The 115,343-nt window shown below is 68.9% G+C and carries 35 protein-coding genes and 1 riboswitch (2 of these 36 cut by a window edge); of the genes, 23 read left to right on the top strand and 12 right to left on the bottom strand.

Annotated features, from left to right (window positions below):
• Together F8M74_RS00285 and sugE are read right to left on the bottom strand one after the other, a co-directional pair.
• On the bottom strand, positions 1-473 hold the start of the coding sequence (locus F8M74_RS00285) for an MBL fold metallo-hydrolase (protein WP_141252597.1). The gene continues 727 nt to the left of window position 1, outside the view; the window shows 473 of its 1,200 coding nt (coding positions 1-473); the start codon lies at positions 471-473; its stop codon lies beyond the left edge, outside the window.
• Between the two features lie 61 nt (positions 474-534).
• A complete protein-coding gene (gene sugE / locus F8M74_RS00280; protein ID WP_141252598.1) occupies positions 535-855 on the bottom strand; it encodes a quaternary ammonium compound efflux SMR transporter SugE in 321 nt (106 codons plus the stop codon).
• 17 nt (positions 856-872) lie between these two features.
• Positions 873-943, bottom strand: a riboswitch (guanidine-III (ykkC-III) riboswitch).
• A gap of 198 nt (positions 944-1,141) precedes the next feature.
• Here sugE and F8M74_RS00275 point away from each other — a divergent pair.
• The gene (locus F8M74_RS00275) at positions 1,142-1,759 is read left to right on the top strand and encodes a hypothetical protein (protein ID WP_228559229.1); all 618 of its coding nucleotides are present in this window, start codon (positions 1,142-1,144) and stop codon (positions 1,757-1,759) included.
• Positions 1,760-1,800: 41 nt separating this feature from the next.
• Here the strand turns inward: F8M74_RS00275 and F8M74_RS00270 are convergent, their stop codons facing one another.
• A complete protein-coding gene (locus tag F8M74_RS00270) occupies positions 1,801-2,943 on the bottom strand; it encodes a hypothetical protein (RefSeq protein WP_171410230.1) in 1,143 nt (380 codons plus the stop codon).
• A gap of 193 nt (positions 2,944-3,136) precedes the next feature.
• Between F8M74_RS00270 and F8M74_RS00265 the strand changes: the two genes are divergently transcribed.
• The 3 genes from F8M74_RS00265 to F8M74_RS38385 all read left to right on the top strand — a co-directional run bounded on the left by F8M74_RS00265 (position 3,137) and on the right by F8M74_RS38385 (position 5,366).
• Entirely contained in the window at positions 3,137-4,141 is a 1,005-nt protein-coding gene (locus F8M74_RS00265) for a formylglycine-generating enzyme family protein (RefSeq protein WP_141252600.1), read from the top strand.
• 108 nt (positions 4,142-4,249) lie between these two features.
• On the top strand, positions 4,250-5,140 hold the full coding sequence (locus F8M74_RS00260; protein ID WP_141252601.1) for a GNAT family N-acetyltransferase: 891 nt from the start codon (positions 4,250-4,252) through the stop codon (positions 5,138-5,140).
• Entirely contained in the window at positions 5,022-5,366 is a 345-nt protein-coding gene (locus tag F8M74_RS38385) for a WYL domain-containing protein (protein WP_228565817.1), read from the top strand. The genes F8M74_RS00260 and F8M74_RS38385 overlap by 119 nt, the downstream gene beginning before the upstream one ends.
• A gap of 285 nt (positions 5,367-5,651) precedes the next feature.
• Here F8M74_RS38385 and F8M74_RS00250 read toward each other — a convergent pair whose 3' ends face one another.
• Complete coding sequence (locus F8M74_RS00250) at positions 5,652-7,094, bottom strand: FAD-dependent oxidoreductase (RefSeq protein ID WP_162295064.1); 1,443 nt, start codon at positions 7,092-7,094, stop codon at positions 5,652-5,654.
• 71 nt (positions 7,095-7,165) lie between these two features.
• Complete coding sequence (locus tag F8M74_RS00245; protein WP_203330826.1) at positions 7,166-7,852, bottom strand: FadR/GntR family transcriptional regulator; 687 nt, start codon at positions 7,850-7,852, stop codon at positions 7,166-7,168.
• 400 nt (positions 7,853-8,252) lie between these two features.
• Between F8M74_RS00245 and F8M74_RS00240 the strand changes: the two genes are divergently transcribed.
• Together F8M74_RS00240 and F8M74_RS00235 are read left to right on the top strand one after the other, a co-directional pair.
• Complete coding sequence (locus tag F8M74_RS00240) at positions 8,253-11,639, top strand: DUF4082 domain-containing protein (protein ID WP_141252603.1); 3,387 nt, start codon at positions 8,253-8,255, stop codon at positions 11,637-11,639.
• Between the two features lie 346 nt (positions 11,640-11,985).
• Entirely contained in the window at positions 11,986-14,466 is a 2,481-nt protein-coding gene (locus F8M74_RS00235) for an ABC transporter permease (RefSeq protein WP_141252604.1), read from the top strand.
• Between the two features lie 21 nt (positions 14,467-14,487).
• Here F8M74_RS00235 and F8M74_RS00230 read toward each other — a convergent pair whose 3' ends face one another.
• Both F8M74_RS00230 and F8M74_RS00225 read right to left on the bottom strand, forming a co-directional pair.
• The gene (locus F8M74_RS00230; protein WP_228559233.1) at positions 14,488-15,015 is read right to left on the bottom strand and encodes a hypothetical protein; all 528 of its coding nucleotides are present in this window, start codon (positions 15,013-15,015) and stop codon (positions 14,488-14,490) included.
• Between the two features lie 141 nt (positions 15,016-15,156).
• Complete coding sequence (locus tag F8M74_RS00225) at positions 15,157-17,544, bottom strand: ABC transporter permease (RefSeq protein ID WP_228559235.1); 2,388 nt, start codon at positions 17,542-17,544, stop codon at positions 15,157-15,159.
• Positions 17,545-17,898: 354 nt separating this feature from the next.
• Between F8M74_RS00225 and F8M74_RS00220 the strand changes: the two genes are divergently transcribed.
• The 8 genes from F8M74_RS00220 to mxcL all read left to right on the top strand — a co-directional run bounded on the left by F8M74_RS00220 (position 17,899) and on the right by mxcL (position 30,889).
• Entirely contained in the window at positions 17,899-18,672 is a 774-nt protein-coding gene (locus F8M74_RS00220) for a 2,3-dihydro-2,3-dihydroxybenzoate dehydrogenase (protein ID WP_141252606.1), read from the top strand.
• A gap of 147 nt (positions 18,673-18,819) precedes the next feature.
• Positions 18,820-20,028: an isochorismate synthase DhbC gene (dhbC, locus tag F8M74_RS00215; RefSeq protein WP_141252607.1), complete on the top strand. Its 1,209-nt coding sequence runs from the start codon at positions 18,820-18,822 to the stop codon at positions 20,026-20,028.
• Entirely contained in the window at positions 20,025-21,671 is a 1,647-nt protein-coding gene (locus F8M74_RS00210; RefSeq protein ID WP_141252608.1) for a (2,3-dihydroxybenzoyl)adenylate synthase, read from the top strand. Before dhbC ends, F8M74_RS00210 begins: the two co-directional genes overlap by 4 nt.
• A gap of 12 nt (positions 21,672-21,683) precedes the next feature.
• Positions 21,684-22,583, top strand: a complete 900-nt coding sequence (locus F8M74_RS00205; protein ID WP_141252609.1) for an isochorismatase family protein — start codon at positions 21,684-21,686, stop codon at positions 22,581-22,583.
• Positions 22,584-22,643: 60 nt separating this feature from the next.
• On the top strand, positions 22,644-26,984 hold the full coding sequence (gene mxcG, locus F8M74_RS00200) for a myxochelin non-ribosomal peptide synthetase MxcG (RefSeq protein ID WP_141252610.1): 4,341 nt from the start codon (positions 22,644-22,646) through the stop codon (positions 26,982-26,984).
• Positions 26,981-28,333, top strand: a complete 1,353-nt coding sequence (locus F8M74_RS00195) for a class II 3-deoxy-7-phosphoheptulonate synthase (RefSeq protein ID WP_141252611.1) — start codon at positions 26,981-26,983, stop codon at positions 28,331-28,333. Before mxcG ends, F8M74_RS00195 begins: the two co-directional genes overlap by 4 nt.
• Before the next feature lie 16 nt (positions 28,334-28,349).
• Complete coding sequence (gene mxcK, locus F8M74_RS00190; RefSeq protein WP_162294973.1) at positions 28,350-29,576, top strand: myxochelin export MFS transporter MxcK; 1,227 nt, start codon at positions 28,350-28,352, stop codon at positions 29,574-29,576.
• A gap of 38 nt (positions 29,577-29,614) precedes the next feature.
• Positions 29,615-30,889: a myxochelin B biosynthesis transaminase MxcL gene (gene mxcL, locus F8M74_RS00185; protein WP_141252613.1), complete on the top strand. Its 1,275-nt coding sequence runs from the start codon at positions 29,615-29,617 to the stop codon at positions 30,887-30,889.
• Here the strand turns inward: mxcL and F8M74_RS00180 are convergent.
• Together F8M74_RS00180 and F8M74_RS00175 are read right to left on the bottom strand one after the other, a co-directional pair.
• The gene (locus tag F8M74_RS00180; RefSeq protein ID WP_141252614.1) at positions 30,886-31,701 is read right to left on the bottom strand and encodes a siderophore-interacting protein; all 816 of its coding nucleotides are present in this window, start codon (positions 31,699-31,701) and stop codon (positions 30,886-30,888) included. The genes mxcL and F8M74_RS00180 overlap by 4 nt on opposite strands.
• A gap of 165 nt (positions 31,702-31,866) precedes the next feature.
• Positions 31,867-33,789, bottom strand: coding sequence for a membrane dipeptidase (locus tag F8M74_RS00175; protein ID WP_141252615.1), 1,923 nt, complete (start codon positions 33,787-33,789; stop codon positions 31,867-31,869).
• Positions 33,790-34,021: 232 nt separating this feature from the next.
• Between F8M74_RS00175 and F8M74_RS00170 the strand changes: the two genes are divergently transcribed.
• On the top strand, positions 34,022-35,464 hold the full coding sequence (locus F8M74_RS00170; protein WP_228559237.1) for an ELWxxDGT repeat protein: 1,443 nt from the start codon (positions 34,022-34,024) through the stop codon (positions 35,462-35,464).
• Positions 35,465-35,511: 47 nt separating this feature from the next.
• Here F8M74_RS00170 and F8M74_RS00165 read toward each other — a convergent pair whose 3' ends face one another.
• The 3 genes from F8M74_RS00165 to F8M74_RS00155 are packed head-to-tail and all read right to left on the bottom strand — an operon-like array spanning position 35,512 to position 101,638.
• Positions 35,512-71,346 (bottom strand): non-ribosomal peptide synthase/polyketide synthase, encoded by a 35,835-nt coding sequence (locus F8M74_RS00165; protein WP_141252616.1) that lies wholly within the window; start codon positions 71,344-71,346, stop codon positions 35,512-35,514.
• A 3-nt stretch (positions 71,347-71,349) separates the two neighbouring features.
• Positions 71,350-84,495: a non-ribosomal peptide synthetase/type I polyketide synthase gene (locus F8M74_RS00160; protein WP_141252617.1), complete on the bottom strand. Its 13,146-nt coding sequence runs from the start codon at positions 84,493-84,495 to the stop codon at positions 71,350-71,352.
• Entirely contained in the window at positions 84,488-101,638 is a 17,151-nt protein-coding gene (locus F8M74_RS00155; protein ID WP_228559239.1) for a non-ribosomal peptide synthase/polyketide synthase, read from the bottom strand. Before F8M74_RS00155 ends, F8M74_RS00160 begins: the two co-directional genes overlap by 8 nt.
• A gap of 301 nt (positions 101,639-101,939) precedes the next feature.
• Here F8M74_RS00155 and F8M74_RS00150 point away from each other — a divergent pair, with 301 nt between their 5' ends.
• The 8 genes from F8M74_RS00150 to F8M74_RS00115 all read left to right on the top strand — a co-directional run.
• Positions 101,940-103,388: a hypothetical protein gene (locus tag F8M74_RS00150; RefSeq protein WP_141252619.1), complete on the top strand. Its 1,449-nt coding sequence runs from the start codon at positions 101,940-101,942 to the stop codon at positions 103,386-103,388.
• A gap of 229 nt (positions 103,389-103,617) precedes the next feature.
• Positions 103,618-104,649, top strand: coding sequence for an LLM class flavin-dependent oxidoreductase (locus F8M74_RS00145; protein WP_141252620.1), 1,032 nt, complete (start codon positions 103,618-103,620; stop codon positions 104,647-104,649).
• A gap of 146 nt (positions 104,650-104,795) precedes the next feature.
• Complete coding sequence (locus F8M74_RS00140; protein ID WP_141252621.1) at positions 104,796-109,400, top strand: type I polyketide synthase; 4,605 nt, start codon at positions 104,796-104,798, stop codon at positions 109,398-109,400.
• A gap of 18 nt (positions 109,401-109,418) precedes the next feature.
• The gene (locus F8M74_RS00135) at positions 109,419-112,505 is read left to right on the top strand and encodes a type I polyketide synthase (RefSeq protein WP_228559241.1); all 3,087 of its coding nucleotides are present in this window, start codon (positions 109,419-109,421) and stop codon (positions 112,503-112,505) included.
• Between the two features lie 33 nt (positions 112,506-112,538).
• On the top strand, positions 112,539-113,816 hold the full coding sequence (locus F8M74_RS00130) for a glycosyltransferase family 4 protein (RefSeq protein WP_141252622.1): 1,278 nt from the start codon (positions 112,539-112,541) through the stop codon (positions 113,814-113,816).
• Positions 113,813-114,565, top strand: coding sequence for a thioesterase II family protein (locus tag F8M74_RS00125; protein ID WP_141252623.1), 753 nt, complete (start codon positions 113,813-113,815; stop codon positions 114,563-114,565). The genes F8M74_RS00130 and F8M74_RS00125 overlap by 4 nt, the downstream gene beginning before the upstream one ends.
• A 26-nt stretch (positions 114,566-114,591) precedes the next feature.
• Positions 114,592-114,921: a hypothetical protein gene (locus tag F8M74_RS00120; protein WP_141252624.1), complete on the top strand. Its 330-nt coding sequence runs from the start codon at positions 114,592-114,594 to the stop codon at positions 114,919-114,921.
• A 22-nt stretch (positions 114,922-114,943) separates the two neighbouring features.
• Positions 114,944-115,343: the 5' portion of a cupin-like domain-containing protein gene (locus tag F8M74_RS00115; RefSeq protein ID WP_140791651.1), read on the top strand. The gene runs 467 nt beyond the window's last position; 400 of the gene's 867 nt are visible here — the first part of the coding sequence; it begins with the start codon at positions 114,944-114,946; its stop codon lies beyond the right edge, outside the window.

Genomic DNA, 115,343 nt, shown 5'->3' with positions numbered 1-115,343 from the left:
TTGGGCCCAGCAATGGTGGACGGCGACGCGCGCTCGCCCCAGATGGGGTCCGTGAGGATGCGGAAGCCGTCAATCTCCACCAGCAGCGTGGAGTGACCCAGCCACGTCACACGCAGGCCGCTCTCCGGCTGCTTCGCCAGCGCCGCGGCCACGTCCCGTTCCATGGGCAGCGCGGACGGCGGCGTACGCTGCTGGGTGCCGAAGAGCATCTCCTTCAACGTGCCCCAGTCCGGCCCATTCTGCGGCAGCCTGGCACCGGCGGTGTTGATGAAGATGCCGGCCTGGTAACGCGACGATGCCTTCATCCGCTCCAGGCGCGCCCCATCCGCACGCGCACCGAAAGACTGGAGGCCGTCCGTCGTCGTCCACGTGAGGAGGGCACCCACGCCCGCGCCCAGCCCCATCACGCCCAGGGCATACCGCCACAGGCCCCGCGGCTTCGGACGACCTCCACCCAGAAACGCATCGCGCATGACCCCCACGTGTAGCGCTGCCTTCAAGGCAGCGCCCGGGAAATCAGCACCGAAGGGCCACCTACCGGCCGCTGGTGACCTTCAAGCCCACGATGGAGGTGAGCAGCAGCACCAGGAAGAAGATGCGCGCGGGCGTGGCCGGCTCATTGAAGAGCACGATGCCCATGATGGCCGCGCCCACGGCGCCAATGCCGACCCAAACACCATAGGCCGTGCCAATGGGCAGGTTCTTCGTGGCGATCCCCAAGAGCACCATGCTGGCGACGATGGCAGCGCCCGTGAGGACGCTTGGTACCAGCCGGGTGAAGCCCTCGGTGTACTTGAGACCGATGGCCCAACCGACCTCGAGCACCCCTGCGATGACGAGTAGAATCCAGGACATGACGTACGACTCCCGTTGTCGCGTCGTCTTTTCCTGACCGGGTACGGCGCGCCTCGTCCGGGCCAGACACCCTCACGATGAGGCCGCTGGCGCCCCCCTCTATAAAGCCACGCGACTCCCAGTTCAACCCGGCCGGACATGCCACCGCCCGGGGGAGGTGCCCGGCGGTGGGACACAGGCTCGCTGGGGAGGGCTCGCGGAGATGCCTTGCCGACTCGCCTTGAACCGGCCTGTCCGCGGCCCCAGCTTCCTGGCGGAACAACCCCGTCTTTTGGAGGCGCTCGGAATGAAACGGATCCAGGCACTAATCGTCGCGGGCACGTTGTGCGGAGGCACGGCGCTGGCCAAGGGCGAGTCCGACATGCGCGGGCTCACCGTCACCGTGGGCGGCGGCGTAGAGGGCTACAGCGGTGGGCTGGCCCCCCGAATCGATCCGGGTGCGGCGTACGGCGCCACGGCCACGCTCAAACCGTCCACCGTGCTGGGCATCGAGCTGGGCTACACCGGCGCCATCAACAAGCTCGACCGGCGCGGCCTGGAGGACCTGGCGCGAAACCCGGACATCGTCCGCAACGGAGGTCAGGCCGTGGCCACCATCGGCCTGACGGCGAGCCCCGTGCAGCCGTACCTCCTCGGCGGACTCGGCATGAACTGGTACAACGTCCGCCGCGGCGCGGAAGCGCTGGGCTACCGCGACGACACCGCTGGCGCCGTGCCGCTGGGCGCGGGGCTGCGCTTCTACACCGGCTCCTTCACCGCGGACTTGCGGGCCAACTACAACCTCCTCTTCAACCAGGAGCTCGTCCCCACGCTGCCGCCCGCGGAGAACCAGCCCGTGACAGACGTCACGTTCGCGGGAGGCTCCAGCTACAACGCCACGCTGAACGTCGGCGCCACGTTCTGAGCGCATCGGCATGACCGGCCCCGGAGCCCTCCGGGCCCGCGTCACCTCAAGCCATCGTGGATGAACTTGAGGACGGAGATGAACTGCCGGTCCATCACCAGCAACATGAGCAGTGGCGCCAGCGCCGCCCCCACCACGGCCAGCAGGGCCATCTTGTCCCAGAGAAACAGGCGCATCCTCCGCGCCAGGGTGAAGGCCGTGCCGATGTCCGCCAGCGAGGACATCTCCGGTACGCCCAGCAGCTCCGGCTCCGGTCCGCCCCTGAACCACTTGTGTTCGAACTGCCACGAGTGCTTGGCCGCGACCTTCGAGAAGTCCTCGTCACCGATCCGCTTCGCCCGCACGAGCTGGGGCACGAAGAAGCTCATCGGCGCGAACACCAGCACCACCGCGCCGGCCGCGATGACCACCAGCGGAATCACGTAGGCCGCGGGGTTGGCCGATAGGTCCTTGGGCTCCACCCGGGACGTGTATGCCGCCACCACCACGGCCAGGGAGAACACCACGGGCGAAAAGCTGGCCTGGCAGATGGGCAGGAACCCGAGCCCGCCCATCATGTCCGGATGTGTCGGAACCAGGGTCAACGGCAGACGTGACACACGCAGCAGGAAGGCGCTCCACACGACGCCACGCCAGATCCACCGGAGCGCCAGGAAACGGAACAGGGGTTGGCTCACGGCGAGGTTCCACCACCCCGCCATGGAGAACCCGTCACCGCTGACGGTCCACGACCGGGTGGCGTCGGCCGGGGTGATGAACGTGAGGGCGTACGCCAGGATGAGCAGCAGCGCCTCCACGATATAGCTGTCCCGCCACCGCATGGCGCGCCGGGCATCCGCTGCGAACGTCTGGAGGCCGTCCGTCGCCACCAGGTTCGAATTGAGGAACTGGCGGACCGCGAAAGCCAGGCGGCCGTCGATGTAGGGCTCCGCGGCGAGGAGCACGGGTAGCGCCACCAGCAACTGCGCATGGACCTGGAGTTCCCTGAACAGGGAGCCCACGGTCGGCCCGCCCGAAGGCAGCGTGAAGATCAGCAGGGGCAACCAGCCGATCGCCGAGAAGGCCAGCGCCCGCAACACGGGGTCATAACGCTTGCGCGGCCCCCGCCGGAGCCGGCGCTCGGTCTCGAAGAGCAGCCCGCCCTTCACCAGGGAGAATTCGGCAATCGTCGAGTGCGGGTCCATGAGGGCGCCGTCTCCACGGTGTGGCTGCGTCCAGGAACCCACAAGCGCCCCCCGGCCGGGCGACGACCGGCAGGAGCAGGCGCGGACACGAGGCCTACCCCTGAGGGCCGGATTGTTCCGTGCCGCGTGGCCCCCACGTTTGCTGCCGGGGCACGGCGCGCCCCTCCGTTCTCGCAGGGAAGGAGGCACGCACATGAGCATCGACGTCATCGACGAAGTCCCGGCCCAGGGCGGCCGGCCCCTCGAGGAAGGCGTGGGGCAGGAAGCCCGCTCGCTGCCGGGCATGGTCTACATCCCCGGTGGGACGTTCTGGATGGGCTCGGACCATCACTATCCGGAGGAGCGGCCGACACACCAGGTGACGGTGACGGACTTCTGGATGGACAGCCAGGTGGTGACGAACGCGGACTTCGCGCGCTTCGTGGAGGCCACCGGCTACGTCACCGTGGCCGAGCGCCCCTTGAACCCCGACGACTTTCCCGGCGCGAATCCAGCGCTGCTCGTCCCGGGCTCGCTCGTCTTCAAGAAGACGCTCGCTCGCGTGGACCTGCGCGACCTGACGCAGTGGTGGTTTTATACGGCGGGCGCCTGCTGGAAACACCCCGAAGGCGCGGGCAGCACCTGGCAGGGGCGCGAACAATATCCGGTGGTGCACGTCTGCTTCGAGGACGCGCTCGCCTATGCGCACTGGGCGGGCAAGGCGCTGCCCACCGAGGCGGAATGGGAGTACGCCGCGCGCGGAGGCCTGGACCGGAAGGTCTACGTCTGGGGCGACGAGTTCGCGCCGGGTGGCAAGCTGATGGCCAACACCTGGCAGGGGGAGTTCCCCTGGCAGAACCTGAACACGGATGGCTTCGAGGGCACGTCCCCGGTGGGCAACTTCCCACCGAACGCCTACGGCCTCTTCGACATGGCCGGCAACGTGTGGGAGTGGACCTCGGACTGGTACCAGGAGCGGCACGAGGGGAACGGCGGAAAGCCCTGCTGCATCCCCGTCAATCCGCGGGGACCGGCCACGTCGGATCGCAGCATGGACCCGTGCCTGCCGAAGGTGAAGATTCCCCGCCGCGTCCTCAAGGGCGGCAGCCACCTGTGCGCGCCGAACTACTGCCTGCGTTACCGCCCGGCGGCGCGCTCCCCCCAGGCCGTGGACAGCGGCACGTCGCACATCGGGTTCCGCTGCGTCGTCCGCCCCTGAGCCGCAAGCTGGCATTTCCAGAGAAGGTCTTGCGACGTTGTCGCGGCGCTTCCGCTCGCCGCGACTCCATCCCTATCGTGTCACCCGCCTCCAACGACACAGGGACCGATGAAGCAGAAAATCACAGGCTTCCACCTCGACCGGGAAGACCACTGGGTGGCTGACCTCGAGTGTGGCCACCGGCAGCACATGCGCCATGACCCGCCCTGGATGGTGCGCCCCTGGGTCCTCTCCGAGGACGGGAGGCGCAGCCGCCTCGGTGTCGAGCTCGATTGCAAGCGTTGTGACGAAGCAGGGCACGCGGTCGCCGAGGCGGTTCGCGAAGCGCTGCGGACGGTGGCCCTGCGGGCCCATGACGACGGCGGCCTGAGCGGGCTCTGCGCCGAGGGCCGATGGGAGCTTGCCCTGGACGCGCTCGGTACGGCCGACCTGCGCCCTGTCATCCGGCGCGCGCTCGCCCCTGAGCGCGGGGAGGGAGCCCTCGTAAGTGCCCGGATGATTCTCCGTCCCCTCCTCCCTGAAGACGCCCATTCCATTCAGCGCCTGGCGGGTGACCGCGAGGTGGCGGCGAACGCGGCGGGAATCCCACATCCGTTCGAGGACGGCATGGCGGAAGCCTGGATTGCCTCGCTGGATGCACGTTCCCATGTCTTCGCGCTCGGCCATTCCGAGTCTGGCGAGTTCATGGGCCTGGCCGGGCTGGTGGAGGCCGACGAGGAGCGCCCTCGCACGGCCGAGCTCTCATACTGGCTCGGCCGCGCGTACTGGGGACAGGGCTTTGGGACGGAGGCAGCCCAGGCCCTGGTCCGCTACGGCTTCGAGACGCTCGGGCTGGAATCCCTCCATGCCAGCTGTTTCTCCCGCAACCCCGGCTCCCGGCGTGTGCTGGAGAAGGCCGGCTTTCGCCACGCTGGCCACCAGGCGCGCGCGCTCCGCCATCTGGGGCAGGACGAGGACCTCGAGTTCTTCATCCAGGAGCGGAGCCGCTCGCGCCCGTGAGCGGCTTGCCCCTGGTGGGCAGCGCACGGTGCGCATCGTGGAGCCGCACTACCTGCTGCTGAGCTGGCCCGCGTGGTACCTGCTCGTCTGGGACCACTTGCGCGGAGCGGTGCGCATGCTCCGCGTCGACCGCATCGAATCCGCGAGCGTCCAGGCGGCGACGTTCCAGGTGCGGAACTCGGAGTCGATGCTCGCCACCCTCGGCGACATCTTCGCGGCGCTCTGACGCCCCCCCTGTGTCAGGGAAGTTGCCGCCTCGGCTGACCGGCCGGGCTGCCCTCCATGCGGGGGCGAGAGCAGACAGGACGCGGTGCCGTACCGGACGCATTCAAGGCACAGATGGTGGGGCCGGGCGCGGTGAGTGCCGCGGCGCTGGCCCGCCAAGTGGGCAGGCCGAGCGCGCTCCCGGGACGGATGAAATCCGGCTCGTTGCGGGACACGCGCCTCCCCGCAGGATTCATGTCGCTCACCCGTAAGCGCAGCAGGGGGTGCGGCCCCGGAGCAGCGTCACTCAATCAAAAGCAAGCTGCTCTAGCACCTCGGCTGCGGCACGCTCCCCTGCGCGGATGGCCCCTTCGATATACCCGCACCAGACCCCCGAAGTCTCGGTGCCTGCCCAGTGGATTCGCCCGGTGGGCGCCTTGAGCGCGCTGCCAGACGACGAAATCAACCCCGGGGGCTGCGGCGAGACACAGCCGGCGGTCCAGGTCTCGCGCGTCCAATCCTGCTCGACGTAGTCGAGGGGCGCCCGGGCCTGCTCCCCGAAGAGCTTCGAGACATCCTCGATGATGCGCTCGCGCCGAGCCGCCGCGGACAGCCGGGAAGCGGCCGGATTCACGAAGGCCAGCAACACACCCACCGCTCCGTCCGCCGGTGTGCTGTCGAAGGTCACCTCCACGCCCCCTGAGTCCATGAAGCCAATCCCCGAGAGGCCTTGGTCTCGCCAGAAAGGACGGTCGAAGACGATGTGCACCTTGAAGCCCGAGCTAGCGCCCCAATGCCTCTGGAGGGCGTCACGATTGCGTGGCAGCGCGGGCGTGAAGTCGATGCGCTGCATGTCCCGCGGCATCATCGCAACGATGGCCCGGCGCGCGCGAACGGTGCCGGCATCGGAATGAAGCAGCACGGAGTCCGAGCACCAGCCCTTGATGCGGCGAACGGGGGCGCCCAGCACGACACTACCGGCGAGTTCCTCCGCGAGTCGCACGGAGAGCGACTGCGCTCCCCCCTCCAACCGATGCTGCTGCGCGCCGTCGTTGAGCTCCGCGAATCCACCCGCAGAGCGGAGATAGAATAGGAACCAGAGGAGAGAGGTGTTCTCGGGGCTGGCGCTCAACGTCGTGCCAATCGTCGCGGCCACCGCCTGGGACGCCTCGGCGCCGACATTGTTCGCCTGGAGCCAGTCCGCGACGCTCTGGGCATCCAGCAGCGCGGCTTCCGCCGCGTTCCAGGGCGCATCGAGCGGGACCTGGCGCGACAGGTTCTCGAGCATCACCTGAATACGTAGCGTCTCCGCGCTCGGAGTGTCCCTCTCGAACGTGATGCGCGTGCCGTTGGCGTAGGCGACACCGAGTCCGGTCGTGTACTGCGGAACCCGCTGGATTCCCAGCTCATCCGCGAGCGCCATCACGCGCGTCTGACTCCCGCCGATCCACTGCCCCCCGCCGTCCACCCAGCGATTTCCAATGATGCGCTGGTTCAGGGTGCGGCCGCCCACCCTATCCCGTGCGTCGAGCACCAAGACGCTACGCCCCGCGCGAGCGAGCAAACGCGCCGCGCACAGGCCGGACAGGCCCGCTCCCACGATGGCGACGTCGACGTCCCTCCTCATTCGGGAATGAGCGCTGCCGTCGCGGGCCCCCAGTACGGAGACCGCATAGGTCGCGGCGGGCCACTTCAGCAAGAAGCGCCGCGAAATCGAAGCCATTGCACCGATGCGATTGAGGAGTTTCATTGAAGCCTCCATCTTGGTTACCAAGTTAATTGGACAAAGAAATGAGGACAGAAGTGACGGGACGGCCCGGCTCAGCGGTGAGCCGGCTCGAAGGTCGGGCGTATCGTCGCGAGATAGAAGGGCAACGGGTCCTGGCGGGCCAGCAGCTGCTTGGCGAGCACGTGGCAGAACCAACGCAGCTCCTCCGGCTTACCGTCGAGCGGGGCACCCGGGTCCGCCCAGCGCTCCCAGAGCGCCATCTCCATACGCATGATTTGATTCCGGCCCATCGAGCCAACGTGTCGCCAGAAATTGGAATCGAGCTGGCGTGCACGGGCTTCGGATGGCTGCACGGGACATTCCTCGACAAGGGCGAGCAGGCCGCGCCGCTCTTCGTCGGTGCCCTTTCGGTGCGCGGCATCGAGCATCATCAGCACGTACAACAGCCGGTACTCGAACAGGTCCTCGCGGAGCCTGGCGCCGCCAGTGCGGAGCCGCGATCCGTAGCGGAAGAGGAACTCGAGCGCCCGAGCATCGGCGGCGGCAACATCGAGCACGCGCGATGCTCCTCCCTGTCGCACCTCGACGAGCCCGGCGTCCGCGAGCGCATGCACCGCCTGGCGCGCAATGATTCGTGAAACGCCGTGAGCCGCTGCGAGCACCCGCTCCGGAGGAAGAGGGTCCCCCTCCGCGAGCTCGCCATCGAAGATGGCGATGCAGAGCGCTTCGAGCACGGCATCCGCGGCGCGTTGCGGTTTTTTGCGGGACAAGATGGACACAGGTGCACTCTAAACTTGGTTACCAAGTCAGGTCAAATGCATCGCCGGCGGCGGAGCGCGACGCTCGGAGGCCTGTGCCTACCCAAAACTCGGTCGCTGCGTCATGGGTGCGTCAAAGCCACATCTGGGCAGTGCGTCAATGCGAGTGAGCGAGGCGCGCACGGCCACCTGCGCTTCCAATTCCGCGATGCGCGCATCCTTGGGGTCAACCTCCGCGGTCCCCATCACGGCCGAGGACAACGGACACCAGGAACAGTCCGACCGCCTGGAAGCCAAAAATCGCGGCATGCGGCAATGACTCGCGGACATACGTCTCGCGTCATTGTCCACGTCAGGGACAGACAGCAAGATGCCGCCGCTGCTCTGTCTCGTCGTGCCATCCCCCCAAGGAAAAGTCCGAATGACACCCTCGAAGCCACGGCCCAACTGGGTCGCGAGGCAGCCACGCGCCCACGCGCTGGCGCTGCTCGCGGCCGTCCTGCTCGCGCTGCCCACCGCCGCGCGCGCCCAGCCGACGTACACGCTGTTCGCCCCCACCTCCACCCCGGCCGTCCCCTCTGTCACCAATGACTTCGCCCCGGTGGAGTTGGGCGTGAAGTTCCAGTCCGACATCGAGGGAGACATCCTCGGCATCCGCTTCTACAAGGGCCCCGCCAACACCGGCACACACGTGGGAAGTCTCTGGAGCGCCGCTGGCGCGCGCCTCGCCTTCGCCACCTTCACCTCCGAGACGGCCACCGGCTGGCAGGAGGTGATGTTCTCCACGCCCGTGCGCATCAATGCAAACACCACGTACGTCGCCTCGTACCACGCGCCTGGCGGCGCCTACGGCTTCACCAGCGCGGGACTGGCCTCGACCGTGGACGCCCCGCCCCTCCACGCGCTCGCGGGCGCCACCAGCGGCGGCAACGGCGTATTCACCTACGGCGCCGCGGGCTCCTTCCCCAGCACCAGCTTCGGCGACTCCAACTACTGGGTGGACGTCGTCTTCCGCCCGGCTGAGCCCGTCACCCTGTGGCCTGTCACCGCCACGCCCGCCGTCGCCTCCGTCACCAATGACTCCGCCCCCGTGGAGCTGGGCGTGAAGTTCAAGACGAACGTGAGCGGCAACGTTCTGGGCGTGCGCTTCTACAAGGGCGCCGCCAACACCGGCACCCACGTGGGAAGCCTCTGGAGCGCCAACGGGCAGCGCCTCGCCTTCGCCACCTTCACCTCCGAGACGGCCACCGGCTGGCAGGAGGTGACGTTCTCCACCCCTGTCGCCATCGCCGCCAACACCACCTACGTCGCCTCGTACCACGCCCCCGTCGGCTCGTACGCCTTCGACAACGGTGGCCTCGCCAGCGGCCAGGACACCCCGCCCCTCTTCGCGCTGCCCGGCAGCACCAGCGGCGGCAACGGCGTCTTCACCTACGGCGCCGCGGGCTCCTTTCCCATCAACAGCTTCGGCAACTCCAATTACTGGGTGGACGTCGTCTTCCAGGCCACCGGCGCACCGCCCCCGACGCAGCCCCCGGACAACACCTTCCGCATCTTCGCCCCCACCGCCACGCCCGGCACCGCCACCACCCCTGACACCGCCGCCATCGAAGTGGGCGTGAAGTTCCGCGCGGACGTGGACGGACAGGTGACGGGCGTGCGCTTCTACAAGGGCAGTGGCAACAACGGCACCCACGTGGGCAATCTGTGGAGCGCCACGGGCCAGCCGCTCGCCTCCGCCACCTTCACCAACGAGACGGCCATCGGCTGGCAGGAGGTGACGTTCTCCTCCCCCGTCGCCATCACCGCCGGCACCACCTACGTGGCGTCGTATTTCGCGCCGCTCGGCGGCTACTCGTTCGACAGCAACGGCCTGGCCACCGGAGTGGACGCCCCTCCGCTGCACGCCCTGCCCGGCGCCACCACCTCGGGCGGCAACGGCGTCTTCGCCTATGCCTCCACGTCCACGTTCCCCAACGGCAGCCACCAGAACGCCAACTACTGGGTGGACGTCGTCTTCGAAACCTACGGACCGCCGCCCCGTCCGGGCGTCCACGGCGCGGGCCCCGTGCTGGTGGCCACCGCTCCCGGCAACCCTTTCACCGACTACCTGCGCGAAATCCTGGAGGCCGAGGGCATCGCCGCCTTCGCCACCACCGATGCCGGCAACCTGGGTGTCTCCGTCTCCCTCGATGACTACAAGGTGCTGGTGCTCGGCGAGCAGACGCTGAGCGCGGCCCAGGTGACGCTCATCACCGACTGGGTCACCGCCGGTGGCAGCCTCATCGCCCTGCGGCCCGCGGCGAACCTCCAGTCGCTGCTCGGACTCAATGCCTCTCAGGGCACGCAAGCCAATGGCTACATCCTGGTCAACGACACCCAGGCCCCAGGCACGGGCATCACCGCGGAGACGATGCAGTACCACGGCCTCGCGGACAAGCGCACCGTCGTCACCGGCACGCGCACCGTCGCCACGCTCTACTCGGATGCCACCACCGCGACGACGTTCACCGCAGTCAGCCAGCGCACCGTGGGCAGCGGCACCGCCACCGCCTTCATGTATGACCTGGCGAAGTCCGTCATCTACACGCGGCAGGGCAACCCGGCCTGGCAAGGACAGAACCGGGACGGCTCCTCCATTGGCCCGGGCGCGCGCGCCAGCGATATGTTCTACGGGAACGCGTCCTTCGACCCGCAGCCGGACTGGGTGAACCTGGCCAAGGTCCAGATTCCCCAGGCGGACGAGCAGCAGCGCCTGCTCGCCAACGTGCTGCACCAGACGAGCACCACGCCGCTGCCGCGCCTCTGGTACTTCCCCAGCGCCAAGAAGGCCGTCGTGGTGATGACGGGCGACGGACACCCGGGTGGCGCCACCACCCAGCGCTGGAACCAGTACCTCGCGGACAGCACCACCGGGTGCAGCGTGGACGACTGGGAGTGCATCCGAGGCACCATCTATGACTACGTGGGCGGATTGAGCGCCACCCAGGCCAACACCTACGTGGCCCAGGGCTTCGAGTACGCCCTGCACATCAACACCGGCTGCGCGGACTACACGGCCAACACGCTGGACCCGAACTTCTTCACCCCGCAGCTCGCCAGCTTCGCGTCCGCCTTCCCCTCCGTCCCCGCGCCCGTCACCAACCGCACGCACTGCATCGCGTTCAGTGACTGGTCCACCCAGCCCAAGGTGTCGCGCCGGCACGGCATCCGCCTGGACACCAACTACTACTACTGGCCCGACTACTGGGTGCAGGACCGCCCGGGCATGTTCACCGGCTCCGGCCTGGCCATGCGCTTCGCGGACCTGGACGGCACTCCGCTGGACGTCTACCAGCTCGCCACGCAGATGACGGACGAGTCCGGCCAGTCCTACCCACTGCACATCGACACGCTGCTGGACAACGCGCTGGGCCCCAAGGGCTACTACGGCGCCTTCAACGCCAACATGCACGTCGACTCGCAGCCGTCGGCCGGATCCTCCGGTTCGGCCGCCATCATCGCGTCCGCCCAGCGTGACGGCGTGCCGGTCATCACCGCGAAGCAGCTGCTGGAGTGGCTCGATGCCCGCGAGGCCACCCAGGTGTCCACCGTGGCCTTCACCGGCACGGTGCTCACCTTCAACCTCACGAGCCCCGCGCGCAACCTGTCCCTCATGGTGCCCACCCGCACCACGACGGGCCGCACGCTGCTGTCCGTCACCCGCGCGGGCTCCGCCGTGACGACGGTGACGCGCACCATCAAGGGCGTGGACTTCGCCTTCATCGACGGCGCCCTGGCCGGTACCTACACGGCCACCTACAACTGAGTCTCTCGCGCCTCCCAAGACGCATCATCCTCCGGGCCCGACGCGGTGCATTCGCGTCGGGCCCCGTTTCATTTCAGCACTGATGAAACCTGAGAGGTCCTGCCTGTGACGTGTTGCGACGGCCCTTCCGGCCGCTACCCCTTGCGCGGGAGGCGCTTGTCCACCATGCCCCCGGAAGTACCCTGAGTCGGAGATGTCGCTGCTCCACCCGGTGCTGTACTTGAACGGGAGCTGCGTGGGGTACCCGAAGCAGAACAGCGGCGTTCCGACGACCGGCTCCGCGTCCGCCAGTGCAATGGCCCTCATCGTGCGCCGTAGGGCGAACACACGCCCCCGAGGTCCCCCCGTGTCCGCCCTTATCGAGGATGTCCGCTTCTCTCTCCGGCTCTTGCTGAAGAGTCGTGGGTTCACGCTGGTCTGTCTCCTGACGCTCGCCCTGGCCATCGGGGCGAACACGGCCATCTTCAGCGTGGTGAACGGGGTGCTGCTGCGGCCGCTGCCGTACCCGGAGCCAGACCGGTTGATGCAGGTGGTGCGAGTCACCAAGGACCACGGGCGGTCCGCGTCGCAGTCCATCGCTGGATACGTGTGGATGTCCGCGGAGGGGTCGCCCTTCTCGCGCGTCGCGGCCTACGAGGTGCTGCCTTCGGGCTTTAGCGCCGTGGGCGACGGCATGCCGGAGCGATTGCCGGGCATGCGCGTGACGGAGGGCTTCTTCGAGACCTTCGGAGTGAGGCCGAGGCTAGGACGCGGCTTCCTGCCGGAGGAGGATGTGGTGGGCGGGCCTCGCGTGGTCGTCCTCAGCGAGAGCCTGTGGCGGCGGCGCTTCGGCGGCGCGCCGGACGTGGTGGGCCGCTCCATCGTCCTCAACGACGAGCCCTATACGGTGGTGGGCGTGGCGCCCGCGTCGTTCGCGTACCCCACGGGCGTGCACCTGTGGACGCCGCTCCAACTCGACCTCACGGACCGGACCAGCTCCCACTTCCTCTTCGTCACCGGCAGGCTGCGCCCGGGCGTCTCGACCGACGGCGCGGCGGCGGCGCTGGAGACATTAGGGGGACGCGTGCGCGCGGAGAACCCGGGCCTGCTTGATGAGGGCCAGGAGTTCGCCCCGGTGGACCTGCGGGCGTTCCTCGCGGGCGACACGCGGTTGGCGCTCTGGGTGCTGATGGGCGCGGTGAGCCTGGTGTTGCTCATCGCATGTGTCAACCTGGCAAACCTCCAGCTCGCGCGGGCGGCGGCGCGCAACCGCGAACTGGTGGTGCGCGCGGCGTTGGGCGCGGCGCCGGGGCGGCTCGCGCGGCAGATGCTCACGGAGAGCCTCTTGCTCTCCGTGGCCGGCGGAGGGCTCGGGGTGCTGTTGGCAGTGGCGGTGTTGCCCGGGTTGTTATCGCTGGCGCCGGACACCTCGGCTCTGCTGCCCGGGGACGGAGGGCTCGCGGGCGCGCAGGTGGGCATCGATGGCACGGTGTTGGGCTTCACGCTGGCCGCGTCGCTTCTCACGGGCCTGTTGTTCGGACTGTTGCCCGCGTGGCAAGCGTCGCGCACGGACCTCCAGATGGCGCTCCGCGAGGGCGGACAGCGGGCGACCCTGGGCCCGGGGGGTGGGCGCACGCGCGCGTTCCTGGTGGTGGGTCAGGTGGCGTTGGCGGTGATGTTGCTGGTGGGCGCGGCGCTGCTCATCCGCGGGTTCTCCGCGCTTCAGAGCGTACAGCCGGGCTTCGACCCGCACGGCGTCCACGTGCTGCGGCTGTCGCTCCCGGAGGGACGCTACGGCACGTTGCAGGCACTGGAGCGCTTCGAGACGCAGGTGGAGGAGCGCGTGCGGGCGTTGCCTGGCGTGGAGGCGGTCGGGTTCGCCACGTCGCTGCCCATGGACAGGGGCCCCAGCATGTCGTTCTCCATCGAGGGCAAGTACACGGGGGATGACAACGGCCCCGGCGCGGGCTGGGGGCAGTACCGCCCGGTGACGCCGGACTACTTCGGTGTGATGCGCATCGGCCTCGTCCGCGGGCGGCTGCTGGCGGAGAACGACGTGGCGGGCTCGGAGCCGGTGGTGGTCATCAACGAGACGGCGGCGCGCAGGTTCTGGCCGGGCGAGGACCCCCTCGGCCAGCGCATCCGGGTGGCGCATTCGGTGCCGTCCCTCCGGGACGTGGTGCCCCGCGTCGTGGTGGGCGTGGTGCAGGACGTGCGCGAGGACGGCCTGAATGACGAGCCTCCCCCGGTGCTGTACCTGGCGCCGGGACAGATGTCGCAGGGCGTCGCGTCGATGATCGTGCGGATGATTCCGCAGAACCTGCTGGTGCGCGCCAGGGGCGGCCACGCAGACGTCGTAACGGCCGTCCAGCGCGAGGTGTGGGCGGTGGACGCGCAGCAACCGGTGATGGAGACGCTGAAGCTGGAGAACCACGTCGCGCGCTCGCTCGGCTCCGAGCGCTTCAACATGATGTTGCTGGGGATGATGGCGGCGCTGGCGCTCGCGCTGGCCGCAGTGGGCATCTACGGCGTGTTGTCCTATCTGGTGAGCCAGCGGACGCGGGAGATGGGCGTGAGACTGGCGCTCGGCGCTACGCGGGGCGAGGTGGTGAGGCTGGTGCTCCGACAGGGCCTGGGCTCGGTGGCGGGCGGGGTGGTGCTGGGGTGCGCGGGTGCGCTGGCGCTGACGCGGGTGGTGTCCGGCTTCGTCCACGGCGTCAGCGCCCTGGACCCGCTGTCCTTCGTCGCCGCGCCGCTGGTGCTGCTGGGCGTGGGACTGGTGGCCACCTGGGTGCCCGCGTTGCGTGCCTCGCGCGTGGACCCCATCATCGCGCTCAAGTACGACTGAGGCAGGCGGACCCGTGGGCTACTAGAACCACGGATAGGTCCGGTTGGAGGGGAGCAGGAATCCCCAGCCCGCATCGATGACCACCGGCCCTTCGCCAGGCCTTCCATAGACATCCACCGGCACCTTGGAGACACCTTCGTCGTAGGGATACTCCAGGCAATTGTTCCCGTGCCGCAGGCGCACGTCCCTCAACACCAGCTGATGGGCGCTCAGGCTGTACAGCGTCGCCACGAAGTGGACGACTTCGTCGCTTCCACTCCCGAATACCTTGCGCTCCACCGACATCAGCATCGGGGTCCGCTCGTCCGACTCCACGCTTCGCACGAGCCTGCGCGTTTTGCGGGGCGCGAGCCACCAGCACAGCAGCCCACCGATGATGCCGGCCACCCCCAAGAAGACGAGCAACACGCGATACGCCAACTCACGACGCCCGGCGTCAATCAGTTGCTCCATGGACGTCCAGCCAGCCAGGCCCCCCACCAGCCCGAGGACACCGAAGACGGCCCCCAGCCGGAGGGTGCCCGACAGGTCCCGTTGCAAGACTGCCACCAGGGCACCACGGTTTCCCGGCACGGGCTTTCCGATGGGACTCACCTTCATAATCGCGCGGCACCTCCAGCCAGGTTGTCCCGAGTCCTAAGCCAGCTCGCGAATCGCCGATAGCGTGCATCGACCGTCCCGGAGACTTCCTCAGTCGTCCGAGCGCAGCGCCTCGTGCAGCGGCACGCGGGTGACGCGGCGCGCGGGCAGCCAACTGGCCAGCAACGCCACTGCGGCGAGCAGCGCGGGCACGGCCGCGAAGGTGACGACGTCGAACGTGCTCACGCCATACAGGACACTGGACAGGCTGCGCGCGAACACGGCGGCGCCGACAAGCCCCATGAGGACGCCGGCCACGGCCATCCGAAGCCCCTGCCCCACCACGCGCCACACCAGATGTTGCCCGGTCGCGCCCAATGCCATACGGATGCCCAGCTCGCGCGTCCGCTGACTGACCGAATAGGACAACACGCCGTAGAGCCCCACGCCCGCGAGCACCAGCCCCAGCACCGCCAGGGCCACCAGTAGCGAACTCAGCACCTTCGTGTGGCCCAGGCTGGCGTCCACGACCGATTCCAGCGAGCGCACGGGGGCTCTCGGGAGCTCGGGGGCCACGGCGCGCAGCTGCTCGCGCAGCACCGGGGCCAGCGCGACAGCGTCCTGCGCGGCACGCACGGTGAGCAGCATGTGCAGTCCCCAGAGCTGTCCCATGGGGACGAAGGCCTCGCTGGCCGGGGGCGCATCCAGGCTGTTGTGCTGGACGTCCCCCACCACGCCCACGATTTCGCGGAAGGCCTCACCGTCGAGCACCAGTTGCACGCGCTGTCCCACCGCGCTCCGACCGGGGAAGTAGCGCCGGGCGAACGTCTCGTTCACCACGACCACCGGCGCGGTGCCCGGCCCATCCCAGGCTTCGATAGTGCGCCCTTCCTTCAGCGGGATGCCCAGGGTGTTGAAGTAACCGTCGCTGGCGGTGCGGAAGTGGACCAACTCCCGGGAGTCCGCCTGTGATGCCGGCTCGCCCGGCAGCAGCACCGGAGCCAGGCCATTGCGTCCCCACAGGGGCACCGTGCTGGACATGCCCGCGGACGTCACGCCTGGAAGCGCGCGCACCCGCTCCAACACGCTGGAGAAGAGGGCCCGTTGGACGGCCTCATCCCGGTACTTCGCCGACGGCAGGGAGAGGTCCACCACCGTGACGCCCTCGGGCTTGAAGCCCAGCGGCACCGAGCTCAAGGCATGGACGGTGCGAAGCATCAGGCCCGCACCCACCAGCGGAATCAGTGCCAGGGCCACCTGCGCGACCACCAGCACCACGCGCCCGCCTTCGCCCCGCGTGGCCCCTGCGCCGCCTCGCAGCCCGCCCAGCGCGCCTCGCGCGTCCGCGCGCGACACCCGCAGCGCGGGGACCAGGCCGAAGAGCAGGCTGGTCACCACCGAGAGAACCAGCGCGATGCCCAGGACATGCGGCTGCAGGCGGAGAGCCTCGGCATCCACGAACTGAGGCGGCATGAGGGCGCGCAGCAGATCCATGCCCCACATCGCCAGGACCAGCCCAGCGGCGCCTCCCACGAGCGCCAGCATCCCGCTCTCCACCAGGAACTGCCGCACCAGCCGCCCTCGGCCCGCGCCCAGGGCGGCTCGAACCGACACCTCGCGCTCCCGCGCGGAAGCCCGGGCCAGCAACAGGTTGGCCACGTTGGCGCAGGCCACCAGCAGCACCAACGCCACTACGCCGGCAAGGAGCCACAGCCGCTCCTGGGAGCCCTCCACCACCTGCGTGTGCAATGGCACCAGCCGCACCCCAGCGGGCTCCTCCGTGAAGCCCGGCTCGCGCACCAGCGCGGCGCCCAGTGCCGTCATCTCCGTGCGTGCCTGCTCCGCGGACACGCCTTCGCGCAGGCGCCCCACCACGCGCAGCCACACCCCTCCAGCCGACTCATCCGCGGCCAGGACCAACGGCTTCCACGCCTCCACGTCCGGTGCGAAGCGGAAGCCCGCGGGTAACACTCCCACCACCGTGTGGAGCTGGTCATCCACCATCAACGTCTGTCCCACCACGTCCGGGCGACCACCGAAGCGCCGCTGCCACAGCGCATGCGACAGGAGCAGGCCATTGGCGTCCCTATCCGCGCGGAAGTCCTGCCCCAGCAACGGCCGCACACCCAGGAGCGAGAACAGGCCTGCCGTTGCCCGCCCCGCGCGCACCCGCTCCAGCTCGCCGTCACCCGCCAGGGTGATGTCGCGGATCGACAGCCCCTCCAGCCCCTGGAACGCAAACGCACGCTCGCGCCAGGCCTGGAGTGACTGCAGCGACACGCCCAGCCGCTCGCGCTGGGGCGTCGACTGGTACAGCGTCACCAGTTGTTCCGGCGCCCGGTACGGCAACGGCCGCAGCAGCACCTGGTACACCGCGCTGAAGACGGCGGTGGTGGCGCCAATGGCCAGCGCGAGCGTGGTGATGATGACCAGCGTGAAGGCGGCCTCGCGCCGCATGCGACGCAGGGACAATCGAACGTCCTGAAGAAGCTGGGACATGAAGGCCAGACTCCGCTGCAACTCCAACGCCATCAAACATCGCGCCTGACAGGGCCCTGGCTGGGGCGTGATTCGCGTTCGCCTGTGGCACGCGAAATCCCATCATCGGACAAGAGCCCGGACCTCTTCCAACGCGGCCAAGAGAAGCATGACGCCGCGGTGGAACCCGATGCGTGACAGCCCGACCGGGCGGCCATTGCAATATTGCGTTACCGGCAATCCCTTACTTCCCTTCTTGACACCCCTGACGCTGCGTGGCACATATCTGCGGCGCCTCGATAATGAAAATCATTCTCATTATCCAATTTCAAGCCCAATCAGCGGGCGCAGGCATCCAGAAGGAGGAGCAGGGACATGGGAACGCCCACCCGGGTGGCACTCGTCACAGGTGCCGCACAAGGTATTGGCGCGGCAGTGGCGCGTGCGCTGGCGGGCGAAGCCCTCATCGCCGCGGTCGACACCAACGCGGACGGACTGGGCGCCCTCGTGGCCGAGCTCCGGCAGAAGAATCAACACGCGGTGGCCTACCCGGCCAGCGTGAGTGATGTCGCCGCGGTCGACACCGTGGTGGAGCGCATCGAGCGGGAGCTGGGCCCCATCGAGGTGTTGGCCAACGTGGCGGGCGTCCTGCGCACCGGCCCCATCCTGTCCTACAGCGACGAGGACTGGGCGTTCACCTTCTCCGTCAACACGCTGGGCGTGTTCCAGGTGTCCCGCGCCGTGGCCCGGCGCATGGTGCCCCGGCGCAACGGCGTCATCGTCACCGTGGGCTCCAACGCCGCCGCCGTGCCCCGCACGCAGATGGCCGCATACGCCGCCTCCAAGGCCGCCTCCAGCATGTTCACCAAGTGCCTGGGCCTGGAACTGGCCCCGCACGGCATCCGCTGCAACGTCGTGTCCCCCGGCTCCACGGACACCGCCATGCAGCGCGCGCTCTGGGCGGATGACTCCGGCGCGCAGGCGGTGATTGCCGGCTCGCCCGAGGCCTATCGCCTGGGCATCCCCCTGCAACGCATCGCCACCCCCGAGGACATCGCCAACGCGGTGCGGTTCCTCGTCTCGGACGCGGCACGCCACATCACCCTGCACGACCTCCGCGTCGACGGGGGCGCGACGCTCGATGCATGACCCCGCCCTCGCGCAGCCCGCTCAGGCCCTCGTCCGCCACGATATTGATAATGATTACTAGGATCCAATTCATCATTTACCACCAAGGCGCCGCCGTGTGGCGCCCTGTGCACGACGCCCGCTGAGCCGAAGGAACAGGAACACCCCATGGGACCGCAGACACTCGCCGCGCAGTTGCTCGAGAGCTACGAGGCTGGCTCTTCGTTCTTCTTCGCCACGCCGCGCCGCACGTTGTTGGCGCGCGGCACCTTCGCCACCGTGCCGCACCAGGGCGGCGCGGATTCCCTGGCGCGGCTCCCCGAGCGCGTGACGGCGGTGCTGAATGACGCGCGCCAGGCCGACCACGACATCCCCGTGGCGGTGGGCGCGGTGCCCTTCGACGGCTCGGTGCCCGCACAGCTCGTGGTGCCGCTGACGCTCCAGCGCGCCGGGCCGCTGGTGTTCGACAAGGACGTTCCGGTGCAGCGGCCGCTCAGCGCCAGCTACACCGTCCAGCCAGTGCCGGAGCCCGCCGCGTACCTGAACGGCGTCGCGCAGGCGCTGAAGCTGATGCAGAGCGGGCCGCTCCAGAAGGTGGTGCTGTCGCGTTCGCTGCACCTCAACGCCGCCGCCCCCATCGACCTGCGGCAGCTGCTGCGCAACCTCGCGCAGCGCAACCCGTCGGGCTACACCTTCGCCGCCGACCTCCCCCAGCAGGACGGAACCAGCGGCGCGGGACTTCGCACGCTCATTGGCGCCAGCCCCGAGCTGCTCGTGTCCCGCTCCGGGTTCCAGGTGGTCGCCAATCCCCTCGCCGGCTCCGCGGCCCGTAGCGCGGACCCGCTGGAGGACCAGGAGCGCGCCGCCGCGCTGCTGAAGTCGCCCAAGGACCTGCACGAGCACGCGGTAGTCATCGACGCCGTCGCGGAGGCGCTGCGGCCGTACTGCCAAACGCTGAATGTGCCCGCCGGTCCGTCGCTCGTGAACACCGCCACCATGTGGCACCTGTCCAGCCGCATCACCGGTGAGCTCGCCGACCCCTCCATCTCCTCACTGACGCTGGCGGCGGCCATGCACCCGACACCCGCGGTGTGCGGCTACCCCACGCGGCTGGCGCACGAAGCGATTGGCTCCATCGAGCCCTTCGAGCGCGGCTACTACACCGGCACGGTGGGCTGGTGCGACGCCACGGGTGACGGACAGTGGGCGGTGACCATCCGCTGCGCGGAGGCCAGTGAGCGCACCCTGCGTCTCTTCGCGGGCGCGGGCATCGTGGTGGGCTCCACGCCCGAGTCCGAGCTGGCGGAAACCGACGCCAAGTTCCGCACCATGCTCCATGCCATGGGCCTGGGCCAGGGTGCCGGGGTGCAGTCATGACGTCCTCCGTCCTCCCCGGCTGCCCCACCTGGCCGGAGGCCTACGCCGCCCGCTACCGCGAGGCCGGCTACTGGCGCGGCGAGACGTTCGGCCAGCTCCTCCACGAGCGCGCCCAGCGTCACGGCGAGCGGACCGCGCTGGTGGCCGGTGAGCGCCGGCTCACCTACGCCGACCTGGACGCCCGCGTCAGCCAGCTGGCCGCCGGCTTCCATGCCTTGGGCATCCAGGTCCGGGACCGCGTGGTCGTGCAGTTGCCCAATGTGGCCGAGTTCTTCGAGGTCATCTTCGCCCTCTTCCGCCTGGGCGCGCTGCCGGTGTTCGCGCTGCCCGCGCACCGCGCGTCGGAGATTGGCTACTTCTGCGCCTTCACGGAGGCGGTGGCCTACGTCATCGCGGACAAGCAGGCTGGCTTCGACTACCGAACTCTGGCCGAGCAGGTGCGCGGCACCTGCCCGATGCTGAAGCACGTCATCGTCGCCGGTGACGCGGGCCCCTTCACGGCGCTGAGCAGCCTGTACGCCGCGCCCACGGCGCTGCCGCCGGGGCCCGCGCCCAGCGACGTGGCCTTCTTCCAGCTCTCCGGCGGAAGCACGGGCGTACCCAAGCTCATCCCACGCACGCACGACGACTACATCTACAGCCTGCGCGGCAGCGTGGACATCTGCCAGCTCGACGAGACGAGCGTGTACCTGTGCGCGCTGCCCGCGGCGCACAACTTCCCGCTCAGCTCGCCGGGAGTGCTGGGCACCTTTTACGCGGGCGGCACGGCAGTGCTGGCACCCAACCCCAGCCCAGACACGGTGTTCCCGCTCATCGAGCGCGAGCGCGTCACCATCACCGCGGTGGTGCCGCCGCTGGCCATGGTCTGGATGGACGCGGCCAAGACGCGCCGGCACCAGTTCGCCAGCCTGCGGGTGCTCCAGGTCGGAGGTGCGCGCCTCAGCACCGAGGCGGCCCAGCGCGTGAAGCCCACGTTGGGCTGCACGCTCCAGCAGGTGTTCGGCATGGCCGAGGGCCTGGTCAACTACACGCGCCTGGATGACCCCGAGGAGGTCATCGTCAGCACCCAGGGCCGGCCCATCTCCCTGGACGACGAGATCCGGGTAGTGGACGAGGACGGCGAAGACGTGGCGCCGGGCGAGACAGGCCAACTGCTGACGCGCGGGCCGTACACCATCCGCGGCTACTACAAGGCGGAGGCCCACAACGCGAAGGCCTTCACCGACGACGGCTTCTATCACACCGGTGACGTGGTCCGCGTCACGCCCCAGGGCTACCTGGTGGTGGAGGGCCGCGCCAAGGATCAGATCAACCGAGGCGGAGACAAGGTCGCGGCCGAGGAGGTGGAGAACCACCTGCTGGCCCACCCCGACGTGCACGACGCCGCGGTGGTCGCCGTTCCGGACGCGTTCCTCGGCGAGCGCACCTGCGCCTTCGTCATCGCGCGCGGCACGCCGCCGGCGCCCAATGTGCTCACGACATTCCTGCGCCAGCGTGGCCTGGCCGCCTTCAAGATTCCCGACCGGGTCGAGTTCGTCGAGGCGTTCCCCAAGACGGGCGTCGGCAAGGTCAGCAAGAAGGCGCTGCGCGACGTGCTCGCAGGCGCTCCCTCCACCACTCCGGTTTCGCGCGCGACGCGCTGAAAGGAACTCCCCATGGCGCTCCCCGCCATCGCTCCCTATCCCATGCCCGGCGCCGCCGACCTGCCGAAGAACAAGGTCACCTGGGCACCGGACCCGAGCCGCGCCGTGCTGCTCATCCACGACATGCAGCGCTACTTCGTGGACGCCTTCGCGAAGGGCCAGTCGCCCGTGACGGAGCTGGTCGCGAACATCCAGCGGCTGCGCCAGCACTGCACGGCGCTGGGCATCCCCGTCGTGTATTCGGCCCAACCGGGTGGCCAGACGCCCGAGCAGCGCGGCCTGCTGCTGGACTTCTGGGGCGGCGGCATCAACGGAGGACCGGACCAGAAGCGCATCATCGACGCGCTGACGCCCGCCGAAAGCGACATCCAGCTCACCAAGTGGCGCTACAGCGCGTTCCGCAAGACGGACCTGATGGACCAGATGAAGAAGCTGGGCCGCGATCAGATCCTCATCTCCGGCATCTACGCGCACATCGGCTGCCTGCAGACGGCCAGCGACGCCTTCATGAGCGACGTGCGGCCCTTCCTCATCGCCGACGCGCTGGGTGACTTCTCCCTGGCGCACCACCAGCTCGCGTTGAGCTACGCGGCCCAACTGTGCGCCGTCACCACCACCACGCAGCAGGTGCTCGACGCGCTGGGCCCCATCTCCACGTCCAGCACACTCACCCGCGAGCAGGTGCGCGCGGAAGTGGCGGAGCTGATCCAGGAGTCGCCGGAGGCGCTGGGGGACGACGACAACCTGCTCGAGCGCGGAATGGACTCCATCCGACTGATGACGCTGGTGGAGAAGTGGCGGGCCGCTGGCGCGGAGACCACCTTCGTGGAGCTGGCCGAACGGCCGACGCTCGCCGACTGGTTCACGCTGCTCTCCCTGGGCAACACGCCCGCTTCCCGGAACGCCGCATAGCTCCGCGGTGCGCGAGTCACCTCGCGCCCCTGACGCATGAACATACGGGAGTCCCTGGCGATGGGCGAAACACACGAAGCAGGTTGGCCGCTGTCCGCGGCCCAGCATGGAATCTGGGTCGGCCAGCAGTTCGACCTCACGAGCGCCGTCTACAACGCGGGTGAGTGCATCGAAATCCGCGGGCCGCTCGTCGTGGAGCACTTCGAGTCCGCATTGCGTCAGGCCATCGACGAGGCGGAGGCGCTCCACGCGCGCTTCGTCCCCGGCGCCTCCGGCCCCGTGCAGTTCATGCAGCCCCGCGCGTCGTGGCAGCTGCACGTCGCCGACGTCAGCCACACGCCCGACCCCTGGGCCATGGCCCAAGCCTGGATGCACGAGGACCTGACGCGCACGGTGGACCTGGGCCAGGGCCCGCTGTTCGCGGAGGCGTTGTTCAAGGCGTCGCCGGAGCGTTACTTCTGGTTCCAGCGGGCCCACCACATCGCGCTGGACGGCTTCGGCTTCTCGCTGGTGGCCCGCCGCGTGGCGGACCTCTACACGGCCCGGGTGACGGGCAAGCCCGCCACGAACGGGTTCGGCTCCCTCCGTGCAGTCATCGATGAGGACGCCGCTTACCAGGGTGGCGCGCAGCACGCCGCGGACCGCGCCTTCTGGGTGGAGCGCTTCACCCACGGCCCTACGCCAGTGACGCTCGCGGAGCCCGCACAAATGTCGCCGCGGTTCGTGCGCCAGACGCGGCACCTGTCGCCCGCGGACCTGGAGCGGATGCAGGCCGCCGCGAAGCAGGCCGGGCTCACGTGGCCGGACCTGGTGCTCGCGGCGACGGCGGCCTGGCTGCACCAACACACCGGTGCGCCCGAAGTCGTGCTGGGTCTGCCGGTGATGACCCGCCTGGGCTCGGCCGCCATCCGCGTGCCGTGCATGGCCATGAACATCGTGCCGCTGCGCGTCCCGGTGCGTCCGGACGCCGGCTTGTTCGCCATGGCCCGTGACGTGGCGGCGGAGTTGCGCGCCATGAGGCCGCACCTGCGCTACCGCTACGAGCAGCTTCGCCGCGACTTGAAGCGCGTGGGCGGCCAGCGGCGGCTCTTCGGCCCCGTGGTCAACATCATGCCGTTCGACTACGCCCTGCGCTTCGCGGGGATGCCGGCCTTCGCCCACAACCTCTCCGCGGGCCCCGTCGAGGATCTGTCCATCGGCATGTACGCTCGCTCCGATGGCAGCGGACTGCGTGTGGACTTCGACGCGAACCCCGCCTGCTACAGCCTCGACGTCCTGGACGCCCACCAGCGTCGCTTCCTCCAGTTGTTGGAGTCACTGGTGGCCTCGCCCGAGCAGCCCGTGCGCGCGGCGCCTGCCCCCGCGCGGCCCTCCGTCGTGGATGGCGGGCCCCTGCCGATTCCGCAACGGCTCGTGCTGGAGCTCTTCAAGGAGCAGGCCCGTGCGCGGCCGGATGCCATCGCCGTGGAGCATGGCGAGCACCGCCTCACCTACGCGGCGCTGCTCCAGTCCGCACAGGCGCTCGCGGAGCGGCTGCGGGCCGACGGCGCGCGGCCCGACACGCTGGTGGCCGTCTCCCTGCCCCGGAGCATCGACGCCATCGTGGGCACGCTGGGTGTCCTCTTCTCCGGCGCGGGATACCTCCCCGTGGACCCCTTCGGTCCCGAATCACGGACGAAGGCCATCCTGGATGACGCTGCGCCGCGACTGACGGTGAGCAGCGCCGTGAAGGACCTCACAGCCGGCATGCCTCCGCAGGCCCCCGGGCAGCTCGCGGTGCACCGGCGCGCCGGCCCGGAGCTGCCGGCCACGGCGACCCAGCCGGGCGCGCCGCTGGCGTACGTCATCTACACCTCCGGCTCCACCGGCCAGCCCAACGGCGTGCAGATCGACCACGACGCCCTGGCCCGCTTCGTGGCGGGCGCGACGTTCCGTTACGAGGTGACGCCCGAGGACCGGGTGCTGCAGTTCGCGCCGCTTCACTTCGATGCCAGCGTGGAGGAGATCTTCGTCTCCCTGTGCGCTGGCGCCACGCTGGTGCTGCGCACGGATGAGATGCTCCAGTCGGTGCCCCGGCTGCTCGAAGCCTGCGCCACCCATGGCATCACCCTGCTGGACCTGCCCACGGCCTTCTGGCACGAGCTGGCCTACAGCGTGTCCACGGGCGCGGCCCGGCTGCCGCCCTCGCTGCACACCGTCATCATCGGCGGTGAGGCCGCGCTGCCCGAGCGCGTCGCCCGCTGGCGGGCCTCCGCCGGTCCCCAGATCCGGCTGCTCAACACCTACGGCCCCACCGAGGCCACCGTGGTGGCCACCGTCGCCACGCTCAGCGGTGGCCTCGACGAGACGCCCGCCGGGGACGACGTGCCCATCGGCCGCCCCCTGCCCGGCGTGCGCGCGGTGATTGCCGACGCACAGGGCCGCATCGTCCCCACGGGTGAGGAAGGCGAGCTCCACCTGCTGGGCGGCGCGCTCGCCCGGGGCTACCTGGGCCGCGAGGCGCTGACGGCAACGCGCTTCATCACGCTCGACGCCCTGCCGGGAAGCCCCCGCGCATACCGCACGGGTGACAAGGCCCGGCTGCGCGAGGACGGCCAGCTTGTCTTCGTGGGTCGCGTCGACGACGAGTTCAAGATCAGCGGCCACCGCATCGACCCGTCCGAGGTCGAAACAGCGCTGCTCGGCCACCCGGGCGTGCGCGAGGCGGCCGTCGTCGGACAGGTGCTCCCCAGCGGCTCGCGCCGGCTGTGCGCGCACGTCGTCACCACGCAGCCCTCGCCCACCGTGGCGGAGCTGCGGCAGCACCTGCTGGACGGCCTGCCCGCCCCCATGGTGCCCGGCACCTTCGTCTTCGTGGAGCGGCTGCCACGCACCAGCACCGGCAAGCTGGACCGCGCCGAGCTGCGCCGCCTGCTGCCCACCGAGGAGGCCACCCCCACGACGGCGGGCACCACGGCCTTGGAGCGCGTGGTGCTGAAGGTCTGGGAAGAGGTGCTGGGCGTGACGACGACGTCCGCGCAGGATGACTTCTTCGACCTGGGCGGCCAATCGCTCCAGAGCATCCAGGTCGCCAACCGGCTCGGCATCGAACTGGGCCGCGAGATTCCCGTCGCCACCGTCTTCCGCTACCCGACGGCGGCCGGACTGGCCCAGGCACTGGAGGAAGGCAGCGACGGCGCCTCCGACGCCGGGGGCCTCACCGAGAGCATGCTCGCCGATGCCGTGCTGTCCGAGGACGTCGTTCCCAAGCTCACGGTGGAGGCCGCCGAGTCCCCGCGGCTGCGTCAAGTCGTCCTCACCGGAGCCACCGGCTTCGTCGGGGCGCACCTGCTCCACCAGCTCCTGCGCCAGACGGACGCGCGCGTGGTGTGCCTGGTCCGCGCTCGCGACGAGGCGCACGCCCTGGAGCGCATCCAGGTCGCGCTGGCGTCCCAGCAGCTCTCCCCCGAACACCTGACGGAACGAGTGGTGGCGCTGCCCTCGGACCTCACCCAGCCCTGGCTGGGCCTGAGCCAGGCGCGCTTCCACGGGCTGGCCTCGGAGTGTGACACCGTCATCCACAACGCCGCCGTGGTCAGCGTGGTGCGCGAATACGGCAGCCTCCAGGCGGTGAATGTGCGCGGCACCCGCGAGCTGCTGCGCCTGGCCGCCGCGGTCCGCGCCAAGCCGTTCCACTACGTCTCCACCCTGGCCGTGGCGCCGCAGACGGACCTCAGCCCCGACGTCCCGGAGGCCTTCGTGCCCGCGCACCCGGGCCTGCGCGACGGCTACCAGCAGAGCAAGTGGATCGCCGAGCGGCTCGTCGAACAGGCCGGAGCGCGCGGCCTTCCCGTGGCCGTGTATCGGCTGGGCCGCGTGGTGGGCGCGCCCGACAGCGCCATCGTCAACCCGCAGGACCTGGTGTGGCGCATCCTGCTGGCGGGAATCCCCGTGGGCGCGCTGCCCCAGCTCGACGTCGCCGAGGTGTGGACGCCCGTGGACTACGTGGCGGGAGCCATCGTCCGCATGGCGCGCGACGCCCGCCCACCCACGGTGTTCAACCTGTGCCCCACGCCCGAGGTGAAGCTCCGTGAGCTGTTCGCCTGGGTCCGTGACTACGGCTACCCCGTGGAGCACTGCTCCGTGGGTGAGTGGCGCAACCGCGTGGCCGAGCGCGCCGGCACCGGTGAGAACCAATCCACGCTCGCCTTTTTCGACCTGCGCTCGGGCACGGACGTGCCCGCGTTTGGCCTGGGACCCATCCGCTGTGAGCGGGTCCATCAAGCGCTCGAGGGAACGGGCATCACCTGCCCGCCCACGGACCGTGCGCTGCTGTACCGATACCTCGACTACTGCATTGCGCGGGGCCTGCTGCCGCCCGTGCCCGCAACCCGCCTTCCAACCGAAACGGCACTCCCGTGACGAACCCCACCTGGACGCCAGTCTCCTGGCGGCACAAGCCCGTCAAGTACATGCCGGAGGACTATCCGGACGCGCAGGCCCTGGCCCAGACCGAGGCCGAGCTGTCCCGCCTGCCTCCGCTCGTCTTCGCGGACGAGACGCGCCGGCTCACCGCCCGGCTCGCCAGGGTCGCCGAAGGCAAGGCCATCTTGCTGCAAGGCGGTGACTGCGCGGAGAGCTTCAAGGAGTTCACCACCGACAACATCCGGGACACCTACCGGCTGCTGTTGCAGATGGCCATGGTGCTGACCTTCGCCGGCAACCGGCCGGTGGTGAAGGTGGGCCGCATCGCCGGGCAGTTCGCCAAGCCGCGCTCCAGCCCCATGGAGACGCTGGGCGGCGTCACCCTGCCCAGCTACCGCGGGGACATCATCAACGGCATGGAGTTCGACGCCCAGGCGCGAACGCCAGACCCGCGTCGGCTGCTCAAGGCCTATCACCAGTCCTCCGCCACGCTGAACCTGGTGCGAGCCTTCGCCCAGCGCGGCTACGAGGAACTCACCGATCCCCAGCGCTGGCCCCAGGGCGGCATCAACCGCTTGCTGGCGGACCGCATCCTCGAATCCCTGTCGTTCATGCGGGCGCTGGGTTTCAGCCCGGAGCCTCGCAGCAGCTCCAATGCCATTGACTTCTTCACCAGCCACGAAGCCCTGCTCCTCAACGTGGAGGAGGCCATGACGCGCGCCGAGCCCGACGGCAGCGGCTGGTACGACTCGTCCGCGCACATGCTGTGGATTGGCGAGCGCACCCGCCAGCTCGACGGCGGCCACGTGGAGTTCATGCGCGGCATCCAGAACCCCATTGGCATCAAGTGTGGCCCCACCATGGAGCCCGACGAAGTGCTCCGGCTGATGGACCTCCTCAATCCCCAGGGCATTCCGGGCCGCATCACCCTCATCGGGCGGTTTGGCGCGGACCTGGTTGCGGAAAGGCTGCCCCGGCTCATGGCCGCCACCCGCCGGGACGGGCGCCCGGTCATCTGGTCCATCGACCCGATGCATGGCAACACCCACAAGGCCGGCAATGGCTACAAGACGCGCTCCTTCGACCGCATCCTCACGGAGGTGTGTGGCTTCATGGACGCGGCCGCCGCGGAAGGCGTCCACCCGGGGGGCCTGCACCTGGAGATGACCGGGCAGAACGTCACCGAATGCCTGGGCGGTCCCCAGCCCGTGACGGAAGACGACCTCTCCAGCCGCTACCACACCCACTGCGATCCGCGCCTCAACGCGGACCAGGCCCTTCAGCTGGCCTTCCTGGTCGCCGAATCCATGCCGTCCCTTCGCGCGCACGAAGCCCGTGCGGCCTGAATCGCTGGAGCCTTTCGTGACCGCCACATTCTCACCGCGGCAGGAGCGTCTGCTCATCCTGCTGCTGGCGGGCGTGCAGTTCACCCACCTGCTGGACTTCATGATCGTCCTGCCGCTGGGTCCGGAGTTCATGCGGCTGTTCAGTCTGTCAGCCGCGCAGTTCGGAACGTTGGTGTCCTCCTACACGTTGGCCTCCGCCGCCATGGGCGTGCTGGGGCTCGCGTGGGTCGACAGGTTCGGCCGCAGAAGCACGTTGCTGGTCATCCTGGGAGGGTTCATCACAGCCACGCTGGCCTGCGGCGCGGCGCAGAGCCACGCGTGGCTGCTGGTGGCCCGGAGCATCGCAGGAGGATGCGCGGGCCTCATGGGCGCGGTCATCATGTCCATCATCGCGGACACCATCCCCGGTGAACGCCGGGGCCAGGCCATTGGCACGGTGATGTCATCGCTCGGGTTGTCCGCGGTGGCGGGTGTTCCCCTGAGCCTGGGCATGGCCAACATGCTCGGCTGGCGCGCGCCCTTCTGGGCCATTGGCATCCTTGGGGCGCTCCTGTGGTTCGGGCTGCTCGCCGTGCTTCCGCGGCTGGATGCGCATGTCACCACGGACTCGGAGCGTCAGGCGCCGTCCGTCACGGCACTCTTCACGCCCGGCTTCGCTCTGGGCTGGCTGCTGACGTTCAGCGTCGCCTTCTCCAGCTTCTTGCTGATTCCGTATCTGAGCGCGTTCATGGTCGGGAACCTCGGGCTGAAGCAGACCGACCTGCCCTGGGTGTATCTGGCTGGCGGCGCCGCCACGCTGCTCGCGGCGCGTCAGGTGGGCCGCTGGGTGGACCGAATTGGCCCCGCCCGGGTGCTCGGGCTGCTGCTGGTGGGCACCATGGTGCCGCACCTGGGCTTCACGCACCTTCCCGCCGCTCCGCTGCCGGTGGTGATGGTCGCCTTCGTCCTCTTCATGTCCCTGACGTCCACGCGGCCCATCCCCACCATCGCGTTGATCTCCGCGAAGGTGCCGCCGCCGCTGCGCGGGCGGTTCATGGCCATGAACATGGCCGCCAGTGACGGTGCCTCCGGGCTCGCGGCGTGGGCCAGCGGCCTGATGTTGGCCACCACGCCTGTCGGTGAGCTGGTGGGCTTCGGGCTGGCCGGATGGCTCGCCGTGGGCGTCACCACCGTCTCGCTCTTCATCCTCTGGACCTTTGGCCGTAGCGCCGTCCCGCTCAGCGCGGCGCCCACGCCTCGGTGAATCGCAGTCTCCGTCTCGACACACAGAAGGAAACGTCCATGGACACTCCCGTCAAGAAGCACCCTTCCCTGCCTCGTCCCATCCAGGGCGAGCTGAAGCTCGACCGTTCCAACCAGCTCCTCGCCGAGGCGCGGCGGCTGGTCCCCGGCGTCACGCAGTCCATGATGAAGCGCCCGGAGATGTTCGCGCTCGGCGCCTTCCCCGTGTTCCTGGCCAAGGGCAAGGGCGCGCTGGTGGAGGACGTGGACGGCCAGGAGTACATCGACTTCATCGGCGGCCTGGGCGCCAACATGCTGGGCCACAATGACCCGGCCGTGGTGAACGCCATCCGGGAGCACCTGGAGGAAGGTGTCCTTCACTCGCTGCCCACGCCGGTGGAGGTCTCCGCCGCCCAGACGCTGGTGGACCTCATCCCCGGCGCGGAGATGGCGCGCTTCTTCAAGACGGGCGCGGACGCCACGTCCGCCGCCGTGCGCCTGGCGCGCCACATCACCGGCAAGCAGAAGATCATCACCGTCGGCTACAACGGCTGGCACGACCACTTCATGTTCGACACGCCGGGCGTGCCGTCCGCGCTGGCCGCGCTGACCCTCCGGATGCCGCTCTTCACGCCCCCGGACGAGCCGGCCCTGCTGGCCACCATCGAGAAGAACGCCAGCGAGCTCGCCCTGGTGCTGCTGTCGGTGCCCTACAACCGGCCCCTCACCCCGGCCTTCTTGCAGCAGGTGCGCGCCACCTGCACCGCGAACAACGTCCTGTTCGCCCTGGACGAGGTCGTCACCGGCTTCCGGCTCGCCGTGGGCGGCGCCCAGGAGTTCTTCGACGTCCGCGCGGACTTCGTCACCCTGTCCAAGAGCATCGCCGGGGGAATGCCGCTGTCAGCCATCGCCGGGCCGGAGAAGTACCTGAGCCGCCTGAGCGAGCTCCAGGTGTCCACCACCTTCGGCGGTGAACTGCTGTCGCTGTACGTATGCGAGGCGGTGCTGAAGGGCTACCGGGATGGCGCCTACATCCAGCACCTGGCCCGCCTGGGCCGCAAGCTGCGCGAGGGCGTCAACGCCCAGGCGGAGGCCGCGGGCTCGTCGTTGCGCGTGATTGGCTACGACGCGATTCCCTTCTTCCTGTTCGCCAAGGACCCGGCGGAGCACGCGAAGCAGATGCAGCCCTTCCAGGCGGGAATGGCCCGCCGGGGCATCCTGCTGCGCCGCGACGTCACCTTCCTCAGCACGGCGCACACGGAGGAGCAGATTGACTACGCCATCGAGATGACGGGCGAAGTCCTCCGCTCCCTCGCGAAGCCGGCGGCGGCCTAGCCCTTCGCGTCGTGGTGGTCCGAGGTGCCGCGCTTCCAATAGCCCGTCACCCGGACCCAGCTCTTGTTGGCGCCGCGCTCGTTGATGAGGTGGTCCTTGATGGGGCGCACGGTGTGCGCCTCACCCGCCACCCAGGCGAAGTAGTCCCCCTCGGGGAACTCCAGCCCGCGGATGGCCTGCTGCAACACGTCCGAGTGCCCCGCCTCCACGCCGTTGCGGTGCAGCCACGTCACCGTCGCGTTGGCGCGGGTGGTGAACTGCTGCTCCTCGGATGCGTCCGGGACCTCGCAGAACACGATGGCGCGCGTCCCCTCCGGCAGCTCCTCCAGGATGCGGCCAATGGCGGGCAGCGCGGACGGGTCCCCCGCAAGCAGGTACCAGCTGAAGTCCTGCGCCACGAACGTGGAGCCGCGCGGTCCACCCACGGCCAGCAGGTCACCGACCTGTGCCTTGCTCGCCCACGTCGTCGCCGGCCCCGTGCCGTGCACCACGAAGTCGATGTCCAGCTCACCCGCCGCGGCGTCGTACCGCCGCGGCGTGTAGTCACGCGCGTCCGGCTTGCGCTCGCCTTCCTTCAGCACCAGCCCCGTGGGCGTCACCGTGGGGATGACAGGCATGCGCTTGCCCTCCTCCGGGAACAGCAGCTTCACGTGGTCGTCCGCGCCGGGGCTGTAGAAGCCCTCCAGGTCCTCTCCTGCCAGGGTGATGCGGACCATCTGCGGCGTCACCCGCGTCACCCGCTTCACCTCCAACAGACGGAACTTCACGGGGAACGGTCCCCGCCGATAGACACGCTCAGTCGTCGTCGTCACGAATGCTCCAGGTATCGATATTGACTATCATTTTCGATACCATGAAGCCCCCAGGCGGGCAACGAATGAAGGAGCCCCGCGGTGGCCGCCGCTCAGCGAACGGCCAGCCGCGGGGACGTCTGGCATGTGGGATGACAAGGCTTGCTCACATGCCAGCAAGCGACCTCAGCCGCAGGTCAGGGTCCACCGGCAGTTGTTGGACAGACACTCCCGGGCGCTGCCGCAGATGGCACCCTTGGCCTTCTTGTTCTGGCACTTGCCGGCGTTGAGCCCCCAGCCGCAGTACTGGGTGCTGGCGCAGTGGCTGTCGTTGGAGCAGGTGGAGCTGGTCGGATACTGGGCCGCGCGGGTCTCCTTCGGCACGTAGGCCGCCACCCCGCTGGTGTCGATGTTCGCCGCGCTGTCCGCCATGCCGGTGCGCGTACCGGTGGCCCGCTCCCACATCCGGATGAACGTCTCGGACGAGCCCTCCAGGCCCGTGGTGTTGACGCCGAGCTGCTTCAGGTCACGCACCACGTCCGGCAGCAGGCCCACGTGGGCCAGGCCGTAGTTGTCGAAGTCCGTGCCCAGCGGCGGCGGGCCAGCGGTGAGCTGCTGCTGGGCCTGGAACGCCGCCTCCGCGGCGAAGCCGGCCGAGCAGGCGCCGTGGGGGCCGAACCGAGGGCGGGTCTGCTGGATGAAGCCGTTGAGGTCCGCGCCGAAGCCCATGTTCACCTTGAGGCCCAGGCGGCCGAACTCGTAGGCCTGCGCCAGCGAGCGCGTGGAGCCCTGGCAGTTGTTGGCGACCGGCGTGCGGGTGTAGTCGCGCGTCTCGTCGTGCGCGGTGCGCAGGCCGAACATGCCGCCCGTCTGGCGCAGGTAGCGGATGATGGACGCGGGCGTCGTCTTCTCGTTGGCGGCGAGCCCCGGGTGCATCACCTCACGGAAATGACCGTGGGAGATGTACATGGGGTAGTAGTTGCGGCTCTGGGCGATGGCGAACGTGTCGTCCACGGAGCGCTCGGACATGTGCGCCACGTCGACGAGCATGCCCTTGTTCATCATCTCGGCGACCAGCGCCCGGCCCTCGGTCGTCAGGCCCTTGGTGTTCTTGCAGTTGGCGTCCACGTCGAAGCCCAGCGTGAAGCCGTTGCCCGTGAGGCCGCAGTCGGTGTCCACGTGGCAGTTCTCCAGGAACTGCGAGACCTGGAAGATGGCGTTGTGGGGCGCCGCGCCGCCGAAACGGTTGTCCAGCTGGTGCACCGGCTGGATGGAGCGCACGCCCAGCGAGTAGACGCGGTTGAGCTCGGACTGCCAGTTCTTGGTGCCGAACAGCTTGCTCGACTCGATGGAGAGCACCATGGCCAGCTTGCCGGAGGCGATGATCTGCCGCGCGTGCGCCGGCGATAGCGCGATCTCCGCCCACGACGTGCGCGCGTCAAAGTCACGCGCCATCTGCAGCTGCACGTCCACGTCCACCATCTCGTCACATGGACGCTTGATGTTCTGGTACGGCAGCGCCCTGCAGAGGAACTCGTTGCTCACCAGGGAGATGGTGACCAGGGACATGCCACCCTGATGCGCCTGCTGCAGCCAGCCCTCCCAGGCCTGCTGATGCGCGATGGTGTCCCAGCGCGGCCACTGCGTGGGCACGCTCATCCGGCCCAGGTGGAGACCGGTGTCGCCCTCCGTCCCTTCGACCTCGCCGATGATTTCCGACGCCACCGCGCCGCCCACCCCGAACATCTGCGACAGCACCGGCACGCCGCTCAGATTGATTCCGCCCGCGTTGGGGCACACGTTGAGCATGGAGCCCAGGTCCATGCGAACGCGCGCGTGGTCACTCTCCGGCAAGCCACCGTCACAGCTCACCAGAGAGCCGTTGTGCTTGCCGTGGAACCAACCACCGCCGAACGCCTCCTCGGCGAACATGTGGTGGTGCATCTCCGCGAAGCCAGGAACCGAGACGGACTGTGCGACTTCGCCCGTCGCGGACTCCTCGACAGGCAAGTCTTCGTCCGTGGGTTGGCACCCCTGGCTCAGCGCCATGACGGACATGAGGGAGAGGGACAGGAAACGCCGTGGGGCTGCTCCGATACATCGCTGCATACAGTGCACCTTTCCGGTACCGCGGGGAGGTGCTCTCGAAGTACCAGGAGCGTGTCCTGTTTTCCAATGTTCACAACTTTTTCTTGGAAAGTGAAACAGACGGGTGTCACACGGGGTGTCGGTGTGAAGCGTCACGCTACAAACGGCGTTCAGGACCCGTGGGCAGGTGGGGCAAGCCCCCACCATCTACAGAATTACGCTCCAAGATGGTCTCGACCTCACGGAGCTGCTGATGACGAAGTCGTGGCGTGCGACCCCCGTGCTACTGACCCTTCTGGTGGCCTGTGAGCCGCTACCGGTGGACGACACGCTCCCGTCATCCAATGAAGCGCCCGCGCGGCGGCCCGCGAACCACCGAATGTGGGAGCCATGTGGGACCAGCGTGCGCAGGCTCGCGGACATCCACCCCGGCCCCCAGGAGGCAGCGATCCAGGAACGCCTCCACGGTGATGGCTTGCTCTTCTTCACCGCGGATGACGGTCAACACGGCGCCGAGCTGTGGACGAGCAGCGGCACGCAGGGCGAAGGAACCCGGATGCTCCGGGACATCGCGCCGGGACCGGAGGGCTCCAACCCCACCGACCTCACACGCGTGGGAGACCGGCTCTTCTTCATCGCGGACGATGGGGTGAATGGCCGCGCCCTGTGGACCAGCGACGGCACGTCCGAAGGGACGTCCCTGATGAAGCGCGTGCTTCCCATTGGCGCCGGCCTGGGAGCTGGGCAGACGTTGGTCGCGTACCAGGGCCGGCTCTACTTCTCCGCCGCCGCGCCGGGTGGCGCGCACGGCAACGAGCTGTGGACCAGCGATGGCACGGACGCGGGCACCCATGAGGTCGCGGACCTCGTCCCAGGCGAGGACAGTTCCTTCCCTCGCCGCTTCGCCGTTCACGACGGCTCGCTCTACTTCGTCATCAGCGTGGACGAAGAGAACTGGCTCGTGCGAAGCGAAGGCGGCGCGGCCTTCACGCCCCTCCTCAAGGTCTTCGAGGACACGGTCATCTTCCGCATGAAGTCCGTGGGCGAAAGGCTCTTTTTCCTGGTGGACCCCGACGAAGGCGAGGCCACGCTCTACGTCACGGACGGCACGGCGGAGGGCACACGCCGCCTGCGCTTCTTTCCGGGCCGGTACCCGCACGACCTGGTGGCGTTCCAGGGCCGGCTCTATTTCAGCGCGGGCTCGGACACGCCGGAGGGCGAGGAACTGTGGGTCAGCGACGGCACGGTGTCCGGCACGCGGCGGGTGAAGGACCTCCGGCCCGGAGCGGAGGGCTCGGCTCCGGCGTTCCTGGCCGTGCTTGGAGAGCACCTCTACTTCGCGGCGGATGACGGCCAGCACGGCCGCGAGCTGTGGGTGAGCGATGGCACGTCGAGAGGAACGAAGCTCTTCGCGGACCTGGTGCCCGGGACGGAGGGCGCATCCCCCACCGAGGTGACTGCCATCCAGGGTTGGCTCTTCTTCGGCGCGACGATGGGGCATGGAGCGGAGCCCTGGGTGAGCAACGGCACTGTGTCCAGCACCCGGAAGCTCGACGCGGGGACAGCGCGAACCCCACGCGCCTTCATCCGCTCCGGCTGGGACGTGTTCTTCACCGCCGAGGACGAAGCCAGCGGGCGAGAGCTCTACGCCCTGCCCTTCCGCCCCGCCGACGAGTGCATTCAGACGAAACCCTGAGCCCGCACGGAGAAGGCGTTCGCCCCCGTCTGGCTTTGGTGAACAGGTCACGGAACTGTGGGTCGGCTCAGCGCCATCGTCTCCGCGATCACGTCAACCGCTGGCGCCTTGAGGATGGAGTGGTGGTCACCGGAGAGTTCGTGCACCTCCACCCCTCCTGCCGCCAGCGCTCCCCAGCCGCCATCCGTGCCCGTGGGTACGTGCGTCTCGCTCGCGCGCAGCAGCGTGACGCGGCCACCGTAGCGTCCCGGTCGATAATCCCAGAGGGCGCGGAGGTTGCTCTCGTAGACACGGTACAGCGCGTGGAGTTGTTCGGATCCAACGCCCTGAGCCAGAACACCGGTGCGCCGCCCCAGATCCAACAGGCGGCCCAGCAGCGAAGCCTCGTCCGCGGGATGCGCATCCGCCATCAACTCCGAGACGGGCATACCCAGGAGTTGGCCCGTGAACTCCACGAACCGGGCGGCAATCCACTCCGCGCCCACGGGTTCCACTGGCCGCTGTTCGAAGGCGTAGGCGTCGATGAGCGTCAGCTGCTCCACCTGCTCCCCCTGCTGCTCCAATTTCCGCGCCATTTCGAAGGCCACCACACCTCCCAAGGACCACCCCGCCAGCCGGTATGGCCCGCTGGCCTGGACGCCGCGCATGGCCTCCACATAGGTGGCGGCCATCGCCTCCACGGTCCCCAGCGGAGCCCGCTCGCCTTCGAGGCCCGGGGCCTGGAACGCGTAGAACGGTTGGTCCGGCCCCAGGCGCCGCGCCAGTTCCAGGTACGGCAGGACGTTGCCGCTGACGGGATGGACGCAGAAGACGGGCCGCTGCGAACCGCCACTCTGGATGGGCACCAGCGGGGACACGTGCCCGGGGGCCTGCCGGAGCCGAGAGGCCTGTTCCGCCAGCGTCCCCGCCTGGAACAGTGAAACCACGGGCAGGCTGCGTCCCAGGCGCTCGCGGATGAGCGACACCATCCGCATGGCCAGAAGCGAGTGCCCACCCAACTCGAAGAAGTCGGAGTGGATGCCAATGGGGCCGGTGCCCAGCAACTCCTCCCAGATGCGCGCGAGCAGGAGCTCCAGCGCATCCCGAGGCGCTACATGGGCCCGCGTCGACTCCGGACGAAGGGCGTCCGGCGCCGGGAGCGCCTTGCGGTCCACCTTGCCGTTGGGCGTCAGCGGCAGCGAGGCCAGCACCATCACCACCGAGGGCACCATGAAGTCCGGCAGCCCTTCCTTCACGAAGCGCCGGAGCGCCGTGGCATCGGGCGCCCTGTCCGGCTGGGGCACGATGTACGCCACCAGGCGCCGTCCTTCGCTCCCGTCCTCGCGCACAAGCACCACGGCGTCGCGCACGTCCGGATGCCTTCGCAACACCGCCTCGATTTCGCCCAGTTCGATTCGGAAGCCACGCACCTTCACCTGCTGGTCGATTCGGCCCAGGTACTGCAGCACGCCATCCGGCAACCACCGCACGCGGTCTCCGGTGCGGTACAGCCGCGCACCGGGCTGCGGACTGAACGCGTCGGGGACGAAGCGCTCGGCGGTCAACTCGGGCCGGTCGACATACCCTCGGGCAAGCCCAGCCCCGCCCAGGTACAACTCGCCCGCCACGCCCTGAGGCACGGGTTGACCGAGCGCATCCAGCACGTACGCGCGAGTCCCCTCAATCGGCCGCCCCACGGTGGGCTCCCGCGTGGCGCCACGAGGGGCCACGGTCCAGGTCGAGTACGTCGTGTCCTCGGTGGGGCCGTAGAGGTTGAGCACGCGCCGCACACCGGGTGCGGACTGGTGGATGGCGTCCACCAGGGATTGGGCCAGCGGTTCTCCCGCCAGGTTCACCGTGCGCACCGAGTCCGGCACGGCATGGGCACGCACCAACTCCGCCATCGCGGAGGGCACCGTGTTGATGAGCGTCACCCTCCGTGCCCCCGGGAGCGACGGCAACTCCAAGGCATTGCGAGCGATGACCACGGACCCGCCACGGATGAGCGGCGCGAACATCTCGAACACGGACAGGTCGAAGTTGAGCGACGTGGAGGCGAGAACCCCCACCAGTTCGTCCGGCGAGAAGGACCGCGTCGTCCAGCGCAGGAAGGCCACGGCGCTGCGATGCGCCAGGGCCACGCCCTTCGGCCGGCCCGTGCTGCCCGACGTGAACAGCACGTAGGCCAGATGGTCCGGAGCGGATCTGGGCACCGGCGCCGCCTCGGCTTCCGCCACGAGCCCATTCGCATCGTCGAGCGCCAACCGGGCCACGTCCCCGTGAGGCAGCGCGTCGAGCAGCGCGCGCTGACCCACAAGGACGCGAGGCTGGGAGTCCTCGATCATGAAGGCCAGCCGCTGGCTCGGGTATGCCGGGTCCAACGGGACGTACGCGCCACCCGCCTTGAGGATGCCGAGCACCGCGATCAGCAGGTCCGCATTGCGCTCCGCACAGAGGCCCACGCGGACCTCCGGCCCGACGCCCAGAGTGCGGAGCTTCCGCGCCAGCCGGTCCGACCGCTGCATGAGCTCGCAGTACGTGAGCACTTCGTCACCAGCCACCACAGCCACGGCGTCGGGAGTGGCCGCCGCCTGCCGTTCGACCAGGGCGTGGATGCTCGACTCCGTGACGTCGCCGGAGCCGGTGTCATTCCACTCCACCAGCAACCGCCGCTGTTCATCCGCGTCCAGCAAGGGCAGCGCGTACACGGACCGGTCCGGCTCCGTCACGGCACCTTCAAGCAGCGTCTTCAGGTGGGCCAGAAGTCGCGCTGCAGTCTCGGGCTCGAAGAGGACGGTGCTGTACTCCAGTCCACCGGAGAAGCCGTCCTTGCCTTCCACGAAGCCGAGCGAGAGGTCGAACCGCGACACCCGGTGCTCCACGGCGACGTGCTTCATCCCCGTGGCGGCCTGCGCGTCCCCACCTGCATCCGGAGTGCTGTCGAAGGTGAGCATGACCTGGAACATCGGCGAATGACTGAGGCTGCGCTCCGGACGCAGCGCCTCGACGAGCTTCTCGAAAGGCACTTCCTGGTGCGCGTAGGCACCAAGCGTGACCTCCCGGACCCGAGCCAGCAGCTCACGGAAGGACTGGCTACCCTCCAGCTGGGTTCTGAGCACCAGCGTGTTCACGAAGAAGCCGATGAGCCCCTCCGTCTCCGCGCGAGTGCGTCCGGCGATGGGCGAACCGACACTCACGTCGTCCTGCCCTGAGTAACGCGCCAGCACGGCCTGGAACGCCGCCAGCAGCACCATGAACGGCGTGACGCCTTCACGGCGGGCGAGTGCATGCACCGCCTCGGACAGCCCACGGCCCAACGAGTAGGGCACGTACGCCCCTTCCAGGGACTGGACTGCCGGACGCGGCCTGTCCGTGGGCAGCTCCAGCAACCGGGGCGCGCCGTCCAGGCGTTGCTTCCAGTAGCCGAGCTGCGCGTCCAGGAGGTCCCCCTGGAGCCACTCGCGCTGCCAGACCGCGTAGTCCGCGTACTGAAGCGGGAGTTCCGGCAGGTGCGACGGCTGTCCCTGGGAGAAGGACGCATAGAGTTCGGTCAACTCGCGAACCAGGATCCCCATGGACCAACCGTCCGAGACGATGTGGTGCATCACCAGCACCAACACATGGTCCTGCTCCGACAGCGCGAGCAAGGCGAGCCGCAGCAGCGGACCGCTTTCCAGGTCGAACGGGCGCTGTGACGCCTCTTGCGCGATCCGCTGCGCCTCCTCTTCCCTCCGCGCCACTGGCAGCGAGCGCAGGTCTACGATGTCGAGCCGCGCTCCGCCCCGTGGGTCGATGACCTGTACCGGCGAACCGCCCTCGGTCCGGAACGTGGTGCGCAGCGCCTCGTGACGACGGACCAGTGCGTCGAAGCTCTGCTTCAGCGCGGGAACGTTCAAGGCGCCCGCCAACCGCACCGACGCCGGGACGTTGTAGACAGTGCTGTCAGGATCCAACTGCGCGAGGAACCACAAGCGCTGCTGGGCGAATGACAGGGGAAGCGCCCTGTCACGAGGAACCCGGACCAACGGCGGTGGCTGCGCGCCGCCATCCGTTTTCGAAGTGTGGTCCAGCCGCTCTGCGAGCTTCTCCACCGTGGGACACTCGAAGATGTCTCGAAGGGGGAGCTCTACTTGGAGTTCCTCCCGCACGCGCGACACCAACTGCGTAGCTAACAATGAGTGTCCGCCCAGTTCGAAGAAGTCTCCGTCGAGCCCGACCCGCTCGACCTTCAGGACGTCGACGAAGATTGCGGCCAACGTCTTTTCGGTCGCTGTTCGAGGCGCCACATATTTCTCGCTCGCCGTGCCCTCTGTGTCCGGCGCGGGCAGTGCCTTGCGGTCCACCTTTCCATTGGGCGTCAGCGGCAGCGACTCCAGCACCACATACGCCGACGGCACCATGTACTCCGGCAGTCGCTGCTTCACGTGGCTCCGCAGTGCCCCCGTGTCCAGCGAGGCACCTTCCTGCGCCGTCACGTAGGCCACCAGTCGCTTGCCTTCACCACCGTCCTCGCGTGCCACGACCACGGCTTCGTTGACGCCACGGTGCTGGGCTAGCGCCGCTTCCACTTCGCCCAACTCGATGCGGTAACCGCGCACCTTCACCTGCGTGTCCGCTCGGCCCAGGAACTCCAGCGTCCCGTTCTTCAGCCACCGCACCACGTCCCCCGTGCGGTACAGCCGCTCTCCGTCACCGAATGGGCTCGGCACGAAGCGTTCCGCCGTCAACTCTGGGCGTCCCACGTACCCCACTGCCAGCCCGTCTCCGCCCACGTACAACTCGCCCGGCACGCCCACAGGCACGGGACGCATTGCCCCGTCCAGCACGTAAGCCACGGTGTTCTTCACCGACCGGCCGATAGACACCGAGGCACCTACTTCCTCTGGCCTCTCCATCCGGTACGTGCTGGAGAACGTCGTGTTCTCCGTCGGGCCATACCCGTTGATGAGCACACCGCCCGCTGCCAGCCGCTCCTTCACACGGGACACCGGCAAGGCGTCGCCACCCGCCAGCAACTGGCGGACGCTGGCCAAGGCCTTCGGCTGCCGCGCCTGCATCTGCTCGAAGAGCGCTGCCGTCAGCCACAACGACGTCACGCCAGAAGACTCCAGCTTCCGGCCCAACTCCTCCAGCGACGGCGTCCCCGCCGGGTACACCACCAACTTCGCGCCGTGCAGCAGCGCGCCCCACACTTCCAGCGTCGATGCGTCGAAGGAAATGGGTGCCAACTGCAGCCACACCTCCTCATGCCCGAAGTGCGCGAAGTCAGTCCCCAGCACCAGGCGCGACACTGCTCGGTGAGGCACGCCTACGCCCTTCGGCTTCCCCGTGCTTCCCGACGTGAACATCACGTACGCCAGATGCCCACCGCCCACGTTGGAACTGGGCGTGGTTTCCGGCTGGAGGGCAATCTGCGTGTCCCACTCCGTGTCCACGCACACCACCAGCTCGCCACCCGCGGCCACCTCGTCCGCGAGCTTCTCCTGCGCCACCAGCACCGCGACGCCGGCCTCCGCCTTCATCCATGCCAGACGCGCCAGCGGGTAGCTGGCATCCAGAGGCACATACACGCCCCCTGCCTTCAGGATGCCCAGCACACTCACCACCAACTCCAGCGAGCGCGCCACGCACAATCCCACTCGGACTTCCGGCCCCACCCCCATGGCCTTCAGGTGGTGCGCCAACTGGTTCGCACGCTGATTCAATTCCGCGTACGTCAGTCGCTGGCCTTCGTACTCCACCGCCACCGCGTCCGGCGTCCGCTGAGCCTGCTGCTCAAAGAGAGCACTCAGGCTCGCATCGCGTGGGTATGTCGAAGCCGTCCCGCTCCATTCCTTCACCAGTCGATACTGCTCGTCACTGCCCATCAGCGGCAGCTCGGCCAGCCGCGTCTCCGGCTCAGCGACGGCGGCCTCTAACAGCACCCTCAGGTGCCCTAGCAGCCGATCCATCGTCTCGGCTTCGAACAGGTCACTGTTGAACTCCAACGCGCCCGTCAGTCCGCCTGCGCTCGACGCTCCCAAGCCGAGCGTCAAGTCGAACTTCGACGTCTTCCCAGTCGACTCCGCTGCCTCCAGCTTCAGTCCGGGCAGGCTTACCGCGCCTCCTGGAGTGTTCTGCAGCACCAACATCACCTGGAACAGCGGGCTGCGGCTCAGGTCCCGCTCCGGCTGAAGCTCCTCCACCAGCCTCTCGAAAGGCACTTCCTGGTGCGCGTACGCGCCCAGCGTCACTTCGCGCACCTGCGCCAGCAACTCACGGAAGCTGGGATTGCCATCCAGCCGTGTCCGCAGCACGAGCGTGTTCACGAAGAAGCCAATCAACGCCTCCGTCTCGGCTCGCGTGCGATTGGCGATGGGGGAGCCCACAGAGACGTCGTCCTGGCGCGCGTACCTCGACAGCACCACCTGGAAGGCCGCCAGCAGCACCATGAAGGGCGTCGCATTCTCCCGCTGCGCCAGCCCCTTCACCCCCTCCCACAGCTCCTTCGGCCACTCCAGCCCTCTCGTGTCCCCTCGGTACGTCTGGACCGCCGGCCTCACCTTGTCCGTCGGCAACTCCAGCGCCGCTGGCGCACCCGCAAGCTGCTTCCTCCAGTACCCGAGCTGCTCTTCCAGCACCTCCCCCTTCAGCCACCCTCGCTGCCACACCGCGTAGTCCGCGTACTGCACCTCCAGATCCGCGAGCGGTGACTCGCGCCCTTGCGAGTACGCCTCGTACAGGGCCACCAACTCCCTCACCAGCACGCCCATCGACCAGCCGTCCGAAACGATGTGGTGCATCACCAGCACCAGCACGTGCGCTTCTTCCCCCTCCTTCAGCAGCGTCGCCCTCAGCAGCGGGCCCGTCTCCAGGTTGAACGGGCGAAGTGTTTGAAGTTCCGTTCGACGCTGGACCTCCAGGGTCTTCTCCGTGCCCTGGAGTGCACTCAGGTCCACGAACTCCAGCGCGCCCCTTCCTGCGGGAGAGATGACCTGGGTGGGAACGCCTGCCTCGGAACGGAACGTCGTGCGCAGCGCCTCATGACGGAGAACCAGTGACTGGAAGCTCCGTTCCAGTGCCGCAACATCAAGGGCCCCCGAGAGCTTCACCGCCACGGGCACGTTGTAGAAAGCACTGTCGGGGTCAAGCTGATGGAGGAACCACAGCCGTTGCTGTGCGAACGACAGAGGAAGCGCGCCGTCGCGTGAAGCGCGAACCACCGGAGGGCCTCTCAGCCCAACAGCGACTCCCGAGGCACCGTCCAGCCGCCTCGCCAGTGTCTCAACAGACCGGGACTCGAAAACTGTCCGGAGTGGCAGTTCAACCCGGAAGGACTCGCGCACGCGCGACACCAACTGCGTGGCCAGCAGCGAGTGGCCACCCAGCTCGAAGAAATCTTCGTCGACGCTAACTCGCTCGACGTTCAGCACCTCGGCGAAGATGGACGCCAGCTTCTCCTCAGTCGCCGTGCGAGGCGCCTCGAAGTGCGCCGTCCTCGGGCCTTGTGCATCTGGAGCGGGCAGCGCCTTGCGGTCCACCTTTCCGTTGGGTGTCAGCGGCAGCGACTCCAGCACCACATACGCCGACGGCACCATGTACTCCGGCAGCCGTTGCTTCACGTGGCTTCGCAATGCACCCGTGCCCAGCGAGGCACCTTCCTGCGCCGTCACATAGGCCACCAACCGCTTGCCTTCGCCTCCATCCTCCCGCGCCACGACCACGGCTTCGTTGACGCCACTGTGCTGGGCCAGCGCGGATTCCACTTCACCCAGCTCAATCCGGTAGCCACGCACCTTCACCTGTGTGTCCGCGCGGCCCAGGAACTCCAACGTCCCGTTGCTCAGCCACCGCACCACATCCCCCGTGCGGTACAGTCGCTCCCCTTCACCGAACGGACTCGGCACGAAGCGCTCCGCCGTCAGTTCTGGACGCCCTACGTACCCCACTGCCAGGCCGTCTCCGCCCACGTACAGCTCACCCGGAACGCCCACAGGCACTGGACGCATTGCCCCGTCCAGCACGTAAGCCACGGTGTTCTTCACCGGCCGGCCGATAGACACCGAAGCGCCTACTTCCTCCGGCCTCTCCATCCGGTACGTGCTGGAGAACGTCGTGTTCTCCGTCGGGCCATACCCGTTGATGAGCACACCGCCCGCTGCCAGCCGCTGCTTCACACGGGACACTGGCAGCGCGTCGCCACCCGCCAGCAACTGGCGGACGCTGGCCAAGGCCTTCGACTGCCGCGCCTGCATCTGCTCGAAGAGCGCTGCTGTCAGCCACAGCGACGTCACGCCCGACGACTCCAGCTTGCGGCCCAGTTCCTCTAGTGACGGCGTCCCCGCCGGGTACACCACCAGCTTCGCGCCGTGCAGCAGTGCGCCCCACAGCTCCAGCGTCGATGCGTCGAAGGAGATGGGCGCCAGTTGCAGCCAAACCTCTTCGGGCCCGAAGTGCGCGAAGTCCGTTCCCAGCACCAAGCGAGACACCGCGCGGTGCGGCACGCCCACACCCTTCGGCTTCCCGGTACTTCCCGACGTGAACATCACGTACGCCAGGCTTCCACCGCCCACGTTGGCGCTCGAAGTGCTCACGGGATGGTGGGCAATCTGCGTCTCCCACTCCGTGTCCACGCACACCCTGGACTCGGTGTCATCGAGCCCCATGGACTCAAGCAGCTTCTGCTGTCCCACCAGCAGCGTGACGCCTGCTTCCTGCTTCATCCACGCCAGGCGATCCAGCGGATAGCTGGCATCCAAAGGCACGTAAACGCCCCCCGCCTTGAGGATGCCCAGCACGCTCACCACCAGCTCCAGCGAGCGCTCCACGCACAAGCCCACCCGGACTTCCGGCCCCACGCCCATGCCCTTCAGGTGGTGCGCCAACTGGTTGGCGCGTCGGTTCAGCTCCGCGTACGTCAGCCGCCGGTCCTCGTACTCGACCGCCACCGCATCCGGCGTCCGCTGCGCCTGTGCGTCGAACAACTGCGCCAACGACGCATCTCGTGGGTATTGCGCAGTCGCCCCGCTCCACTCCTTCACCAGTCGCTGCTGTTCCTCACGACCCATCAGCGGCAGCTCGGCCAGCCGCGTCTCAGGCCGAGCGACGGCTGCATCCAACAACACCCGCAGATGTTCCAGCAGCCGCTCCATCGTCTCGGCTTCAAACAGGTCGCTGTTGAACTCGAGTCCTCCAGAAAGGCCCTCATCCGTCTCACTCAACCCGAGCGTCAAATCGAACTTCGACGTCTTCCCAGTCGACTCCGCTGCCTCCAACTTCAGCCCCGGCAGGCTCACCGCCCCTCCCGGCGCGTTCTGCAGCACCAACATCACCTGGAACAGCGGGCTGCGGCTCAAGTCCCGCTCCGGCTGCAGCTCCTCCACCAACCGCTCGAAGGGCACTTCCTGGTGCGCGTACGCTCCCAACGTCACTTCACGCACCTGCGCCAGCAGCCCCCGGAAGCTCGACGCCGCAGACACCTTCGTCCGCAGCACCAGCGTGTTGACGAAGAAGCCAATCAGCCCCTCCGTCTCAGCCCTCGTCCGGTTCGCTATCGCCGTCCCGACGCTCACATCCTCCTGCCTCGCGTACCGAGACAGCACCACCTGGAAGGCCGCCAACAACACCATGAAGGGCGTCGCATTCTCTCGCTGCGCCAGCCCCTTCACTCCCTCCCACAGCCCCTTCGGCCACTCCAGTCCTCTCGTCTCTCCTCGGTACGTCTGGACCGCTGGCCTCACCTTGTCCGTCGGCAACTCCAGTGCCGCTGGTGCACCCGCAAGCTGCTTCCTCCAGTACCCGAGCTGCTCTTCCAGCACCTCCCCCTTCAGCCATTCACGCTGCCACACCGCGTAGTCCGCGTACTGCACCTCCAGCTCAGCCAACGGTGACTCGCGCCCCTGCGAGTACGCCTCGTACAGGGCCACCAACTCTCTCACCAGCACGCCCATCGACCAGCCGTCCGACACGATGTGGTGCATCACCAGCACCAGCACGTGCGCTTCTTCCCCCTCCTTCAGCAGCGTCGCCCTCAGCAACGGGCCCGTCTCCAGGTTGAACGGGCGAAGTGCCTCTTGCTCCGCGAGGCGTTTTGTCCCCAGCCCTCCTTCACCGTCGTCCGGAGTTCCGCGCGCCAAGACTTCCAACCGGGTCGTTGAAGTGTCGGAGACAATCTGGACGGGCATCCCGTCCTGAGCACGGAAGGTGGTTCGCAACGATTCGTGTCGGCGAACCAACTCATCGAAGCTACGGCGCAACGCTGCAACGTCGAGGACGCCTGTGAGCCTCACTGCGACCGGCACGTTGTAGAAGGCGCTGCCAGGCTCCAGTTGGTCGAGGAACCACAGTCGCTGCTGAGCGAATGATAGCGGCAATGCCCCCTGGCGCAGTACCCGCTTCAGTGGTGGCGCCTGGGGCATCAAGCCCCCCACCTGTGCGTGGCCCAGCCGGAGGGCCAGTTTCTCCACCGTCGGCGATTCGAAGACGTCCCTCAGGGGGAGTTCTACCTGGAAGGACTCGCGCACGCGCGAAACCAACTGCGTGGCCAGCAGCGAGTGGCCACCCAGCTCGAAGAAGTCTTCGTCGACGCTGACTCGCTCGACGTTCAGCACCTCGGCGAAGATGGACGCCAGCTTCTCCTCAGTCGCCGTGCGAGGCGCCTCGAAGTGCGCTGCCTTCGGGCCTTGTGCATCCGGTGCGGGCAGCGCCTTGCGGTCCACCTTTCCGTTGGGCGTCAGCGGCAACGACTCCAGCACCACATACGCCGACGGAACCATGTACTCCGGTAGCCGCTGCTTCACGTGGCTTCGCAGTGCACCCGCGTCCAGTGTGGCCCCTTCCTGCGCCGTCACGTAGGCCACCAACCGCTTGCCTTCGTTCCCGTCCTCGCGTGCCACCACGACTGCTTCGTTGACGCCACGGTGCTGGGCCAGCGCGGCTTCCACTTCACCCAACTCAATCCGGTAGCCACGCACCTTCACCTGCGTGTCCGCGCGGCCCAGGAACTCCAGCGTCCCGTTCCCCAGCCACCGCACCACGTCGCCCGTCCGGTACAGCCGCTCTCCTTCACCGTACGGATTCGGTACGAAGCGCTCCGCCGTCAGCTCTGGACGCCCTACGTACCCCACTGCCAAGCCGTCTCCGCCCACGTACAGCTCACCCGGAACGCCCACAGGCACTGGACGCATTGCCCCGTCCAGCACGTAAGCCACGGTGTTCTTCACCGGCCGGCCGATAGACACCGAGGCGCCTACTTCCTCCGGCCTCTCCATCCGGTACGTGCTGGAGAACGTCGTGTTCTCCGTCGGGCCATACCCGTTGATGAGCACACCGCCCGCTGCCAGCCGCTCCTTCACACGGGACACCGGCAAGGCGTCGCCACCCGCCAGCAACTGGCGGACGCTGGCCAAGGCCTTCGGCTGCCGCGCCTGCATCTGCTCGAAGAGCGCTGCTGTCAGCCACAGCGACGTCACGCCCGACGACTCCAGCTTGCGGCCCAGTTCCTCTAGTGACGGCGTCCCCGCCGGGTACACCACCAGCTTCGCGCCGTGCAGCAGTGCGCCCCACAGCTCCAGCGTCGATGCGTCGAAGGAGATGGGCGCCAGTTGCAGCCAAACCTCTTCGGGCCCGAAGTGCGCGAAGTCCGTTCCCAGCACCAAGCGAGACACCGCCCGATGCGGCACTGCCACCCCCTTCGGCTTCCCCGTGCTTCCCGACGTGAACATCACGTACGCCAGGTTTCCACCGCCCACGTTGGCACTGGGCGTGGTTTGCGGCTGATGGGCAATCTGCGTGTCCCACTCCGTGTCCACACACACCACCAACTCGCCACCCGCGGCCACCTCGTCCGCCAGCTTCTCCTGCGCCACCAGCACCGCGACGCCCGCCTCTTGCTTCATCCACGCCAGACGCTCCAGCGAATAGCTGGCATCCAACGGCACGTACACGCCTCCCGCCTTCAGGATGCCCAGCACGCTCACCACCAGCTCCAGTGAGCGCTCCACGCACAGCCCCACACGCACCTCGGGCCCAACGCCCATCCCCCTCAGGTGATGTGCCAGCTGGTTCGCACGCCGGTTCAGCTCCGCGTACGTCAACCGCCGGTCCTCGTACTCCACCGCCACCGCGTCCGGCGTCCGCTGAACCTGCTGCTCGAAGAGGGCACTCAGGCTGGCGTCGCGTGGGTACGTGGAAGCTGTCCCGCTCCATTCCTTCACCAACCGCTGCTGCTCTTCACTGCCCATCAGTGGCAGCTCGGCCAGCCGCTGCTCCGGCGCGACGACGGCTGCCTCCAACAGCACCCTCAAGTGTCCGAGCATCCGGTCCATCGTCCCGGCCTCGAACAAGTCGCTGTTGTAGTTGACCATCGCCATGACGCCGTCCTTCACCTCCTCCATCACCAGAGACAGGTCGAACTTCGACGTCCGCCCCTCCGACTCCACACCGGAGAGCCTCAAGCCATCTCCGAGCTTCACCTCCGTCACGGGCGTGTTCTGCAGCGTCAGCGTCACCTGGAACAGCGGACTGCGACTCAGGTCACGCTCGGGCTGAAGCTCCTCCACCAGCTTCTCGAACGGCACGTCCTGGTGCGCATACGCGCCGAGCGTCACCTCTCGCACCTGAGCGAGCAGCTCGCGGAAGCTCGACACAGGGGAGACCTTCGTCCGCAGCACCAGCATGTTCGTGAAGAAGCCGATCAGCCCTTCCGTCTCGCCTTGCGTACGCCCTGCGATGGGCGACCCCACGCACACGTCGTCCTGTCTCGCGTACCTCGACAGCACCACCTGGAAGGCCGCCAGCAGCACCATGAACGGCGTTGCTCCTTCACGCTGTGCCAGGGCCTTCACCCGCTCCCACAAGGCCAGGGGCCAGGATTGGTCGAGATGGCCTCCTCGGAAGCTCTGCGCCGCGGGCCGCGGTTTATCCGTCGGCAGCTCCAGCGATTGGGGTGCCCCCTTCAGCTGCCGCTTCCAGTATGCGAGTTGCGACTCCAGCACCTCGCCCTTCAGCCACTCCCGCTGCCACACCGCGTAGTCCGGGTACTGCACTGGCAGTTCCGGTAGTAGTGAGGGACGCCCCTGCAAGAACGCCTCGTAGAGTGCGGTTACATCCCGCACGAGGACGCCCATGGACCACCCATCAGACACGATGTGGTGTGTCACCAGGATCAGCACGTGGTCATGCTCGGACAGCGTCAGGAGCGTCACGCGCAGCAAAGGGCCACGTTCGAGATCGAACCGCTGGTGTGCCTCCTGTTCGACCAGACGGGTGACTTCCGCCGTGCGCGCGGCCTCCGCCGATGACTCCAGCCCCATGCTTCGGAAGGCCAGCACCGGTTCGGCTGCGATGATTTGAACGGGTTTTCCATCCCGAGTGCTGAACGTCGTCCGCAGCGACTCGTGGCGCCGCACGAGTTCCACGAAGCTCCGCTCGAGGACCTCGACCTGGAGCGGCCCCTCTACCCGAAGGACGACCGGCACATTGTAGGAGGCGCTCCCTCGCTCCATCTGGTCCAGGAGCCATAGCCGCTGCTGCGCGAACGACGGAGGCAACACCCAGCTCCCATCCGCTCGTGGCTTCAGGGGCGGAGCGGTGATCGACGCTCCCGTGCGAATGGCATGGTCCACCCGCTCGGACAGGATCGACAGCGTGGGAGCCTCGAACAATTCACGGAGCGGGAGCTCGATCCGGAAGGTGCTCCGAATCCGCGACACCATCTGCGTTGCCAACAATGAGTGGCCGCCCAGCTCGAAGAAATTGTCCTTCGAACCCACCCGCTCCACGCCCAGCACCTGCGAGAAGATTCCAGCGAGCAGTTCCTCTGTGGGAGTGCGCGGCGCCACATAATCGGAACCTGGCGTGCCCAGCATCGCCACCGGAGCAGGCAGCGCCTTGCGGTCCACCTTTCCGTTGGGGGTCAGCGGCAGCGACTCCAGCACCACATACGCCGACGGCACCATGTACTCCGGTAGCCGCTGCTTCATGTGGCTTCTCAGCGCGCTGGACTCCAGGCTCGTGCCCGTGCGCGCTGTCACATACGCCACCAGTCGCTTGCCTTCGTTCCCGTCCTCGCGTGCCACCACGACGGCTTCGTTGACACCACCGTGCTGGGCCAGCGCGGCTTCCACTTCACCCAGCTCGATGCGGTAGCCACGCACCTTCACCTGCGTGTCCGCTCGGCCCAGGAACTCCAACGTCCCGTTGCGCAGCCACCGCACCACGTCCCCCGTGCGGTACAGCCGCTCTCCGTCGCCGTACGGATTCGGAACGAAACGCTCCGCCGTCAGCTCCGGGCGCCCCACGTACCCGACGGCCAACCCGTCTCCGCCCACGTACAGCTCGCCCGGCACCCCCACCGGCACCGGGCGCATCCCCGCGTCCAGCACGTAGGCCACCGTGTTCTTCACCGGCCGGCCGATAGACACCGAGGCGCCTACCTCCTCCGGCCTCTCCATCCGGTACGTGCTGGAGAACGTTGTGTTCTCCGTCGGGCCATACCCGTTGATGAGCACACCGCCCGCTGCCAGCCGCTCCTTCACACGGGACACCGGCAGCGCGTCACCACCCGCCAGCAACTGGCGGACGCTGGCCAAGGCCTTCGGCTGTCGCGCCTGCATCTGCTCGAAGAGCGCCGCTGTCAACCACAGCGACGTCACGCCCGACGACTCCAGCTTGCGACCCAACTCCTCCAACGATGGCGTCCCTGCTGGGTACACCACCAACTTCGCGCCGTGCAGCAGCGCGCCCCATACCTCCAGCGTCGATGCGTCGAAGGAGATGGGCGCCAGTTGCAGCCACACTTCCTCCGGCCCGAAGTGCGCGAAGTCCGTCCCCAGCACCAGGCGTGACACCGCTCGGTGTGGCACGCCCACGCCCTTCGGCTTCCCCGTGCTTCCCGACGTGAACATCAAATACGCCAGGTGCCCACCGGCCACACTGGGACTCAGGTTGCTTTCTGGCTGATGAGCAATCTGAGCGTCCCACTCCGTATCCACGCACACCCTGGACTCGGTGTCGGAGAGCATCATGGACTCGAGCAACTTCTGCTGCCCCACCAGCAGCGTGACGCTCGCCTCCTGCTTCATCCACGTCAGCCGCTTCAGCGGGTAGCTGGCATCCAGCGGCACGTACACGCCTCCCGCCTTCAGGATGCCCAGCACGCTCACCACCAATTCCAGCGAGCGCTCCACGCACAACCCCACCCGCACCTCAGGCCCCACACCCATGCTTCTCAGGTGGTGTGCCAACTGGTTGGAGCGTCGGTTCAGCTCCGCGTATGTCAACCGCCGGTCCTCGTACTCCACCGCCACCGCGTCCGGCGTACGCTGAACCTGCTCCTCGAAGAGGACACTCAGGCTGGCGTCGCGTGGGTACGTGGAAGCTGTCCCGCGCCACTCCTTCACCAACCGCTGCCGCTCTTCACGGCCCATCAGCGGAAGCTCAGCCAGCGGCAGCTCTGGAGCGCTCACAGCAGTCTCCAGGAGCACCCGCAAGTGCCCCAGCAACCGCTCCATCGTCTCGGCTTCAAACAGGTCGCTGTTGAACTCGAGCGCGCCCGACAGCCCGCCCGCGCTCGACTCTCCCAAGCCCAGCGTCACGTCGAACTTCGACGTCTTCCCGGACGACTCCGCCGCCTCCAGCTTCAGCCCCGGAAGGCTCACCGCCCCTCCCGGCGCGTTCTGCAACACCAACATCACCTGGAACAGCGGGCTACGGCTCAAGTCCCGCTCCGGCTGCAGCTCCTCCACCAGCCTCTCGAAAGGCACTTCTTGGTGCGCGTACGCTCCCAACGTCACTTCACGCACCTGCGCCAGCAGCTCCCGGAAGCTTGATGCCGCAGACACCTTCGTCCGCAGCACCAGCGTGTTGACGAAGAAGCCAATCAGCCCTTCCGTCTCAGCCCTCGTCCGGTTCGCTATCGCCGTCCCGACGCACACGTCTTCCTGCCTCGCGTACCGAGACAGCACCACCTGGAAGGCCGCCAGCAACACCATGAAGGGCGTCGCGTTCTCCCGCTGCGCCAGCCCCTTCACCCCCTCCCACAGCCCCTTCGGCCACTCCAGTCCTCTCGTCTCTCCTCGGTACGTCTGGACCGCTGGCCTCACCTTGTCCGTCGGCAACTCCAGTGCAGCTGGCGCACCCGCAAGCTGCTTCCTCCAGTACCCGAGCTGCTCTTCCAGCACCTCCCCCTTCAGCCACCCTCGCTGCCACACCGCGTAGTCCGCGTACTGCACCTCCAGCTCCGCAAGCGGTGATTCGCGCCCCTGCGAGTACGCCTCGTACAGGGCCACCAACTCCCTCACCAGCACGCCCATCGACCAGCCGTCCGAAACGATGTGGTGCATCACCAGCACCAGCACGTGCGCTTCTTCCCCCTCCTTCAGCAGCGTCGCCCTCAGCAACGGGCCCGTCTCCAGGTTGAACGGACGCTGAATCTCCTCTTCGATCCAGCGCCGCACCGTGGATTCGCGCTCCGCTTCCAGTTCGCTGAAGTCGAGCTGATGGAAAGGCTGAAGCGGATCCGTTGCGATGACCTGCACGGGTTCACCGCCACTGACACGGAACGTCGTGCGCAACGACTCGTGCCGCCGCACGAGTTCGCTGAAGCTGGCCTCCAACGCGGTCGTTTGCAGACGCCCAGTCAACTTCACCACTGAGGGGACGTTGTAGAACGGACTGCCTGGCTCCAACTGGTCGAGGAACCACAGCCGCTGCTGCGCGAATGACAGCGGTAGCGCATCGCTCCGAGAAGCGCGCGTCAGGGGTGGTGCTCGAACCGCGACCGCTGCCGTCCCGCGGGATGCGTCAATTCGTTCGGCCAGCTTCCCCACTGTGGAGGATTCGAAGATGTCTCGCAGCGGGAGCTCTACCTGGAGTTCTTCCCTCACTCGCGACACCAACTGCGTTGCCAGCAGCGAGTGTCCGCCCAACTCGAAGAAGTCCCCCTCCAGTCCGACGCGCTCGACGTTCAGCACCTCGGCGAAGATGGACGCCAGTTTCTCCTCACTCGCCGTGCGGGGCGCTTCAAAGTGCGCCGTCTTCGAACCCTGGGCATCCGGGGCGGGCAGCGCCTTGCGGTCCACCTTCCCGTTGGGCGTCAGCGGCAGCGACTCCAGCACCACATACGCCGACGGCACCATGTACTCCGGCAGCCGCTGCTTCACGTGGCTTCTCAGTGCACCCGTGTCCAGCGATGCACCTTCCTGCGCCGTCACGTAGGCCACCAACCGCTTGCCTTCGCCTCCATCCTCCCGTGCCACCACCACGGCTTCGTTGACACCACCGTGCTGGGCCAGCGCGGCTTCCACTTCACCCAGCTCAATCCGGTAGCCGCGCACCTTCACCTGCGTGTCCGCTCGGCCCAGGAACTCCAACGTCCCGTTCCCCAGCCACCGCACCATGTCCCCCGTGCGGTACAGCCGCTCTCCTTCGCCGTACGGGCTCGGCACGAAGCGCTCCGCCGTCAGCTCCGGACGCCCCACGTACCCCACTGCCAGGCCGTCTCCGCCCACGTACAGCTCACCCGGCACGCCCACCGGCACCGGGCGCATCCCCGCGTCCAGCACGTAGGCCACCGTGTTCTTCACCGGCCGGCCGATAGACACCGAGGCGCCTACTTCCTCCGGCCTCTCCATCCGGTACGTGCTGGAGAACGTCGTGTTCTCCGTCGGGCCATACCCGTTGATGAGCAGGCCACCTGCCGCCAGCCGCTCCTTCACGCGGGACACCGGCAAGGCGTCTCCACCCGCCAGCAACTGGCGGACGCTGGCCAGCGCCTTCGGCTGCCGCGCCTGCATCTGCTCGAAGAGCGCCGCTGTCAGCCACAGCGACGTCACGCCTGAAGACTCCAGCTTCCGGCCCAGTTCCTCCAGCGACGGCGTCCCCGCCGGGTACACCACCAGCTTCGCGCCGTGCAGCAGCGCGCCCCACACCTCCAACGTCGATGCGTCGAAGGAGATGGGCGCCAGTTGCAGCCACACCTCCTCTGGCCCGAAGTGCGCGAAATCCGTCCCCAGCACCAGGCGTGACACTGCTCGGTGCGGCACGCCTACGCCCTTCGGCTTCCCCGTGCTTCCCGACGTGAACATCACGTACACCAGGTTGCCCCCACCCACATGGATGCTTGGTGCGACCTCCGGTTGCAGGGCAATTTGCGTGTCCCACTCCGTGTCCACGCACACCACCAGCTCGCCACCCGCGGCTACCTCGTCCGCCAGCTTCTCCTGCGCCACCAGCAATGCGACACCGGCCTCCGCCTTCATCCACGCCAGTCGCTCCAGCGGATAGCTGGCATCCAGCGGCACGTACACGCCCCCTGCCTTCAGGATGCCCAGCACGCTCACCACCAATTCCAGCGAGCGCTCCACGCACAGCCCCACACGCACCTCGGGCCCAACGCCCATCCCCCTCAGGTGATGTGCCAGCTGGTTCGCACGCCGGTTCAACTCCGCATACGTCAACCGCCGGTCCTCGTACTCCACCGCCACCGCATCCGGCGTCCGCTGAACCTGCTGCTCAAAGAGGGCACTCAGGCTGGCGTCGCGCGGATACGTCGAAGCCGTCCCGCTCCATTCCTTCACAAGTCGATGCTGCTCCTCACCGCCCATCAGCGACAGCTCGGCCAGCCGCTTCTCCGGCCCTGCGATAGCCGTCTCCAGCAGGGTCCGCAGATGATGGAGCAGCCGGCGCACCGTCTCTGCTTCGAACAGATCGGTGTTGTAGTTCGCCGCCACCACCACGCCGTCCTGCACTTCCTCCACCACCAGGGAGAGGTCGAACTTCGACGTCCGCCCCTCCGACTCCACACCGGAGAGCCTCAAGCCATCTCCGAGCTTCACCTCCGTCACGGGCGTGTTCTGCAGCGTCAGCGTCACCTGGAACAACGGACTCCGGCTCAGGTCACGCTCGGGCTGAAGCTCCTCCACCAGCTTCTCGAACGGTACGTCCTGGTGCGCATACGCACCCAATGTCACCTCCCGCACCTGAGCGATCAGCTCACGGAAGGTTGATGCCGGGGACACCTTCGTCCGCAGCACCAACATGTTCGCGAAGAAGCCGATCAGCCCCTCCGTCTCGCCTTGCGCGCGCCCCGCGACGGGAGCCCCCACGCACACGTCCTCCTGCCCCGCGTACTTGGACAGCACCCACTGGTACGCAGCCAGCAACACCATGAACGGCGTCGCACCTTCACGACGGCCGAGCGCCTCCATGTCGCGCCAGAGCGCCTTCGGCCACACCTCGTGCCGCAAAGCTCCGCCATACGTCTGAACGGTGGGCCTCGCCTTGTCGGTCGGCAGCTCCAGTGCCGCGGGCGCCCCTTCCAGATGTTGCTTCCAGTATCCGAGCTGCGCCTCCAACACCTCGCCCTTCAGCCACTCCCGCTGCCACACCGCGTAGTCCGGGTACTGCACCACCAGTTCCGGCAAGGGTGATGGACGGCCCTGGGAGAACGCCTCGTACAGCGCCGCGACCTCTCGCACGAGGACACCCATGGACCAGCCGTCGGACACGATGTGGTGCATCATCAGCACCAACACGTGCTCCCGCTCTCCGAGCCGAAGCAGCATGGTCCGCAGCAAGGGTCCCTTCGCCAGATCGAACGGCCGCAGCGCCTCGTCGTCCGCTCGGCGCTGTGCCTCCTGCTCCACGTCAGGGAGCCCGCTCAGGTCCTCGACCGTGAACACCACCTGTCCCACAGGCGCGATGACCTGCACGGGCGTCCCACCGTCGGCGCGGAATGTCGTCCGCAAGGACTCATGGCGACGAACGAGCGCGTCGAAGCTGCGTTCCAGTGCGGCCACGTCGAGCGGCCCCGACACCTTCACCACCGCCGGCACGTTGTAGAAGACACTCCCCGGCGCGAGCTGCTCCAGGAACCACAAGCGCTGCTGCGCGAACGACAGCGGCAGGACGCTCGTCAGTCCCGCCCGAGGCTTCAACGGAGGCGCAGCGAAGCCCGCCCCGGCGCGCACCCAACGGTCCACCCGCTCGGCGAGCGCGGCCACCGTGGGTGCCTCGAAGAGATCTCTCAGGGGCAGCTCGACACCGAAGGCGCCACGGATGCGGGAGATGGCCTGCGTCGCCAGCAACGAGTGCCCTCCCAGCTCGAAGAAACCACTGTGGATCCCCACACGGTCGAGCCCCAGCACCTCGGAGAACAGCCCCGCCACCAGTTCTTCCGTGGCCGTGCGTGGCGCGACAAAAGCCTCGGCATTCACGGACTGGAAGTCAGGCGCCGGCAGCGCCTTGCGGTCCACCTTGCCGTTGGGCGTCAGCGGCAGTGCCTCCAGCACCACCAGGGCCTTCGGAACCATGTAGTCAGGCAGCGTATGGCCCAGGAAGTCACGAAGCGCGTCGACCTCCAGTGTGTGGCCCGGCTTCGGCACGGCGTAGCCCACCAGGCGCTTGCCATCTGTCCCGCTCTCGTGGGCCACCACGACCGACTCACGCACCGAGGGGTGCCGCTCCAGCGCCGCCTCCACCTCGCCCAGCTCCACGCGGTAGCCGCGAACCTTGAGCTGGTCATCCGTGCGGCCCAGGAACTCCACCCGGCCATCCGCGAGCAGCCGTGCCCGGTCTCCCGTCCGGTACATCCGCGCACCCGGATCATCCGAGTACGCGTCCGGCACGAAGCGCTCGGCCGTCAGGCCCGCCCGGCCCAGATAGCCGCGGCCCACGGTCCTTCCACCAATGCACAGCTCTCCCGGAATGCCCACGGGTACCGGGCGCAGGTATGCATCCAGCACGTAGACGCGCGCGTTGGGAATGGGCCGCCCCAGCGGCACCGACGCCGACACACGCCCCTGAGGCCCACGCTCCACCTGGAGCGTGAGCACACCCACGGTCGTCTCGGAGGGCCCGTAGTGGTTGAACACCACCAGGTCCGGCGACAGTTCGTGCACCCGGTCCATCAGCGCCCAGTCCGAGACATCACCGCCCAGCACCAGACGCTGGCGCGGCAACACCCGCTCGGGCTTCCCGGAGGCCAGGAGCGCCTGCAAGTGAGCGGGGACGATCTTCAGGCAGTCCACGGCCTCGCGCTCGAAGAGCGCGGCCAGGGCCGACGGGTCCGACGCGCATTCACGAGACACGAGATGCAGCGCGCCGCCTTGGCAGAGCGTGGGGAAGACAGCGGTGTGGCCCAGGTCCGCCGCCAGCGTGGACACGGAAGCAAACGAGGCGCCTTCCGGCAGGTCCAGCCGGCGCGAGACGCCTTCTACGTAATGAACCAGCTGCCGGTGCTCGATGGCCACGCCCTTCGGCCGCCCCGTGGAGCCAGAGGTGAAGATGACGTAGGCAAGGTTCTCCGGCGCCGCCGAGGGCTCCGGGTTGCGCTCGCTCCGTTCCAATAGAGAAGATGCGTCCGCATCCAGACGGACCACCCCGCCCGCGTCCCAGCGCAGGACCTCCGCCAGGGCCGCCTGCGTGACCAGCACCTGGGCACCCGCGTCCGCGAGCGCACTTCGAATGCGCTCGACCGGGAACGTGACGTCCAGCGGTACATAGGCCCCACCCGCCTTGAGAATGCCCCACAGGCCCACCACCGCACACGCGGATCGGTCCAGGTACAAGCCCACCGGAACATCCGGACCGACGCCCAGCGAACGCAGGTGGTGCGCCAGTTGATTGGCCCGCCGATTCAGCGCCTCGTAGGTCAGCCGCGAGTCTTCGGCGACGACCGCGATCGCTTCAGGCGTCTTCGCGGCCTGAGCCTCGAAGAGGGCCTGGATGGTGTTGGGAACGAAGTCGCTGCGGGTGTCGTTCCACTCCACGAGCAACCGGTGCTGCTCCACTGCGCCCAGCAACGGCAGCTCACCCAACCGAGCATCCGGCGTCTGGACCGCGGCCTCCAGCAACACGCGCAGATGGCCCGTCAGCCGGTCCATCGTCTCGGGCTCGAAGAGGTCGCTGTTGTATACGGCGCTGACCGACAACCCCTGCGGCGTCTCGGTCAGCTCCAGGGTGAGGTCGAACTTCGACGTGCGCGAGTCACCATCCATTCCCGCCAGCGTCAGGCCCGGCAGGTGCAGCTCCACGGTGGGCGTGTTCTGCAGGATGAACATCACCTGGAAGAGCGGGCTGCGGCTCAAGTCGCGGTCCGGCTTGAGTTCCTCCACCAATCGCTCGAAGGGGATGTCCTGATGCGCATACGCGCCGAGCGTCCGTTCGCGAACCTGAGCCAACAGCTCCCGGAACGTGGGGTTCCCATCGAGTCGAGCACGAAGAACGAGCGTGTTGACGAAGAAGCCAATCAGCCCCTCCGTCTCGGCCCGGGTGCGGTTGGCGATGGGCGAGCCCACGCAGAGGTCATCCTGCCCTGAGTAGCGCGACAGCACCGTCTGGAACGCCGCGAGCAGCACCATGAACGGCGTGGCGCCTTCACGGTGCGCGAGCACCTTGACCGACTCCCACAGATCGCGCGGCCACTGCACATCCCGGTTGGCGCCACGGAAGGTCTGCACCGCGGGACGCGGCTTGTCCGTGGGCAGTTCCAGTGCCTGCGAGGCCCCTTGAAGCTGCTCCTTCCACCAGGCGAGCTGTGACTCCAGAACCTCTCCCTGAAGCCACTCGCGCTGCCACACCGCGTAGTCCGCGTACTGGAGCGGAAGCTCCGGCAGGGGTGACGACAGGCCCTGCGAGCACGCCTCATACAACGCGGCGACCTCGCGGACGAGCACTCCCATGGACCAGCCGTCCGACACGATGTGGTGCATCACCAGCACCAGCACGTGCTCCGGCTCGGACAGCTTCAGCAATACCGTGCGCAGCAACGGGCCGCGCGCCAGGTTGAACGGAAGCGCTGCCTCTTGGGCGATCAGGCGTTGGACTTCCGAGGCCCGTTCAGCCTCGGACAGGTCGCTCAGGTCCACCACTCGCAGCTGGACCTCCGACTCCTCGGCGATGATCTGAGCCGGCTCACCACCGCTGCTCTGGAAGGTCGTGCGCAGCGACTCATGCCGAAGCACCAGCGCCTTGAAGGCTTGCTCCAGCGCGTCCACCCGCACCGTCCCCGTCAGCTTCACTGCGATAGGGATGTTGTAGGACGAGCTGCCCGGCTCCAGCTGGTCGAGGAACCACAGCCGCTGCTGCGCGAACGACAGGGGCAGCGACCCGGTTCGTTCAATTCGCGTCGGCGGCGGAACATGAAGCACCTGCGTGCCGTTCGGTTCCATCTCGAGCCGCTGGGCGAGCTTCTCTACCGTGGGCGCCTCAAAGACGTCCCGTAGAGGCAACTCGACGTGGAAGGCTTCGCGAACGCGCGACACCAACTGCGTGGCCAGCAGCGAGTGTCCGCCCAACTCGAAGAAGTCTCCGTCCAGTCCGACGCGCTCGACGTTCAGCACCTCGGCGAAGATGGACGCCAGCTTCTGCTCAGTCGCCGTGCGAGGCGCCTCGAAGTGCGACGTCTTCGGGCCTTGTGCATCTGGAGCGGGCAGCGCCTTGCGGTCCACCTTGCCGTTCGGAGTCAGCGGCAGCGACTCCAGCACCACGTACGCCGACGGAACCATGTACTCCGGTAGCCGCTGCTTCACGTGGCTTCGCAGTGCACCCGCGTCCAGTGTGGCCCCTTCCTGCGCCGTCACGTAGGCCACCAACCGCTTGCCTTCGCCTCCATGCTCCCGCGCCACGACCACGGCTTCGTTGACACCACTGTGCTGGGCCAGCGCCGCTTCCACTTCGCCCAGCTCAATGCGGTAACCGCGCACCTTCACCTGCGTGTCCGCGCGGCCCAGGAACTCCAGCGTCCCGCTCCCCAGCCACCGCACCACGTCCCCCGTACGGTACAGCCGCTCTCCTTCGCCGTACGGATTCGGTACGAAGCGCTCCGCAGTCAGCTCCGGGCGTCCCACGTACCCCACTGCCAGGCCGTCTCCGCCCACGTACAGCTCACCCGGAACGCCCACAGGCACTGGACGCATTGCCCCGTCCAGCACGTAAGCCACGGTGTTCTTCACCGGCCGGCCGATAGACACCGAGGCGCCTACTTCCTCCGGCCTCTCCATCCGGTACGTGCTGGAGAACGTCGTGTTCTCCGTCGGGCCATACCCGTTGATGAGCACACCGCCCGCTGCCAGCCGCTCCTTCACACGGGACACTGGCAGCGCGTCACCACCTGCCAGCAACTGGCGGACGCTGGCCAAGGCCTTCGGCTGCCGCGCCTGCATCTGCTCGAAGAGCGCTGCCGTCAGCCACAGCGACGTCACGCCAGAAGACTCCAGCTTCCGGCCCAGCTCCTCCAACGTCGGCGTCCCCGCCGGGTACACCACCAACTTCGCGCCGTGCAGCAGCGCGCCCCACACCTCCAACGTCGATGCGTCGAAGGAGATGGGTGCCAGTTGCAGCCACACCTCCTCTGGCCCGAAGTGCGCGAAGTCCGTCCCCAGCACCAGGCGAGACACTGCTCGGTGCGGCACGCCTACGCCCTTCGGCTTCCCCGTGCTTCCCGACGTGAACATCACGTACGCCAGGTTGCCCCCACCCACATGAGTGCTCGGTGCGACCTCCGGTTGCAGGGCAATCTGCGTGTCCCACTCCGTGTCCACGCACACCACCAGCTCGCCACCCGCGGCCACCTCGTCCGCCAGCTCCTCCTGCGCCACCAGCACCGCAACGCCCGCCTCTTGCTTCATCCACGCCAGACGCTCCAGCGGATAGCTGGCATCCAGCGGCACGTACACGCCTCCCGCCTTCAGGATGCCCAGCACGCTCACCACCAGCTCCAGTGAGCGCTCCACGCACAGCCCCACCCGCACCTCGGGCCCAACGCCCATCCCCCTCAGGTGATGTGCCAACTGGTTCGCACGCCGGTTCAACTCCGCGTACGTCAGCCGCTGGTCCTCGTACTCCACCGCCACCGCGTCCGGCGTCCGCTGAACCTGCTGCTCGAAGAGGGCACTCAGGCTGGCGTCGCGCGGATACGTCGAAGCCGTCCCGCTCCACTCCTTCACCAGCTGCTGCCGCTCTTCACTCCCCATCAACGGCAGCTCGGCCAGCCGCTGCTCCGGCGCGGCGACGGCGGCTTCCAGGAACACCCGCAGGTGCCCCAACAGCCGTTCCATCGTCGCTGCTTCGAACAGGTCGCTGTTGTAGTTCACCGCCACGGAAAACCCGTGCGGCACCTCTTCCGCGAGCAGCGACAAATCGAACTTCGAGGTCTTCTCCTCGGCGTCGACGCCCTTCAGCGTCAGCTCCCGCAGTTGGACCTCGGAGAAAGGCGTGTTCTGCAGCGTCAGCGTCACCTGGAACAGCGGGCTCCGGCTCAGGTCACGCTCGGGCTGAAGCTCCTCCACCAGCTTCTCGAACGGCACGTCCTGGTGCGCATACGCACCCAGCGTCACCTCCCGCACCTGAGCGAGCAGCTCCCGGAAGCTCGACACAGGGGAGACCTTCGTCCGTAGCACCAACGTGTTGACGAAGAAGCCAATCAACCCCTCCGTCTCTTCACGCGTGCGGCCCGCGATGGGCGATCCCACGCTCACGTCGTCCTGGCCCGAGTAGCGCGACAGCACCGTCTGGAAAGCCGCGAGCAGCACCATGAACGGCGTCGCACCTTCCCGACGGCCGAGTGCCTTCACTGCAGCCCATAGCTCGGAGGGCCAGAGCGCCTCCTGCATGCTCCCGCGGAATGTCTGCATCACCGGGCGAGGCTTGTCCGTGGGCAACGCCAACGCACTCGGCGCCCCAGCGAGCTGCTGTCGCCAGTATTCGAGCTGCGCCTCCAACACGTCGTCTGCCAGCCACTCGTGCTGCCAGACAGCGTAATCGCCGTACTGGAGCGGAAGGTCCGGCAACGGGGAGCGCTGTCCCTGGGACAGCGCCTCGTAGAGCGCGGCCACATCGCGCACGAGGATGCCCATGGACCATTCGTCCGACACGATGTGGTGCATCACCAGCACCAGCACGTGCTCCCGCTTCCGCAGATGAAGCAACGTGGCCCGCAGCAACGGCCCCTTCTTCAGGTCGAAGGGCCGCTGGGCCTCCTCTTCGGCCCAGCGCTTCGCAGCGGCATCGCGCTCGGTGTCATCCAGCGCATCCAGGGACACCACAGCAAAGGCGAGCGTCGGCTCGGCCGAGATGACCTGCACCGGGGTCCCACCGTCGGCTCGGAAGGTCGTCCGCAGGGCCTCATGGCGGCGCACCAGCTCCTCGAAGCTCCACTCCAGCGCGCTCGGGTCCAGCGGGCCCGTCAACTTCACCACCGCGGACACGTTGTAGAACGCACTCCCCGGCTGGAGCTGATCCAGGAACCACAGCCGCTGCTGCGCGAATGACAAGGGCAGCTCACGTGCGCGAGGCGCCGCCGGGCTCCGAACCATCGGCATCTCGGCCCCAGACCGCTTCGCCAAATCGATGCGACGCGCCAACTCCGCCACCGTGGGCGCCTCGAACAACTCCCGCAGCGCGAGTTCCACCCGGAAGGCCGAACGCACCCGCGAGACGAGCTGTGTCGCGAGGAGCGAGTGGCCCCCCAGCTCGAAGAACCCGTCGTGGATGCCCACGCGCTCCACGCCCAGCACCCTGCTGAAGAAGCCGCACAGCAGCTCTTCCGTCGGGGTGCGTGGTGCGACGTGCTGTCGCTCGCTGACGTCCACGTCGGGTGCGGGCAGCGCCTTGCGGTCCACCTTTCCGCTGGGGAGCAGCGGCAGCGACTCCAGGACCACGAACCACGAGGGCACCATGGCCGGAGGCAGACGCTCCACCAGGAAGGCCCGCAGCGCTGTGGCATCCACCGCCCCTGACGCATCGCCTGGCACCACGTAGGCCACGAGCCGCGTCTCATTCGAAACGTCCTTCCGCGACACCACCACGGCGACGTGGACGGCCGGGTGCTCCGCAAGCACCGCCTCCACCTCGCCGGGTTCGACGCGGTAACCCCGCACCTTCACCTGCGTGTCCACGCGACCCAGGAACTCCAGCGAGCCCCCCGAGCGCCACCGCACCTGGTCACCCGTGCGGTAGAGCCGGGCACCCGGCGTACGTCCCAAGGCGTCCGGCGCGAAACGCTCCGCCGTCAGATCTGGCCGGCCCACGTACCCGCGAGCCAGGCCATCTCCACCGACGAAGAGTTCACCCGGGACGCCCACTGGGACCGGCTGGCCCTGTGCATCCAGGACGTATGCCTGGGTGTTCGCGATTGGTCGGCCAATGGGCGCGAAGGGGCCTTCGCCCAGGTCGCCTCCCAGCCAGGCCGTGGCATCGACCGTGGTCTCGGTCGGTCCGTACGCATTGATGATGATCGTGGACGGCAACCGCTCCCGGGCCTGATGAACGAGTTCCACCGGCAGCGCCTCGCCCCCAGAGACCAGAACCCTCAGGCCCGCGGCTCGCGCCACACCTTCGTGCGCCAACAGGACGCGAAGCTGCGACGGAACCAACTGGAGCACCGTGACCTGCAGGCGTTCCAACGCGGCCAGCAGCACCTCGGTGTCGCTCTCGGCATCAGGCGGTGCGATGACCAGCCGAGCACCAGAGACCAGCGTGGCCAGCAGCTCGGGCACCGAGGCGTCGAAGCCAGCAGAAGCCTTCTGCAACACCCGGTCTCCCGTGCCCAGCTTCAACGCAGCGATGAACCACGCCGTGTGCCGCGCCAATGCGCGGTGGGAGACGAGCACGCCCTTCGGACGTCCCGTGGACCCCGAGGTGAAGAGGACGTAGGCGGCGTTGTCCGCCACCGCGCTCGCATCCCAAGTCCCAGCGGCGACTGACCCAAGGTCATCCTCGAGCAACACCACGGGCATCAAGGTCGCGGGCGTCAGGTCTCGCAACGCCCTCTGGGTGAGGAGTACCGCGGGCGCCGCGTCCTCCAGGATGCGCGCCAGCCGCTCACGGGGAGCGTCCGGCTCCAGCGGCACCCAGGCACCACCGGCCTCCAGGATGGCGAGCAGTCCCACCACCAACTCCGGCGATCGGCGCGCGAAGAGGCCCACCCGGACCTCCGGGCCCACCCCCAAGCGCCGCAAATGCGCCGCCAACAAGCGACTCCGCGCCATCAGCTCCGCGAAAGTGAGCTGCCCACCCTCCCAAGCGAGCGCCACCGTTTCCGGAATGCGCGTCGCCAGGTTCGCCAACTGCATGTGCACGGGCGTATCGCGTGGATACTCCGTTGTGGTGTCGTTCCACTCCACCAGGAGCTGGTGCCGCTCTTGAGGAGAGAGCAGCGGCAGCTCGGACAAACGGCGGTCCGGGGAGGCCACGGCAGCCTCCAACAGCGTGATCCAGTGCGAGGCCATGCGCTGGACGGTGGCCATCTCGAAGAGGTCCGCGTTGTACTCGAAGACGCCGGAGAAGCCGTCCGGCAGGTCCTCCAACGCCAGCGTCAGGAAGAACTTCGCGGCGCCGATCTCCGTGTCCATCGCGCTCATCGAGAGCCCGGGAACGAGCGCCTCCGGCACCGGCGTGTTCTGCAGGGAGAACATCACCTGGAACAGCGGCGAGTGGCTGAGCGTGCGTTCCGGCTGGAGCTCTTCCACGAGCTGCTCGAATGGAACGTCCTGATGCGCGTAGGCCCCCAGCGCCGCGTCCTTCACCTCGCGAAGCAGCGTGAGGAACGGCTTCTCAGCCGACGCGCGTGCCCGCAGCGGCAGAGTGTTGACGAAGAAGCCGATGAGCCCTTCTGTCTCCGCGCGGTTACGTCCGGCGACGGGCGTTCCCACCACCAGGTCGTCCTGCCCCGAGTACCGGGCCAGCAACACCTGGAAGCCCGCCAGCAGCACCATGAACGGCGTTGCACCATGCCGCTGCGCCAGTGCCTTCACGCATGAGGACAACGCCGGTGGGATGCTCACCGGGAGATTCGCGCCTCGGAACGTCTGAACCGCGGGCAGCGGCCTGTCCGTGGGAATCGAGAGGACGTGAGGGGCTCCTTCGAGCTGCTGACGCCACCAGTCCAGTTGCCTCTGAAGCGCGCCACTCTCCAGCCATGCGCGCTGCCACGCGGAGAAGTCACCGTATTGCACGTCCAGTTCAGGCAGCGGCGACGGCTGTCCTTCGCGGAAGGCCCCGTAGAGCGCCGCGAGTTCCCGGACGATGACGCCCATGGACCACCCGTCCGAGACGATGTGGTGCATGTTCGCCAGGAGCACATGCTCCGCCTCGGAGCGCTTCAGCAATCGCGTGCGCAGCAACGGTCCGCTGGCGAGGTCGAATCCGCGGAGGGATTCCTCACGCAGCAGTCGTTCGACCTCCGCCTCGGCCGCCTCGGGCGAGAGCGACGACAGGTCCACCACCGGCAGTGCATTCACCGCCTGCTGGGAGACGATCTGTACGGGCGTCCCGCCCTCGGAGCGGAACGTCGTTCGCAGGACTTCGTGGCGCCGCACCAACTCACGAAGCGCGCGCTCCAGTGCATCGACTCGCAGAGCGCCCGAAAGCCGGATGGCCAAGGGGATGTTGTAGACGGGGCTCCCTGGCTCCAGCTGTTCGAGGAACCACAGCCGCTGCTGAGCGAACGATAGCGGCAGTGCCCCCAACCGAGGGCTCCGCTTCAGGGGCGGTGCGTGAAGGGATGAAGCCCCCGCCTGCGTTTCCTCCAGCCGGAGAGCGAGCTTCTTCACCGTCGGCGACTCGAAGACGTCCTTCAGGGGGAGTTCCACCTGGAAGGACTCGCGGACGCGTGACACCAACTGGGTGGCCAGCAGCGAGTGGCCACCCAACTCGAAGAAATCTCCGTCGAGCCCGACTCGCTCGACGTTGAGTACCTCGGTGAAAATGGACGCCAGCTTCTGCTCAGTCGCCGTTCGAGGCGCCTCGAAGTGCGCCGTCTTCGGGCCTTGTGCATCCGGTGCGGGCAGCGCCTTGCGGTCCACCTTGCCGTTCGGCGTCAGTGGCAACGACTCCAGCACCACATACGCCGACGGCACCATGTACTCCGGTAGCCGCTGCTTCACGTGGCTTCTCAGCGCGCTGGACTCCAGTTCCGCGCCCTCTTGCGCCGTCACGTAGGCCACCAACCGCTTGCCTTCGCTCCCGTCCTCCCGCGCCACCACCACGGCTTCGTTGACGCCACTGTGCTGGGCCAGCACCGCTTCCACTTCGCCCAGCTCAATGCGGTAACCGCGCACCTTCACCTGCGTGTCCGCTCGGCCCTGGAACTCCAGCGTCCCGTTCCCCAGCCACCGCACCACGTCCCCCGTGCGGTACAGCCGCTCGCCTTCACCGAACGGACTCGGCACGAAGCGTTCCGCCGTCAGCTCCGGGCGTCCCACGTACCCCACTGCCAGCCCGTCTCCGCCCACGTACAGCTCGCCCGGCACCCCCACCGGCACCGGGCGCATCCCTGCGTCCAGGACGTAAGCCACGGTGTTCTTCACCGGCCGGCCAATGGACACCGAGGCGCCTACTTCTTCCGGCCTCTCCATCCGGTACGTGCTGGAGAACGTTGTGTTCTCCGTCGGGCCATACCCGTTGATGAGCACACCGCCCGCTGCCAGCCGCTCCTTCACACGGGACACCGGCAGGGCGTCGCCACCCGCCAGCAACTGGCGGACGCTGGCCAAGGCCTTCGGCTGCCGTGCCTGCATCTGCTCGAAGAGCGCCGCTGTCAGCCACAGCGACGTCACGCCAGAAGACTCAAGCTTCCGGCCCAGCTCCTCCAATGTCGGCGTCCCCGCCGGGTACACCACCAACTTCGCGCCGTGCAGCAGCGCGCCCCACACCTCCAGCGTCGATGCGTCGAAGGAGATGGGTGCCAGTTGCAGCCACACTTCCTCCGGCCCGAAGTGCGCGAAGTCCGTCCCCTGCACCAGGCGTGACACCGCTCGGTGCGGCACGCCTACGCCCTTTGGCTTTCCTGTGCTTCCCGACGTGAACATCACGTACGCCAGGTTTCCACCGCCCACGTTGGCGCTCGAAGTGCTCACGGGCTGATGGGCAATCAGCGTGTCCCACTCCGTGTCCACGCACACCACCAACTCGCCACCCGCGGCCACCTCGTCCGCCAGCCTCTCCTGCGCCACCAGCACCGCGACGCCCGCCTCTTGCTTCATCCACGCCAGACGCTCCAGCGGATAGCTGGCATCCAGCGGCACGTACACGCCTCCCGCCTTCAGGATGCCCAGCACGCTCACCACCAGCTCCAGTGAGCGCTCCACGCACAGCCCCACCCGCACCTCGGGCCCAACGCCCATCCCCCTCAGGTGATGTGCCAACTGGTTCGCACGCCGGTTCAACTCCGCGTACGTCAGCCGCCGGTCCTCGTACTCCACCGCCACCGCGTTCGGCGTCCGCTGAACCTGCTGCTCGAAGAGGGCACTCAGGCTGGCGTCGCGCGGATACGTCGAAGCCGTCCCGCTCCACTCCTTCACCAGTCGCTGCCGCTCTTCACGGCCCATCAGTGGCAGCTCGGCCAGCCGCTGCTCCGGCGCGGCGACGGCGGCCTCCAACAGCACCTTCAAGTGTCCGAGCATCCGGTCCATCGTCCCGGCCTCGAACAGGTCGCTGTTGTAGTTGACCATCGCCACGACGCCGTCCGGCACCTCCTCTACAACCAGTGACAGATCGAACTTCGACGTCTTCTCCTCCGCCGCCAGCCCCTTGAGAGTGATGCCCCTCAACTGGACTTCGGCGGCGGGGGTGTTTTGAAGAGTCAGCGTCACCTGGAACAACGGGCTGCGGCTCAGGTCACGCTCGGGCTGGAGTTCCTCCACCAGCTTCTCGAATGACACGTCCTGGTGCGCATAGGCGCCCAGGGTCACCTCGCGGACCTGCCCCAGCAGCGCGCGGAAGCTCAGCGCGGGCGATAGCTTCGACCGCAGGACCAGCGTGTTGACGAAGAACCCAATCAGCCCCTCCGTCTCCGAGTGCGAACGCCCTGCGATGGGAGCCCCCACGCTCACGTCGTCCTGGCCCGAGTAGCGCGACAGCACCGTCTGGAACGCGGCCAGCAAGACCATGAAGGGCGTCGCGCCCTCGCGTCGGCCGAGCGACTCCACCTCTCGCCACAGCGCCTTCGACCACAGGACATGAAGGTTCGCGCCCCGGAACGTCTGCGTCGCGGGTCGCGGCTTATCCGTGGGCAGCTCCAACGCTCGCGGCGCCCCGGCAAGCTGCTTCCGCCAGTACGCGAGCTGTGACTCCAGCACCTGCCCCTTGACCCAATCGCGCTGCCACATCGCGAAGTCCGCGTACTGCACGGACAGCTCGGGCAGCTGTGCCGGCCGCCCCTGGGACAATGCCTCGTAGAGCGCGGCCACCTCCCGCACGAGGATGCCCATGGACCAGTAGTCCGACACGATGTGGTGCATCACCAGCACCAACACGTGCTCCTGCTCGGACAACTTGAGCAGCACCGTACGCAGCAAGGGCCCCTGCTCCAGGTGGAACGGCCGGCCCACTTCCGCCTCGGTCCGTGCCTTCGCCGAGGCCTCGCGTTCGCCCTCTGGCAACACGGACAGGTCCACCACCTCCAGCGGCACCTGCGTCTCCGCGGAGATGACCTGCACCGGCGAGCCACCTTCGGCGCGGAACGTGGTGCGCAGCGCCTCATGCCGGCGGACCAACGCCTCAAAGCTCCGTGCCAGCGCACCGACGTCCAGCGCCCCCGTCACGCGCACAGGCGCCCAGAGGTTGTAGGACGTATTCGCCGGGTCGAGCTGCGCCAGGAACCACAGTCGCTGCTGCGCGAACGACAACGGAGCCGTGCCGCCGCGCTCCAGCCGCTTCAGCGGAGGCGCCGGAATGCCCGCGGTCGCCACCACCCTGGAAATCCGTTCCGCGAGCGCCGCCACCGTGGCCGACTCGAAGACGTCGCGCAGCGGCAGGTCCACTCGGAAGGCTTCACGGACCCGCGCGACCAGTTGCATTGCCAGCAGCGAGTGTCCGCCCACCTCGAAGAAGTTGTCGTGCAGCCCCACCGTCTCCAGGCGCAGCACCTCTGCCCAGAAGCCCGCGAGCATCTGCTCCACGGGCGTGCGCGGCGCGACGTGCGCCTCCTTTCGAGACTCCCGCACGGCCTCCGGCGCGGGCAGCGCCTTGCGGTCCACCTTCCCGTTTGGAAGCAGCGGAAGCCGCTCCAGCACCACCACCGCCTGCGGCACCATGAATCGCGGCAGGCGCGACTCCAGGCCCGCACGCACCTCGCCGCCCTCCAGCACGCGCCCATCGCGGGGCACCACGTAGGCAACCAGCCGCTTGTCTCCAGGTGCGTCCTCGCGCACCACGACCAGCGCCTCGCGCACGCCCGGTTGCCCGAGCAACGCCGACTCCACCTCACCGGGCTCGATGCGATGACCGCGCACCTTCACCTGCGAGTCACCCCTGCCCAGGAACTCCAGTACGCCGTCCCGCCGCCATCGCGCCTTGTCGCCGGTGCGGTACAGCCGCGCCCCGTCCCCTTGCGGCGCGGGGACGAACCGCTCCGCTGTCAGTTCCGGCCGACCGAGATATCCGCGCGCCACACCTTCGCCACCGACATACAACTCGCCCACCACGCCTGCTGGCACTGGCTCCAGTTCCCCGTCGAGGACGTAGATGCTGACATTCGTCAGCGGCCGGCCAATGGCCACCTCGCGCCCGGAGTCCTCGGTGTCGGTGGTCAGGTCCACGGCCGTGGCCACCGCTGTCACTTCGGTGAGGCCGTACGTGTTCAGCAGAGGTACCGCGCGGCCCACGCGTTGCCGCCACTGCGACACCCGCGCGGGGACGGCGCGCTCGCCACCGATAACCACCCACTTCAAGCCCGAGGGCAGGCGCGCCTTGCCTTCATCCAGGCTCGCCGTCACTTCATGCCAGAAGGCCGTGGGCAGGTTGAGCTGGGTGATGCCGGCCGCTTCACACCGGGCCAGGAAGACCTCCGGGACGTCCAGCATCTCGGGCGTTCGCAGCACCAGCGTGCCGCCGCGCGTGAGGCACGGATAGATCTCCTCCGCGCTCGTATCCCAGCTGATGGACGCGAACTGGAGCACCCGGTCGCCCGGCTCCACCGGGCAGACCCGCCACTCCGCGCGAATGAAGCTCACCAGTGAGCGGTGCTGCACCACCACGCCCTTCGGCTGCCCCGTGGAGCCCGACGTGTAGAGCACGTACGCCGCGGCTTCCGGTGGCACGACGGCGGTCGGCTCGGACGTCATCCCCTCTGCGTCCGGTGCAAGCGACACCACGTCCAACCACACCCGCCCTGGTGCCTCGCCCAGCTTCTCGCGGTACTGCCGCCGTGCGACGACCACGCGGGCACCGCTGTCCTCCAGCATGTAGCCCAGCCGCTCCGCTGGGTACTCCGGGTCCAGCGGCACGTAGGCGCCACCCGCCTTGAGCACACCCAGCAACGCCGCCAGCAACTCGACCGAGCGCTCCACACACACTGCCACCCGGGACTCCAGGCCCACGCCGAGCGCTCGCAGGCGTGCCGCCACGTGGTTCGCCCGCGCGTTCAGCTCGCGATACGTCACGGACTCGCCGCCGGACACCACGGCAGTGGCGTCCGGTGTCCGCGCGACCTGCGCTTCGAACAATGCATGGGCGCAGGCGTCCGGAGGCAGGGGCTCGTTCGCGCCGTTCCACGTCTCCAGCAACCGGTGCCGCTCCTCGACCGGGAGCATCGCCAGCGTCTCCACGGGCCGGTCGGGTGACGTCACCGCCGCGTCGAGCAGCGTCTCCAGATGGCCCAGCAGTCCCTCGATGGTGGCCGCGTCGTACAACTCCGCGTTGTACATGGCCGTCAGCGCAAGGCCTTCAGGGCCTCGGGACATCATCAGGGTCAGGTCCACGTCGGTGCTCGACACATCCGCGTCGAGCACGCGCACGCCGAGCCGTTGCACTTCGCGAAGCGATGGCGGCGCGTCGATTTCCCCCAAGAGCACCTGGAACATCGGTGCGCGCGTCGGGTCCTGCTCCACGCCCAGTGCACTCAGCAGCGGTTCGAAAGGAAAATGCGCGTTCGCGAAGGCCTCCTCGGTGTCCGCCTTCGCGCGGCGCAGCAGCTCACGGTAGCCCGGCCGGCCGGAGAGGTCCGCTCGCAGGACCAGCGGCTCGGCGAAGAGGCCCACCAGCCCTTTCGTCTCCTGCCTGCCCCGGTTCGTGTGCGAGGCGCCAATGAGCAGGTCCTTCTGCCCGGTGTAACGAGAAAGCAGGACCTGGAGCCCCGCCAGCACGGCCAAGAACAACGTGGCGCCTTCGGCCTGCGCCAGCGAGTCGAGGCGTTCCACCCATGACACGGGCAACAAGGCCCTGCACTGAGCAGCCCGTCCGGTCGCGGAGCGCCGCGGGCGATCCGTGGGCAGCTCCAGTTCGTGCGGCGCGCCCTCCAACCGCTTGCGCCAGAACTCCACGTGCGCGTCGAGCGCGTCACCGCGAAGCTTGCCCCGCTGCCAGGACGCGTAGTCCCCATATTGGAGCGGCAACACAGGCAGCGGCGACGGCAGGCCCTGGGCGAAGGCGTCATAGAGCGCCACCATCTCTTGGGTGAGCACGCCCATGGACCCATGGTCGGAGATGAGGTGGTGCGCCACCACCAGGAGCACATGGCGCTCCGGAGCCACGCGCAGCAACACCCCGCGAGCCAGTGGGCCGCGGGACAGGTCGAACGGTGTTTCCAGCTCAAGCTGGATGCGCTGCCGCACGGCGGCTTCGCGCGCCGCCTCGGGGACGTCTTCCAGTCCTTCCACCGTGAACGGCAGGCGTGCTTGGGGATCGACGAACTGCACCGGTGTGCCGGAGACCTCGCCGAAGTGCGTGCGCAGCGACTCGTGGCGCCGCGCCACTTCCTGGAAGCTCCGCTCCAGCACGGCCTCATCCAGGCGGCCGGACAGCTCCAGGACCAACGGCAGGTGGTAGGCAGGCAGCCCGGGTGAGCGCTGCTCCAGGAACCACACCCGCTGCTGGGAGAACGTCAGCGGCAATGCGGGCCGGGGCTTCTTCTCCAACCGCTTCGCGAGCAGCGCGAGCTTCTCCTCGCGCGTGAGCGTGGGCTTCTTGTCCGTCTCATTCCCCATGGCTCAGCTCTCCACCTCGGTCGCGTCCAGCAGCGCGTCCAGTTCCTCGTCCGACAGTTGATCCAACGCGGCCGGGTCCAGCGACCTCGACGCCGGTGCGATGGCGTCATCCGCGAGCCGCTTCATCGAGCCCGCCATCCGGGACACCACTTCCGCCATGCCAGCGAGCGTGGGCGACTCGAACACCGCCGCCAGCGGCAACTCCACGCCCAACGCTTCACGCACGCGTGCCACAATCCGCGCGGCCATCCCGGCGTGTCCGCCCAAGGCGAAGAAGTCGTCCCGAGCGCCAACGCGCGGCTGGCCGAGCAGCTCCGTCCAGATTCCCGCCAGCGCCAGCTCCTCCGGCGTCGAGGGGGCGACGTACTCCGCGGCGTGCCCCATGGAGCCCACCTGCGCCTTGGCCATGGCCTGAAGCCGCTCGGCGTCTCCCGGCAACGTCACGTCGGCGAGCCGCTCCACGCCAGAAGCCAGTGCCTCCAGCAGGATGCGCCAGTGCTCCAGCAACTCGGCCACCACGTCCGAGCCATGCAGCTCGGGAGCGTAGGCCAGGCTCAAGCGCAGCCTGTCACCGGGAACCACATAGGCAATGAGCGGGTGGTTGCCCTGCTCATGGCTCTCCACGTCCACCACCTCCAGCCCCGGCACGCCCTGTCCCAGCGAGGTGTCGAGCGGATAGTTCTCGAAGATGAGTAGGCTCTCGAAGAGAGGCAGGCCCCGAGGCATGTCGCTCCAGCCCTTCACCTGGACCAGCGGACTGTGCTCGTACTTCCGCATCTCCAGCTGCCGTGCCTGGAGCTTCTGCAGCCAGGGCACCACGAGCGTGTTGGAAGACAGCCCCACGCGGATGGGCAGCGAGTTGATGAACAGGCCCACCATGGACTCGGCGTCCGGCAGGTCCACGGGACGCCCGGAGACAGTGGCTCCGAAGACGACGTCCTCCTGGCCCGCATAGCGCCCGAGGAGCAGCGCCCACGCGCCCTGCGTCAGCGTGTTGAGCGTCACCGCGTTGCGCCGTGCGAAGGCATGAAGCGCGGCCGTGGCTTCTTGCGACAGCCACAGAATCTCCTCACCCGTGACGGCGGCCTCCATCCCGGGCGCGGCGGTCCGGGCGCCGGGGAGCGGCGTGGGTGTGGTGAAGCCCGCGAGTTCCTCGCGCCAGAACGCCTCGGCACGAGACAAGTCCTGCCGCTGCAACCAAGCCATGTAGTCGCGCCAGGCCGCGGGGCGAGGCAACGCAGCGTCGCGCCCCTGCGTCAGCGCCGCGTAGCAGGCGAAGACCTCCTGCAACATCACGCCCACGCCCCACCCGTCCATCACCAGATGGTGATGGCTCCAGAGGAAGCGGTACTCCTGCTCGGCCAGGCGGACCACCTCCATCCGGGCCAGAGGCGCGGGCGCCAGGTTGAAGCCACGGGCACGGTCCTCACGGACCAGCGCCTCAAGCCGGGCGCGCTGCTCCTCGGCGGGAACACCGCGCAGGTCGTGCTCCGTCCAGGGCAGGTCCGCATTGGCATGGACCACCTGGAGCGGCTCCGGCAGTCCCTCGTGGATGAAGGACGTTCGCAGAACGGCGTTGCGAGCGATGACCACCGCCCACGCCCTTCGCAGCGCGGCGACATCCACGTTCCCGCGTGACGTCCACGCCAACTGCTCATGGAAGACACCCGAGCCTTGGGGCGCAAGCGCGACATGGAACAGCATGCCCTGCTGAAGCGACGTGAGCGGGTACAGGTCCTCCACGGCCGGGAACTGCCGGAGCAAGCGGTCCAGGGCGGAGGACGAGAGGCGCGCGAGCGGGAAGTCCCCAGGCGAACGGCGCGCCGCGTCCGGCGTACTCCGGCCGTCCATCAGCTCACGCAGCGATGACAGGAAGTCGTCAGCCACGGCTTCGATGGTCGCCCGCTGGTGGACGCACGAGCTGTAGGCCCAGGCCACCTTCAGCCGGCCCTCGGACACCACCGCATTCACTTCAAGACGGTGCGGCCGGCGGCCCCCCGCGCCATGCCACGCGCCGCTCGGCTCCTCCGTGAGGGCGAAGCGCTCCGCCCCCCGAGCCGCCGCGTCGAGCTGCCCCAGGTAGTTGAACCCCACCTCAGCGCGCGGCGCGGCGCGCAACGTCTGGGCCGTGTCTTCGCGCAGGTAGCGCAGCAAGCCGTAGCCCATGCCATTCACCGGCAACCGCCGCCGCGCATCCCGCAGCGTCCGGAGCGCGTCTCCTGGACTGCCCGCCTCCGGCAGCTCCACCTCCAGCGGGAAGGTGCTGGTGAACCAGCCCACGGTGCGAGACAGGTCCACGTCACCGAAGAGGGCCTCGCGCCCGTGTCCCTCCAGCTCCAGCCGCACGTTGCGGCTTCCCGTCCAGCGGGACACCGCGCGTGCCACCGCCGTGAGCAGCACCTCATCCACGCGCGCCCGGTACGCCAGGGGCACTTCGCCCACCAGCGCCTTCGTCTCGTCCACGCCCAGCGTCACCGTCACCAACGCTTCCGAGCCCGCCGTGTCGTCGCCGCCTGGCAGGTCCACAGGGAGCGAGGGGACGTCACGCGAGGCCTTCCAGAGCGGCAGCTCGCGCGCCACCTCGTCCGTCCGAGCATGCGACAACAGCCGCTCCGCCCACGCCTTGAAGGACGTAGACTTCGGCGGCAGCGACACCGGAGCTCCTCGCTCCAGCTGCGAGTACGCGGTCTCCAGGTCCTCCAGCAACGGACGGAGCGACACACCATCCACCGCCAGGTGGTGCACCACCAGCAGTAGCCGGGACGTCCGGCCCGCGCCCCGCTCGAACAAGGCCGCGCGCAGCAGCAGTCCCTCGCCCAGGTCCAGGCGCTGATGGACCTCCGCGCCCACGGACTCCAATGCAGCGCCCTGCTCCGCCTCCAGCACGGACGACAGGTCCACGCGCCTCACGGGCACTCGCTCGGGCACTCCCGCGATGGACTGACGCCAGCCTTCCGGCGCCCGCGTGAAGCGCAGCCGGAGCGCATCATGGTGCGACACCAGCGCCCGCAACGCCTCCTCCAACAGCGCGGCATCCACCGGGCGGCGAACCTCCAGCACAGCGGCCAGGTTGTAGTGGTGCGGCTGAGGCAACGCCCACTCGTCGAAGAAGATGCGCTGCATGGGCGTCAGCGGCACGGGCCCCTCCACCAACCCCTGCTCCGCAGTGCCTGCCTTCGCCGTCCCGGCGGCAGTCGCCAGTTCCACGAGCGTCTGCCGCTCGAAGAGCATGGCCGGCTCCAGCTCCAATCCCAGGGCCTTGGCCCGGGAGACAATCTGGATGCCCAGGATGGAGTCGCCGCCCAGCTCGAAGAAGTTGTCGTACAGGCCCACGCGCTCCACGCCCAGGACCTGCGCCCAGAGCGCGGCCAACGCCTTCTCTGCTTCCGTGCGCGGCTCGGTGAACACCTTCGCGTTGCCTCCGCGCGCTGCGTCCGGAGCCGGCAACGCCGCCCGGTCCACCTTCCCGCTGGGTGACAGCGGAAGCGCGTCCAGCGCGACGAAGGCAGCGGGCACCAGATGGTCGGGCAACCGTTCCTTCATGAACGAGCGCAGCGCCGATGCGTCCAGCTCGGCGGCTTGCACGACGTACCCCACCAGCCTCCGCGCTCCCGGCGTGTCCTCGCGCACGAGCGCCACCGTGTCACGCACGTCGGGGTACTGGCGCAGCACCGCCTCCACTTCCCCCAGTTCGATTCGGAAGCCGCGCAGCTTCACCTGGAAGTCGGTGCGGCCCAGGTACTCCAGGCGCCCGTCCGCGAGGAAGCGGACCCGGTCGCCCGTGCGGTACAGCCGCGCCCCCGCCTCCCCCGAGAATGCATCCGGGACGAAGCGCTCCGCCGTCAGCTCCGGCCGTCCCAGGTAGCCACGCGCCACGCCCGGTCCGCCCAGGTACAGCTCGCCCGGAACGCCCGGAGGCACGGGCTGCTCTCGCCCGTCCACCACGTACGCGCGCATGTTCGCGATGGGACGGCCGATGTCCGGGCGCTCCACGTCCAGCTCGGTGGAGAGCGTCGCGCAGACGGACGCCTCCGTGGGCCCGTAGCCGTTGAGCAGTCGCCGCCCCGGCTTCCATCGCCGCGCCAACTCCGGCGAGCAGGCTTCTCCGGCGGAGATGACCGTCTCCAGCAAAGGAAGGCCCTCCGGCGCCAATTGCGACAGGGACGAAGGCGTGAGCGTCACCGTGGTGATGCCCCGCGACTCCAACAGCCCGCGCAGCGGCGCTCCCGGCAGCAGCGACTCGCGCGGCGCCAGGTGCAGCTCCGCCCCGGCCACCAGTGTGGACAGCACCTCCAGGACGGACGCGTCGAACCCGAGCGCCGCCGCCTGGAGCACGCGCCGCCCTGGCCGCACATCATGCGCCCGGATGATGGTGCCCAAGGTGTTGCAGAGGCCCCGATGCGGCACCAGCACGCCCTTTGGAGTGCCCGTGGAGCCGGACGTGTAGATGACGTATGCCAGATGCTCCGGCAACGAACCCACGCGAGGTGGCTCCGACGGGTTGCGCACGAGATGGCGTCTATCGCCGTCCAGCGCGACGAGCAGCTCGCCGCCCGCGGGGAGCACGTCCGCGATGTCATCCATCGTCACCACCACGGACAGACCGGCGTCCCGCATCATGTGCGTCAACCGAGCCGTGGGGTACGCAGGGTCCAAGGGGACGAACGCGCCGCCGGCCTTCAGCACGCCCAGGAGCCCCACCACCAGCTCCACGGAGCGCTCCGCGCACAGCCCCACGCGGACCTCGGGACCCACGCCCAGCGTGCGCAGGTGGTGCGCGAGCTGGTTGGCCTGTTCCTCCAGCTCCGCGTACGTGAGTTGCTGGCCCTCGGCCACCACCGCCACCGCGTCCGGCGTCCGGGCGGCCTGCGCCTCGAACAAGCCATGCAGCGTCGCGTCCGCCGCGAAGGGCTCGCGGGTGTCGTTCCACTCCACCAGCATCCGCTGGCGCTCCGCGTCGGACAGCAGCGGCAACTCCGACACGCGCTGCGACGGATTCGCGGCGATGCCCTGGAGCAGACGGACGAAGCGCTCCCACAGCAACTCCACCGTGGACAGGTCGAACAGATCCGCTGGGTACTCCAAGGCGCCCATGAGGCCCCGCGGCGTCTCACGCAACTCCAGTGACAGGTCCACCTTGGTGGCACCGATGTCCAACTCCACCATCTTCACGCCCAGCCCTGGCGTTCGGACCTCGACGGGCGGTGTGTTGTGGAACGTGAGCATCGCCTGGACCAGCGGCATGCGGCTCGGATCTCTCGGCACGCGCAGCTCGTCCACCAACCGCTCGAACGGAATCTCCTGGTGGGCATACGCCCCAATCGACGCCACCTTCACCCGGCGCAGCAGCTCCACGAAGGTGGGGGCTCCCGACAGGTCGCCTCGGATGGCGAGCGTGTTCAGGAAGCACCCGATGAGCCCTTCCAGCTCCGGGCGGTTGCGGCCCGCAGCGGACGTGCCAACGATGATGTCGTCCTGGCCGGAGTACCGGTGCAGCAGCGTCTGGAACGCCGCCGTCAGCACCATGAAGGGCGTGGCTCCCTCGCGACGGCCCACGGCCCACACCGCGTCCATCACTGGCTTGTCCACGGAGACCTGGAGACGGCCACCCCGGCCCGTCCAGCGTGCGGGACGCGGACGATCCGTTGGCAGCTCCAACACCTGCGTGCCCGCGAGCTGCTTCTTCCAGTACGCGAGCTGGGCCTCCATGCCCGGCCCCTCCAGCCAGCCGCGCTGCCACACAGCGTAGTCCGCGTACTGAATCGGGAGTTCCGGCAGCGGCGACGGCCGGCCCGCCGCGAGCGCTTCGTAGCCCGCCACCAGCTCGCGGAAGAGCACGCCCCCTGACCAGCCGTCCGAGGCGATGTGGTGCAGCGTGAGGTGCAGCACGGACACGGCCTCGCTGATGCGAATCAGCACGGCTCGCATCACCGGCCCGTGCATCAAGTCAAAGGGCTTGCGCGCCTCGGTCAGGGCCTGCTTCAGCGCGTCCGCCTCCCGCGCCCCCAGCGTGCCGCCTCGGGCCTCCAGCCGCTCCAGCACCAGGGGCATGGCGCCGGCAATCACCTGGTACGCACCGCCGTCTTCGAGCGCGAAGGTGGTGCGCAGGACTTCATGCCGGCGGACCAGCGCGTTCAGCGCGGCCTCCAAGAGCGCTTCGTCCACCGCGCCATCGAGACGCAGAGTGACGGTGTTGTTGTACGCGATGCCCGCCGGGTCCAACTGGTGGAGGTACCAGATGCGCTGCTGCGGGAAGGACAGCGGCAGCGGCTTGTCCCGCCCCACGCGCACCACGGGCGTGGCAGTCGCCGAGGAAACCTCCGCGCTCACCGTCTGCTGCGTGGGGGGCCTGGTGCCCACGGTGCCACGGGCCGGCTGCGAGGTAGGACGCCGCGCCTTTGTCGCACGCGCGGGGGCCACACACTCCACTTCGCCGGCATCGCGGAAACGGGCACGCTGGCCCGTCACAAAGAAGCGCTCATCCGAACCGGGAACGGAGATGAAGCGCGCCCGCGTGGCCTCCGGGTCGTTCCAGAAGCCCAGCGGAACCGCCGCGCCGCCCAGGGCCAGCGCTCCCACCACGCCAACCGGCACCGGCTCGCCGGACGCATCCCGCACATACACGGGCGCCGAAGCGGGAGACGGCCACGCCGCGCCCACCAAGGAGGACTCCACCGCCACGTGCTGCGCCGAGCTGGTGAGGTCCTGCGGCTCGCCCCCGAGCACCCAGAGACGAACGCTCCCCAGCGCCGCCTCGGCGCCAGGAAGCTCCGCCAGGGCACGCGCCTGCGACGGCGCGCAGCGCAACGTGGTGACGCCCTCGTCTTGCACCAGCGGCAGCAGTGCGCCGAATCCAGCATCGCCTTCGGCCACCACCGCATCCGCGGGCAGGGCCTGCACCTGGCTGCGCTGACGCACCACGTCCAGCAGGCGGAGGCTGGACATCATCGGCTCCAGTTCCACGCCGAAGTCGACGAGGCAGGCAATCTCGTCCACGTCCAGGGAGCGCACGCGCTCCACCACGCGCACGCAGTCCTCCACCGAGCCGAAGAGGCCACCTTCCTTGATGTAGTGCTCCACCCCCTGGGCGAGCATCACCTCCACGTCCTCTGGCGTGAGGCCGCGCACATCCACCTGAAGGCCCTGGCTGGCCACCAGGTTGGCGAACACGTCCACCGAGCTGCGGAAATACCGCAGCAGCGGCTCGCGCACGGCCTCGCGCACCTCGTCCAGGTCCTGGCCGAGGAAGGTGTGGAGCATCAACGTGACGTGCCCCTTGCCCGGGCCGTGTCCCGCCTTGCGGTACGTTTCGCGGTACAGCGCCACCTTCGTCGCCAGCTCGTCCAAGTTGGAGCCCAGTCCGAGCACGTTGGTGAGGATGCCCGCCCCCACCTCACCGGCCTTCCGGAACGTCTCCGGGTTGCCCGTGGACGTCAGCCAGACCGGCAGCTCCGCCTGCTTCGGCTTGGGGCGCAGCGCCAGCTCCACTTCATTGCCCGCGCCGTTGCGCCGCAGCACCGTGCCGCCGCGCCACAGCCGCCGCACTTCCTCCAGGCGCTCGATGAGCACCTCGCGCCGCCGGTCGAAGGTCCCCGGTGAGAGTGAGAAGTCGTTCGCGTGCCAGCCCGTGGCGAATGAAAGCCCCACGCGCCCACGGGACAGGTTGTCCACCACGGACCACTGCTCGGCGACTTCGATGGGGTCATGGAGCGGCAACACCACGCTGCCCGCGCGAATCTGCACATGCCGCGTGAGCATCGCCAGCGCGCCGCCGACCACCGAAGGCTGTGGATACAAACCACCGAAGGAGTGGAAGCGCCGCTCCGGCGTCCAGACCGCGGAGAAACCATGTGCGTCCGCGAACTTCGCGCCTTCGAGGAGCAGCTCGTACTTCTCCTCGCCCAGTGAGTCCTCATCGTTGGCGAAGTACGAAAGACTGAAGTCGAGAGGCCGCCGGGTGTCCGGCTTGCGGCCCAGGACAGCGAAGCGCGCGGCGAGCTGCTCGGGCGGAAGGACGACGCGCATCCCACGCGCCAGTGCCCACAGCAGGTCCAGTCCCGACGGGTCAGCCGAAGGACCACCCGCCGCCAACCACACGTCCCCCCCGCCCGCGCCCGTCCGGGCATCCAGTGAGGCCAACACGTGCGCCACGTTGCGGTGGCTCAGCATGACCCGGCCGTGTCCTCCCAGCGCTTCGGGCGCTGGAACGATGAAGGCCAGCCGCTCCCCGGGCACGGGCTCCATCGCATCCGCGCTCGAATCGACGGAGTCCACCGCGACGGCGCGGATTCCCTTCGGCAACGCCGGCACGTCCTCCGTGCGAGGCACAAGCAACAACCGAGGTCCTTGCGCGGGCAGCAGGGACGCCAGCTCCGCGACCTCACCGGCCGACACGGGGAGGCACGCGCCTCCCGCCTCCAGCACGCCCCAAAGCGCGATGGCCGACTCCACGGATGGCGTGATGCGCACCGCCACCGGCACGTCCCTGCCCACGCCCTCCTGCTTCAACCGGGCCGCGAGACCTCGGGCCCTTTCCGACAACTCCCGCCACGACAGGCGGCGTTCACCCATGCTGATGGCCACCGCGTCCGGCGTCCGCTTCACCCACGACGCGAATCGAGCCAGCACAGCCGCGTCCGCGAGGTCCCCATGCCCGATGCTCGACGACCCACCGGAGGGCGGCATGCTGGTAACCGCGGGGCCCTCGACCTGAAGGCTCTGCACCGAGGACGCAGGCCCCCGCGCAACAGCGCTCCGTTCCTCCGGTGTCGCCAGCGGCATCCGTGACACGCGAAGCTCTGGGTTCGCGAGGGCCGCCCCCAGCAACGTCTGGAGGTGGGACGACAGGCGCGCGATGCGCGGCTCGTCGTAGAGGTCGGTGGCGTACTCGATGAAACCGTGGAAGCCGCCGCTCTCGCTCTCGTTCAGCAGCAGCGTCAGCTCACCGAGCGTGGCACCGAACTGCGCGGGCGTTCCCGGCACCTCCACCAACTGCATGTCCAGGCCCGCCACAGAGGGCGGCGCCGTGGTGACGTGCGCGTGCAGCACCAGCGCCGCGTCACACAGCCGCGAGCGTGCCGGGTCCCTGCCGGAGGCCACCAACGGCAGCAGGTGCTCGAAGGGGACGTCCTGGTGACTGGACGCGCCAACCGTCGTCTCACGAGCACGCGCCACCAGCTCTCGGAACGACGGGTCACCCGACAGGTCGGTGCGCAGCGCCATCGCATGGGCCACGAAGCCGATGAGGGGCTCCAGCTCGCCACGGGCACGGTTGCCCACCGGCGTCCCCACCACGATGTCCTCGCGCCCCGAGTACCGGGCGAGCACTGACGCCAGGGCCGCCAGCAGCGTCATGAAGGGCGTCGCCCCCTCGCGCTGGCTGAAGCCCATCAACGCCGCGCTGAGCTCACGCGAGAAGGCCACCGGGAAGCGGGCACCACGCAGCCGCAGCTCGGCCCCTCGCGGCCGGTCCGCCGCCAGCTCCAACGACGGAGGCAGGTCCGCCAGCACCTCGCGCCAGTACGCTTCCTGGGCCGCCAGTGTTCCACCCGCGAGCGAGCGGCGCTCCCAGGCCGCCGCGTCCACGTACTGCACCGCCAGCTCCGGCAGCGGAGCGGGCTGCCCCGCGAGGAACGCCTGATAGTTCGCCGCGGCCTCACGGAAGAAAGCCACCATGGACAGCGTGTCCGAGGCGATGTGATGCACCGTGAGCAGCATCAGGTGCTCGGTCTCGGCCAGTCGCAGCAGGCTGGCGCGGACGATGGGCCCGTGCTCCAGGGAGAACGGCCGCACCGCCTCATCCAGTGCCAGCCGCAGCGCCTCCGCCTCCCGGTCACCCCCGTGGGAACGCAAGTCCACCACTGGCACCTGGATGCGGACCTCGGCGGAGAACCGCTGGCGCACACGCCCGTCCTCCACGCGGTACGTCGCGCGGAGCATCTCGTGCCTGCGGATGACCTCGTTGACGCTCCGCTCCAGGACCGGAACATCCAGCGCGCCTGAGATGCGCACGGCCAGGGGCATGTTGAGGGACGGGTTGCCCGGGTCGAGCTGCTCCATCCGCCAGACACGTTCCTGCACCACGGACAGCGGCAGCTCACCCGCGCGGTCGATGCGGAACATCACCTCGGATGCCGCCCTGCCATCCAGGGGGCCCGCCGCCTGGAGCATCGCCTCGATGCGCGCGGAGATACCCGCCACGGTGGGGGCCTCGAACAGCGCGCTCAGCGGGAGCTGTACGGAGAACGTCTCACGCAGACGGGTCAGCATCTGCGCCGCCATCAGTGAGTTGCCGCCCAGCTCCAGGAAGTCGTCATCCGGGCCGACCTCCACTGCGCCCAGACGCTCGCGCCAGATTTCCATGACGCGCTGCTGGATCTCTCCCACGGTGACGGGAGCCGATGCGCCAGGGGTGGCGAGGGGAAGCACGGAGCTGGTGCCAGCCAGCGCGGCCCCTGCCACCGGCACGGAGGCCGTAGGCAACACGAGCGGCGCGCCTGACGACTCCAGACGGCAGGACTTCTCCTCGAACGGATACGTGGGCAACGACACGCGGCGGCGCGGCTCCGCGCCATGGAACTTCTCCCAGGCGACGTCCACACCGGCCGCCCAGAGGTCTCCCAGGGACTGCAACAACCCACGGGCATCGCTTTCGGTGGGACGGCGGCGCAGCGAAGGCGCCACGACCAGCTGTCGCTCCTTGCGCGCCCGTCCCCGCGCCAGCGACGTCAGGTCCGTCCCTGGCCCCACCTCCAGCAGGACACTGCACCCATCCCCGAAAAGCGTCTCCAGGCCAGCGGCGAAGCGCACCGGCTGCCGCATCTGCCGAGCCCAGTACGTGGGGTCGGTGGCCTCTTCCGGGCGAATCCACGTGCCCGTAAGGCTGGACACATACGGTAGCTCCGGCGCCTTGAGACGCAGCGAGGACACCGCCCGCGCCAGGTCCACCATCAGCGGCTCCACCGCGCTGGAATGGAAGGCATGGGCCGACGGCAACCGCACCATGCCCACGCCGCGGCTCGCCAGCATGGCCTGCAACGCCTCAATGGCCTCCACCGGGCCGGAGACGACGCACCGGCCCTCGCCGTTGACGGCCGCCAGCGAGAGCCCCTCGCCGAGCAACGGAAGGACCTCCGCCTCCTCCAACCCCACCGCGAGCATCGCGCCGGCGGGCATCCGCGCCATGAGCGCGCCACGCACCACCGCGAGCCGCAGGCCGTCCTCCGGCGACAACACACCCGACACGCAGGCCGCGGCGTACTCACCAAAGCTGTGGCCAAGCACCGCATGCGGCCGGACGCCCCAGGACATCCAAAGTCGGGCCAGTGCGTGCTCGACGATGAAGAGCGCGGGCAGCGCGACGCGAGGGTCCGCCAGCTTCTGGGCCGCGACGGCCTCCTGTCCCTGCGCGGGCAACAGGAGCGCGCACACCTCGGCGGCAAGCGAGGGCTCCAACCGTGCCAGCGCCGAATCCACGTCCTTCCGGAAGCCCGGCTCCACCGCGTGCAGCTCGCGGCCCATGCCCACCGCCTGCGCCCCCTGCCCCGGGAACAGGAAGGCCACGCGGCGATTCCGCCCCGCCTCCACCGCCGCGGGCTTGCGCAGCCGCTCCGCCAGTTCGGCTCCATCCGCCGCCACCACCGCACGGCGATGCTCGAAGGAACGACGGCCCACGTTCCGGGTAAAGGCCACGTCTCCCAGCGCCAATCCCGGCACGGACTCCACGTGCGTCGCCAGCTCGCGCGCCATCACCTCCAGGGCGGAAGGCGTCCGAGCGGACAACGTCACCACGTGCAATGGACGGTGGCCGCGCGCCTTATCCGCCTCCGGAGGCGCCTCTTCCAGAACGACGTGGGCGTTGGTCCCGCCGATGCCGAAGGAGCTCACACCCGCACGGCGCGGCCCATTCTCCCGCGGCCACGCCTTGAGTGCGGTGTTGACGAAAAACGGGCTGCGCTCGAAGTCAATCTCCGGGTTGGCGCGCTCGAAGTGGAGGCTCGGCGGCAGCTCGCCGTGCTGAAGCGACAGCACCACCTTGATGAACCCCGCCACGCCAGCCGCCGCGTCCAGGTGCCCCAGGTTCGTCTTGAGCGAGCCGATGGCGCAGAAGCCCGAGCGCTCCGTCGTCTTCCGGAATGCCCGCGTCAGCGCGGCGATTTCAATGGGGTCGCCCAGCGACGTACCTGTGCCGTGGGCCTCCACATAGCTGATGTCGTCACCGCCCAAGCCCGCATAGGCCAGCGCGTCCGCGACGACCTCCGTCTGGCCCTCGATGCTCGGCGCCGTGTAGCCGACCTTCTGTTGACCGTCGTTGTTGACGGCCGAGCCCTTGATGACCGCGTGGACGTGGTCACCGTCTCGCAGCGCGTCCGACAGCAGCTTGAGCACCACCACGCCCGCGCCGTTGCCCGCCACGGTGCCACCCGCGCGGTAGTCGAAGGCTCGGCAGTGGCCGTCCGGCGAGAAGATGAGCCCATCCTGGTGCAGGTAGCCCGTGCGCTGCGGACTGGCGATGCGCACCGCTCCCGCGAGCGCGATGTCCGACTGCCGCGTCAGCAGGCTCTGGCAGGCCATGTGGATGGCGACCAGGCCGGTGGAGCACGCGGTGTAGACGGCGACGCTCTCGCCCCGGAGCTGGAGCTTGAAGGACGCCTTCATCGCCAGGCTCTCCGGACCCGCGGTGGCCAACTCCAGGCCCGCGCCCGCGTCCTTCCGTGCCTCGCTCAGCAGGTTCAGCAGGTGGCCGGACGAACCAGCGCCCGCGTAGAGCGAGATGCGACCCTTGTAACGAGACGGGTCATACGCCGCGTCCTCGAGCGCCGCCCAGGCGCACTGGAGGAACACGCGCTGCTGCGGGTCCATCCACTGCGCCTCGCGCAGCGGGATGTCGAAGAAGCCGTGGTCGAAGCCGTCCGCGCCTTCGAGGATGCCCCCCGCGCGGATGAAGCGCGGGTGCCGCCACAGGTCCTCGGGGATGAGCGGTGAGCGCTCCAGTTCGTCCTCGGAGAAGAACGAGATGGACTCCACGCCGCCTCGGACGTTGTTCCAGAAGTCACCCAGGTTGCGAGCGCCCGGGAAGCGCCCCGCCATGCCGATGACCGCGATGTCGCTGCTGGAATCCTCGCCCTGCATGTCATCAAGCTCAGCCATTGCCGTGATTCCCTCGCCGACCCTGCCGGCGGATCGCCTGACGCCGCTGCTGGGCGCGATCCACGTGGGCCTCATTGTCCTGGGTGTCTGCCGCCGTCTCGCCGTCCCGCTCCAAGGACGTGACGAACGCGCGGACCGTGGGGTGTTCAAAGAAGCGCGTCGCCGGAACGTCGCGCTTCAACTCGTCGCGCAGCAATGCGCACGCCTTGACCACGGACATGGAGCTGCCGCCCAGGTCCGCGAAGAAGTGGTCCTCCACACCGACCCGCTCCACGCCGAGCACCTTCGCCCAGAGCGCCGCCACCTGACGCTCCAGCGCGGTGGTGGGCTCCACGAAGGCACTCCCTGCTGGGCGTGAGACCTCCGACTCCGGCAGCGCGCGCCGGTCCAGCTTGCCCACGGGCGTGAGCGGCAACGCCGTCAACGGGACCAGCGAGGAAGGCACCATGAACTCGGGCAGCGACTCCGCCAGGAAGCCGCGAAGGCCGCGGGGGTCCAACGTCTCCCCTGTCCGAGGCACCGCGTAGGCCACCAGCCGCTTGCCTCCCGCGGGGTCGGGCCGCGCCACCACCACCGCCTCGGCCACTGACGGGTGCAGGCGCAACGCCTCCTCCACCTCGCCCGGCTCCACCCGGTAGCCACGCACCTTCACCTGACCGTCCAACCGTTCGAGGAACTCCAGCGTGCCGTCCTCGCGGTAGCGCACGCTGTCGCCCGTCCGGTACAGCCGTCCGCCCGCCTCCGAGCCGAAGGGGTCCGGAACGAAGCGCTCCGCCGTCAGCTCCGGCCGTCCCTGATAACCCCAGGCCAGGCCGTCTCCGCCGATGAGCAGCTCACCCGGTACGCCCACCGGCACGGGGCGCAACTCCGCGTCCACCACGTAGACCCGGGTGTTGGCGATGGGACGGCCAATGGGAATGGCCCCTGGCGCAACGGCACCCTCCATCACGTGGCAGCAGGTGAAGGTGGTGCCCTCGGTGGGCCCATACCCGTTGACCAGGATGCCGCCGCGCCCAAGCCGCTCCCGCACCGCTGCCGGTGGGAGCACGTCGCCGCCCGCCAGGAGCTGCCGCACGCCATCCAGGGCGTCCGGCCTCGCGGCGGAGAGCGCCTCGAAGAGCGCGGCCGTGAGCCACAATGTGGTGACACCGTGACGCGCCAGCACGTCCTTGAGCGTGTCCACCGTGGGAGGCTGCGCTGGGAAGAGGACTAGCTTCGCGCCGTGCAGCAGCGCGCCCCACAGCTCGAAGGTGGCGGCGTCGAAGCAGATGGGCGCCAGTTGGAGGAAGACCTCGTCCGCTCCCCAACGCGCGAATCGGGAGCCCAGCACCAGCCGAGCCACCGCGCGCTGCGGCACGCAGACGCCCTTGGGCCGCCCCGTGGAGCCCGACGTGTACATGACATACGCCAGCGACGCCGCCGGCACCGTCACGCGAGGAGAAACCGTGAGCTCACGCGCGATTTCATCCCAGGCCGAATCCAGGAGCACCACGTCCGCACTGCCCGAAGGCAGCAAGGCCACCACCGCCTGCTGCGCCAGCACCACGGGCAGACGCGTGTCCTCCACCATGAAGGCCAGGCGCTCGCGAGGGTACGTGGGGTCCAACGGCACGTAGGCGCCACCAGCCTTGAGGATGCCGAGCATCCCCACCACCAGGTCGAGCGAACGTTGAACGCACAGCCCCACCGGTGTTCCCGGTCCCACGCCACGCTTGCGCAGGTACCACGCAAGCTGGTTCGCCCGCCGGTCCAGCTCCGCGTAGGTGAGCCGAGCCTCCTCGCACACCACTGCGACTGCCTCCGGCGAGCGCGCCGCCTGCGCCTCGAAGAGCTCCGCGAGGCACGCCTCTCGGGGGTACTCCACCTCGGTGTCGTTCCACGCCACGAGCAGGCGCTGACGATCCGCCGTGTCCATCATCGGCAGCTCGCCCAGGCGTTGGCCCGCATCCGCCACCGCGCTCTCCAGCAACACGCGGAGCCCCTTCATCAGCCGCGCGGCCGTCTCCCGCGTGAAGAGGTCCGCGTCGAACTCCAAGGTTCCGGTGAACCCCTCTGCCTCGTCCGTCAGGGACAACGTGAGGTCGAACTTCGCTGTCCCCGAGGCCAGCTCCACTGGGCGCAAAGCCAGCCCTTCCGGCGCGACGTCCTGGTGCGAGGCTTCGTGGAGCGCGAGCACCACCTGCACCAGGGGCGCGTGGCTCAAGCTCCGAGGCGGTTGCAGCGCCTCCACCAGCTTCTCGAACGGAACGTCCTGGTGGGCGTACGCGTCCAACGTCGTCTCCCGCACCTGACGCAGGAGTTCGCGGAAGGAACTCAAGCGCGGCAGACGCGCGCGGAGCACCAGCGTGTTGACGAAGAAGCCAATCAGGTTCTCCAGCCCAGGCTGCTGTCGGCCCGCAATGGGCGATCCCACACACACGTCCTCCTGGCCCGACACCCGCGACAGCAGGAGCTGGAAGGCCGCCAGCAGGCCCATGAAGGGCGTGACGCCTTCGCGAATGCAGAGCGCACGGAACGCCTCCGACAGCTCGGCGGGGAAACGCACCGCCAGCGTGTCGCCCCGGAAGCGCTGCAAGTTCGGCCGGGGGAAGTCCTTGGGAAGCTCCAGGACGGGCGGCGCTCCGGCGAGCTGCCTTCTCCAGTATCCGACCTGCGCCGCGAGTGCCTCTCCCTGCAGCCACTGGCGCTGCCACACCGCATGGTCCGCTGGCTGGATGGTGGGCACTGGCAGCGAGGAAGGCCGGCCCTGCAGCTCCGCGGCGTAGAGCGCCGACAGCTCCCGCACGGCGACGCCCAGTGACCACCCGTCCGAGACAATGTGGTGCAGCGTGAGGACCAGCAGGTGCGAATCATCAGCCGTGCGAATCAGCAATGCCCGGCACAGCGGTCCATTCACCAGGTCGAACGGGCGGCGAGCCTCTTCCGACGCGGCGAGCACGGCCTGTGCTTCACGCGCCTCCTCCGGCCCCCCCCCAAGGTCGACCACGGGAAGCGCCACGTTGACGCTCAGATGGATGACTTGGACGGGCTCTCCCGCGTTGCTGGAGAAGGTGGTCCTCAGGGCTTCGTGACGCAGGATCAGCCCCGCCAGTGCCCGCTCCAAGGCAGGCACGTCCAGCGGCCCGGAGAGCCATGCGGCCCAGGGGACGTTGTAGAGGGCCGTGCCCGGCTGGAGCTGCTCCAGCAACCACAAGCGCTCCTGCATCGCGGACAGCGGCAGGGGGTTGTCCCTGGACACGGGGACGATGGGCGGCGGGCGCGTCGCGCCGGATGACTGCCGGGCCTCGCGGATGCGCTCGGCCAGCCTCGCCACGGTCGGGTCGTCGAAGAGGTCCCGCAGCGACAAGGCGACGCCAAAGGTGGCGTGAATCCGCGTGACGACCCGAGTGGCCAGCAGGGAGTGTCCACCCAAATCGAAGAAGCTGTCGGACGCTCCAACCCGGGAGACGCCGAGCAGTTCGCCAAAGAGTCGCGCGAGCAATTCCTCCTCGGGGCCTCTCGGTGCGATGACCTCCGCTTCGACGGTGGGCGCGGGCAGCGCACGCCTGTCCACCTTGCCGTTGGGCGTCAGGGGCAGGCGCCCCAGCACCATGAAGGCGGCAGGTACCATGTACGCCGGCAAGTGCGCGGCGAGGAAGGTCCGCAGGAGCGAAGGCGCGGGAGTCGCAGCGACCTCCCCGGTCGGTACGACGTAGGCCACCAGGCGCCGCGAGCCCCCTGCTTCATCCTCTCGCGCCAACACCACGGCTTGCCGGACGTCCGGGTGACGCAGCAGCGTGGCCTCGACCTCGCCCGGCTCCACGCGGAAGCCTCGCACCTTCACCTGCGCGTCCACGCGGCCCTCGAAAGTCACCGCCCCATCCGCCAACAGACGGACCCGGTCACCTGTCCGATAGAGCCGCGTCCCGGGACGCTCGCTGAACGGGTTCGGAACGAAGCGCTCCGCAGTCAGCGCGGGTTGTCCCAGATAGCCCCAGGCGAGCCCGTCGCCACCGAGCCACAGCTCCCCCACGCATCCTGGCGGCACCGGCGCCATGTCCTCGTCGAGCACGTACTGAACCGTGTTCGCCAGCGGCTTTCCGATGGGAATCGATACGGCGCCCTCGGGCACCTCTGTGACGAGGTTCCACGTGGAGAAGGTGGTGTTCTCCGTGGGGCCATAGACGTGCAGCAGCCGCTCGGGAGCACCTTCACGAAGGACCCGGCGGACCGGCCTCGGATCCACGGCCTCGCCTCCGAAGTGCAACTGTCGCAACGCGCTGAAGGCGTCCGGCACTTCCGCGGCCACCTGGTTGAACCAGGCCGTCGTGAGGAAGAGGACGCGAATGCCCTCCTCCCTCAGCCAGGAGGCGAAGGCACGCGGAGAGAGCGCTGTCTCCCGCTCCACGCCAACCACTCGGGCACCGTTGAGGAGCGCACCCCAGATTTCGAACGTGGCCGCGTCGAACGAGGCGTTGGATGCCTGCGCCACGCGATCCTCAGGCACCACGCGGATGAAGTCCGTCTCCACCACCAGCCGGACCACTGCCTGATGGGAAACGCAGACGCCCTTGGGAGCTCCCGTGGAGCCGGAGGTGTAGATGACGTAGGCGGCATCCGCTGCGCCTACTCCGGCTCCAAGCGCCGCCGTTTCAGCGGCGTCCCCTTGCGCCGAGACCTCCTCCACCGTGAGGACACTCACGCCCTCCGAAGGCACCGCGCCCCGCAGCCGTTCCTGCGTCAGCAGTACTGGTGCCCCCGCATCCGCGAGCATCCATGCGAGCCGCTCGCGCGGGTACGCCGGGTCCAGGGGCACGTAGGCCGCCCCTGCCTTGAGGATGCCCAGCATCCCAACGACCAGATCGGCGGAGCGTTCCACGCAGAGGCCCACGTGAGTCCCTCGTCGGACGCCCAAGGCCCCCAGCCGGCGCGCCACCTGGTTCGCCCGCGCGTTCAGCTCGGCGTACGTCAGCGACGTGCCGCCATACCGCACCGCCACGGTCTCTGGCGCCCGCGCGGCCTGGGACTCGAAAAGCGAATGCACCGTGGCTTCGCGGGGGTACGGGGTCGCGGTGGCGTTCCACTCCACCAGCACGCGGCGCCGCTCGGCCTCCGACAGCAGGGACACGTCGCCCAGTCGCTGCTCAGGACGACTCCACATCGCCTGAAGCAGACCGCGCCAGTGCGTCAGCAACTGCTCGGCGGCGACCTTTGAGATTCGCTCCTGCCGGTACAGCAGTTTCAGCCGCATGGAGCGTCCCGGAACCACCACTGCGGTCAGTGGATAGTGCGTGCGCTCGAAGGCCGTGAAGTCCCGCAGCTCCAAACCGGCCGCACCGCGCGCGAGCGCCGCATCCACCGGGTAGTTCTCGAACACGAGGAGACTCTCGAAGAGCGGCGTGCCTCGGGGAATGTCGCTCCACCCCTGAAGCCGGGTGAGCGGGACGTGCTCCCGTTGCCCTAACTCCACCAGCAGGGACTGAAGCTCGCTCAGCCAGGGCAGCAACCCGGCGCCATGCTGGATACGGGCGCGAACCGGGAGCGAGTGGATGAACAACCCGACGGCTTCCTCGATGCCCGGCAGCTCCGGCGGACGACCCGCGAGCGTCGTCCCGAACATGACGTCCTGCCCGCCCCCATAGCGGGACAACAGCAACGCCCACGCACCGTGGACCAGGGTGCTCGGCGTGAGCCCATGGCGGCGTGCGAACTCCTGGAGCGCAGCGGTATCGGCCTCGCCCAGCTCCAGCGCGTGCTCACCCGTGTCACGCGCCGCGGTGGAGCTTCCGTCCACGGGCAATTGTGTCGGCGCTTCGATGCCCTCGAGTTGCTCCCGCCAGAAGGCTTCGTCCTGCTCAGGTCGGCGGCGCCCCAACCATTCGACGTAGGCGCGAAAATCCATTGCGGCGGGCGGGCGCCAATCTGCCCCCGCGGCAATCGCCGCGTAAGCATCGAGCACCTCGCCAAGGACGCGCGCCAGGCTCCACCCATCCAGCAGCAGGTGATGGAAGCTCCAGACGAACCGCCAGGCATGGTCCTCCAGTCGAATCAGCGCCAGCCGCATCAGCGGCGCCTGCGACAAGACAAAGCCCTGCGCCCGGTCCTCACGCAGGAACGCGGCCAGTGACTGGGATTGTTCCTCCGAGGAGCGCCCGCGCCAGTCGAGCTCAGTCCACACGGGGGTCGCGCGTGCATTGACCACCTGGACAGGGGCCTCCAACCCCTCCCAGAGGAACGAGGTGCGCAGTGAGGAATGTCGTTCGGACACCACCTCCCATGCCCGCCGGAGTGCTCCGGCGTTCAGCGGACCGGCGAGCGTCCAGCTTCGCTGCTCGAAGTACGCGCCGGTGCCGGGCTCCAGCAGCACCTGGAACAACAACCCATGCTGGAGGGGTGAGAGCGCATGACGCTCCTCCGTTGCGCCCGCGAGTTCCACCAACGTTTCGACACAGTGACGCGCCAGGGCTTCGATGCGCGCGCGCGAATGCAGCGCCTCGCTGTAATGCCAGGCCAACTCCAGGCGTTCGCCCACGACGCGAGCCACCACCTCCAACACATGGCTCCGGAGCCCACGCGTCCCCTGCGAGGCCCCCGTGGATTCGGGCGCCAGCGTGAACAGCGCCGAGTCCCGAGCCCCCGAGTCGAGCTGCCCCAGGTAGTTGAAGAGGACCTCAGACGAAGCGCCGTCCTCATGACGGAGGTAGCGCAGCAGGCCATATCCAATGCCTCTGCCCTTCCGGTGCTCGCGTGCCGAGCGAACCGACGCGAGCACGGAAGCGGACGCCAACCCCTCCGGCAACGCCAGACGCACGGGGAATAACGTGGTGAACCACCCTACCGTGCGCGAGAGGTCCACGTCGTCGAACAGCTCGTCGCGCCCGTGGCCCTCCAGGTCGATGCGCAGTCGGCGCTCGCCACTCCATCGGGCCAGCGCGCTCGCAACACCCGTGAGGAGCACATCTTCAAGGCCCGGCTGTGCCATCGCCGCCGATGCACGAAGCAGCGAGTGCGTCACGTCGGCATCCAGCGCCACTGTGACGACGCGCTCCGAGCCCTGCGAGTTCACCCCACCCGGCACATCCCGAGGAAGCGCGGCCACATCCGCGCTCAGCACCTCCCGCCAGTAGGCGCCCTCCTCCGCGAGCACTCCCGAGGCGGCATGCGCCTCCAACCGTCGTGCCCAGACCTGGAACGATGTCGTCTTCGCGGGAAGCGCCACGAGTTCGCCGCGGGCAAGCTGCCGAAGCGCCGTCTCCAGGTCCTCCAACAACACGCGCCAGGAGACGCCGTCCGCCGCGAGGTGGTGGATGACCAGCAGCAGCCGTCCCGTCCGATTTGGCCCCTGGTCGAACAACACCGCGCGCAGGAGGCACCCCGCGTTCAGGTCCAAACCCGCCTGCTCCTCCGTGGCGGTGCGCTCCATCGCCACGGCCCGCGCGGTTGCATCCAACCCGGACAGGTCCACGAGACGCAGTGGCACGTCGCGCCCTGGCTCCGCGCACGACTGCGCCCACCCCGTCTCACTCCGCGACAGCCGCAGCCGCAGCGCATCGTGATGGTCCACGAGGGCCCGCAGTGCACGAGCCAGCACGTCCGACTCCAGGCGCTCACGGGGCTCCAGCATCAACGCCTGGTTGAAGTGATGCGCCTCGGGAAGCTCTCGCTCGACGAACCACCGCTGGATGGGCGTCAGCGGCACGGGCCCTACAACCGGGCCCTGGTCTCCCAGGCGACGACGGCTCGTCGCCACCTGGGCCAGCCCTGCCACCGTCGGATGCTGGAAGAGCTGGCGCGCCGTAAGGTAGATGCCCACCTGCCGCGCCCGCGCAATCACCTGAAGCGCGAGGATGGAGTCACCGCCCAGCTCGAAGAAGCGGTCCTCGGCGCCTACCCGCTCGACGCCCAGAACGCCCGCCCAGATGTGCGCGAGTTGAAGTTCCAGCGCATTACGCGGCTCCACGTGGGCCGCACCACTCCCCTGCGTTGCCCGCACCGGTGCGGGGAGGCCACGACGGTCGAGCTTCCCACTGGGCGACAGCGGGAGCGCGTCCAGCGTGACGAAGGCCGACGGCACCATGTGCTCGGGCAGCCGTTCACCGAGGAAGGCCCGCAGCTCTGACGCCACGTCCCCCGAAGACACGACCACGTATGCCACGAGGCGCCGGTCTCCCGGGACGTCCTCTCGAATCGCCACCGCCGCCGCACGCACACCGGGGTGCAGGGACAGCACGGCTTCAATCTCACCCAGTTCGATGCGGAAACCCCGCACCTTCACCTGGTCATCCAGGCGACCCAGGTACTCGATGGCGCCATTCGCCAGGAAGCGGGCTTGATCGCCCGTCCGGTACATCCGCGCCCCCGGCTGCGCCGCGAAGGCGTCCGGGAGGAATCGCTCAGCGGTCAGGTCCGGCCGCTGCCAGTAGCCACGCGCCAGCGGTGCACCACCGATGTACAGCTCACCCGGAACACCCGCCGGCCCGGGACGCAGCCGCGCATCCAGCACGTACATCCGCGCGTTGGCGATGGGACGCCCGATGGGAACGACATGCCCACGGTCCTCACGCGAGCAGGCCCACGCCGTCACGTCCACCGCGGCCTCCGTCGGGCCGTAGAGGTTGTGAAGCTCGGCGAGCAGGCACGAGAAGTAGCGGTCCCGCAGCTCGGGAGGCAGGGCCTCGCCACTGCAGAACACCCTTCTCAGGCTGGCGCAGGACACTGCCAGCTCCGTCTCCTCCAAGAAGGGCCGGAGCATGGACGGCACGAAGTGCAACGTGGTGATGCGCTCGCGAGCAATGGTGTCCGTCAGGTACGCGGGCTCCCGGTGCCCGCCAGGCCGCGCCATCACCAACCGCGCGCCCGCCAGCAGCGGCCAGAAGAACTCCCACACGGAGACGTCGAAGCTGAACGGCGTCTTCTGGAGGACGCGGTCGCTCGCATCAAGCCCGTAGGCCTCCTGCATCCACAGGAGCCGGTTGCAGATGGCGGCATGCGTGTTCATCGCCCCCTTGGGCCGGCCCGTGGAGCCCGAGGTGTAGAGGACGTACGCCAGCCCGATCCCTTCCACGGTCACGTCGAGACGCTCCTCGCGCTCGCGCGCCACCGCGTCCCACTCCGAGTCCAGACACACCACGGTGGCGCCGCCCCGAGGCAGGCGTTCCGACAACCGATCCTGCGTCAGCAGCACCGGCGCCGCGGCGTCCGCGAGCATGTACTCCAGTCGCTCGCGGGGATACTCCGGGTCGAGCGGCACGTAGGCGCCCCCCGCCTTGAGCACGCCGAGGAGCCCCACCACCATCTCCAGCGAACGCTCCACGCACAGCGCAACCCGCGTTTCCGGCCCCACGCCTCGTGCCCGCAGGTAGCGCGCGAGCTGATTCGCGCGCCGGTCCAGTTCCCGATACGTGAGGGTGTCGCTCTCGAAGCTCAGCGCCACCGCATCTGGTGTGCGGTCCACCTGCGCTTCGATGAGCCGATGCAGGACGCTCACTCCCGGCCGAGGGCGGTCCGTGTCATTCCACGCGACCAGGACCCGGTGCCGCTCCGCCGAGGTCATCAGTGGAAGCGCATGCACCCGCTGTTCCGGCTCACGAACGCCCGCCTCCAGCAGGACGCGCAGGTGCTCCAGCAGGCGCGATGCGGTATCCGGCTCGAACAGGTCGGTGCTCAGCTCCAGGTTCGCGGAGAAACCGTCCGCCGTGTCGGTAATGATGAGTCGCAGGTCGAACTTCGCCGTGAGACTCGGCTGCGGCTGGACGTTCAGCCGCAGCCCCGGAATCACCAACTCCGGCAGCGGGTCCTCCTGCATCACGAGCATGGCCTGGAACAGCGGGCTGCGGCCCAGGTCACGCTCGGGCTGGAGCGCCTTCACCAGTTCCTCGAAGGGTGCGTCCTGGTGCGCGAAGGCCCCCAGCACGGTCTCCCGCGCGCGGCCAATCAACTCCCGGAAGGACGGCGCGCCCGCCAGCGACACACGCAGGACCAGCGTGTTGACGAAGCAGCCGATGAGCCCTTCCAGCTCGGTCCGGTCACGGCCCTCCACCGGCGTTCCCACGCACAGGTCATCCTGCCCGCCATGACGGGACAGCAGCGCGGAGAAGCCCGCCAGCAGCACCATGAAGGGCGTGGCGCCCTCGCGCTGGGCCAACGTTTTCAGCGCACGCGACAACTCCGAGCCCAGGAGCACGCTTCGGCTCACGCCACGGCTGCTGCGCACGGCCGGTCGAGGGCGGTCCGTGGGCAGGTCCAGCGCCCGAGGTGCCCCTCCCAACCGGGTCCGCCAATACGCGAGTTGCGCCTCCAGCGCCTCGCCGCGAAGCCAGTCGCGCTGCCACGCCGCGTAGTCCACGTACTGGAGCGGCAGCGCCAACAACGGCGAAACCTGCCCCTGGGAGAAGGCCCGATAGAGCGCCGCCACCTCGAGCACGAGCACGCCCATGGACGCGCCATCCGTCACCAGGTGGTGCAGCACCAACAAGAGCACGTGCTCACGCGCGCTCACCTGGAGCAGCGTGGCTCGAAGCGGCGGTCCCGCGCCGAGGTCGAACGCCCGCAGCGACTCCTCCGCCAATCGCAACGATAGGGCCTCCGCCTGAGCAGCCCCCGACAGCGCGGTCAGGTCCACACGGTCCAGAGCAAGCCGGGCCTCGGGATGGATGCGCCAGGAAGGCGTGCCGTCTTCATCGTGGAAGGTGGCGCGGAGGACTTCGTGCCGCCGGACCACCTCTCTCAGAGAGCGCTCCAGCAACGCCACATCGAGCGCCCCCTCCACACGGACGGCCACCGCATCGTTGTATGCCGCGCCGCCGGGCTCGAGCTGCTCCAGGAACCAGAGCCGTTGCTGCGCGAAGGACAGCGGCAGCGCCCCTTCATGAGACCGGGCCACCAACGGAGGCACACCGGACGCACCCAGGAGGCGAGCATCGATGCGCGCACCCAAGGTCGCGGGCGAGGACGACTCGAACAGCTCACGCAGGGGCAGGTCCACCCCGAACGCCTCACGAATCCGGGAGGCGGCGCGCGTGGCCAGCAGCGAATGCCCGCCCAGCGTGAAGAAGTCGTCCTCCGCGCCTACCCGCTCCACGCCCAGCAGCGAGGCCCACAGCTCGGCCAAACGGCGTTCAGTGTCCGTCCGGGGCGCCACGTACTCCCGAGCGACGTCACGGACGCCCTCCGGCACGGGCAACGCCTTCCGGTCCACCTTCCCATTGGGCGTCAGCGGGAGCGCATCGAGTGGCACGAACGCCGAAGGCACCATGTGCTCCGGAAGGGAGCGCCGGGAGAAGGCCAGCAGCGCCTCCACCGAAAGCGCCGTACCTGGCCGGGCGACGACGTACGCGATCAGGCGCGCGCCACCAGCAGGCTCCTCCCGCGCCACGACCACGGCCTGCGCCACGTCGGAGTGTCGCGCCAGCACGGACTCGATTTCGCCAGGCTCCACCCTGAAGCCACGGACCTTGAGCTGGTGGTCCACCCGGCCCAGGAACTCCATCGTCCCATCCGCGCGCCACCGAGCCCGGTCGCCCGTTCGATACATCCGGGCACCAGCGTTGGAGGACGCCGGGTCCGGGAGGAATCGCTCGGCGGTCAGCTCCGGCCGCGCGTGATAGCCCCGAGCGACACCCATGCCACCGATGTAGAGTTCACCAGGCACACCCACGGGCAAGGGCCGCAGCTCCGCATCCAGCACGTACAGCGACGTGTTGGCAATGGGCGTACCAATGGGCACCGGCCCCGGCGAACCATCCACGGCGTGCGACGAGGACCAGATGGTGGTCTCCGTGGGGCCGTACATGTTGAGCAGCGCTCCCACGGTGTCCCGCAACCGTTCCGCCAGCTCCGCGGATAGCGCCTCACCGCCGACGAGCAGGCGCTCCAGCCCCGCGAGCGCCCCGGCCGCACCGGGCTCCAAGAGCAGCGCCTGGGCAAGGGAGGGCGTGCATTGCAGATGCGTGACGCCGTGCCGGCGAAGCTGCGCGGGCACGGTGATTTCCTCCTCCGACTGAAGCCGGAAATCCCGCTCGCAGCGCTGCCGCACGGCATCCAGCGCCGGAAGGCTGGCGAGCACGGCATCCGTGTCCACGCCGAAGTCGATGAGGCACGCGACCTCATCCACGCCCAGCGCCTCGATGCGGGCCACCTGCTCCCGGCAAGTGCGCGGCGTCCCGAAGAGTCCCGCCCCTTCGAAGAAGCGCCCGAAGGCCCGTCCCACGAGCGCGTCCAGGTCCTCCGGACGAACCGATGCGGGATCCAGGTCCACGCCCAGCGTCCGGCCCAACCCGCGCATCAGGTCCGCGGAGTTGCTCAGGTAGCGCCGCAGCGGCGCTTCGACCGTCTCTCGCACGCGCTCCACGTCGTGCCCCACGAACGTGTGGAGCATCAGCGTCACATGACCCTCGCCCTCGTGGCCCGCCTCGCGCCAGGCCTCGCGGTAGAGAGCGATGCGTGATTCCAGCTCCTCCCACCGCTGTCCCAAGAGGTGCGTCAGGACGCCCGCGCCCAGCCGGCCCGCTTCGCGGAAGGTGTCCGGATTGCCAGCGGCGGTCAGCCACACAGGGAGCTCGCGCTGCACGGGGCTCGGACGGATGCGGACATCGATGGGCGTCCCCGCGCCATTGGTGAACGACAGCGACTCACCGCGCCAGAGTCGCCGCAACGTGTCCAGGTCCCGCCGCGCCAGCTCCCGGCGCTCCGCATACCGCTCTGGCGCGAGGACGAAGTCATCCGCGTGCCAACCCGGCGCCACGGAGATGCCGACGCGGCCCTTCGACAGGTTGTCGACGAGCGACCACTCCTCGGCCACGCGCACGGGGTGGTGCAGAGGCAGCACGACGCTGCCGGCGCGGATGGCCACGCGCTCGGTGATGGCGGCGATGGCCGCGCTCGTCACGGACGGATTGGGATAGAGCCCACCAAACGCATGAAGGTGGCGCTCCGGCGTCCACACCGCCTGGAAGCCATGACGGTCCGCGAACCGCGCGCCCTCGAGCAACAGCCGGTAACGCTCCGCGCCTGGAGCCCCCTCGTCCGCCGCGAAGTAGAAGAGGCTGAAGCCCAGAGGCTTCTGGCGCGTTCGCGTCACCCGGCGCGGTGCGGCCCCCAAGGCCCCCTGCTCGCCCTGCACGGCGACCTTGAAGCCGCGCGCCAGCGTCCAGAGCAACTCCAACACGGAGATGTCGAAGGAGACGCTCGTCACCGCGAGCCACGTCCCCGGTTCGGTCCCCACGCGCGCGTCCATGCCCGTGAAGAAGCTGACGACGTTGCGGTGTGGAATCAGCACACCCTTGGGCTTGCCGGTGGAGCCCGAGGTGTAGAGGACATAGGCCAGGTTGTCGGGCCCCACGGCTCCCGGTGGCGCGGCGTCCGCCTCGCCAGCCACATCCAGCGGAACCACGGTCCTATCGCCGAACGGAAGCGCGCCCGCCAGATGCCGGTGCGCGAGCACCACCGAGGCGCCAGAATCCTCCAGCATCAGCACGAGCCGAGCCTCGGGATACGACGGGTCCAGCGGCAGGTACGCACCGCCCGCCTTGAAGATGCCCAGCAGGCCCACGACCAGGTCCGCGGAGCGGTCGGCAAAGAGGCCCACGATGCATTCAGGTCCAACGCCCTGCTCTCGCAGCCGCCATGCCACGGCGTTGGCTCGTTGGTTCAGCTCACGGTACGTGAGGACCTCGTCGCCACACACCACGGCAACAGCGTCCGGCGTGCGCTGCGCCTGCGATTCCATGAGCGCATGGATGCACGTCTCCGGGAACTCCGCCCGCGTGTCATTCCAGTCGACCAGCACCTGCCGCTGCTCTGCCTCATGCAACAGCGGGAGCATGGCGAGGCGCTGGTCAGGGTCCGCGACAACGGATTCCAGAAGCACACCCAGCCGCGCCACCAGTCGCGCGGCGGTGTCCGCATCAAACAGGTCCGCGGCGTACTCCAGCCACCCTCCCAGTCCCTCCGGCCCTCGGGCCAGTGACAGCGTCAAATCGTAGGGCGTGGCCCCCGGGTCCACCTCCACGCGGCGAGACTCCAGGCCGGGCAGCGCCAGTCCCGCGCCGGGCTCCGGCTGGAGCACGAACAGCACCTGGAACAAGGGTGCGCGCGAGGGGTCCCTCGTGGGTTGGACCGCGTCGACCAGCCGCTCGAAAGGAACGCCTCGGTGGGCAAAGGCCGCCAGCACGCCTTCCCGCGTCTGTCCCAACAGTTCGCGGAAACGTGATGAGCCAGACACGGACGCGCGCAGGACGACCAGGTCGAGAAAGCATCCCATCAACCCTTCGAGTCCCGCCCGCTCACGCCCATTGACGGCCGTTCCGACGCAGAAGTCCGCCTGCCCCGAATGACGCGCGAGCAGCACCTCGAAAGCCGCCAGCAACGTCATGAACAACGTGGCGCCTTCGCTCCGGCCCAACGCCTCCAGCCGAGCCGTCAGCGCCTCCGGGAACCGCACCGCCACGCGGCCACCGCGATAGGATGGCATGGGAGGTCGAGACCGATCCGCGGGCAGCTCCAGCGCTGCGGTCCCCCCTGCCAGCCGCGCCTTCCACCAGTCGAGCGACGTGGCCAGGGCGCCGTCCGCCTCGACCTCGCGGCGCCAGCGCGCGAAGTCGGGGTACTGGAAGGCCAACGGCGGCAGTGAAGCATCACCCGCGTACAGCGCGCTCAGCTCACGGGCCAGGATGGCGAACGAGGCACCATCCGAAGCGATGTGGTGCATCACCACGACCAGCAGGTGCTCGTGCGCGTCCAATTGAAACAGCGTGGCCCGGAGCAGCGAACCGCGCTCGAGGTCGAACGGCGCCCGCGCTTCCTCGTGGGCCAGACGAAGCGCGGCCTCCTCGCGGGCATCCACGTGGACGCCGCGGAGGTCCACCCGGCGAAGTGATGACACCGGCTCCGACGAGGTTACCTGCGACGGCGTGCCATCTTCGCCGCGGAACGTCGCTCGGAGCGCCGCGTGGCGCTGAACGATTGCAGCGAAGGCATGCTCCAGCGCCACATCATCCAGTGCACCGGTGAGGCGTACCGCCGCCGGCAGGTGATACGCGGCGCTTCCCTGCGCCAACTGCTCGAACAGCCACAGTCGCTGCTGCGCGGAGGAGAGCGGCGCGGGCGTCCCCTCCTCGCTCCGCGTCAGCTCGGCGCCAGCGGACTTCCCACGCGCATCGAAGACGGTCCGCGCGAGTTCCCCCACTGTCGGCCCCTGAAGCAGGACCTCCATGCGAAGGACCACGCCCAGGGTCTCGACGTCGTTCGCCAGCTCCACGGCGCCCAGTGAGTCCAGACCGAAGGACGTGATGGGCGCATCCTTCGCAAACTCCTCCGGACGGACGCGAAGCCGCGAGGCAATCCGCGCCAGCAGCCACGCCTCCAGTGCCTCCACGGTGAGCGGCTCGGACGCGGTGATGTCAGGCGCGGGAGCCTCAGCCTGGGGCGCATCTGCTTCCGACTCGCTCCAGGTCAGCAGCGCCCGAGCCGTCCCAGCAAGCAACTCGGCCCGGCAGGCACGCCGCTGAATCTTCCCGCTGGACGTCTTCGGCAGGGCGCCAGGCTCGATGAGGACGAGCGTGTGGAGTTGGACCTCGTGTGTCTCCGCCAGACCCCGGCGGACGGCGCCCACCACATCCTCGGCGGTCCACGGCTTGCGCGAGTCCACCTCGTACATCACCGCGAGCCGCTCCTCGCCGCCCACGTCGATGGAGAACGCCGCGCCACAACCGGGCCGCAGCGCCGAATGGCTGCGCTCCAGCGTCAGCTCCAGGTCCTGCGGGTGCAGGTTGCGCCCGCGGAGGATGATGAGGTCCTTGCGCCGGCCCACGACGAACAGCTCGCCGTCCTTCAGCAGACCCAGGTCTCCCGTCCGCAGAAACCGGGGACCGCTGTCCGAATCCGCCAATCGCGCTCCGAACGCCGCTTCACTCTCCTCGGGCCGCTCCCAGTAGCCGTGGGCCACGCTGGGACCGGAGACCCAGATCTCCCCCACCCGCTCAGGCGGGCAAGCGCGACGCGTCTCCGGGTCCACCACGAGCAGCGTCTGCTCAGGCAGCGACTGGCCGCACCCCACCAGCGGGCGCGCCCCAGGGCCGTCCTCGGCCGCCAGCGCCTCGTTCCGCTCCAACGCCTGGGCGTCCCACGTCCGCGTGAGGACACCTTCGCCCTTGCGCCCACCCGAGGCGATCAGCGTGCCTTCCGCGAGCCCATAGCAGGGATAGAGCGCCTCGCGCTGGAAGCCCACGGGCGCGAAGGCTTCCGAGAAGCGGGTCATGACTTCCGGGCGGATGGGCTCGGCCCCACAGAAGGCCAGCTCCCAGCGACGCAGGTCCAACCCTTCACGCTCCGCGGGAGGCACCTTCCTCACGCACAGGTCGAAGGCGAAGCACGGGCCGCCGCTGATGGTGCCACCGAAGCGGGACAGTGACTCCAACCAGAACCGTGGGCGGCGAAGGAACGCGAGCGGCGACATCAGCGCCACCGGGAAGCCCGCGTAGAGCGGCTGGAGGATGCCGCCAATCAGGCCCATGTCGTGGTACGGCGGCAGCCAGATGACCCCCACGCTGTCCGAGCGGACCTGGAACGCGTGGGAGATCAGCCCCAGGTTGTGCAGCAGGTTCCCATGGCTGAGCTGCACGCCCTTCGGATCCCCCGTGGAGCCGGACGTGTATTGAAGGAAGGCCAACGTGTCCCGCGAAGGCTCCGGACGGCGCCACCCCACCTCGGTCCCCTCGGGCAACGCGTCGGTGGCCACCCAGCGGAGCGCGGCGAGTTCGGGGGCGCCTTCGAAGAGCCCCTCCCCCATCTCCTGGATGAAGGAGGTGGTGAGCACGACGCTCGCGCGCGCATCCCGGATGATGGCGCGCAGCCGAGGCAACGTCCGCTCCAGCCGCATCGGGTCCGGCGGATAGGCTGGGACGGCGACCAACCCGGCATACAAGCAGCCGAAGAAACCCGCGACGTACTCCAGGCCCGGTGGATAGAGGAGCACCGCCCGCTCGCCCGCTCGCGCCAGGGCCTGGAGTGCCGCGCCAATGCGCCGGGCTCGCAAATCCAACCCGGCGTAGATCAAGACCGCGTCATCCCCGCCATCCTCCAGGAAGGTGTACAGCGGCCGTTCACCCAGGGACTGGGTCTGCGTTTCGAGGAGCTCCAGCAGTGTCGCGGCCGGGTGGGAGCGCATGGTGAGAGGTTCCAAGGGGCGGAGCTGTGGAAAAGCCGGAGACCTTCGCTGGGGGGGAACGCGCAGCATAAGCTATGAGCACCCACATTCCGGTTTTCGTCCGGAGTCCTGATGCTGGGCTCGCGCACATCGGAGCGCAGCGGCTGCTGACGCGGCTCCAGACCAACACCCCGTTCGCGCTGCGGGATCAGCTCAGCCGACGCCCCGGAAGGTTGAAGCCTCCGCGTGAGCCGCCGTCGCTTCGGGTACGTAAAACATCCGCTTTATACGTACTCTAAGACAAAGTGCTATTACGCGAAAAATGCCACACGTCCACGGGTCCCCAGGCGAGCTGAAGTTCTCCGATGAAATCCAGGCGCTGCACGGTGAGCTGTCCGCGGCGGCGGTGGCCTTCCTGAAGTTCGCGGAGCGGACGCCCGAGGTGTTCGCGCGGCACCGCTTCCACAAGTTCGAAGCATCACCGCTGATGTATTACGAGCTGCATCGGTGGCCGCTCCTCATCGACTCGCGCCGCAACCGTGAGCTGGAGGAGGTCTCGGTGAAGCTCTGCCGGCTCATCAAGCGCGGGCCTCGGCTGTTGCTGGACGGCGACCCTCGGCGCATCGCCGACTACTACGGTGTCTCGCTGGAACGGGCGCGCGTGGCGGCGGAGGTCCTGGCCAACACGGAAGACGCGCGCGGCGCGCTCAGCCGTGGGGACTTCATCGACTCGGCCGACGGCCTCAAGTGCCTCGAGGTCAACATGATGGCGGGCCTGGGCGGTTGGGAGACGGGGCTCAAGGCTCAGGTGGTGATGGACCAGCCCGTGCTCCAGCGCTTCACCGAGGAGCAGGGCCTGCGCATCCAACTGCAGGACACGCTGCGCGCCTTCCTGGGTCATGTCGTCGAGGACGTGCGACGGACCGTTGCGTGGGAGGGCGAATGCAACCTGGCCGTGCTCTTCCCCGACAACGAGCTGCCCGAAGCCGCGGGCAGGGAGATGGCGACGCTGCTGCTCAACAGCACGCTGAGCGAACTGCTCGATGCTGAAGGCGCGAAGGGCGAGGTGCTCATCGGCACCTACAGCGAGGTGAAGGACGCGGAGGGCCACTGCTTCACGATGCGCGGCCGGCGGCTGCATGCCGTGCAGGAACATGACGCGAGAGATCGGCTCGAAGTGGTGGGCCCGGACTTCGACGCCCGCGTCCGCGCCGCGCTCGCCGCGCGCACCTTGTGTCTCTACAACGGTCCAGCGCAGGAGCTGCTCGACGACAAGCTCAACATCGCGCTGCTGTCGGAGAACGAGACGTCACTCGCGCTCACTCCCGAGGAGCGGGAGCTCATCCGTCGGCACATTCCCTGGACGCGCCGCGTGCGCTCCACCCAGACGACGCGCGACGGCGCCTCCGTGTGGCTGCCTGACGAGCTCGCCGCCTCGAAGCGCGAAGGCCTGGTGCTCAAGGCGGGCCGCGCCTATGGCGGCAAGTCGGTGCTGATTGGCCGCGCGATGAGCGCCGAGGACTGGGACGCCGCCATCCAGGAAGCCCTGGAGCACGGCGGGTGGATTGTCCAGGAGCGCATCGAGCCCCGCCCCTACCACTTCCTGCGGGACGACGGCGCCGTGGGCCCCCACATCCTCATCTGGGGCGCCTTTGTCTTCGGTGAGCGCTACGGCGGAACCATGGTCCGACTGAACCCCACCGGTCAGGGCAAGGACGTGGTCAACGCGACCCAAGGCGCGTTGATGTGCGCGCTCGTCGTCGTCGAGTAACAGCCCGTGTCACACCGAGCCTCGGGGAATGAAAGAGCCCCTGGTAATCAGGCTCACTCCGGCCTGCCGCCTATTTTCAAGTTTCAAGTATAATCAACCAAAACCCATTTGTCGCAGCTGGCCGCGCTACTATAGGCTTTGTCACCATCTTGAAACGCGGACACGCGACGACTCGGCCCGTCTCGAAGCGGCCCCGAGGGCGTCGTCTGCCCGGGAAGGAACGCTCGCCGTGAAGCTCAGTGTTCTCGATCACTCCATCGTCGCCAGCGGCTCCCAGACACGTGCGGCCTTCCAAAACACGGTGGAGCTGGCCCGAGCCGCTGAGCAGCTCGGTTATCACCGCTTCTGGCTCGCGGAGCATCACGGCTCAGGACACTTCGCGGGCGTGGCGCCGGAAATCCTCGTCGCGCATGTCGCGGCGGCGACGTCTCGCATCCGGGTGGGAACGGGCGGCGTCCTGCTGTCGAACTACAGCCCCTTCAAGGTCGCCGAGGTCTTCCGGCTGCTGGAGACGCTCCACCCCAACCGCATCGACCTGGGCATCGGACGGACGTCGGGCAGCACGGACCTGGTGGCCCGCGCCCTGGCCTACGGCCCGCCGATGAACAACGAGAACTTCCCCACGAAGCTGGAGGACCTCGTCGCCTTCCTGTCGGGCACCACGCCCGCGACGCCGGAGTTCGAGAAGCTGAGCCTGAAGACCATGGCGCCGGGCATGCCGCAGGTCTGGGCCCTGGGCTCGGGGGAGCAGAGCGCCGCGCTCGCGGCCCGGCTGGGTCTGTCCTTCTGCTTCGCGCACTTCTTCAACCCCATCCATGGCGGTCCGGTGACGCGGGGGTATCGCGAGCGCTTCCAGCCTTCGCACGTGCAGGCGGCGCCCAACTCCGCCGTCAGCGTCTACGTCATCTGTGCCCCGACCGAGCAGGAGGCCCGGCGAATAGCCCGGAGCAGCGACCTGCTGACCATCAACACCCGCAGGGGCCGGCCCGAGGCGCCCATTCCTTCCATCGAGGAGGCGGAGGCCTACGCCTACACGCCCGAGGACCTGGCCACGCTCGAGTTCGACCGCAAGCGCGTCGTGTGTGGTTCACCGGACCAGGTGAAGGAACAGCTATTGCGCATGGCCGCCGAATTCCAGGCGGACGAGCTGCTCGTCACCACCATCGTCCACGACCATCGCGCCCGGCTGCGCAGCTACGAGCTGCTCGCTGACGCGTTCTCTCTCACGAGCACGCCGCCCGCCGCCCAGGCAGCCAGCTGAGCCGCGCCTCCGCGCAACGCGGAGCCCTGCCCCGCGTCACGGTCACCGCCCTGAGCCCTGCGGCATGAGGGCTCCGTGGGGAATGTGCGTGATGCCGCCGGGCCGCTACCCCACCTCGCTTCCTGAACGTGAGTTCGTCGACAGCCATGAGCGAAGACAACCTGAGTGAAGGCGACGATCTGGCCATTGCCATCGTCGGAATGGCGGGCCGCTTCCCGGGCTCCCCCGACGTGGAGACCTACTGGCGGAACCTCTGCGAGGGTGTGGAAGGCATCCGCTTCTTCACGGACGACGAACTGAAGGCACGCGGCGTTCCCGAGGAGCGCCTGCGACAGCCGGGCTTCGTGCGCGCCGGGGCCGTGCTGGACCAGGTGGACGCGTTCGACGCGAGCTTCTTCGGCTATTCGCCGCGCGAGGCGGCGCTGATGGATCCGCAGCACCGCATCTTCCTGGAGTGCGCGTGGGAGGCCATCGAGCGCGCGGGCCACGGACTGGATACGGAGTCGCGCTCGGTGGGTGTCTTCGCGGGCACGAGCCTGAGCACGTACCTGCTCTTCAACCTGCGCACGCACCCGGAGCTGCTCGAGTCGAGCGACAGCTTCCAGGTGATGATTGGCAACGACAAGGACTTCCTCGCCACGCGGCTGGCGTACCACCTGGACCTCAAGGGCCCCAGCCTGGATGTCCAGACGGGTTGCTCCACGTCGCTGGTCGCCACCCACCTGGCCTGCCAGTCACTGATGGGCTTCCAGTGTGACGTGGCCATCGCGGGCGGCGTGTCCGTGGACGTGCCCCAGCGCACGGGCTACGTGCACCAGCCCGGTGGCATCGCGTCGCCGGACGGCCACTGCCGTCCCTTCGACGCACAGGCCCAGGGAACGCTCTTCGGCAGCGGCGTGGGCGTGGTGGTGCTCAAGCGGCTGGATGACGCGCTCGCGGACGGCAGCCACATCCACGCCGTCATCCGGGCCTCCGCCATCAACAACGACGGTGCCTCGAAGCTCGGCTACACCGCGCCCAGCGCCGAGGGACAGGCGGAGGTCATCGCCCGCACCCACGCCCTGGCGGGCGTGACGCCGGACACCGTGGGTTACGTGGAGACGCACGGCACCGGCACCCTGCTGGGAGATCCGGTCGAGGTCTCCGCGCTGACGAGCGCCTTCCGCGCCGGCACCGAGGCCACCAGCTTCTGCGCGCTCGGCTCGGTCAAGTCGAACATCGGCCACCTGGATGCGGCGGCCGGCGTGGCGGGGCTCATCAAGACGGCCCTGGCGGTGGAGCACGGACGCATTCCCCCCACCCTCCACTGCCGCACGCCCAACCCGAACATCGACTGGGCGCGCAGCCCCTTCTTCGTGAATGCCGCGTTGAGGGACTGGCAGCCGCATGACCACCGGCGCCGCGCGGGCGTGAGCTCCTTCGGCATTGGTGGCACCAACGCCCACTCGCTGCTGGAAGCGCCGCCGCCCCCGGCGCCCTCCGGTCCGTCGCGGCCATGGCAGCTGCTGGTGCTCTCCGCGAAGAAGCCGGCCGCGCTCGACGCGCTCACCCAGAACCTGGGCACGCACCTGAAGGCGCACCCCGAGCAATCCCTGGCGGACGTGGCCTACACCCTCCAGATTGGCCGCAAGGCCTTCCCGCACCGGCGCGTGGTGGTCTGCGAGAGTGGCGAGGACGCGGCCACGGTGCTGTCCGAGGTGAACCCCGAGCGCGTGTTCACGGACGTGGCCAAGGACGGTGGCCGCTCAGTTGTGTTCCTCTTCCCCGGCGGTGGCGCGCAGCACCTGCGCATGGGGCAGGAGCTGTACGAGAAGGAGCCCGCCTTCCGCGAAGCCTTCGACGCGTGCGCCGCCATCTTCCAGCGCCGCGGCGGACCGTCGCTGCGCACGGTGCTGTACCCGGCGGGCGACGCGGACGCGGGCGCGCCCCTTCCTCGTCCCTCCGTGGGCCTGCCCGCGCTCTTCACGGTGGAGTACGCGCTGGCCAGGCTGTGGGAGTCCTGGGGCATCCGGCCCGAGGCGATGATTGGCCACAGCATGGGCGAGTACGTGGCCGCCTGCCTCGCGGGTGTCTTCTCGCTGGAGGACGCGCTGGCGTTGGTGGCCGAGCGTGGCCGCCTCTTCGAGCAGCTTCCCTCCGGCGCGATGGTGAGCGTGGCCCTGTCCGAACAGGAGCTGCAGCCGATGCTGGGCGAGCACCTCTCCCTGGCCGCCGTCAACGGACCGTCGCAATGCGTGGTGGCCGGCGACACCGCCTCGGTGGATGCGCTCTCCGCTGACCTGGCGACGCGAGGCATCGAGCACCGCCGCGTCCACATCGACGTGGCCGCGCACTCCCACCTCATCGACTCCATCCTGCCGGCGTTCGCGGCCTTCGTCGGGCGGCTGAAGCTCCAGACGCCGACGCAGCCCTTCGTCTCTGGCGTCACGGGGACATGGGTGACCGAGGAGGAGGCCACCGACCCGAGGTACTGGGTGCGCCACCTGCGGCAGACGGTGCGCTTCGGTCCGGGCGTGCGTTGCCTGCTGGAGAACCCGTCGCGCGTGCTGCTGGAGGTCGGTCCCGGGCGGACGCTGGGCTCGCTCGCGCGCCTGCAGGTGGAGCGCGGCCAGCCCACCGTGGTGCTCACGTCGATGCGGGCGCCTCGTGAGCCCGGCTCCGACATGCGCTTCGTCCTCACCACGCTGGGCCGGCTCTGGGCGGCGGGCGTGCCCATGGACTGGCGGCGTCTCCAGGCCGGAGAGCAGCGCCGGCGCGTGGTGCTGCCCACCTACCCCTTCGAGCGCAAGCGGCACTGGCTGGAACCGAATGCAGCCGGCATCGCGATCGCCAGCGACGTCTCGCTCGCCCGGCGCAAGGACGCGGCGGACTGGTTCTATCTGCCCTCCTGGAAGCGCACGCTCGCACTGCGAGCAACCACCGCCGCGCCCCAGAACTGGCTCGTCTTCACCGACACCGGCGGGCTGGGAGACGCCTTGGCGACACGGCTGGCGGAGAGCGGCGGCCGGGTCACCCGGGTGTCGCAGGGCTCCGACTTCCGCCGAGTGGATGACGGCGCCTTCGAAGTGGACCCAACCCGCCCGGAGACCTACGCGGCGCTGCTGAACGCGCTCGCCGAGGACTCTTGCCGGCCCGAGCGCATCGTCCACCTGTGGAGCGTGGACTCCGCGGGAGAAGGACTGGCGGGCGTGGAGCACGCCCAGCGCACCGGCTTCTTCAGCCTGCTCTTCCTCGCACAGGCCCTGGCTGGCCATGGCGCGTCCGGGCCCGTGCAAATCACGGTGGTCTCCAGCGGCGTGCAGGCCGTCACCGGACATGAGGTGCTGGCTCCGGAGAAGGCCACGCTCCTGGGCGCCTGCCGCGTGCTGCCGCACGAGGTGCCGGGCCTGTCATGTCGGTCGATCGACGTGGAGGCCCCGAGCTGTAGCAAGACGCGCCATGCCCTGGTGGCGCGGCTGGTGGGCGAGCTGGCCACGGGTTCCTCCAACGGCGCCGTGGCGCTCCGAGGCCCGAACCGCTGGGAACAGTCGATCGAGCAGGTGCGCATCTCCGCGCCCGCTGCGGATGCGCCGTCGCGCCTGCGTCCGCGAGGCACGTACCTCATCACCGGCGGCCTGGGTGGCATCGGCCTGGTGCTGGCGGAGTCGCTCGCGCGGCAGGTCCAGGCCCGGCTGGTGCTGGTGGGCCGCAATCCCCTGCCGGAACGTGACACCTGGGACACGTGGCTCACCGAGCACGGTGAGCAGGACCGGGTGAGTCAGCGGATTCGCCAGGTGCTGGCGCTGGAGTCCCTGGGCTCCGAGGTCCTGGTCCTCCCGGCGGACGTGGGCGACGCCGAGCAGATGGCCGAGGTGCTGCGCCGGACGCGACAGGCCTTTGGCGAAATCCACGGCGTCATCCACGCCGCGGGCGTGCCCGCGGGCGGCCTTGCCCAGCTCCGCACCCAGAAGGCCGTGGAGGACGTCCTGCGCCCCAAGGTGTCGGGCACGTGGATCCTGCACGCGCTGCTGCGCGACACGCCCTTGGACTTCTTCGTGCTCTGCTCGTCTCGCACCGCCTACACGGCGGAGCCCGGGCAGATTGACCACAGCGCCGCATGCGCCTTCCAGGATGCCTTCGCTCACCAGGCCGCGGCGACGGGGAACGTGCCAATCATCTCCCTGGGCTGGGACACCTGGCGCGAGGTGGGCCAGGCCGTAACGACGCAGATGCCGGACGGCGCCAACCCGATGCGGGAGGCGATGCTGGCCCATGCCCTGACACCGGCCGAGGGTGTGGACGTCTTCGAGCGCGTGTTGGCGCAGGCCCCCACCCACGTCGTGGTGTCCACCGAGGACCTGCGAGCGGCCATGGCGCGCAGCGCCTCGCTGCTCCAGGACTTGATGGGCCCCATGGAGACGGACGCCGCGCTGACGACGGAGCGCACGGCGCCCGCCAGCATGGACGAGGCGGAGCGCGAGCTGGCGGACATCTGGCAGCGCTTCCTGGGCGTGGAGAGCGTGGCGCTGCACGAGAACTTCTTCGAGCTCGGTGGGAACTCGCTGATTGGCCTGAAGGTCATCAACGAGGTGAAGCGCCGCTTCGGCAAGGACCTGCCCGTGGTTGCGCTCTTCGAGAACCCCACGCTCAGCGCCATGGCCCGGCTGCTGACTCGAGGGCAGGAACAGGCCTCGGCCACCACCAGTGACCGACGAAGCCGCGGAGCCAGGCGTCGGGAGCTCATCCAGCAGCGGCGCCAGTCGGGGAACTGAGTGCGAGAGGGGGACAGCGTGTCGGACAGCAACACGGGGATGGAGATCGCAATCACCGGCATGGCCGGGCGCTTCCCGGGCGCGCGCAGCCTGGAGGAGCTGTGGCGCAACCTCTGCGACGGCGTGGAGTCCATTGAGCCGCTTTCGGACGAGGCAGTCCTCAAGGCGGGCCTGCCCCCCGAGGTGCTGAAGGATCCGCACTTCGTGAAGGTGGCCTCACGGTTGGACGACGTGGCGGGCTTCGACGCGGCCTTCTTCGGCTACACGCCGCGCGAGGCGGAGGTCATGGACCCGCAGCAGCGCCTCTTCCTGGAGTGCGCGCTGGAGGCGCTGGAGGACGCGGGCTACGGCGCTCCGCCTCCCGAGCTGTTGGTGGGCGTCTTCGGCGGACAGGCCCTGAGCACCTACCTGCTGCTCAACCTGCTGGGTAACGCGGAGCTGATGCGCACGGCGGACCCGCTCCAGCTCAACCTGGGCAACGCGGGCAGCTTCCTCACCACGCGGGCCGCCTACAAGCTGGACCTGCGCGGCCCCAGCTTCAACATCGAGAGCGCGTGCTCCACGTCGCTGGTCGCGGTCCACGTCGCCTGCCAGAGCCTGCTCAACCAGGAGTGTGACGTCGCGCTCGCGGGCGGCGTGTCCATCAACCTCCAGATTCAAGGCGGCTACCGCTACGTGGATGGCGGCATCCTGTCGCCGGACGGGCACTGCCGCCCCTTCGATTCGCAGGCCAAGGGCATCGTCTTCGGCAGCGGCGCGGGCGTGGTGGCGCTGCGGCGCCTGGAAGATGCGATTGCCGATGGCAGCCCCATCTACGCGGTCATCAAGGGCTCCGCGGTGAACAACGACGGTGCCGCGCGCGTGGGCTACACCGCGCCGGGCGTCGAGGGCCAGGCCGCCGTCATCTCCGAGGCCCTGGGCAGCGCGGGCGTATCGGCCGGGAGCATCGGCTACGTGGAGGCGCACGGCACCGGCACCGCGCTGGGAGACCCCATCGAGGTGCAGGCCCTCATCCGCGCCTTCGGAGACGAGGCGGCCGGACCGCGCACCTGCGCCCTGGGCTCCATCAAGCCCAACCTGGGCCACTTGGACGCGGCGGCGGGCGTGGCGGGCCTCATCAAGACGGCGCTGGCGCTGAAGCACCGCAAGCTGCCCCCCAGCCTCAACTTCGAGACGCCGAACCCCAACATCCCCTGGGACGCGAGCCCCTTCTACGTCAACACGAAGCTGCGCGAGTGGAAGGCACCCGCCCGCGAGCCTCGGCGTGCCGGCGTGAGCAGCTTCGGCATGGGCGGCACCAACGCCCATGTCATCCTGGAGGAGCCGCCCTCCCGCGCTCCGGCTCCGGCTCCGTCCACGCGCCCGCACCAACTCCTGGTCCTGTCGGCGCGCACGCCCACGGCGCTCGCCGCGCAGGCCGCCCGGCTGGAGGAGCACCTCCGCGCGAACAAGGGCCTGGAGCCCGCGGACGTGGCGTACACGCTCCAGGTGGGCAGGCGGCGCCACCCGCACCGCCGCGCCATCGTTTGTCAGGGGCGTGAGGACGCGCTCACGGCGCTGGGCGACATCAGCCGGCAGCTCTCCGCCACCGAGGAGCGCACCAGCCGCCCCACCGTGTTCATGTTCCCTGGCCAGGGCGCGCAGTACGCGGGCATGGCGCAGGGCTTGTACGAGAACGAGCGTGGGCTCCGCGCGGACGTGGACGACTGCGCCACCCGGCTCATCCCGCACCTCAAGCTGGATCTGCGCGAAGTCCTCTTCCCTGCCACGGACCGCGCCGAGGAAGCCCAGCGGCAGTTGCAGCAGACGCGGTTGGCCCAGCCGGCCCTCTTCATCATCGAGTACGCGCTCGCGCGGCTGTGGATGTCCTGGGGCGTGCGGCCCGAGGCCATGGTGGGCCACAGCATCGGTGAGTACGTGGCCGCGTGCCTCGCGGGCGTCTTCACCTTGCCGGACGCGCTAGCCCTGGTGGCCGCGCGGGGCCAGCTGATGCAGGACCTGCCGCCGGGCGCCATGCTCTCCATCGCGCTGTCGGAAGCGGAGCTGGTGTCGTCGCTGGATGCGCGGCTGTCCGTGGCCGCGGTGAACGCGCCGTCGATGACGGTGGTCGCCGGCCCCGACGACGCCGTGGACGCGCTGAAGGCCCGGCTCGACGCACGTGGCGTCCAGTCGCGTCGCCTGCACACCTCGCACGCGTTCCACTCGGCGATGATGGACCCCATCGTCGCGCCCTTCACCGAGCGCCTGCGCCGGATGAAGCTGTCCGCGCCGCAGATCCCCTTCCTCTCCAACGTCACCGGCACGTGGGTGACGGCCGCCGAAGCGAAGGACCCGGCCTACTGGGCTCGCCACCTGCGTCAGCCAGTGCGCTTCGCCGCGGGGCTCGCGCAACTGCAACCCGCGCAGGTGCTCCTGGAGGTCGGTCCCGGCCGCACGCTGACCACCTTCGCGTCCCAGCCTGGCGCGCTCCGGCAGGCGCCCACCACGGTGACATCGCTCCGTCATCCGGACACGCGGCAGGCGGATACGGCCGTGCTGCTCGGCGCGCTGGGACAGCTCTGGCTGTCCGGCGTGGATGTGGACTGGGACGCTTTCAACGGCGAGGCACGGCGCCAACGCGTCGGGCTGCCAACCTACCCCTTCGAGCGCAAGCGCTACTGGGTCTCCCCCGACGGGCACCGCGCCCTGGCCGCCGCGCCGTCCGCGGAGCGCGCCCCCGATACGGAGGAGCCCGACGAAGCTCCCGCCGCGGGCTACTCCCGCCCTGCATTGGCCGTGGCCTACGTGGCTCCCGACACCGAGGACCAGCAGGTGGTGGCGCGCATCTGGGAGGAGGTGTTGGGCGTGCGACCGGTGGGCGTCCACGACGACTTCTTCGCGCTCGGTGGACACTCCCTGCTGGCCACCACGGTGGTGGGACGGCTGCGGGACACCTTCGGCTTCACGGTGCCGCTGCAATCGCTATTCGAAGCGCCGACGGTGGCTCGACTGGCGGCCCTGGTGGCCGAGCAGCGCAAGAGCCCCGGCCATGACGACCCGGAGGTGGAGGCCCTGCTGCGAATGCTGGCCGAGCTCACCGCCAAGGAGGGCGCGGCCAGCCGTTAGCCGCGCGTCCACACCCCTTTTGAGAGACAGCCCATGGCACCTCCTATCTCCCCACCCCTGAAGGCGCTCCTCCTGGCCATGGAGTACACGCCGAACGTGGCCGGCGGTGTGGGCACCTATGTCTACGAGCTGGCCCGCGGGCTGGCGCGCGACGGGTGCAAGGTCACCGTCCTGGCGTACACGCCCGGCGAGCCCGCCGTGCTCCGCGAGCCCAACCTCACCGTGCACATGATGCCGCCCAGCCGCGGCAGCCTCTCCCAGGCGGGAAAGCTCTCCCTGGTGGGCGGCATCCGCGTCTTCAACGACGACCTGATTCACCGAGGCCGCGAGCTCATCCACGAGGAGAAGCCAGACCTCATCCACTTCCACCAGTGGCACACCCACCGCGCCGCGCGAGCGCTGGCCCACGAGGCCGGTGTGCCGGTGCTGGGGACCAGCCACTACATCTCCGAGCCCGCCGAGCGATGGTGGGGACAGACGCCCGACCCGGAGATTCTCGAGGAGGAGCGCAGCTTCTACGACGGGTCGACGAACGTCATCTCGGTGAGTGACTCCATGAGCGAGCTCATCCGAGAGACCTATGGGATGCCGGCGTCGCTGCTGCACACCATCCACTGCGGCATGGACGCGGGCCCCTTCCTCCAGCCCTCACATGCGCCGGAGGACTACGCCCGGCTGCGCGCCACGGTGGCCACGCCAGATGACCCGGTCGTTCTCTACACGGGCCGGCTCCATCCCATGAAGGGCATCAGCGCCATCTTCGCCGCCGCCGAGCGCGTGCTCGAACGGCGCCCCAACGTGCGCTTCCTCCTGGCCGGTGGCACCGACTCGCGTGAGTCCACGCAGATGGTGCAGACGCTGACCCAGCGCTACGCGCACCTGCGCCACCGCATCAAGCTGCTGGGCAAGCTGCCACGCCAGCAACTCGGGCTGCTCCATCGAATCGCGGATCTGGCGCTGGTGCCTTCGCTCTACGAGCCCTTTGGCTACACGGCCATCGAGGCCATGGCATCCGGTCTGCCGCTGGTGGCGACGCGCTCCGGAGGCCCGTCGGAAATCGTCGACCACGAGAAGACGGGCCTGCTCGTCCCCGTGCTCCCAGGCGCACCGGGAGGTCCGCGCGAAGTGGACGTGGAGTCGCTCGCCGCCGCGCAGCTCAACCTGCTGGAAGACCGTGAGCGGGCGCGGCGCATGGGGCTCGCCGGCCAGCAACGCGTGGTGGAGCTGTTCAGCCTGCCGCGCATGGTGGCCGCCAACCTCACCGTGTACCAGAAGCTCGTTGGCGGACAGGGACGCGAGGTGCGGTCATGACGGAGTGGTTGGCCTTCCACGTCCCCGCACCGGCTTCCTGGGTGCGGCTGTTCTGCCTGCCTCACGCGGGCGGCAGCGCCTCCCTGTTCCGCACCTGGCAGGCGGAGCTGGGACAAGACATCGAGGTGTGCCCGGTGCAGCTCCCCGGCCGGGAGAACCGCCTGCGCGAGCCGCCCCTGCGCGCGATGCCGGACGTCATCGCGCCACTGGTGGACGTGCTGGCGAAGCACACGGACAAGCCCTACGCCCTCTTCGGACACAGCATGGGCGCGCTGCTCGCATACGAGCTGACGCGGGCCCTGCGCGAGCGCGGGCTGCCGGCGCCGCTGCACCTCTTCGTCGCCAGCTACCGGGCGCCGCACACGCTCCAGGCCCACACACCGGCCACGGCCACCCATGACATCGACGCGTCAGAGGCCCGGCGCCTGGGCGAATCGCGCGCCGTGTCGGGAGCCATGGCGGAAGAGCTGCTGACGCTCATGCGTACCACCATGCTGGCGGACACCGCCGTGTGCGAGGGCTACTCGTGGAAGCCGGGCCCCGTCCTGGCGTGCCCGCTCTCCGCCTTCCGCGGCTTCGACGACTACGTGCCCGATGACGCGACGGAGGCGTGGCGCCAGCTCACCTCCGGTCCGTTCGCCACCCAGACGTTCCTGGGGGACCACTTCTTCCTGCGACAGACGCCGCGCGGCCTGCTGCAGAACATCCGCCGGAGCCTCACCAGGCTGCGGCCCGCTTCGACTCGCTGACCCCATTTTTCAAAGGAGCCTTCCCGATGAAGTACCTCGTCTACGTCAAGGATCGCACCTCGGGCCCCCAGCCCCAGGACCCCATCGCCCTCAACCGCGCTGTCCGTGACTGGGTGGGCGCCCGCCTCCAGGACGGCACCTTCGACTGTGCCTACTACGTCCTCCCGAAGATGGGGCTCTGCATCCTCAACGCCGACTCGCACGAGTCGCTACTGTCGCTGCTGCGTGCCTGGCCGTCCTTCCCGTTCCAGGAGTTCGAAATCCACATGCTGGCGGACGTGCGCCACGGCATCGACAACAACTTCGAGCGCCTGCAGAAGGCGAGCGCCCAGGGCCAAAGCGAGAGCGCGGCCTGACGCACCACCCGGGAGAGCTGCCATGAGCACCGCCACTGCCCAGAAGGTCGCCGAGCCCCTGGTTCCCGAGCGCATGCCGCTCGACAACCGCCGGGCCTTCTACGAGCGCATCGAAGCCAACAACAAACCCGTCATCCTCACCGACGCCATGAAAGGCTGGCCCGCTGCCGAGCGGTGGACCTTCGACTACTTCGCCACGAAGTACCGCGACGTGAGCGTCCCCGTGGAGTGGCTGCAATACAACGCCAAGGACACGGGCGGCGTGGAGCGCGTGGGCCGCGTGCGGAAGATGAGCATGCAAGAGTACGTCGACACGCTGAAGGCGAAGGGCGGCGAGACGCCGGGTTACCTCATCGGCAATGACCTGTTCCGCACCCTGCCGGAGCTGCACAAGGACGTCCGCTTCGACGACTACGCCGTCC

It is taken from the genome of Myxococcus sp. CA023, assembly GCF_010998615.1.
Taxonomy (GTDB): domain Bacteria; phylum Myxococcota; class Myxococcia; order Myxococcales; family Myxococcaceae; genus Myxococcus.
Note: the sequence above shows the minus strand (reverse complement) of the source record. Positions and strands in the feature narration are given on the sequence as shown.

Excerpts from the sequence above, each read along its gene's own strand:
- mxcG (WP_141252610.1), top strand. The coding sequence starts at position 22,644 with ATGGGCGAAACACACGAAGCAGGTTGGCCGCTGTCCGCGGCCCAGCAT.
- F8M74_RS00265 (WP_141252600.1), top strand. The coding sequence starts at position 3,137 with ATGAGCATCGACGTCATCGACGAAGTCCCGGCCCAGGGCGGCCGGCCC.
- F8M74_RS00120 (WP_141252624.1), top strand. The coding sequence starts at position 114,592 with ATGAAGTACCTCGTCTACGTCAAGGATCGCACCTCGGGCCCCCAGCCC.
- F8M74_RS00125 (WP_141252623.1), top strand. The coding sequence starts at position 113,813 with ATGACGGAGTGGTTGGCCTTCCACGTCCCCGCACCGGCTTCCTGGGTG.
- F8M74_RS00275 (WP_228559229.1), top strand. The coding sequence starts at position 1,142 with ATGAAACGGATCCAGGCACTAATCGTCGCGGGCACGTTGTGCGGAGGC.
- sugE (WP_141252598.1), bottom strand. The coding sequence starts at position 855 with ATGTCCTGGATTCTACTCGTCATCGCAGGGGTGCTCGAGGTCGGTTGG.
- F8M74_RS00170 (WP_228559237.1), top strand. The coding sequence starts at position 34,022 with ATGACGAAGTCGTGGCGTGCGACCCCCGTGCTACTGACCCTTCTGGTG.
- F8M74_RS00205 (WP_141252609.1), top strand. The coding sequence starts at position 21,684 with ATGGCGCTCCCCGCCATCGCTCCCTATCCCATGCCCGGCGCCGCCGAC.
- F8M74_RS00155 (WP_228559239.1), bottom strand. The coding sequence starts at position 101,638 with ATGCGCTCCCACCCGGCCGCGACACTGCTGGAGCTCCTCGAAACGCAG.
- F8M74_RS00165 (WP_141252616.1), bottom strand. The coding sequence starts at position 71,346 with ATGGGGAATGAGACGGACAAGAAGCCCACGCTCACGCGCGAGGAGAAG.
- F8M74_RS00225 (WP_228559235.1), bottom strand. The coding sequence starts at position 17,544 with ATGTCCCAGCTTCTTCAGGACGTTCGATTGTCCCTGCGTCGCATGCGG.
- F8M74_RS00175 (WP_141252615.1), bottom strand. The coding sequence starts at position 33,789 with ATGCAGCGATGTATCGGAGCAGCCCCACGGCGTTTCCTGTCCCTCTCC.
- mxcL (WP_141252613.1), top strand. The coding sequence starts at position 29,615 with ATGGACACTCCCGTCAAGAAGCACCCTTCCCTGCCTCGTCCCATCCAG.
- F8M74_RS00140 (WP_141252621.1), top strand. The coding sequence starts at position 104,796 with ATGAGCGAAGACAACCTGAGTGAAGGCGACGATCTGGCCATTGCCATC.
- F8M74_RS00270 (WP_171410230.1), bottom strand. The coding sequence starts at position 2,943 with ATGGACCCGCACTCGACGATTGCCGAATTCTCCCTGGTGAAGGGCGGG.
- F8M74_RS00160 (WP_141252617.1), bottom strand. The coding sequence starts at position 84,495 with ATGGCTGAGCTTGATGACATGCAGGGCGAGGATTCCAGCAGCGACATC.
- F8M74_RS00210 (WP_141252608.1), top strand. The coding sequence starts at position 20,025 with ATGACGTCCTCCGTCCTCCCCGGCTGCCCCACCTGGCCGGAGGCCTAC.
- F8M74_RS00260 (WP_141252601.1), top strand. The coding sequence starts at position 4,250 with ATGAAGCAGAAAATCACAGGCTTCCACCTCGACCGGGAAGACCACTGG.
- F8M74_RS00250 (WP_162295064.1), bottom strand. The coding sequence starts at position 7,094 with ATGAAACTCCTCAATCGCATCGGTGCAATGGCTTCGATTTCGCGGCGC.
- dhbC (WP_141252607.1), top strand. The coding sequence starts at position 18,820 with ATGGGACCGCAGACACTCGCCGCGCAGTTGCTCGAGAGCTACGAGGCT.
- F8M74_RS00220 (WP_141252606.1), top strand. The coding sequence starts at position 17,899 with ATGGGAACGCCCACCCGGGTGGCACTCGTCACAGGTGCCGCACAAGGT.
- F8M74_RS00130 (WP_141252622.1), top strand. The coding sequence starts at position 112,539 with ATGGCACCTCCTATCTCCCCACCCCTGAAGGCGCTCCTCCTGGCCATG.
- F8M74_RS00150 (WP_141252619.1), top strand. The coding sequence starts at position 101,940 with ATGCCACACGTCCACGGGTCCCCAGGCGAGCTGAAGTTCTCCGATGAA.
- F8M74_RS00240 (WP_141252603.1), top strand. The coding sequence starts at position 8,253 with ATGACACCCTCGAAGCCACGGCCCAACTGGGTCGCGAGGCAGCCACGC.